This is a genomic window from Oligoflexus tunisiensis, assembly GCF_001748245.1.
Lineage (GTDB): Bacteria > Bdellovibrionota_B > Oligoflexia > Oligoflexales > Oligoflexaceae > Oligoflexus > Oligoflexus tunisiensis.
In genome coordinates this window covers 111,740-227,082 of sequence record NZ_BDFO01000001.1, presented here as the reverse complement: position 1 = coordinate 227,082, position 115,343 = coordinate 111,740, and the positions used below count along the sequence as shown (strand labels likewise).

86 protein-coding genes, 1 tRNA gene, 3 rRNA genes and 4 pseudogenes (1 of these 94 cut by a window edge) are annotated in these 115,343 nt (G+C 48.3%); 43 read left to right on the top strand and 51 right to left on the bottom strand.

Annotated features, from left to right (window positions below):
• The 8 genes from mutS to rplU form a co-directional block, all read right to left on the bottom strand.
• Positions 1-1,873: the 5' portion of a DNA mismatch repair protein MutS gene (mutS, locus tag OLTU_RS01010; protein ID WP_141730899.1), read on the bottom strand. Its footprint begins 833 nt before the window's first position; 1,873 of the gene's 2,706 nt are visible here — the first part of the coding sequence; its start codon is at positions 1,871-1,873; the stop codon falls past the left edge of the window.
• Positions 1,867-2,532: a ComF family protein gene (locus tag OLTU_RS01005; RefSeq protein ID WP_141730898.1), complete on the bottom strand. Its 666-nt coding sequence runs from the start codon at positions 2,530-2,532 to the stop codon at positions 1,867-1,869. The genes mutS and OLTU_RS01005 overlap by 7 nt, the downstream gene beginning before the upstream one ends.
• Before the next feature lie 79 nt (positions 2,533-2,611).
• Positions 2,612-3,070, bottom strand: coding sequence for a 23S rRNA (pseudouridine(1915)-N(3))-methyltransferase RlmH (locus tag OLTU_RS01000; protein ID WP_141730897.1), 459 nt, complete (start codon positions 3,068-3,070; stop codon positions 2,612-2,614).
• Between the two features lie 6 nt (positions 3,071-3,076).
• Positions 3,077-3,412, bottom strand: a complete 336-nt coding sequence (gene rsfS, locus OLTU_RS00995) for a ribosome silencing factor (protein WP_218109767.1) — start codon at positions 3,410-3,412, stop codon at positions 3,077-3,079.
• Between the two features lie 18 nt (positions 3,413-3,430).
• Positions 3,431-4,123 (bottom strand): nicotinate-nicotinamide nucleotide adenylyltransferase, encoded by a 693-nt coding sequence (locus OLTU_RS00990; protein WP_176736226.1) that lies wholly within the window; start codon positions 4,121-4,123, stop codon positions 3,431-3,433.
• Complete coding sequence (obgE, locus tag OLTU_RS00985) at positions 4,113-5,234, bottom strand: GTPase ObgE (protein ID WP_176736225.1); 1,122 nt, start codon at positions 5,232-5,234, stop codon at positions 4,113-4,115. Before obgE ends, OLTU_RS00990 begins: the two co-directional genes overlap by 11 nt.
• 172 nt (positions 5,235-5,406) lie before the next feature.
• Entirely contained in the window at positions 5,407-5,658 is a 252-nt protein-coding gene (gene rpmA / locus OLTU_RS00980; RefSeq protein ID WP_141730893.1) for a 50S ribosomal protein L27, read from the bottom strand.
• Between the two features lie 26 nt (positions 5,659-5,684).
• Positions 5,685-5,996, bottom strand: a complete 312-nt coding sequence (gene rplU, locus OLTU_RS00975; RefSeq protein ID WP_141730892.1) for a 50S ribosomal protein L21 — start codon at positions 5,994-5,996, stop codon at positions 5,685-5,687.
• A 353-nt stretch (positions 5,997-6,349) separates the two neighbouring features.
• Here rplU and OLTU_RS00970 point away from each other — a divergent pair, with 353 nt between their 5' ends.
• The 4 genes from OLTU_RS00970 to OLTU_RS00955 are packed head-to-tail and all read left to right on the top strand — an operon-like array spanning position 6,350 to position 11,055.
• Complete coding sequence (locus OLTU_RS00970; protein WP_141730891.1) at positions 6,350-8,611, top strand: flagellar hook-length control protein FliK; 2,262 nt, start codon at positions 6,350-6,352, stop codon at positions 8,609-8,611.
• Between the two features lie 3 nt (positions 8,612-8,614).
• Positions 8,615-9,877 carry a flagellar hook assembly protein FlgD gene (locus OLTU_RS00965; RefSeq protein WP_141730890.1) on the top strand — a complete coding sequence of 421 codons (1,263 nt, stop codon included), beginning with the start codon at positions 8,615-8,617 and terminating at the stop codon, positions 9,875-9,877.
• 20 nt (positions 9,878-9,897) lie between these two features.
• A complete protein-coding gene (locus OLTU_RS00960) occupies positions 9,898-10,722 on the top strand; it encodes a hypothetical protein (RefSeq protein ID WP_141730889.1) in 825 nt (274 codons plus the stop codon).
• 12 nt (positions 10,723-10,734) lie between these two features.
• Positions 10,735-11,055 carry a hypothetical protein gene (locus OLTU_RS00955; RefSeq protein ID WP_141730888.1) on the top strand — a complete coding sequence of 107 codons (321 nt, stop codon included), beginning with the start codon at positions 10,735-10,737 and terminating at the stop codon, positions 11,053-11,055.
• On the opposite strand, the gene OLTU_RS00950 is transcribed toward OLTU_RS00955, so the two are convergent.
• The 3 genes from OLTU_RS00950 to OLTU_RS00940 are packed head-to-tail and all read right to left on the bottom strand — an operon-like array spanning position 11,056 to position 15,061.
• The gene (locus OLTU_RS00950) at positions 11,056-12,555 is read right to left on the bottom strand and encodes an Rne/Rng family ribonuclease (protein WP_218109766.1); all 1,500 of its coding nucleotides are present in this window, start codon (positions 12,553-12,555) and stop codon (positions 11,056-11,058) included.
• Between the two features lie 48 nt (positions 12,556-12,603).
• Positions 12,604-13,923 (bottom strand): 3-deoxy-D-manno-octulosonic acid transferase, encoded by a 1,320-nt coding sequence (locus OLTU_RS00945; RefSeq protein ID WP_176736224.1) that lies wholly within the window; start codon positions 13,921-13,923, stop codon positions 12,604-12,606.
• A complete protein-coding gene (locus OLTU_RS00940; protein WP_141730885.1) occupies positions 13,910-15,061 on the bottom strand; it encodes a glycosyltransferase family 9 protein in 1,152 nt (383 codons plus the stop codon). The genes OLTU_RS00945 and OLTU_RS00940 overlap by 14 nt, the downstream gene beginning before the upstream one ends.
• 244 nt (positions 15,062-15,305) lie before the next feature.
• Between OLTU_RS00940 and OLTU_RS00935 the strand changes: the two genes are divergently transcribed.
• The 8 genes from OLTU_RS00935 to OLTU_RS00900 all read left to right on the top strand — a co-directional run bounded on the left by OLTU_RS00935 (position 15,306) and on the right by OLTU_RS00900 (position 24,438).
• Positions 15,306-16,271, top strand: a complete 966-nt coding sequence (locus OLTU_RS00935) for a hypothetical protein (protein WP_141730884.1) — start codon at positions 15,306-15,308, stop codon at positions 16,269-16,271.
• Positions 16,272-16,372: 101 nt separating this feature from the next.
• Positions 16,373-19,288, top strand: a complete 2,916-nt coding sequence (locus OLTU_RS00930; RefSeq protein ID WP_141730883.1) for a PEGA domain-containing protein — start codon at positions 16,373-16,375, stop codon at positions 19,286-19,288.
• Between the two features lie 9 nt (positions 19,289-19,297).
• Positions 19,298-20,194: a PilZ domain-containing protein gene (locus OLTU_RS00925; RefSeq protein ID WP_141730882.1), complete on the top strand. Its 897-nt coding sequence runs from the start codon at positions 19,298-19,300 to the stop codon at positions 20,192-20,194.
• A gap of 121 nt (positions 20,195-20,315) precedes the next feature.
• Complete coding sequence (locus OLTU_RS00920; protein WP_141730881.1) at positions 20,316-21,311, top strand: sensor histidine kinase; 996 nt, start codon at positions 20,316-20,318, stop codon at positions 21,309-21,311.
• Positions 21,312-21,394: 83 nt separating this feature from the next.
• On the top strand, positions 21,395-22,123 hold the full coding sequence (locus OLTU_RS00915) for a response regulator transcription factor (RefSeq protein ID WP_141730880.1): 729 nt from the start codon (positions 21,395-21,397) through the stop codon (positions 22,121-22,123).
• On the top strand, positions 22,123-23,073 hold the full coding sequence (gene dapF / locus OLTU_RS00910) for a diaminopimelate epimerase (protein ID WP_141730879.1): 951 nt from the start codon (positions 22,123-22,125) through the stop codon (positions 23,071-23,073). The genes OLTU_RS00915 and dapF overlap by 1 nt, the downstream gene beginning before the upstream one ends.
• A gap of 11 nt (positions 23,074-23,084) precedes the next feature.
• Positions 23,085-23,816, top strand: coding sequence for a lysophospholipid acyltransferase family protein (locus tag OLTU_RS00905; RefSeq protein ID WP_141730878.1), 732 nt, complete (start codon positions 23,085-23,087; stop codon positions 23,814-23,816).
• A gap of 1 nt (position 23,817) precedes the next feature.
• The gene (locus OLTU_RS00900) at positions 23,818-24,438 is read left to right on the top strand and encodes a YdcF family protein (RefSeq protein WP_141730877.1); all 621 of its coding nucleotides are present in this window, start codon (positions 23,818-23,820) and stop codon (positions 24,436-24,438) included.
• Here the strand turns inward: OLTU_RS00900 and OLTU_RS00895 are convergent.
• The gene (locus OLTU_RS00895) at positions 24,432-25,259 is read right to left on the bottom strand and encodes an SDR family oxidoreductase (protein ID WP_141730876.1); all 828 of its coding nucleotides are present in this window, start codon (positions 25,257-25,259) and stop codon (positions 24,432-24,434) included. The genes OLTU_RS00900 and OLTU_RS00895 overlap by 7 nt on opposite strands.
• Before the next feature lie 96 nt (positions 25,260-25,355).
• The gene (locus OLTU_RS00890; protein ID WP_141730875.1) at positions 25,356-26,258 is read right to left on the bottom strand and encodes a glycosyltransferase; all 903 of its coding nucleotides are present in this window, start codon (positions 26,256-26,258) and stop codon (positions 25,356-25,358) included.
• 357 nt (positions 26,259-26,615) lie between these two features.
• Here OLTU_RS00890 and OLTU_RS00885 point away from each other — a divergent pair, with 357 nt between their 5' ends.
• Positions 26,616-27,116 carry a hypothetical protein gene (locus OLTU_RS00885; RefSeq protein WP_141730874.1) on the top strand — a complete coding sequence of 167 codons (501 nt, stop codon included), beginning with the start codon at positions 26,616-26,618 and terminating at the stop codon, positions 27,114-27,116.
• 46 nt (positions 27,117-27,162) lie between these two features.
• Here OLTU_RS00885 and OLTU_RS00880 read toward each other — a convergent pair whose 3' ends face one another.
• The 4 genes from OLTU_RS00880 to OLTU_RS00865 all read right to left on the bottom strand — a co-directional run bounded on the left by OLTU_RS00880 (position 27,163) and on the right by OLTU_RS00865 (position 33,324).
• A complete protein-coding gene (locus OLTU_RS00880) occupies positions 27,163-28,011 on the bottom strand; it encodes a TIGR02147 family protein (protein ID WP_141730873.1) in 849 nt (282 codons plus the stop codon).
• 306 nt (positions 28,012-28,317) lie between these two features.
• Positions 28,318-28,432, bottom strand: a 5S ribosomal RNA gene (gene rrf, locus OLTU_RS00875).
• 123 nt (positions 28,433-28,555) lie between these two features.
• Positions 28,556-31,473 (bottom strand): 23S ribosomal RNA (locus OLTU_RS00870).
• Between the two features lie 318 nt (positions 31,474-31,791).
• Positions 31,792-33,324, bottom strand: a 16S ribosomal RNA gene (locus tag OLTU_RS00865).
• The 16S, 23S and 5S rRNA genes sit together here, the layout of an rRNA operon.
• Positions 33,325-33,768: 444 nt before the next feature.
• On the opposite strand from OLTU_RS00865, the gene OLTU_RS00860 reads away from it, so the two are divergent.
• The 3 genes from OLTU_RS00860 to OLTU_RS00850 are packed head-to-tail and all read left to right on the top strand — an operon-like array spanning position 33,769 to position 40,307.
• On the top strand, positions 33,769-35,700 hold the full coding sequence (locus OLTU_RS00860; protein WP_141730872.1) for a sulfatase-like hydrolase/transferase: 1,932 nt from the start codon (positions 33,769-33,771) through the stop codon (positions 35,698-35,700).
• Entirely contained in the window at positions 35,669-37,801 is a 2,133-nt protein-coding gene (locus OLTU_RS00855; RefSeq protein ID WP_176736223.1) for a sulfatase-like hydrolase/transferase, read from the top strand. The genes OLTU_RS00860 and OLTU_RS00855 overlap by 32 nt, the downstream gene beginning before the upstream one ends.
• On the top strand, positions 37,788-40,307 hold the full coding sequence (locus OLTU_RS00850) for a fused MFS/spermidine synthase (protein ID WP_141730870.1): 2,520 nt from the start codon (positions 37,788-37,790) through the stop codon (positions 40,305-40,307). The genes OLTU_RS00855 and OLTU_RS00850 overlap by 14 nt, the downstream gene beginning before the upstream one ends.
• A 119-nt stretch (positions 40,308-40,426) precedes the next feature.
• Here the strand turns inward: OLTU_RS00850 and OLTU_RS00845 are convergent, their stop codons facing one another.
• Positions 40,427-41,419: a glycosyltransferase family 2 protein gene (locus tag OLTU_RS00845; protein WP_218109765.1), complete on the bottom strand. Its 993-nt coding sequence runs from the start codon at positions 41,417-41,419 to the stop codon at positions 40,427-40,429.
• 138 nt (positions 41,420-41,557) lie between these two features.
• Here OLTU_RS00845 and OLTU_RS00840 point away from each other — a divergent pair, with 138 nt between their 5' ends.
• A complete protein-coding gene (locus OLTU_RS00840) occupies positions 41,558-43,444 on the top strand; it encodes a glycosyltransferase family 2 protein (RefSeq protein WP_141730868.1) in 1,887 nt (628 codons plus the stop codon).
• Between the two features lie 180 nt (positions 43,445-43,624).
• Here the strand turns inward: OLTU_RS00840 and OLTU_RS00835 are convergent, their stop codons facing one another.
• From OLTU_RS00835 to OLTU_RS00825, 3 genes are all read right to left on the bottom strand, one after another.
• A complete protein-coding gene (locus OLTU_RS00835) occupies positions 43,625-45,115 on the bottom strand; it encodes an NAD(P)/FAD-dependent oxidoreductase (protein ID WP_218109764.1) in 1,491 nt (496 codons plus the stop codon).
• Between the two features lie 308 nt (positions 45,116-45,423).
• A complete protein-coding gene (locus OLTU_RS00830; protein ID WP_176736221.1) occupies positions 45,424-46,854 on the bottom strand; it encodes a DUF2142 domain-containing protein in 1,431 nt (476 codons plus the stop codon).
• A gap of 191 nt (positions 46,855-47,045) precedes the next feature.
• Positions 47,046-47,720, bottom strand: a complete 675-nt coding sequence (locus tag OLTU_RS00825) for a methyltransferase domain-containing protein (RefSeq protein ID WP_141730865.1) — start codon at positions 47,718-47,720, stop codon at positions 47,046-47,048.
• Positions 47,721-47,822: 102 nt separating this feature from the next.
• On the opposite strand from OLTU_RS00825, the gene OLTU_RS00820 reads away from it, so the two are divergent.
• Positions 47,823-49,193 (top strand): hypothetical protein, encoded by a 1,371-nt coding sequence (locus OLTU_RS00820; RefSeq protein WP_141730864.1) that lies wholly within the window; start codon positions 47,823-47,825, stop codon positions 49,191-49,193.
• A gap of 8 nt (positions 49,194-49,201) precedes the next feature.
• Here OLTU_RS00820 and OLTU_RS00815 read toward each other — a convergent pair whose 3' ends face one another.
• Complete coding sequence (locus OLTU_RS00815; RefSeq protein WP_141730863.1) at positions 49,202-50,083, bottom strand: phytanoyl-CoA dioxygenase family protein; 882 nt, start codon at positions 50,081-50,083, stop codon at positions 49,202-49,204.
• 261 nt (positions 50,084-50,344) lie between these two features.
• Between OLTU_RS00815 and OLTU_RS00810 the strand changes: the two genes are divergently transcribed.
• Entirely contained in the window at positions 50,345-52,339 is a 1,995-nt protein-coding gene (locus tag OLTU_RS00810; protein ID WP_141730862.1) for a glycosyltransferase family 2 protein, read from the top strand.
• Between the two features lie 6 nt (positions 52,340-52,345).
• Here the strand turns inward: OLTU_RS00810 and OLTU_RS00805 are convergent.
• From OLTU_RS00805 to rfbB, 6 genes and pseudogenes are all read right to left on the bottom strand, one after another.
• Positions 52,346-53,110: pseudogene (locus OLTU_RS00805) on the bottom strand (glycosyltransferase family 2 protein); the annotation flags it as partial.
• Positions 53,111-54,178 (bottom strand): NAD-dependent epimerase/dehydratase family protein, encoded by a 1,068-nt coding sequence (locus OLTU_RS00800; protein WP_141730860.1) that lies wholly within the window; start codon positions 54,176-54,178, stop codon positions 53,111-53,113.
• Between the two features lie 41 nt (positions 54,179-54,219).
• A complete protein-coding gene (locus OLTU_RS00795) occupies positions 54,220-55,284 on the bottom strand; it encodes an NAD-dependent epimerase/dehydratase family protein (protein ID WP_141730859.1) in 1,065 nt (354 codons plus the stop codon).
• Between the two features lie 21 nt (positions 55,285-55,305).
• Positions 55,306-55,863: a dTDP-4-dehydrorhamnose 3,5-epimerase gene (gene rfbC, locus OLTU_RS00790; protein WP_141730858.1), complete on the bottom strand. Its 558-nt coding sequence runs from the start codon at positions 55,861-55,863 to the stop codon at positions 55,306-55,308.
• Complete coding sequence (gene rfbA, locus OLTU_RS00785; protein WP_141730857.1) at positions 55,854-56,768, bottom strand: glucose-1-phosphate thymidylyltransferase RfbA; 915 nt, start codon at positions 56,766-56,768, stop codon at positions 55,854-55,856. The genes rfbC and rfbA overlap by 10 nt, the downstream gene beginning before the upstream one ends.
• A 21-nt stretch (positions 56,769-56,789) precedes the next feature.
• Entirely contained in the window at positions 56,790-57,848 is a 1,059-nt protein-coding gene (gene rfbB / locus OLTU_RS00780; protein WP_141730856.1) for a dTDP-glucose 4,6-dehydratase, read from the bottom strand.
• A 1,414-nt stretch (positions 57,849-59,262) separates the two neighbouring features.
• On the opposite strand from rfbB, the gene OLTU_RS00775 reads away from it, so the two are divergent.
• Genes OLTU_RS00775 through OLTU_RS00765 form a run of 3 tightly spaced genes read left to right on the top strand, consistent with a single transcriptional unit; the run spans position 59,263 to position 63,440 of the window.
• Complete coding sequence (locus OLTU_RS00775; protein ID WP_141730855.1) at positions 59,263-60,042, top strand: ABC transporter permease; 780 nt, start codon at positions 59,263-59,265, stop codon at positions 60,040-60,042.
• A complete protein-coding gene (locus OLTU_RS00770; RefSeq protein WP_141730854.1) occupies positions 60,017-61,336 on the top strand; it encodes an ABC transporter ATP-binding protein in 1,320 nt (439 codons plus the stop codon). Before OLTU_RS00775 ends, OLTU_RS00770 begins: the two co-directional genes overlap by 26 nt.
• The gene (locus OLTU_RS00765) at positions 61,296-63,440 is read left to right on the top strand and encodes a hypothetical protein (protein WP_141730853.1); all 2,145 of its coding nucleotides are present in this window, start codon (positions 61,296-61,298) and stop codon (positions 63,438-63,440) included. Before OLTU_RS00770 ends, OLTU_RS00765 begins: the two co-directional genes overlap by 41 nt.
• 109 nt (positions 63,441-63,549) lie before the next feature.
• On the opposite strand, the gene OLTU_RS00760 is transcribed toward OLTU_RS00765, so the two are convergent.
• Positions 63,550-64,661 (bottom strand): IS3 family transposase gene (locus OLTU_RS00760; protein WP_218109763.1). Its coding sequence is split into 2 segments (ribosomal slippage): positions 63,550-64,406 and positions 64,406-64,661, totalling 1,113 coding nucleotides; the frame shifts between segments, so codons are not numbered across the junction.
• A gap of 625 nt (positions 64,662-65,286) precedes the next feature.
• Between OLTU_RS00760 and OLTU_RS00755 the strand changes: the two genes are divergently transcribed.
• The 5 genes from OLTU_RS00755 (at position 65,287) to OLTU_RS33055 (ending at position 68,758) form a co-directional block, all read left to right on the top strand.
• Complete coding sequence (locus tag OLTU_RS00755; protein WP_141730851.1) at positions 65,287-66,147, top strand: IS3 family transposase; 861 nt, start codon at positions 65,287-65,289, stop codon at positions 66,145-66,147.
• Between the two features lie 125 nt (positions 66,148-66,272).
• Positions 66,273-66,638 (top strand): transposase, encoded by a 366-nt coding sequence (locus tag OLTU_RS00750; protein ID WP_141730850.1) that lies wholly within the window; start codon positions 66,273-66,275, stop codon positions 66,636-66,638.
• Positions 66,601-66,999, top strand: coding sequence for an IS66 family insertion sequence element accessory protein TnpB (tnpB, locus tag OLTU_RS00745; protein ID WP_141730849.1), 399 nt, complete (start codon positions 66,601-66,603; stop codon positions 66,997-66,999). Before OLTU_RS00750 ends, tnpB begins: the two co-directional genes overlap by 38 nt.
• Positions 67,000-67,034: 35 nt before the next feature.
• Positions 67,035-68,567: an IS66 family transposase gene (tnpC, locus tag OLTU_RS00740; RefSeq protein WP_141730848.1), complete on the top strand. Its 1,533-nt coding sequence runs from the start codon at positions 67,035-67,037 to the stop codon at positions 68,565-68,567.
• Positions 68,568-68,608: 41 nt separating this feature from the next.
• Positions 68,609-68,758: an integrase core domain-containing protein gene (locus OLTU_RS33055; RefSeq protein WP_141730847.1), complete on the top strand. Its 150-nt coding sequence runs from the start codon at positions 68,609-68,611 to the stop codon at positions 68,756-68,758.
• 190 nt (positions 68,759-68,948) lie between these two features.
• On the opposite strand, the gene OLTU_RS00730 is transcribed toward OLTU_RS33055, so the two are convergent.
• From OLTU_RS00730 to OLTU_RS00710, 5 genes are read right to left on the bottom strand one after another with little or no spacing between them, the layout of a single operon-like run.
• Positions 68,949-70,064 carry a glycosyltransferase gene (locus OLTU_RS00730; protein ID WP_141730846.1) on the bottom strand — a complete coding sequence of 372 codons (1,116 nt, stop codon included), beginning with the start codon at positions 70,062-70,064 and terminating at the stop codon, positions 68,949-68,951.
• A gap of 35 nt (positions 70,065-70,099) precedes the next feature.
• Entirely contained in the window at positions 70,100-71,827 is a 1,728-nt protein-coding gene (locus OLTU_RS00725; RefSeq protein ID WP_141730845.1) for an ABC transporter ATP-binding protein, read from the bottom strand.
• Positions 71,824-72,672, bottom strand: coding sequence for an ABC transporter permease (locus OLTU_RS00720; RefSeq protein WP_141730844.1), 849 nt, complete (start codon positions 72,670-72,672; stop codon positions 71,824-71,826). The genes OLTU_RS00725 and OLTU_RS00720 overlap by 4 nt, the downstream gene beginning before the upstream one ends.
• A gap of 29 nt (positions 72,673-72,701) precedes the next feature.
• The gene (locus OLTU_RS00715; RefSeq protein WP_141730843.1) at positions 72,702-74,669 is read right to left on the bottom strand and encodes a hypothetical protein; all 1,968 of its coding nucleotides are present in this window, start codon (positions 74,667-74,669) and stop codon (positions 72,702-72,704) included.
• Positions 74,663-76,099 (bottom strand): exopolysaccharide biosynthesis polyprenyl glycosylphosphotransferase, encoded by a 1,437-nt coding sequence (locus tag OLTU_RS00710; protein ID WP_141730842.1) that lies wholly within the window; start codon positions 76,097-76,099, stop codon positions 74,663-74,665. The genes OLTU_RS00715 and OLTU_RS00710 overlap by 7 nt, the downstream gene beginning before the upstream one ends.
• Positions 76,100-76,618: 519 nt before the next feature.
• On the opposite strand from OLTU_RS00710, the gene OLTU_RS00705 reads away from it, so the two are divergent.
• The 8 genes from OLTU_RS00705 (at position 76,619) to OLTU_RS00675 (ending at position 85,675) form a co-directional block, all read left to right on the top strand.
• Positions 76,619-77,449 carry a hypothetical protein gene (locus OLTU_RS00705; protein WP_141730841.1) on the top strand — a complete coding sequence of 277 codons (831 nt, stop codon included), beginning with the start codon at positions 76,619-76,621 and terminating at the stop codon, positions 77,447-77,449.
• 883 nt (positions 77,450-78,332) lie between these two features.
• Positions 78,333-78,734, top strand: a complete 402-nt coding sequence (locus OLTU_RS00700) for a hypothetical protein (protein ID WP_218109762.1) — start codon at positions 78,333-78,335, stop codon at positions 78,732-78,734.
• 567 nt (positions 78,735-79,301) lie between these two features.
• The gene (locus OLTU_RS00695) at positions 79,302-80,531 is read left to right on the top strand and encodes an SGNH/GDSL hydrolase family protein (protein WP_141730839.1); all 1,230 of its coding nucleotides are present in this window, start codon (positions 79,302-79,304) and stop codon (positions 80,529-80,531) included.
• A 24-nt stretch (positions 80,532-80,555) separates the two neighbouring features.
• Positions 80,556-81,002, top strand: a complete 447-nt coding sequence (locus tag OLTU_RS00690; RefSeq protein ID WP_141730838.1) for a hypothetical protein — start codon at positions 80,556-80,558, stop codon at positions 81,000-81,002.
• A gap of 11 nt (positions 81,003-81,013) precedes the next feature.
• Entirely contained in the window at positions 81,014-81,166 is a 153-nt protein-coding gene (locus tag OLTU_RS33050; RefSeq protein ID WP_369696330.1) for a DUF5989 family protein, read from the top strand.
• Positions 81,167-81,169: 3 nt separating this feature from the next.
• Complete coding sequence (locus OLTU_RS00685) at positions 81,170-83,002, top strand: carbamoyltransferase family protein (RefSeq protein ID WP_141730837.1); 1,833 nt, start codon at positions 81,170-81,172, stop codon at positions 83,000-83,002.
• A gap of 51 nt (positions 83,003-83,053) precedes the next feature.
• On the top strand, positions 83,054-84,565 hold the full coding sequence (locus OLTU_RS00680; RefSeq protein ID WP_141730836.1) for a hypothetical protein: 1,512 nt from the start codon (positions 83,054-83,056) through the stop codon (positions 84,563-84,565).
• On the top strand, positions 84,566-85,675 hold the full coding sequence (locus tag OLTU_RS00675; RefSeq protein WP_141730835.1) for a hypothetical protein: 1,110 nt from the start codon (positions 84,566-84,568) through the stop codon (positions 85,673-85,675).
• 105 nt (positions 85,676-85,780) lie between these two features.
• Here the strand turns inward: OLTU_RS00675 and OLTU_RS00670 are convergent.
• Positions 85,781-86,266, bottom strand: a pseudogene (locus OLTU_RS00670) (integrase core domain-containing protein); the annotation flags it as partial.
• A gap of 1,785 nt (positions 86,267-88,051) precedes the next feature.
• Between OLTU_RS00670 and gmd the strand changes: the two are divergent.
• From gmd to OLTU_RS00635, 7 genes and pseudogenes are all read left to right on the top strand, one after another.
• Positions 88,052-89,077: a GDP-mannose 4,6-dehydratase gene (gene gmd, locus OLTU_RS00665; protein ID WP_141730833.1), complete on the top strand. Its 1,026-nt coding sequence runs from the start codon at positions 88,052-88,054 to the stop codon at positions 89,075-89,077.
• A gap of 12 nt (positions 89,078-89,089) precedes the next feature.
• Positions 89,090-90,385, top strand: coding sequence for a class I SAM-dependent methyltransferase (locus tag OLTU_RS00660; RefSeq protein WP_141730832.1), 1,296 nt, complete (start codon positions 89,090-89,092; stop codon positions 90,383-90,385).
• Positions 90,382-91,335 (top strand): GDP-mannose 4,6-dehydratase, encoded by a 954-nt coding sequence (locus OLTU_RS00655; RefSeq protein ID WP_141730831.1) that lies wholly within the window; start codon positions 90,382-90,384, stop codon positions 91,333-91,335. The genes OLTU_RS00660 and OLTU_RS00655 overlap by 4 nt, the downstream gene beginning before the upstream one ends.
• A 16-nt stretch (positions 91,336-91,351) precedes the next feature.
• Positions 91,352-92,806: a glycosyltransferase gene (locus tag OLTU_RS00650; protein WP_141730830.1), complete on the top strand. Its 1,455-nt coding sequence runs from the start codon at positions 91,352-91,354 to the stop codon at positions 92,804-92,806.
• The gene (locus OLTU_RS00645) at positions 92,806-94,704 is read left to right on the top strand and encodes a hypothetical protein (RefSeq protein WP_141730829.1); all 1,899 of its coding nucleotides are present in this window, start codon (positions 92,806-92,808) and stop codon (positions 94,702-94,704) included. The genes OLTU_RS00650 and OLTU_RS00645 overlap by 1 nt, the downstream gene beginning before the upstream one ends.
• Positions 94,705-94,817: 113 nt before the next feature.
• Positions 94,818-95,939, top strand: a pseudogene (locus tag OLTU_RS00640) (IS3 family transposase).
• A gap of 42 nt (positions 95,940-95,981) precedes the next feature.
• Positions 95,982-97,093 (top strand): IS3 family transposase gene (locus tag OLTU_RS00635; RefSeq protein WP_439956666.1). Its coding sequence is split into 2 segments (ribosomal slippage): positions 95,982-96,234 and positions 96,234-97,093, totalling 1,113 coding nucleotides; the frame shifts between segments, so codons are not numbered across the junction.
• A 595-nt stretch (positions 97,094-97,688) separates the two neighbouring features.
• Here OLTU_RS00635 and OLTU_RS00630 read toward each other — a convergent pair.
• From OLTU_RS00630 to OLTU_RS00565, 14 genes are read right to left on the bottom strand one after another with little or no spacing between them, the layout of a single operon-like run.
• Positions 97,689-98,804, bottom strand: coding sequence for a glycosyltransferase (locus tag OLTU_RS00630; protein WP_141730828.1), 1,116 nt, complete (start codon positions 98,802-98,804; stop codon positions 97,689-97,691).
• A gap of 8 nt (positions 98,805-98,812) precedes the next feature.
• Entirely contained in the window at positions 98,813-99,775 is a 963-nt protein-coding gene (locus OLTU_RS00625) for a Gfo/Idh/MocA family oxidoreductase (protein WP_141730827.1), read from the bottom strand.
• A complete protein-coding gene (locus OLTU_RS00620) occupies positions 99,760-100,728 on the bottom strand; it encodes a Gfo/Idh/MocA family oxidoreductase (protein WP_141730826.1) in 969 nt (322 codons plus the stop codon). The genes OLTU_RS00625 and OLTU_RS00620 overlap by 16 nt, the downstream gene beginning before the upstream one ends.
• 9 nt (positions 100,729-100,737) lie before the next feature.
• Positions 100,738-102,042: a glutamate-1-semialdehyde 2,1-aminomutase gene (locus tag OLTU_RS00615; RefSeq protein WP_141730825.1), complete on the bottom strand. Its 1,305-nt coding sequence runs from the start codon at positions 102,040-102,042 to the stop codon at positions 100,738-100,740.
• Positions 102,029-102,814, bottom strand: coding sequence for a cytidylyltransferase domain-containing protein (locus OLTU_RS00610; protein ID WP_141730824.1), 786 nt, complete (start codon positions 102,812-102,814; stop codon positions 102,029-102,031). The genes OLTU_RS00615 and OLTU_RS00610 overlap by 14 nt, the downstream gene beginning before the upstream one ends.
• Positions 102,811-103,818: a Gfo/Idh/MocA family protein gene (locus tag OLTU_RS00605; protein ID WP_176736216.1), complete on the bottom strand. Its 1,008-nt coding sequence runs from the start codon at positions 103,816-103,818 to the stop codon at positions 102,811-102,813. Before OLTU_RS00605 ends, OLTU_RS00610 begins: the two co-directional genes overlap by 4 nt.
• A 20-nt stretch (positions 103,819-103,838) precedes the next feature.
• Positions 103,839-104,624, bottom strand: a complete 786-nt coding sequence (locus OLTU_RS00600; RefSeq protein WP_141730822.1) for an SDR family oxidoreductase — start codon at positions 104,622-104,624, stop codon at positions 103,839-103,841.
• A 21-nt stretch (positions 104,625-104,645) separates the two neighbouring features.
• Positions 104,646-105,281 (bottom strand): NeuD/PglB/VioB family sugar acetyltransferase, encoded by a 636-nt coding sequence (locus OLTU_RS00595; protein ID WP_141730821.1) that lies wholly within the window; start codon positions 105,279-105,281, stop codon positions 104,646-104,648.
• Positions 105,278-106,378 carry an N-acetylneuraminate synthase gene (neuB, locus tag OLTU_RS00590; RefSeq protein WP_141730820.1) on the bottom strand — a complete coding sequence of 367 codons (1,101 nt, stop codon included), beginning with the start codon at positions 106,376-106,378 and terminating at the stop codon, positions 105,278-105,280. Before neuB ends, OLTU_RS00595 begins: the two co-directional genes overlap by 4 nt.
• Positions 106,379-107,572 (bottom strand): UDP-N-acetylglucosamine 2-epimerase, encoded by a 1,194-nt coding sequence (gene neuC, locus OLTU_RS00585; RefSeq protein WP_141730819.1) that lies wholly within the window; start codon positions 107,570-107,572, stop codon positions 106,379-106,381.
• 4 nt (positions 107,573-107,576) lie between these two features.
• Complete coding sequence (locus OLTU_RS00580) at positions 107,577-108,578, bottom strand: SDR family NAD(P)-dependent oxidoreductase (protein ID WP_141730818.1); 1,002 nt, start codon at positions 108,576-108,578, stop codon at positions 107,577-107,579.
• Positions 108,575-109,750: a nucleotidyltransferase family protein gene (locus OLTU_RS00575; protein ID WP_141730817.1), complete on the bottom strand. Its 1,176-nt coding sequence runs from the start codon at positions 109,748-109,750 to the stop codon at positions 108,575-108,577. Before OLTU_RS00575 ends, OLTU_RS00580 begins: the two co-directional genes overlap by 4 nt.
• Positions 109,716-110,888: a DegT/DnrJ/EryC1/StrS family aminotransferase gene (locus OLTU_RS00570; protein WP_141730816.1), complete on the bottom strand. Its 1,173-nt coding sequence runs from the start codon at positions 110,886-110,888 to the stop codon at positions 109,716-109,718. Before OLTU_RS00570 ends, OLTU_RS00575 begins: the two co-directional genes overlap by 35 nt.
• A 39-nt stretch (positions 110,889-110,927) precedes the next feature.
• Positions 110,928-112,010 carry an SDR family oxidoreductase gene (locus OLTU_RS00565; RefSeq protein ID WP_218109761.1) on the bottom strand — a complete coding sequence of 361 codons (1,083 nt, stop codon included), beginning with the start codon at positions 112,008-112,010 and terminating at the stop codon, positions 110,928-110,930.
• Positions 112,011-113,272: 1,262 nt separating this feature from the next.
• Here OLTU_RS00565 and OLTU_RS00560 point away from each other — a divergent pair.
• Positions 113,273-113,349 (top strand) — tRNA-Arg (locus OLTU_RS00560).
• A gap of 300 nt (positions 113,350-113,649) precedes the next feature.
• On the opposite strand, the gene OLTU_RS00555 is transcribed toward OLTU_RS00560, so the two are convergent.
• Together OLTU_RS00555 and OLTU_RS32210 are read right to left on the bottom strand one after the other, a co-directional pair.
• Positions 113,650-114,813 carry an IS4 family transposase gene (locus OLTU_RS00555; RefSeq protein WP_141730814.1) on the bottom strand — a complete coding sequence of 388 codons (1,164 nt, stop codon included), beginning with the start codon at positions 114,811-114,813 and terminating at the stop codon, positions 113,650-113,652.
• Between the two features lie 335 nt (positions 114,814-115,148).
• A pseudogene (locus tag OLTU_RS32210) lies at positions 115,149-115,343 on the bottom strand (hypothetical protein); the annotation flags it as partial.

The following is a 115,343-nucleotide window of genomic DNA, read 5'->3' as shown; positions in this document are numbered from 1 at the left end:
TCTGTCTTTGCTGATTCGTCAGCTGTACATCGTTCGGCATGAAAGCCTGGGATCCAACCCAGCGTTCCACCACAGGATGACGACAGGCCTTCAAACGGAGGGACCCGTCCTTGGCTATTTTTGGTCGTACATAGTTATCCTGAAGGGCCTTGCGCGCAAAGCTTTGATACACATCAAGTCGCGCCAGCCCTTCCGCGACGGCCCGTAACTGTTCCTGCTTGCCAGCGAGTGTTTGCAAAAATTGCTGATAAAGTTCCTGTTCGCGATGAACAGCTTCTTCAGTCGCCGCAGCCAGGGTTTCACCAAGAGCTTCAAGCTCCAGGGTCACGAATCTCTCGTTGTTTACCATAGTCTGGCGCCGAATAAAACCCGTAGGAACCTTGGCTAGATTGGCCTTGGTGATTTCAATCAGCAATCCATACGATTTGTGTTCTTTAATTTTAAGACTGGAAATACCGGTTTCCTGCCGGAGCTTTTGCTCATAGGCATCGATCTGCTCCTGACCATGGCGGGACAGGCCACGCAGTCTATCCAATTCAGCATCGTATCCTTCCACAAACACGTCCAAACTTCCGAGCGCCGCGGGAATCGGCGCCAGGGCCGCCTCCATATTCCGGGTAAACGCTGCGGCCAGCTCAAGCCTGGACCGGATATCTCCCCATTCGAGTCCCTGCAGCTGACTGGCCATGTCCGCCAGCTGCAGACTGGCCTCCAGACTTTTCTGTATCTGCAGAAGATCCGCCGGCTGAGCCTTGCCCGCCAGCACCCGGGTTGTCAGACGGTCCAGGTCGCTGCAGGATTTCAAAAGGATCTGCATCACGCTCAAGGTTTCGGCACCGGCCTGCAGCAGACTCTGCACTGCTTCCTGACGTTCATGAATCATCACCGGATTCAGAAAGGGTCGCGCCAGGTCATGACGCAAAAGCCGCGCGCCCATCGGCGTGCGAGTGGCATTGATCTCCTTGAAAAGGCTGCCTTCCGTATCGCGGCGGCGCGCGGTTTCAAACAGCTCAAGATCGCGGCGCACCGTTTCATCAAGCTGCATGCGATCGGCTTCGCGCAGGGGACGGATCACCAGAAACTGGACGGTTCTCTTGTGCAGATCATGCAGATACTGCAGCACGGCAGCCACCAGAGCTTCCCCGCCCGGCACCGCACCACAGGGCAGAGTCTTAAGGTCAGTGCAGGCGAACTGATCCTGCATCAATTTCTGTTGCGCGGCCTTGTCCCGCAAGAGGGCTTCCGAAAGCTGCCCAAAACTGAGCGGGCCACGTGCCATATAATTGCGAATGCGGTCCTTCAATTCATCCTGCAGAAAACGGCGGCAGACGATTTCCTTGGGCTGCAAAATATCGAGCCAGCCGCTCACATCATCCGGCTGAATCACGCCCAGGCGAAACTCCCCCGTGGATATATCCAACGCCGCGAGCACCCACTGTTTGTCGCCTGGATTTTCATGAAGAGCGACGAGATAGTTGGGTTGATCCGCCTCCAGTCCTTCCAGTTCGTCGATGGATCCTGGTGTCATGACTTGGGAAATATCACGGCGCACGAGCCCCTTGGCCTCCGCGGGATCCTCCATCTGGTCGGCTATGGCCACCCGATAACCCAGCTTCAGGAGCTTGAGCCAGTAACCCTTCACCGAATGGTGGGGCACACCGCAGAAGGGAATGCGCTGCTTGTCGCCACGCTCACGGCTCGTCAACACCAGGTCCAGGATGGGCGCAACTTCTTCGGCATCCTCACCAAAAACCTCGTAAAAGTCCCCCATCCGGAAGAAGAGGATGGCATCCGCTGCTTTCTGCTTCAGTTCAAAGACCTGGCGCATCATCGGCGTCAGTTGTTGCAACTCTTCAGCGGTGATATTCAGCATGCATGATCCTTTCCAGGGCGATTAGCCGAAGCCAGGGTATAAAATTCAAAATCAATATCAGAAAAACAGGCCGCCAGCTCACTCAGGGTGTGGCCGGTGGTGACAACGTCATCCACGATCAGCACTCTCAACCTGGCGCTCCGCAAAGGAGTCGGTCTATACGGCTCAAAATACGAAGCATCATAAAGTTTTTGGTGGCTTCTGAATACCCCTTGCCTGCGTGAATGCTCCCGCAAAGCCTGTTTTTGCCAGCGGAAGCCCAGCCTCCAGGGGGGTGGGCAGACCATAAGACCCGCGGCATGGGCCAGACCCTGCGCCAGCATCATGGCCAGGTCCAGGTTTCCGCGCCAACGGCTCCAGAGACTGGAGGGAGCCGGCATGATAACGTCACAGCGACCCAGGCTATCCCACAGCAGGGGCGAGCGCAGACTGCGTCTCACCAAGGCCGGACCCACGCGACGAAAACCCTGACTTTTGCAGGCTAAAATACATTCCCGTCCCACACCTCGATAAGCATAGGAACTCAAAACCTGCGCGTCCGTCGAGAGCAAATTGCAAAAACGCCCGCCATCCCGCAACCGCACGGCATCCAGCGCCTTGTCGCAGACGGCACAAAAATCCCCCCGACCCATCCGAAAGCACAGCACGCAATAAGCCATGGTCCACCCCCTGCCTATTCCCTAAGGAAGCATGCTGGTGCTGTCCAGTGACATCGAAACTCCCTCAGGGGGCGGCGTTCTATTCGTGATGATAAGGTGTGCCGCGCAGGATGCTCGCCGCGCGGTAAATTTGTTCCCAAACCATGACCCAGGCCAGGTCACTCGGGAAAACGCCTTTGGAAAGGCGCCAGACGAAATCCGCCTGGCGGCGCAGTTCATCTGAAATGCCATAAGGACCGCCGATGACAAAACTCAGCGATTTGGTCTGTCCGAGGTCCATTTTGCTTTGAATCAATTGAGCGAGTTCAGGCGAGCTGAGATCCTTGCCGCGTTCATCGAGAACCACCACCGCCTGGTGCGGATCATCCGTCAAACCCAGCCGGCTCTGCAGTTCCTTGCCGGCCCTTTCGGACCCGGCAGCGCGGACGATATGTTCCTCAATCTTCCAAATGGGCTTGAGCCGTTTGGCAAACATTTCCGCCAGCTCTTCATAGGCCGCATGAGCCGGCTTGCCCACTTTGATGATCTGGATCTTCATAAGGCATCAATCGAAATAAGTGGTATCCGCATTCGGCCACAGGCGCTCAAGAGCATAATAGTCCCGGATCGAATCGAGGAAGATATGAACCATCGTATGGCCATAATCCATCAGGATCCAGTGTCCCGTCTGCTTCCCTTCAATGGCCAAAGGCTTGCCTGCCTTTTTCTCCCGCAAAACCTCTTCAATATGTCCGGCAATGGCCTGCGTCTGGCGCTCATTGCTGCCCGAGCAGATCACCTGATAATCACAGAGACTCGACTTGCCTTCAATTTTCTGCACCGCAATACGCGTCGCCTTCTTATCAGCGGCAGCGCCTGCGATCAGCTTAATAATGTCCATGGATTCCATTGTGGCCTCTCACTTTGTATAAATCCCGTGCTGCTGTATATAAGCGGCAACGTCGGGCACCAGCCAGCCTTTTTTCAGCAAAGCACTGGGGTCTTTTCGTACATCACGGCTGGCAGCATCTGAAACGCTGCCAGGCAAAAGATAAACTGAGGTCCCCAGCTCACGCCAACGCAAACGTTCGGGCTCCAGGGCGTCCAGGTGCAAACCAAGCTTTGCGGCCAGCGTCTGCAACGCATCGGTCAACGAACGGTCCTGTCCACGACTGACCACCACAAGATCAGCCATTCGCAAAATTTCCAGCGGCTCGCGCCAGGCTGCAAACTGCTCCAGCTGATCCTGACCAATCAAAAGCGCCCAGGTTTCGCCTGAGAAATGCTGCTGACAATGCCGAAGGGTTTGCACCGTATAATTGGGGGCAGGGAGCTTTGTTTCCACATCAGTTAAAAGTGCCCCACCCTTTTGAATCACGTTTGCAAAATTCAGGCGACACATCGCGAGGCGCTGTTCAAATGTGGCACCGGGAGCCTTGTGCTGCTGAGCCGCTCCTGCGGGTGCAGGGCCCACGGAAATCCACACGCAGCTTCCTGGAAACCGAGCACAGGTCCGTTCCACCACCCGCTGATGTCCCACATGCGGGGGATCAAAGGTGCCGCCGTAAAAAATCACCGACGGACGGGAACGTTCCTGAGGTTCAGATGCCAAAATCCTGATCCTCATTCGCGCGCGACATCCAGATATAACCTTCCTCATCCGCACGCTTCGGACTCACAGGCGTTTCGACGACTTCCACCTTCTGCTTTTCTTCCTGAACAAGCTTCCACACGCGACGTTTGAAGTCATTGATGCCATTGCGTGCCACCGCCGAGACCCGCAGCACTTCCAGGCCGCGTTCCTTCAAAGGCGCTTCCACTTCATCCCAATCAAAATCCTCAGGCGCGATATCGCTCTTCGTCAGGGCAATGAGATGCTTTTTATTGGCGAGGCTTTCACTGAACGAGCGCAGCTCATTTTCCAGGGTTTCATAGGCATCCAAAGGCGGCATTTCATCGAGAGCAAAAGGATCGATCACATAAACGACGACCTTCGTGCGTTCGAGGTGCCGGAGAAATTCATGACCCAAACCCTTGCCTTCGCTTGCGCCTTCGATCAAACCGGGAATATCCGCGGCCACAAAACTCGCGTTGCCCCATTCATCCATCTCGGGAACGGTGACCACACCCAGCTGAGGAATCAAAGTGGTAAAGGGATAATCGGCAATCTTCGGCCTCGCGGCACTGATGCTGCTGAGCAGCGTGGATTTCCCGGCATTCGGAAAACCGGCAAAGCCCACGTCAGCAATCAGCTTCAATTCCAGCCGCAATTCCATTTCCACGCCTTCGCCACCGGTCGTACTCTCATGCGGAGCCTGATGGGTCGCGGAAAGAAAACGGATATTGCCAAGACCGCGCTTGCCGCCTGGCGCGAGACAGATTCTTTGCCCGTCTTCCAGTATCTCGGCGATCAGCTTGCCTGTCTGGCGATCATAGGCCTGCGTGCCGATCGGAACCGGAATCTCCAGATCCTCACCGTTGCGTCCGGTGCAATTATTGGTGCCGCCTTTGGCGCCATGCTCGGCCGCATAACGACGCCGGTAGTAGAGACCACTCAGGCTATTGAGCTGAGCCTTGCCGACCAGATAGACGCTGCCACCAAAGCCACCATCGCCACCATCAGGGCCAAGTTTAGGTGCGTTTTTGGCTGACTTAAAGCTGACCATACCTGGCCCGCCATCGCCGGAACGCACGGTTATTTCTGTTTCATCAACGAATGCCACAACTTGGCCCTCCGATAAGGGGGATCTTTTCAGGCTTGATTCCAATTGCAGGCTTGAGGTGGGGAAGAATCAACAACCCTGCTCTGGCTCGTGCTTATACCGCTGAAGCCGAGAGAGGTCAAATTCGAACGTGTCAGAAGGTGAGAAAAACACGTTCGAATTTCGCTAAATCTCAGACTGGAACCACGCTGATCTTCTTGCGTTTCGAAGAAGTGCTGAATTCCACTTTTCCGTCAACCAGAGCGAAGAGAGTGTAGTCCTTGCCAGTTCCCACGTTGTTACCAGCATGGAAAGTGCTGCCAACTTGGCGTACGATAATACTGCCCGCCGTGACCAGTTCACCACCATAAACTTTCACGCCGCGATATTGAGGATTGGAGTCGCGGCCGTTTTTGGTACTACCGCCAGCTTTCTTGTGAGCCATGCTCGTTTACTCCTTGTTAGGGTCGCTTAGGAATTGATGCCGCTGATTTCAAGAACCGTGACCGGTTGCTTGTGACCGCGGGTGCGCTTGTAGTCTTTGCGGCGTTTGAATTTGCCGATCAGAACTTTCTTATTGAAGGTCTGGGTCTTCACCACAGCTTCAATGCTCGCACCGCTAACGAAAGGAGCTCCAACCGTAGTCTTGGCGCCTCCTACCAGCAAAATGTTAGAAAAGCTGACTTTGTCGCCTTCTTTTTTGCCTTCGAGAAAATCGACGGTAATTTGATCGCCTTGGCTTACACGGTACTGATGGCCGCCAGCTTGGAAAACGGCAAACATGAATATCTCCTTCCGATTCATCCGGGTTTAAACCACCCGAAAAGGTCTATCTATCGAGCTTAAGCCTATCCAAAGAATAGGGTTCTAGCGCTCTGAGGCTAGAGAGCGTCACATAATCTTAAATCAGCCCCTCTCTGTCAATAACAATTCACCTGAAATCCGCATGCGCGAAGCCCGCGGCGTATCCGGCACCAGGCAAATAGAGCCATCCAAAAGGATATATCTGCCGAGTCAGGAGATTCTGATCGCGCTAACCCATGAATTTGAGTGGTTCGCATTTGTGGCATGGTATGTGCTGTTCACTGGAGGAAAGCCAAATCGGTGTATCGGCATGCGAGAAGGAAACTTGAGTCGTGACAAATATCAACAGCAATGGTTTCACGAAAAGTTCGCGCGGATCGGATACCTGGACTGACAGTCTGCATGGTGGAGACCCCTCCCGACCTCAGGCCGCCATACCTGCAGACCCTGCGCGTTTAACGCAGAAAAGTCGATTTGCCGAGCATCTGGCCGCTCAAGCGCCCAAACCTGGCGCGGTGTCCCGTCCTGCCGCGCAACCGGCACGCTCTCAGCCTATGCATTCAACTCCCCGGGTTCCGTCCACACCGCACGAGCCGACGACGCCCGGACAACCCCCAAAAATTCAACCGCGACCTCAGCGCCATGAACCTACGCAGGCTCCGTGGAATCGCTCAGCCCCGGCCACGCGCCTGGCTGATTCCGAGCCGCGTTCCGTGGAACCCCCTACGCGCCCAAACGGCGTTCGCCCTGCCGCGGAGGCCGTGACCAGAAAAGCTTCAGCTTCCCATACTCCTGCGGAAACCGCGGACTCGCGTGTGAAGTCAGGCAGGCCTGAAGCTCCAGACACCATGGTAACAGATACGCCGCGAGACATGGAGTCGCCGCTCGAGCGGGAATCCAATGATGATTGGCGACTCCGCCTGCAGCAAATGCTGGCTATGGGCAGTCCGGAACTTTTCATGCAGCAAAACCCCGCTCTGGCCCTGCTCGCCGGGCGTCTTGAATTTGTGGAGCCGGCCGAAATTCCAGGCGTCGTGGCTCAAAGCCCACTGCTCCAATCAATACTAAGTCAGGCGCAAACCGCCGACGTCCTGCAGACAGCTCTGCCGCTTGAGCAGAATCTCCAGATGCTGGGAATTGCCCCGTCCCCTCTTGCGGCAAATTCTGCCGGGACCATGATGGCTGAAGGACAGACCGCGCAGCTTCAGACTACTCTCGGTGAAATTCTTGAGGCGCTCGTCTTTGATACAAAGCGCATCATGCAGGAAGGCGACCTTCTTAAGACCAATCTCGGCATCGAAGGACTCCAGTCCTATATGCAAAGAGCGGAACGCCTGCGCTCCACGCTCGGCCTCTCTGTGGAGTGGCCGACCCTGCCCTTGGCACCAGCGAACAACTCCACGGTCTCAAAGGCTTCTGTACCAGCTCAAACAGTGGACCCGGCACTTATCGCCCAGCTTTCCCGTCTGGCCCCACAAACCCGGACCATGGAAACCGTTCAGCTTTGGACAGAGAATCCTGAACGGAATGGACTGATGCCCTTGTCCGTTCTTGATGACGGCAGCGCCCCCATGTTTCTGAATCCCCTGGAAGGTTCACCCGAAGGCGTGGATCCCTTTGGTTTGGCAACAGCGGAATTGAACCCTGAAGCGCCTCTGCCACCGACCATGGACGAAGTTCCGCTGGTGATGAATGTGATGCCGCGCGCTCCGGCCGCGACCCAGGATCCTTTCCTGGCCATGGCTCAGCGTTGGAATACGGACACCTTGCAAACGCTGCGTCCCGAGGATTTTATGAACGCTGAAGCGGCTTCCGCGCCTCAGCCCATGCTCACTCTGCATGAACTTCTCAGTTCGCAGCTTATTCAGGCTCCGAATTACAACAATCCCATGGAAACCGCTGGTCTTGCCTCTCAGGACAACGCTTTATTCGATCTGAATACCCTGCAAACATCTCTTCTGGATCCGGGCTCCGCCGCTGGAGAACAGAGCGGTGATCCCTCCGGTCGCAACTCTGACTCTTCCTTTATGAGTCAGGACAGCAGCTCGCTCTTCGCTCCGTCCCAGGGTCCTGCGTCCTCCAACAAGGCTTTCAGTATTGAAACGGCCGCCGCTCCGCTGACGTCATCCGCTTCGGTTTCGCCGCAGCAGCTTCAGGATATCCTCGACAAATCTTCGATGCTGCTCAAGGAAGGCGGCGGTTCGATTCGTTTGGATCTTGGCAGCAAGGATATGGGGCCACTCGATCTGGCTCTCGACATCAGGGACAATACCGTCGAACTGCGCATCGTGACTCATTCCGATCAGGCCCGTGAAGCGCTGGTTCAGGAACTTCCGAAACTGCGTGAGTCCCTCCAGAATCAAAACCTGAATCTCGAAAAAGTCGAAATCGGACTGAACTACAGTTCCGCCTGGTCGCAGTCCTCGGGCCAGGGTCAGCAGAACCGCGAACAATTTTTTGAAAACACGAGCGAGAGCAGCTCGCGCGGACCGAACGGCATTCGCAGCACGTCCCGCAGCTACCGCCAGTCCTTTGTTTCCACCCCTGAAGCCAGGGTTCCTTTGCACAACGGTCTTATTCAAGTGAGGGTTTAATCGATGTCAGCTGCATCCGTTCAAAACCTGGTCTCCCCGCCGGTACCCCGCAGCAACATGCAGGATTTCAGCGCCGCTCAGGTCGAGGATCCCAGGGCTCCAGTCAGCACGACGAAGGATAAAACCGACTTCCGCACCTTGATCACCAACTCCATGGACGAGGTGATCAAGGAACGCAAGGCCAAGGAAAACGGCGATCTGTCCTCTGCGAAAACGGAGGCCGAGTTTCTGGAAAAACTCGCCGATCAAACCAAGGAGAAGCGGGTTCCCAAAAATGAACTCGGCAAGGACGATTTCCTCAAGCTCTTCGTCACCCAGCTGCAAAATCAGGACCCGCTGAACCCGGAAGCTGATACGGAAATGGCGGCCAAACTCGCTCAATTCAATGGCCTTGAGCAGATGCTGAACGTCAACAAATCCCTGGAAAAAATGCTGACGGAGCAGAACACCACACGCAACCTGCAGCTCGTCAACTATGTCGGCCGCGATGTGATCGTCGATGGCGGGCGCGTGCGGGTGACCGATGGCCAACCCACGCCAACGGAATACAAGGTGGAAAATGATGCGGCCCAATCGGTGCTTGAAGTTCGCAATGGCACCGGCGTGCTCGTGCATCAGATTGATCTTGGTCCCGTCAAAGCCGGCACGCATAAATTGAAGTGGGATGGCAAGGCCAGTGATGGCAAACCCATTCCGGATGGATCCTATACGCTGGCCATGACCGCCCGCGATCTGGACGGTAAGCCCGTGCCTGTGAATCTGACCAGCCGCGTGAAAGTCACCGGCATTGATATCAACAGTAAGGACGGTGGTCTCTTCTCCGATTTTGGCAAGATCAAATTCGAGCAGATTAAATCCGTGGGTCTGAGCGGCTATGATGCGAACATGGCTGATGCACCGATCCTGGCCCCACTGGCTGCAGCTGAAGCCAAGGCGCCTGCTGCAGCTCCTGGATCCGCTTCGGCCGCGGCATCCACTCCAAATGCTGATGGGCCAGTTCGTCCAGCATCCAAGGCCGCTCAAAAATCGAATCCATCGGCCGTCAGTGAGGATCTCGACCGCATGATGGCTGAGGGCCGCCTGAAGCTGCCAGGAAAAGCGGAGGAAGCTTCAGCCAGGCGGTCTCCGGCAGAATCTTCGAAAAAATCCATTGACCAACAAAGGACCGCATCCGCTACACTGGATAGGAACTCCCCGGAAACAACCAAACCATCCAAGCCGGCACCTGCTCGGGATTTGCCAGAGTCCACAGCTGCCGTGCCGTAAAAGGCAGGAGCGGACTGCATATGGTTCGAATCAGTTTTCTATTTCTCATGGCGTTGCTGCCTGCCTGTAAAACCAGCTCCACCTCCACAACGATGGCGGCAGCCAAGACTCCCGATCTCGCCGCGGCCGCGTCGGTGACTGCTGCCGGGTCGCTGGATGAATGCGACAATTTACAGGACGAATGCCCCACCGAGGAACGCAACCTTCCCTATCAATGTGTCGCCTATCGCCTGGCCGGAAAATTGCTTTGGCAGGAGGAGCGGGTTTATGCCTGGGGACCGAGTCTCTGCCAGGCGCGACAGGGTCTACGGGCTGAGGCCTGTGCCCGCAAACTGAGCCCGGCTGCTTTGGGAGGTATTCACTGCGGACCCGACGCCACCGCTGAGTCCTGTCCGGTTGTCCGCAAGAATTGTCCCAAGCAGGGAAAAGCTGCTCGCTGTGTGGCACGACGCTACAAAGATCAGGACATTCCATGGAGTGAACGACCCATGGCCTGGGCTGCGAATGAATGCAACGCGCGGGAGTTGATGCTGGTCTCCGCCTGTCAGCGCGGCCTGAATCCCAATGATTTGGGCGATATCAGCTGCATCGCCGATCCCGCACCGGGTGCCTGTCCACCGACCGCACCGGCCTGTGATGACACGACAGCCGTGCCCACTGTCTGTCAGGTGAGCACGATCGGTGACATCACCTTGAAAAAGCCCTGGACCGCGGAAGGTGTCACGGCTTGCGAGGCTCAACACAGGCTGAAGGAATTGGCCTGTCGCTTTGCAGATGGAGCAAAAAAGTTGACTCCCGAGCAGCTCGGAAGTATGCAATGTCGAAGTCTAATGGACCAGCCCTGACGGGAGATGATCATGCGCCGCATGTTTTGGATTTTACTTTTTTGTTCGCAAACCCTGCTGGCTCAAGGCAAGGCTCTCATCGTCTTTGACAAGGGCGAGGTTTCACCCGGGGTGGCCAGTTCCGTGGAAAAATCCGGCCAGGGTCAATACCGGCTGAAAATCCCCAGCAAATCCGGTGTCCCAAGTCCCGAAAAAATTCGCCAGCAGCTTGAAAAGGAATTGAAGTTTCCAGGACTCAAGGTCAGCACGCAGGCCGACCAGGTGATCATTCATTTTCAGGGGCCTGACACCCCTCTTCTGCAGGCTCTGTCCCGTATCGAAGTGCAGCCCTGATCAGCCAATCACTTCATAAGGGGATTCCTTCAGCATGGAGCTGCGCAGGGTGGTGGACTCCATGACCAGTTCGATGTCGTACTTCTCCTGAAGCACATTGAACAGCGGCCGCTCCTCATTCAGCAGCATATCCTGAACATCATCACGCACACGCACCCGAATGGACTTCTGGCCCGTACGAATGTGAAAGCGTTCAACATCACGCACCATTTCATAAACCAGCGATTCGCGACTCTGGGTCCGTCCCCAGCCATCGCAATGCGCGCAATCCACGGTCATGACACGTTCCAGGGATTCCCGCGTGCGTTTGCGCGTCATCTGCACAAGTCCGAGTTCATTGATCGCCAGCACATTGGTCCGTGACTTGTCCGCTTTCAAGGCCTCCTGCAAGGCTTCGTTGACTTTCTGCTGATCGGCGTAACTTTCCATATCGATGAAATCGATCACGATAATGCCGCCGAGGTTGCGAATGCGAAGCTGATGCACCACCTCTTCGATGGCTTCCAGATTGGTCTTCAGGATCGTATCCTGGGCATTGAGCGAACCCACGAATTTCCCGGTGTTCACGTCAAACGAGGTCAAGGCCTCGGTCTGATCGATCACCAGGTAACCACCGGATGGCAGCCACACCTTGCGCGACAGGGCGGTGGCAATTTCCATCTCCAGACCGAAATGATCAAAGATGAGATCCGGTCCTTGAAAAAGTTTCAGCTTGTCATGTGCGGAGGGAATGGAATCCTGCAGGAAGTGCCGGAGCTGCTCATAGACCTGAACATCATCGACCACGATTTCCGCCACGTCCTCGCTGTAAAGATCGCGGGTGGTTTTCAAAACCAGATCAGGCTCCTGATAGAGTAGCGAGGGAGCTGAGCTTTTGATCCGACGTTCCTGAACGCCCTCCCAGACTTTCAAAAGATAATCGAGATCCTTCTTCAGATGCTCGGGTGGTGCTTCGAGAGCCGCCGTGCGAATGATCAACCCCATCTCCGGGGGACGCATGGCCTCCACTTCCGCCAGCAGTTTCTGGCGAACCGCTTCATCTTCAATCCGCCGGGAAATGCCCAGACTGTTGAATTCAGGCATCAGAACCAGATAACGCCCGGGAATGGTGGCCACCATCGTGACACGCGGACCTTTGGTTCCAAGCGGCTCCTTCGCCACCTGAACGATGATCTCCTGGCCCTCGCGCAGCACCTTTTCGATCGGCGTGCGATTGTTGCTTTCGCGCGGATCCTGCCCCTGATTCTGACTTTTGACCGCGGCAATGTAATCAGGATCGACGACGTCACCGCCGTAGAGAAAAGCCGAGCGATCCGCGCCAATATTCACGAACGCGGACTGCATGCCGGGCAGCACCCGACTGACCTTGGCCTTATAGATGTTGCCGACCATGCCACGCTTGTGCGTCCGCTCCACATAAAGTTCGGCCAGTCGATCGCCCTCGACCAGCCCGACGCGGGTTTCTGAAACACTGCTGTTGATGATAAGCCTTTTGGGCATTGGATTGCGCATATATCGTGTCTTCCCGAGGCCTGGGCCCCTGAATTGTTAGCGGCGTACGTTTCGCGTGTCGGCTTGAATCGCTTGCAGAATGCGCTCTGTGGCCCCTCTATGCCGGATGATGGCTTCATAAAGCCGCTTATGCGGAGGGTGCCCCTCCCAATGCAGCCCCTGGACCCACTCCAGAAATTCCTGTCCGGAATGAATCACCTTCACAAGTCCCTCCGCCACCAGCTGGCGGGCTTCCTGACTTGTATGGTAGCGCGGGCCAAAACAAACAAACAGGCCCTGACAGGCTGGCTCCAACACATTGTGGACGCGATGATGCAGAGCGCCTCCAACCCAGGCTATATCAGCCAGTGCATACAATTCGGGAAGGAGTCCGATCATGTCGACGAGGAGAACATTATCACCTGCTCCTGCTGCCGCCAAGCCAGCCGCCTGGGCGCGACAAACCCGCAGCTGCCTGGACTCAAGGCTTGCCTGCATTTTCCCCGCCATGGTCGCACTGATGTCATGGGGTGCCACAATGAGTTTCAGCTGGGGAAAATGAGCCTGGAGGGCGGGATAAACGTCCAGGAGCGTATCCAGATCCTGAGGCCAGGCGCTGCCGAGGATCAGCAGGGGCCCGCTGCTCAGGAAGGCCGCCAGCTGTTCACGAAGCTGGCGCCGTTTATCTTCCCTTTGTTCCAAGCGTTCGAGGACCCGATCATACTTCGTATCCCCCACCTGCGGAATGCAAGGGGTGGGGCGTTGCAGGAGATCGGCATAGAAGGCCTGATCCTCGAGACCCACCGTAAAAACCTGACGACAGAGACGCACCAGGGCACGCCGCAGACTGCGCGCCAGACTTTTTTTCACAAGGCCTGGCGACCGCACCGCATCGATCAGATAAACCGGCGCGTGCGCCCGAGCCTTGAGCAGAAAACCAGGCCAGAGTTCATAGCGCACGACCACAAAGGCCTCGGGCCGCAGGACAGCAAAAAGCCTCTGCCAGGCGCGTGGCGCATCCCAGGGCGCCATGATAAAAGGCACGGATTCATTCTGAGCCAGAGCAAAGCGCTTGCCGGAATAGGAGACGAGGATCAAAAAGACGAAGGTGTCACCCTGCTTTTGCAGACGATCCATCAGAGGCTTGGCCTGTTCATATTCACCGGCCGAGGAGCAGAAAAAAACCATGGCCTGAGGAAAACGCTGCCGCTCTGCGGCGATTTTTTGCAGTCCGGCGTCCGTGAGCTGCCGCCCCTCCAGTTGCGGGCGCAGGGCCGGAATGAGTTTCAGCAAGGGCACAAGCACCCGGATCAGAAACTGCCAGAACAGTTCATAAACGCCGAGAGCCAGGTTTGAAAAGAATTCAGTTTGGGCCATTCCCGACATTTCGCTTCAGCAGGGTTTTCAGATGTTCGACGATATGTGCCGGCTGAATCAGACCAAAACAAAGCTTATCTCCATAACGACAATCCGTCTGTCCATGCTTCGAACAGGGGCGACAGCCGAGCAGCGAGGAGAAGGCCTTGCTCTCCGGACGCCAGGGTGGAAAGCCGAAGGCCTCGACCGTGGGACCAAACAGCGCCGCCACCGGGGTGCCGACCGCCTCAGCAATATGCAAAAGACCGGAGTCATTGCAAAGCAGTCCATCCGAGTCCTTCAAAGCCAGCGCGGTTTCCCAAAGACTCAATTTGCCGGCCAGATTGAGAACCGGTCCAGGCCAGTCGATGCTATCCAGAATATTCAATGCGCAGTCGCGATCCTTGTCGTTGCCCACAAAACAAAGACCAAAGGTCTGATCGCGCATAACCGGATCCTGGCGCCGGTGTCGGTTAAGAAGCTCCAGCGTATCGCGCAATAGATTCAGCGGGGCTTTCTTGGCTTCGTGGGCCGCTCCCGGCGCCACGGCCAGCCAGTGACCGAATTTCAATTCCTTCTGCCAGGGTTTTTGTCCGGGATCATGAGCGGTCGGCAGCAGAGGGTAGGCTTTGATCTTGTCGAGGCCATCGAGCATTTCCACCGGCAGATGCATTTCCAGAGCCTGCTTCAAAGCCTCCGTCATCATATTGAACTGATGCTGGGACGTGGAAACATAGGATTCGGGCAGAGCCCGCCGGCGCCCGCGCAGACGTGAACTGATGGTCATGGTCCCGCGATCGATGGTTCTCTTATAACAAACATAACTCGGAATTTTGTAATCGCGCTTCAGCGAGCGGCAGAGGAGCTGGGAGCGCAGATTGGTCTGGAGATCCACCACGAAGTGGATATCCCTGAGCTCGTGCAGAACCTTTTCCTGATAGTTGGTAATATCCGGATCGACTTCCACCGTCTTAATTTCAGGAAAAGCGCTGCCTATGAGTTGCAGGGCAGGTTTGCGACCCACCCAGGTGATTTGAACCGGCGTCGGGATCTGACGCAAAAGATCCACGCAGGCCGTTGCCAGCACCACGTCCCCAATACTGGTGGAGCGGTAGAGAGCCAGCTTCATAACGGGCGATGTGGCCGACGGAGTAAACACGGCGTCCCTTTCTCACAAAATCGATTTCAAGGCGCACGTTCGCCAAGGATCGGCAAGATACCAGATACTGAGGTTTCATTCTAACCCGTAAATCAAGCGTACAGCATGAAAAAACGCTTGTTTGCTCAAATGTTCCATGCGCCCGGCGGATTTTTCCCAGCCCTGCCATTTGTCAGTGAAAGTCAAAGTGGTATAATAGAGCCGAGGTGGAGAATCATCCCGCCCACCGTTTGGGGGATCTTCCGTGACTCAAAAAAGCCTGGAAGCAAAAGAGAAAGCTGGCAACCGGCGGCGCAGCGTGCGGAAGCGTTATCTCAATATCATTTACTTCATCGATTCCAAGCGGACGCACACTCTTAAATTCAGCATCAAAACAGGCTACCTGACGGTCGGTACGTTGGGTCTTCTGGTCAGCTGGTCCCTGGTGGCCAGTCTGCTGCTCGTTCGCGAGCATGGTCTGAACAAGGAACTTCGCGCCCGCAGCCGCAATCTTCTGTCGGTGATTTTCAATTATCAGACGCGTTATGATCAGGTTTATGAAAAAGCCTATCCCAACGATGGACATCCTCTGCATCCGTCTGAAAAGGCTTCGGAGCAACAGGTCGCAGAAGCACCCGAAGAACAGCCGAAACCCCAGGCGGCGCAGCCTGTGATTCGTCCTGCAGCACCCAATCTGGCGGCCAAGGCGTTTCCTCCAAGCCCGGCTCCTGCTGCAGCGAAACCCGTTCCCGAGCCCCAGGGAAAAGTTGCCGCCAAGGCCCCGGAAGGGGTACCAACCATCGCGATCGAAAATTTCTCAAGTGCCATTCATAATGAAATACTGACCGTTCGATTCTCGCTGAAGAATACCAACAAGGGCAGCAAGGCTTCCGGCACCGTGACCGCACAGGCCCGGTTTTTTGAAAACGGCAAGGAAGGGATCTGGCTGGAAACTCAGGCTGAGGCCAACGACAATTCCGGGGATGCCGACGATCAGGAGGATTCAGGCTCGGATCAGCATTTCAACATCCGATACTATAAGAACAAAGTTTACCATTTCGCCAGTCCCGCCAAACGAAAGGGACTTTTCACGGCGGTGAAAATCACGGTGAAGGACGACCAGGGTCGCGTCAAGGATTTCGCCTTCCCTCTGACCAAGGAACCCAAGGTTAAGCAAACCCGTCTGGGTTCTGAAGACAAGGACTCTGTGGACAACACCGTCACGCAATAAATGAGCGTCATTCAACCTTTCGATCCGCGTCAGCCCCTCGTCGGTGACCTGCCCCTTTGCTACAATGAAAGCAGGAATTTTTTGCTTACGAGGGGGTATTCATGAGTCGGTTGAACCGCACTCTTGGTCTTTTATTGGGTCTTTTGCTGCTGGCTCCGGGCCTTCAAAGCTGCCGATTTTTCAAGGCGGAAGCCACCTTTTCCATTCGCGTGACGGATGGCGCCGGGGAGCCCATCCCGGGGGCCCAGATCTCCATCCAAAAGCAGCTCGCAGGTCAAACCAACGACCGGGGCCAGGCCACGATCAGCCTGGAATTGCCTGTGGATGAAGCCGCTCTGGTCGAAATCAACAAGCCCAGCTCCCAGCTGTTTTATGCGCCTTACTTTGAAACGGTGCGCATCAGCAAAGGCGAGCTGAATCATTTCAAACTTCAGGCCACCCTTTACGCGGTTCCCAAAAATGTTCCTGAGCCTCCGACCCCTGCCGCGGAAACCCTGGAGACCAAAACAGCTGAAGCGGAACCGCAGCCGGAATCAGCTCAGCCGACGGACGTGGCCCTTCCCAGCGAGGATCCTGGACTCATCTCCGCTCTGCAGACGGTCAACGGCGAAAATCCCGGCACATTCCCCCACGAAATGGAGCCCTTTGATCCCGAGCTGTCCGCGCAGAAGGCTGCCAACACTCTTTTGGAAAACGCCGAGCAAAGTTCCAGGCTCATCACATTCTATACCGCGAGCGGCCGGGAAAACGTCAGTGATGCTCACATCCTTTATGGTGACCCTGAGCGTGGGCAATGGCTGGACGGATGCAGCACCAATGCACGTGGCCGCTGCTCGCTGACCCTGCCAGCCAGCTTTGCCACCGACAATGTTCATATTCTGGTCCGCGCCCTCGGCTTTCAACCCCAGACCAAAATCATTTCGCTGGCTCATGGCGACAAGGTGCGCATCGATCTGATCCGCGGCCAGGCCATGGAGGTTTTCGCTCTGCAAAAAAGCTACAAGGCCATTCGTGGCCTGCATGATGTCAGCATCAAAATAGGCGACAGGGAACTCGGTCGCACGGACAGTTTCGGCTATTTTGCGCATAACTTCGCGCAAAAACCAGCAGACGGGACGGCCATCACGCTCGAGGCTTCGGGCCAGCTGCCGGCCCGCGCCAGCCAGGTTCTGAGCAGCAACGGCCCCTGGACCATCGTCCAGGGTTTCTCCAGCCGTACACCGGCACGGGCCCGTCTGCTGCTTTTGCCTTTGAGAATTCAAAACTCCGGCAGTGAAACACCGGATGCCGGCGCCATCACCAGCTGGGATAAAGTCATTCAGGAAGGCATTCGACAGAATCTCATCAATCAACCGCCCTTTATCGAAGCCGACTGGGAACGCGTGTCCCAGGTTCTCGACCGCAATGGCCTCAGCCTTCAGCAGATCGGTCGTCAGGGCTGGAATCAGCCTGATCTTGTTGCTGAGTTTGAATGGGCTCTTCGCCCCACCCTGATCCTGGGCCCGGCCTCATCCCTGGAGCTCAGTCTCATCAATGCCGATGGTCGCGTGATCGCCGCCTCCCTGCAGCGTCTGACCGCACGTCCGGATTCCAAGGTCATGCGTGCCATGTTCCATCAAGCCAGCCTTGAACTCAGCAACTGGCTTCCTTTTGAAGGCAGTCTCGTCGATGCTGAGAAGGACGGCTTTCGCATCAATCTCAGTCAGCAGACCGGCCACACGCTGAAGGTGGGCGAAACCCTCCGCCTTCATGGGCTCCAGGACGATGCCGCCGGATCCCAGCCCGGCTGGAGCGATATCGGCTCGGCGCAAATCACGGGTCTCAGCGAAGGCTTCAGCCGGGTTCGCATTACGGAGCTCAAGCCACGCGCGACGGCCAGCGTCGGGCAGATTGTGGCCCTGCAACGCCAGCCCGAGGGTGGGGACAAATACATCACCATCACCGATGTAGCGGATAAAAGACCGCTCGCTCAGGTAAACCTTTATCTTCAGGATCGCTGGATCGGCACCACCGATCGCCAGGGCATCGCCCGCCTGAGTCGGTTCGCTGCCAGCCGTCGTGGGGTTCTGACTGCCGTGCGCACCGGCTATCGGCTGCATCAGGGCGATTTCATCTGGACAGAAGGTCAGGACAAGGCCATCGCGCTCCAGCGCTCCTCGATTCCCATTCGCATCGAAACCGATCCCAGCAATGCCCAGATCAAGCTGAACGGTCGCCTCATCGGTCGCAGCCCGCTCTATCAAAGCATTGACATTCCCGGTCCCACCGCCCAAATCGAGATCACATTGAACGAGGAATACAAACCCATCAACCAGGTGGTGAGTTTTGATGAGGAAGGGCTCGACTGGAGCGGACCCCGCGCGGTGCACCTGGAAAAGGATTTGCGCCGTGAAGCCAGACTCCTCATTCAGGCCGGTCGGCTGAATGAGGCGATCAACCTGCTGGACGCGCTGCCCCAGTCCCATCCGGATTATCTGCTCGTGCAGCATGAACTCGGTGACATCCATCTGAACCAGAGCCAGGATCCCATCCGCGCGGCAGCCGCGTTCCATCGGGTCACGAGCCGTCCGGAGGTGGCCAACTTCGTCGACAAGCGCTTCATCGGCACGCATATCAATGAGGCCATCGCCATCTATCACATCGGCGAGAAGCTCAAGGAGACGGATCAGGCGGCTGCCATCAGCTCCTGGAAAAAAACCAGGGACATTCTCGATCTCTGCGAAAACCAGCTGCGTTTCATTCCTGATGAGCAGTATACCCAGGCCGTTCACAGCCTGTCCTACTATCGCGCCCTGAGCCTGCATCGCATCTGGGGTCTGACGCAGCGTGGCGAGGATTTGAAGAATGCCCATGAATCCTGGAAGAAATACATCGAGTCGACAGCTCTGGCCACACCCGCAGACAAGCACTATAGCCTTCTGAAAAAGGCTGAAGTCTTTTATCGGCAAACGCAGGGCCTGAGTGAACCCACGGGGCAGGCGCAAACGAACAAGGCTTCACCCACCACGGCCATGTGAGGGTCCATCATGAGCGAGACGACAGAGAAGAAGAAGACCGACTCCATCGAGGACAAAACCGCGGCCAAGATCGAAGCCTACCTGCAGGGGCCGCGGAAAAAGCGCAAAAACTATGTGATTTTTGCTCTCGGCGATCGCTTCGACAAGGATCTGTCCTTTGCCATGGAAAGCTTCGTGAAGAAGGAGTACCCTCATCTGGCCATCTCCTCGCCACGCACGCCGGATGAATTAACAAGACAGTTCGGCCGCAATATTTCCCTTCTGGTGATCAATGACGAGTTCACGGAAAAACCAGCCGTGATGAACCTCATACGTGCCCTCAAAGAGAAGCGCCGCAACGAAACCATTCCGGTTCTCTTCCTCACCCGCGATGCGGATGACCTCGTGCGGATCTATCACAAGGAGCTTCTGCTCTATCATGAATCCGACGAGTACATCGTCTATCCCGGCAACCCTCGGCATCAGATCACAGCTCGCATCAAGGCCGGCATCGACAATCAAAATCACCGCCGCAGCCGGCGCTACGCCGTCAACCTTCCCATCACGATATTTCATCTGAACAAGGACGACATGCTCGAAGGCCGTATCGTGGACCTCAGCATGCATGGAGCTCTGGTCACGGCTGAAAAGGATATGATCTTTCGTCCTGGCGATCAGGTCAAAATCAGTGTCCCGATCCATGAGTTCATTCAGTACAAGTTCGGCGACTTCATCAAGATCTCGGCCAAGGTCCGGCGGGTTTTTATTTCCGGCAACAAGGTGGCCATTTCCTTCGAACATGTCACCGAAAACCAGGGTCACCTGATCGGCCAACTGCTTTTGTCCATAGTCAGCAAACAGTTTGCGCGGCAGACCACTCGTTTGAAGTCACAGTTTGCAACGCAGTCAGGCGAGAAACGCCGTTAATTTCTGATTTTCCCTGATTATCCCGAACAACTTGTCTGGACAGACGCAGAAATACGCATTAATCCGGAGGTGGCGCCTTGCGCGCCTCCCATCCGCTTTCAGTCGACAAGGCGCAGTAACCATGCAAACCCGGCAGATGAAACATATCCTGGTCAAACTACTCCGGTGGCTGACGCATCCCATTTTTGTGTTTGTCGCCCTGCAAATCGTCTGGCTGACCATGATCATCCTCTGGGTTGTCTGGTTCATGAGCCAGCAGGAAACCCTGACCAAGCTCAGCAGCATTATCGGCTCCACCTCAACCATCAGCCCCACCACCGGCATTTTCACGCTGGTGATCGGCTGCGTTCTGCTCGGCATTTTCCTCGTGGGAACCGTCGTGCTCTTTGTCTTCACCCAGATTCAGAGTAGCCTGATTTCCCAGCAGAAATCCTTTGTCTCGAGCGTGACACACGAGCTGCGTTCGCCCCTTTCGAGCCTCCAGCTGAGCTTTGAGACGCTGCAAAGGCATCAGCTTCCCGAAAGCATCCGGCTCAAGATATTTTCGATGGTCGAAAAGGATTTGGAACGCCTTTCGCAGCTTGTGGAACGGATTTTGATCGCGGGCCGGCTGGATCGCGGCATCATCGACTATAAAAACCAGCAGGACGAAATTCCGCTGCGGGAGCTGATTCAACATGTCGCGGATCAGCAGCGCCATATGGATGACAGTTTGCCGCAAAGACTGAAAATCGGCTGCAGTCCGGACCTTGTGATCGGGGCCTCGCGACTGGCTCTGACGATCGTGCTCGGCAATCTTTTGGAGAATGCCCTGAAATACTCCCCGGTCGGTGCTCCAATCCGGGTCCAGGTATCGATCCAGGAATACGAACTCTGGATCACCGTCGAAGACGCCGGAATTGGTTTGACCTCCTCGGAGCAACGAAAGATCTTCCGCATGTTCCATCGTTCGCCGCGAGCGCAGAAGGCGGCCGTCCCGGGCACAGGTCTCGGGCTTTATATTGTGAAATCCGTGGTCAACTCCATGGGGGGACGCATTTGGGTCCAAAGCGAAGGGATTGGCAAAGGATCGCGCTTTACCGTGGCTCTGTCCCGTGAATGCATCTTGGCTTCCTGAGTCGCAAGGATTAAGGTGGACCCCTGCAAATGGATCACAGCCTGGGGTATGGGTTTAATACGTCGAAAGGACGCTTTAACTGCATGATGACGGGACAAAAACATATCCTTCTCGTGGAAGATGAGCCGCATCTGGCCTTCAATATGGAGCTCAATCTGCAGGCCGAGGGTTATCGCGTGACTCTGGCCAAGGACGGACGCGAGGCGATTGAAAAATATGACAAGGACGGTCCCTTTGCTCTGGTCATCCTCGATGTGATGCTGCCCGAGATGAATGGCTTCGAGGTGGCGAGCCACATCCGCCAGAACGATAAGATCACCGGCATTCTCATGCTCACGGCCCGCGCCTCGGAAAACGACGTGCTGCAGGGCCTGGAAACCGGAGCGGATGACTACATGACCAAACCCTTCAGCCTGCAGGAACTCTTCCTGCGGGTCAAAAGGATGGCTGATCGGAGCGATCTTTTCAGCCCTTTGCGGACGGGCAAACAAACCCTGATTCAATTCCGCGAAGTCACCTGGAATCCTCAGACCTTTGAACTCAAGGGACCGCAGGGCAGCTTTGTCCTCACGGCCCTGGAGGCCAAAGTGCTTACGGAATTTCTCGAGCATCCGCAGGAGATCCTGACCCGCAAGCATCTGCTCGGCCGCGTCTGGGGTGTGCACGGCAACGTGGAAACACGCACCGTCGATAACTTCATCATGCGCCTGCGCAAATATTTTGAAAAAGACCCTTCGCAGCCCGAGATCTTGCAGAGTGTGCGCGGACGCGGTTATAAATTCTGTGCTGAATTAAAAGAGGTATCCGGCTGATGGAGCTCGAATTTGAAAAATGGCATGGCAATAAAAACGACTTTATCCTCACCTGGTTCACGCATGATCAGATAACCTTTGATTCCTTGCGCCGCCAGACCCCGGCCCTTTGCGCACGGGATGGCAGTGGAGTTGGTGCGGATGGCGTTCTGGTTTTGCATACCAAAACCGCCCGCGATCTGATGCCCTACAAATTATCGATCATCAATAGCGATGGTTCGCTGGCGCAAACCTGCGGCAACGGCATCCGCTGTGCGGCCCTCAGTATTTTGACCCATCACCTGCAGGCCGATCAGAAGGTCGACATTCCCGACAGCATTGACCTGCAACTGGAAAGCAGCACGGTGACCATTCGTTTTCTCGGTCGTCTTGCAGCCAGCCGTACCGGACAGCTGCCGCTGGTGGCCGTGGAAATGGGTCATCCGCAGGTGAACAAGGAAAATTCCGACTACGACGCGGTGAAAACTTTCGTCACACGCAAAGCCCAGGAGCTGGGGATGCCTGAATTGACAAGAGATTGGCATCTGGTCTCCATCAGCAATCGTCACCTCTGTTTCTTTCTCGACTCGGTGACCCGTGATATGATCCGAAAAGTTGGTCCGGCCTTTCAAATTTCTTCGCTTTGGGATGGCATCAATGTCCATCTTTGTGCCAGTAAAGAGGTGCAGGATGAAGACCGCAGGATATCAGCTCAGGTTCTGACACGTCCCATCGATGAGCTCCATGAAGTTTTTGTTTGGGAGCGCGGGGCTGGTGAAACCCAGGCCTGCGGCAGTGGTGCTTCCGCCATCGGAGCTGCGGCTTTTGCCTCAGGTCTGACCGACCGTCGCAACTGGCTGGGCATTGATATGCCGGGTGGACGACTTTACATTAAACAGGAAAACGCCGCGGATTCCGTCACGCTTGCTGGGCCGGCTCAAATGGTCTTTCGTGGTCGCCTCGTCATATAACAGGCAAATCTATGGATGAAGAATTCACGCTTAAACTTTTGCCGGTCATGAATGCCCTCAGGGTCTATCACCGGCATGAGGTCCACGGTCTGGAGAATGTTCCCAGGCGTGGTCCGGTGATTGTGGCCTGTAACCATAGTCTGGCCACCTACGACATGCTCATGCTCATGGCGGCTGTCTATTGTCACAACGGTCGTCTTCCCCGTTCTCTGATCGATCGTGCTTTTTACGTCTTTCCGGGACTCGGCGAGCTCATGGAAAAGCTCGGCGCCATTGTTGGCTCCCAGGAAGCGGCCAGCAGTCTGCTCAGGAACGGTGAGATGCTTTATCTCGCGCCAGGTGGCATGCGCGAATCCCTGCGTCCTTACACGGAGCGTTACCAGATTCTTTGGAATCGCCGCCGGGGTTTTGCCCGCCTTTCCCTTGAAACCGGTGTTCCGATTGTGCTGGCGGCCTGCCCGCGGGCGGATGATATCTATAAGGTCTATGACAGCCCGCTCACCAAACTGATCTATAAAAAACTGCGTTTGCCCTTCTTTATGGCCCGCGGTCTGGGACCCACCGCCATTCCGCGACCGGTGAAACTCGAGCATTTCCTGAGCAAGCCCATCTATCCACCCAAACCAGCTGATGACCCGGCGAGCTATAAGCGCCAGCTCTACAACTATCACAGAAAGCTGATGGATAAAATGAACGCCATGATCGCGGAAGGCATCGTGCCCGCGCAGAAATCGTTGTTCTGATATGCGGCGGCTCTGGGAACGATTCTGTGCCTTTTTACTTGGCCTGCTCGCCGGGCTGGCCCTGCTCATGCTGGCCTATCCACCGAGCCGCCAGTGGCCGGCTGATCTCCTGATCCGCCATGACCCGGATGGGAATACGGCGGATGCCGTGATCATGCTCATGGGCAACGTCACCGATCGCGCCCCGCATTGCGCCCGCCTCTTGAAAAAGGGGATCGCTCCCAAAATTATCTTTGTGGAAGCGGAGCAGGATGAGCTCAATAAACTGGGATATCGTCTGCCGGATGGCGAGGCCAGCTTCCGTTATCTGCAAAAACTCGGCGTCAAGGAGGAGGCGATCATCTTTGATGCCAGGCAGGCCGTCACCAGTTCGTTCGAGGAAATGCGGGCGGTTTTCACCATCGTCAAGGAGCGCCTGCCTGCGGCCAAACGCCTCGTGCTCTGCACCAGCTGGTATCACTCCAGCCGGGCGCATTGGATTGCAGAGAAGGTCAACACCTTTGGATTCGAATTGAGATCCCTGCCCTCGCCCCGACCCAAGGTTTGGTATGCGAAGGAGTTTGATTTCCTAATGGTCTTCAATGAGTATCTGAAGTGGGTCTTTTACCTGACCCGCTACTGAGCCTTGCCTTTCGCCATCATCTGCTCGACCAGGGCTCGCGGCACCATCGGCGGTTTGGTCAGCCATTGGCCACCATCCACGACCAGAGTATGACCGCTAATATATGAGGCTGCCGAAGACGCGAGAAAGACCGCGGCCAGACCGATCTCGGCCGTTTCCCCGAAGCGCCGCAGCGGAATTTCCTTTTTCATTTTTTCGCCGGTATCCCCGGGAGCCAGACGCCGCATGCCTTCCGTATCCCCGATCGGGCCAGGCGCGATGCCGTTGACACGAATGCCGTCCGGTCCCCATTCCGTGGCGAGGTTGATCGTCAGCGCATCCACACCGGCCTTGGCCGCCGAGACATGAGCCTGGAAGGGGGTTCCCACATAATGCAGCGTGGCTGAAATATTTAGGATCAGACCTTTGCTGGCCTTCAGATATTGATATCCATAGCGGCACATGTTGAAGGTGCCGTTCAGATCGATGTCGACAACCGTTTTAAAACCATTGGGGCTGAGTTCCTCAGGCGGGCAAAGAAAGTTGCCGGCGGCACCATTCACGAGGATATCGAGTTTACCAAGCGCCTTGACCGTTTCATCCAGGGCCGCCTGGCAGGATTCCGGATTTCGGACATCACCGCTTTTATAAAAGGTCTTCACCCCGAGTTTGCCCAGCTCCTGACAGGCCTGCTGCAGAACCTCTTCACGGCGTCCCATCATCGCGATATCCGCACCATGAGAAGCGAGCGCCTTGGCCACACCAAAATTGATGCCGCTGCCTCCGCCTGTGACAAACGCAACCTTGCCCTTCAGAATATCGGATCGAAACGGTGAATTCATAGGAGTATCCCTTTCTGCCTTAGGATCGTACCAGAGGGTCGTCATAAGGAAAGGAACACCATCCAGGGCGTGGCAGCAAGGGATTTTTATGAGACGTTAAAGTGGCTCCAGATGACCAACTTGCAGGCGTTCCAGTTCCTGCCGTAGCCTGAGGCCCCAGGCATCGCCCTTCAGGGGATGCACGAGGTAATACCTGTGCGCCTGAATCATGTGACTGTCTCCCTTGTGAGGATTGATCGCCATGTCACATGCCCAGTCAGGCACCAGCTCCGCGATATCCACGAGGGGATGATTGAGGGCTTTGACGAGAATATTGGTCATCACATCCTCACCAAACACGAGTCCAAGCCCCGCAAGTGGTTTTCGCCGGAGCCAGCCGCGTCTCGACAGTTCAGACAAGGTCGAGCCGGCGATAATCTGAAACGATCCACCGATGAACTTTTGATTGAATCCATGCAGGATGGCGCGAAGGCCGAGGTCCCACCACCAGACAGGCTTTGTTCGCTTCAATTCCCAATCATGCTCCACCATCCCTTTGATCTGGCGGCGCCTGAATCCAAGGGGCAGAAGATCCAGCAGCACCTGAAAATAATCCCGCAGGCGAAAGCTGGCAAAGGTTCCGATCAGGCCTTGACCCGGCAAATGCTGGCCATCGAAGATACCGGCCAGATCCTTCCGATTGAAAAAGAGATCGGCATCCACACGCAGAACATAATCAAAGTCCCGGCCCGATTCCGCCAGGCAACGGAAGGCCAGAAGCGTGCGATCCATCGCGCCCCGGAAACCGGAGGATTGTTCCTTGCGAATGACTTCGAAACTCGTATTTTTCCGATCCGCGAAGGCACGCGCGAGGCTGTCTCCCAGAAAACTCGGGGAGGCATCATCCAGGATGAGGACGTGGACGTCGTGGTTTTGCAAAATGTCGAGCAATTGTCCCAGGGTCTGCTGAGCGAAAGGCTTTTCAGCTTCATAAACCCCGAAAAATACGCCGATTTTCATAAGACACACCCAGCTGGAGATTTGGGCCGCAGCCTATCTCCATAGCACAGGCCTGGGAAGGGATTTGAAACGGTGTTGCATGGGCTGTCAAACGCGGCCTCGATGCCGCAAGACCTGCGAGTTGAGCTGGGGATTTTTATGGGGACCCTGACATCTCATCTGATTTCACAGGGAATTTTCTTTCATATTATTACGGGTGTGTTCTGAAGCAAGCTCGTACAAACGAACACTAAGCTACGCGATTAGTCGAACTGTTTAAGTTTTCATCGAGCGAGCCACTAGGCAGCTGCGAGTGTTGGCGATAGAAGGTCTTTCGAAAGAGAAAGACATATGCTGTGCTGAACACGAGGGAAACATATGACTGAAGCTGCAGGAAATCCTGGTCGCCATCTCGAGAGACTCAACATTCTTTCCAAACACGTTATCGAGGCCATCAACGAAATTTTCTCGATGGCCTATGCGCAAACCCAGGAAATGGCCTGGGCCCCACCCTCCGGATCCGACCCGGACATCAGGCTGGTGGAAAAAAGTCTTTGGATCAATCGAATCATGATCCCGCTCGCGTCGCGGGAAAAAACCTTGAGCCTGATTCAGGCCTTCTTTGAAAAGGAAAACATGGCACTTACAAAAGCGGAGATCGTGGAGGCGGTTTACGGATCACAGCTGAACCATAGTCAGCGTTTTATGGAGGCCCAGGATGGAAACTTGACCAAGCTTCTGAGTCGAACGCGAACCTTCCTGGACAAGTCCCTGGCTCACACCTATCACCAGCGCCCTCTGGATTGGCTGGTCTTTGACATTCGAACGCGCAAGTACCTTCTCTACAAGGTCCGGGCTGACTTTCTCAAACACGTTTGACTCTGCTTCGCAGGAGGGGTCCTTTGGGGCCTCTCCTGTTTTTGCCTCAGGTCTGCGCCTCCACACTCTGAGTCAGTGGTACGAGATAGGTGCCAATCGCATAGACTTCATGCCCCGGAGCGGGTTTTCCCTGCTCCTCGGCCAAAGTCAGGGCATGCTTGCGGAGCTTATCCGAGACCTCGCGGGCGTTGTCCGGGATCATGGTAAAGAAGGCGGTATAGAAGTAGCGTTGTTCAAAGGGCATATTCTCAAGGCACCACTGTGCCCGATCGAGAGCCTTTTTATGAAGGGCCCGGATCTCATAGGCATTGCCGCGGTTTCCGAGTTCCATGAAGCGAATTTTGGTTCCAGGGCCATCGGGAGTCTTTTGAATCCAGCCGATGCTCTCCAGTTCATCAATCATCTTTTTCAATTCCTCGGAACTGACACCAAGGCGTTTCTGCAGAGCTTCGTCCGTGCGGACCTCGCTCTCGATTTCAAGCAGAAGGGTCAAAGCCAGCGGAGCCAGTGACCAGGAGTTCAGCATGCGATGGGGAACCTCAGCCGGCACATAAAGGTGCTGCAGGCGGATTTCCTTGGCTTTCACATAGTGAGGATTGTTTGTATCACCCGGAGCTTCCATTTCCGCCAGGGCCAGATTCACAAAATACTCCCGCACCGGCTCTGCCTTCTGGAGCTTCGCTGCCATTTTATGAATGGTTGCCTTGGAAAAATGAGTCTTGCCGGATAGGACAGTGCAAAGACTGGAGACCGAACACTCAAGATCGCGAGCAAAAGCCCGCATGGAATACAGCTTCTTTTTCGCACATCGTTCCGCCAGTTCAGTCCTCAAAAACTCGCGGTAATGCCTGGAAGCCAAAAGCTCTCGATCCTTAGGCGTGATGACAATGGTCATAATTCGGTACTCAATCCATGCAGTGAAGTAAAAGTCAACCGAATAAAAGACAGATTGTCACAGAACTTATTGCGGCTACCCACACATTTGTGCACAAAAAATTATCAGATTCAAACGACAGCCATGGGACTCTGATCTCCCCTTCCGTCAGCCCGTCTTCGTCGTCAGCCCCGCAGGGGCCCGCGTATCTCCTCCTCTTCGTCAGCCCCGCAGGGGCCCTGATCTCCCCCCTTCCGTCAGCCCCGCAGGGGCCCGGACGCACAAAACCCCTGACGGATTTCTCCATCAGGGGTTTTGCTATTTTTAAGGCTGCACCGAGCTACTCTCCCACAGTTTAAACTGCAGTACCATCGCCGCTGGAGAGCTTGACTTCCGTGTTCGGGATGGGAACGGGTATTTCCTCTCCGCCATTGGCACAGCCAAATCATGTTTGGCTCGGATGAACTGAATAGCGTGAATATCATCAAGGGATCAAGGCTTTTCTAGCAGGATTCCCCACATTTCACTCGCTTGAGCTTGTCAAGCAAGGGGGTAGAGGCGAATTAAAATTAAGCCTCACGATCTATTAGTACTGATCAGCTCCACACCTTGCAGTGCTTCCACCTCCAGCCTATCAACGTCATGGTCTATAACGGATCTTCAGGGCCTTTCGGCCAGGGAAATCTCATCTTGGGGTGGGCTTCCTACTTAGATGCTTTCAGCAGTTATCCCGACCGCACTTAGCTACCCTGCTATGCCGCTGGCGCGACAACAGGTACACCATAGGTGCGTCCATCCCGGTCCTCTCGTACTAAGGACAGACCCCCTCAAATTTCCTGCGCCCACAGTAGATAGGGACCGAACTGTCTCACGACGTTCTGAACCCAGCTCGCGTACCACTTTAATTGGCGAACAGCCAAACCCTTGGGACCTGCTTCAGCCCCAGGATGTGATGAGCCGACATCGAGGTGCCAAACCTCCCCGTCGATGTGAACTCTTGGGGGAGATCAGCCTGTTATCCCCGGAGTACCTTTTATCCGTTGAGCGATGGCCCTTCCATGCGGAACCACCGGATCACTAAGACCCACTTTCGTGCCTGCTTGAGGTGTCCCTCTCGCAGTCAAGCTCCCTTATGCCTTTGCACTCTACGACCGGTTTCCATTCGGTCTGAGGGAACCTTTGTACGCCTCCGTTACTTTTTTGGAGGCGACCGCCCCAGTCAAACTACCCACCAGGCATTGTCCCTTTCCCGGCTTACGGGAAGAGGTTAGATATTCAGAATTGTCAGGGTGGTATTTCAACGTCGGCTCCCCAACGACTGGCGCCGCTGGATCAAAGCCTCCCACCTATCCTACACAGACAAACCCAAATACCAATGCCAAGTTATAGTAAAGGTTCACGGGGTCTTTCCGTCTTACTGCGGGTAACGGGCATCTGCACCCGTTTTTCAAATTCGCTGAGCACTGGGCCGAGACAGCGGAGAAGTCGTTACGCCATTCGTGCAGGTCGGAACTTACCCGACAAGGAATTTCGCTACCTTAGGACCGTTATAGTTACGGCCGCCGTTTACTGGGGCTTCAATTCGGAGCTTTGCTTGCGCTAACCCCTCCTTTTAACCTTCCAGCACCGGGCAGGCGTCACACCCTATACGTCATCTTACGATTTTGCAGAGTGCTGTGTTTTTGTTAAACAGTCGCTTCTCCCTCTTCTCTGCGACCGGCGCATGCTTGGGGCGCGAGGCCTTACACACTGCCGGCATACCTTATCCCGAAGTTACGGTATCAATTTGCCGAGTTCCTTGGCCCAGCTTCACTCAATCGCCTTGGGATTCTCTCCCTGTCCACCTGAGTTGGTTTGGGGTACGAGCGATGTGCTTCAACGTTTAGCGGCTTTTCTTGTGAGCATGGGATCATCAACTTCAGGACCGAAGTCCACCGCATCACTTCTCGACATTAACCGCCCGGATTTGCCAAAGCGATCTGTCTACGAGCTTGCACCGGGATATCCAACACCCGGCCTGACTGCCCTTCTCCACCCCCGCATCACTCCACACAAACGGTACGGGAATATTAACCCGTTTCCCATCGACTACGCCTTTCGGCCTCGCCTTAGGGTTCGACTAACCCTGGGAGGATTACCCTGGCCCAGGAAACCTTGGACTTTCGGCGGGACGGTTTTTCACCGTCCTTTTACGCTACTTATGCTAGCATGAGCTCTTGTGGTACCTCCAGCATCCCTCACGAGACACCTTCGCAGGCTGCCACAATACTCGCCTACCACCCTTGCGGGTCCATAGCTTCGGTGCCACACTTGAGCCCCGTTACATCTTCCGCGCAGGAGCACTTGACCAGTGAGCTGTTACGCTTTCTTTAAATGGTGGCTGCTTCTAAGCCAACATCCTGGCTGTCTGTGCACTCCCACAACGTTTTCCACTTAGTGTGATCTTTGGGACCTTAGCTGATGGTCTGGGCTCTTTCCCTCTCGACTACGAATCTTCTCACTCGCAGTCTGTCTCCCGGACTTTTGGCCGTACGGGTATTCGGAGTTTGACAGGGTTTGGTAATCTGGTGAGACCCCTAGCCCAATCAGTGCTCTACCCCCCGTAGGGAACGTCCGAGGCCATACCTAAATATGTTTCGGCGAGAACCAGCTATCACTGAGTTTGATTAGCCTTTCACCCCTACACACAGGTCATCACAGAATTTTTCAACATTCACGTGTTCGGTCCTCCACTAGGAATTACCCCAGCTTCAACCTGCCCATATGTAGATCACCCAGTTTCGGGTCTAATGCCACGGACTAAACGCCGCTTCGGACTCGCTTTCGCTGCGGCTCGGGTGCTTCACACCTTGGCCTTGCCTGTGACATTAACTCGCTAGCTCATTATGCAAAAGGCACGCCGTCACTTTCGCTCCGACTGCTTGTAAGCGCTCGGTTTCAGGATCTATTTCACTCCCCTCAACGGGGTTCTTTTCACCTTTCCCTCACGGTACTGATTCACTATCGGTCACCAGGTAGTATTTAGCCTTGGGAGATGGTCCTCCCGGATTCAGACAGGGTTTCACGTGCCCCGCCCTACTCAGGAACGGCTCGGATGCTTCACGATTTCGCTTACGGGATTATCACCCTCTATGACCGGACTTTCCAGACCGTTCAGCTATCGATTCACACCCTTATGAACCGCCCTACAACCCCGCTGGGTAAACCCAGCGGTTTGGGCTCTTCCGTGTTCGCTCGCCGCTACTGACGGAATCTCTATTTGATTTCTTTTCCTCCGGGTACTGAGATGTTTCAGTTCCCCGGGTTAGCTCCTCCGCTCCTATGAATTCAGAGCGGGGTCATGCCGAAGCATGGGGTTTCCCCATTCGGACATCTCCGGATCAAAGCTTGCTAAGCAGCTCCCCGAAGCATTTCGCAGCTTGCCACGTCCTTCATCGCCTCCTGGTGCCAAGGCATCCACCGAACGCCCTTAGTAGCTTATTTTTCATTCGCCTTCCCCTTGCTTGACAGGATCAAGTCAAGAGATCGATTCCCGGTTTAAAGGAATCTGGAGAGAATCACTGCTACATTGAGTGTTACTGGTCTTTTCAGTTTCACCTGAAAAGGCTCAGTTATATTTCAATTGCCTTAAAACTTTTGAGGATTATTCACGATATTCAGTTGTCAAAGAGCGTCTGAAAAAAAATGCCCCGGTTAAGGGACAGATTCCTTCAAAGCTGAATAGAGAGACAGAGGAAGGAAGGACGAACGTCATTAACCTTCAGGATAGCTGTTCATTACTGAACGAGCATAAATCCTTAGAAAGGAGGTGATCCAGCCGCAGGTTCCCCTACGGCTACCTTGTTACGACTTCACCCCAATCACGGCCTCAACCTTGGTGAGCTGCTTCCTTGCGGTTGGCTCACTCACTTCTGGTTAAGACCACTTTCGTGGTGTGACGGGCGGTGTGTACAAGGCCCGGGAACGTATTCACCGCAGCGTGCTGATCTGCGATTACTAGCGATTCCAACTTCATGAAGTCGAGTTGCAGACTTCAATCCGGACTGAGATAGTGTTTTACGGATTAGCTCCACCTTGCGGTCTTGCAGCCGTCTGTTTCTACCATTGTAGTACGTGTGTAGCCCTGGCCGTAAGGGCCATGAGGACTTGACGTCATCCCCGCCTTCCTCCGGTTTAACACCGGCGGTCTTCCCAGAGTCCCCAACTTAATGCTGGTAACTGAGAACAGGGGTTGCGCTCGTTGCCGGACTTAACCGAACATTTCACAACACGAGCTGACGACAGCCATGCAGCACCTGTCCACGAGTCCCCGAAGGGAAAGGTACATCTCTGTACCGGTCTCGCGATGTCAAGGCCAGGTAAGGTTCTGCGCGTTGCTTCGAATTAAACCACATACTCCACCGCTTGTGCGGGCCCCCGTCAATTCCTTTGAGTTTTAGTCTTGCGACCGTACTTCCCAGGCGGGATACTTAATGTGTGAACTTTGGCACTCAGAGGGTTAACTCTCCGAACGCCTAGTATCCATCGTTTACGGTGCGGACTACCAGGGTATCTAATCCTGTTTGCTCCCCGCACTTTCGCACCTCAGCGTCAATACACTGCCAGGCAGGCGCCTTCGCCTCCGGTGTTCCACCTGATCTCTACGAATTTCACTTCTCCACCAGGTATTCCCCCACCCTCTCAGGTATTCAAGACAAGCGGTTTCAACTGCAGTTCCCGGGTTGAGCCCAGGTATTTCACAATTGACCTGCGAGTCCGCCTACGTGCGCTTTACGCCCAGTGATTCCGAGTAACGCTTGCACCTTTCGTATTACCGCGGCTGCTGGCACGAAATTAGCCGGTGCTTATTCTCGAGGTACCGTCAGCTGACCGGATTGTTCACCCTGCCAACCTTCTTCCCTCGCTAAAGAGCTTTACGACCCAAGGGCCTTCTTCACTCACGCGGCGTTGCTGCATCAGGGTTTCCCCCATTGTGCAATATTCCCTACTGCTGCCTCCCGTAGGAGTCTGGACCGTGTCTCAGTTCCAGTGTGACTGATCATCCTCTCAGACCAGTTACCCATCGTTGCCTTGGTGGGCCATTACCCCGCCAACTAGCTAATGGGACATGGGCCAATCCTTGAACGGTAGCCCTTGCGGCGCCACCTTTACTCTCGCGAGATTATGCGGTATTAGCTGTCGTTTCCAACAGTTATTCCCCATTCAAGGGCATGTTCCCATGTATTACTCACCCGTGCGCCACTTTACTCATCCCGAAGGACTTTCACGTTCGACTTGCATGTATTAGGCACGCCGCCAGCGTTCACTCTGAGCCAGGATCAAACTCTACAGTTTAAAACCTGACACGAGCCGAAGCTCGCTTTTTTTATTTTTAACTCGACAATCCATCCGAAGATGAACCATCAGAATTGACGTTCGCGCTTCTTCTTTCTGTCTTCTATTCAGTTTTCAAAGAACCTTCGCTTTTCGAGAGAGGGAAGATCCGCAAGTCACCTTGTTTTCTCTTCTTTTTTCTCACTCAGTTGCGAGGAAGCTGGTTATATGCCTTTGAGTTTTTTTCGTCAAGCATTCCTCTTCCGGTTTTGTCATTTTTTTTCGATACTCCTTTGACGCGACATAATGGCCTGATTTATGTGAGTTTCCCTTGTCACCCATATTCGAACGCATTGCCTTTCGGAGTCCGGCAATAGGAGATTGCAAATTGTCAAATGCACTGCAAATATTAAGACCGTGTAAATTTACTAATACCCCACATCAGTCGCACGAGAGCCTACCCGCATGCGCCAAAAATTAATTCGCACTGCCAAATGGTTTGGCACTCTGATCTTTTTTGAAGTTTTCACATTGGCGACCGCTATCTTATTCAATGGCGATGATAGCTATATGGGAGGGCATGACGAAAATTTAGTGAAGACGGGACTAAGCCTTTACCAACATGGGATTATTTCCACGATTGTCCAGGTTTTCATGATAAACCTTGCCGTTTTTTTCCTGCTCGCCCTGCCAACCCTTTTATTTAGAAAACCCAGACGTTGGCCAGCCTTGGAGCTTCTGCAATGGGTCACCGCATTCCTGGCTCTCCATTTCATCTGGATTTTTGTGGCCGCTTTCAGGATTCCTACACTTTTTTCAGAGATCTACTATGGTATGGGAACCAACTCTTGGGCCGGATTGTTTAGTGTTATAGCCTCTTCAAAGGGGCCTTACGTTCTTGGGAGCTTTGTAGCGGTATACTTTGCTCTCCTATTATATTACCTGCCAAGGTCATACCGAATCGGGGCCATAGCCTACTATGCCATCTTTGCAGCATGCATTCTCAATTCCCAAAAGCCTCCAGAACGCCTGAAACTCTCAAGAAACAGCATCCTTATACTTATGGCTGACTCATTGCGCTCTGATTATTTGACCGCAGAGCATGCACCAAAAACCTGGACGCATTTTACTTTCGGACCCAAGAACTTTCTCATTCAGAACGCAATTCCTCCCATAGCTCGAACAACGCCTGCAGTCGTCTCCCTCTTTACAGGGAAGCTACCTGCTGAAACAGAAGTTCGCGAAATGTTCAGTGATGAGAGATCATTTCAGCAGGACAATACAGTAATCAACCTTTTCAATGATGCTGGCTACTGCACGATTGCCATCGGCGAATATCCGGGAGACTTCCTGAATAAGATCCATTTAGGATTCAGGCATATCGACGCTCCTACTCTTAGGTTCAAGGAAATCATTCTTCAAGGCGTTGCCAAGCGCAGCCCCTTCTTCCTGGCAAGCTTTTCCTGGGACGCATTTCGGGAGATCAAATATTCGAATAAAAACCTGCGTAATCTTTTTATCGGGCTTCCTACTTTTGCGGGAGCTCATGCGTTGCCCAAACGCCTCAATCGTCTGGCCGAGAAATGTCAGGGTCAACCCATCTTCGCCTATGTATTTTTAGATCAGCCACATTTCCCATATGTGCAAACTTGGCCTGAATATCTCATCCTTGATGAATCATATAAGGGCAGCTATCGCTATATGAAAGATGCCGTATCAGAACCGCGGTCAGATGAAGACCGGCAGCGCATTCGACAACTCTATGCAGGTAGTATCCGCGGGATGGATGCGACAATGGATCTGTTTCTCAAACTCATCCCAAAGGATCAAAATATTACGACCGTGATCACAGGGGATCACGCCGAGTCCCTCTATGACAAGCAAGGTATCATGGGACATGGCGACCAGATTTCGGAGTGGGAAGGAATATCCACACCATGGATGGTCATAGGTGCCGAGAAGGAAACATTAGCAGATGTGCCGGCCGAAAAGTTTATCTCGACAACGCACTTCGCACAGTGGCTCGGCTCCATTCGCGGTCTTCAGTTTAGCCCATCGCTTTTGAAAAAAGATGAAATCTACAGCGAAACAGGTCTTTGGATGGCTGAAACACCCAATGTTCCCAACGCTCGTATCCGGTACCCAGGATTGGCTGAATTGCTTTCATTGCCTCATATCGAATCTCATCCGCAGATCAAACCTGAGTATCAATCTTTGGTGGATTACGCCAAACATCGGGTTTTTATGGATGCAACCGGTACTTATTATATCAAGCCTTTGGAAGACCGGGTTCTCATCGAGAAAAACGGTCAGATCATACCAGCCGCTCAACTGCCCACATTTGCCAAAAGGATTCTTGAGCAATATGACTCATCGCTTTATTTCTCGATTTTTTAGTCTGCTGCTGATTATTCCGGCTCACAAGGTTCACGCATATTGGCAGGTTCAGGACCGCCCATTGGACCCGAAGCCCTACGGGAGAACCGTTGAAAACCCTATTTCCGTATCATACAGCCATCAAGGAGTTATCGAAGGCTCGGGAAAACCGATCTCCTCCGAGAAACCTTTTGAGATGAGTGGTTTCGTAAGGAATAAAACCGAAAAGCGTTTGGAATTTCAGATAGGCTATGTCACGGACACAGCGACGTATCAACCTGAAAACTGCCCAGTTTCCATCCACCTGGCGATGGGGACAATGCGTTCAACGTTGAAGCAGCAGATTCCTCTGCGGTCTGTGCATCCAAACGCCGAGACATTTGAAAACCTTTCCAGCCGCTATGATTACCTTATGCCTGCATTCAGCATATCTCTGCCACAGCAGGAGGGCAGCTATCAGCTATCGGTTGTCAGCGATCAGCGCTGCGTCTCCGGCAAACTTTTCGTTTTTGACCCAAAGGTATGGGAAAAAGCCAATTCCATACCGGCACGCAGGATGGCTCTCATCGTGGCGGATTCCATAGGTAGTGCTTGGTTTCAGAATAAACGACGATTCATGCCATTTGTTCAGAACTTTTTTAGCAAGCCGGGTCGCTCACTCGCAACAAATGTCATCAGCATCTCGACCAACACGATTGATACCACGCGAGGCCTCACTGACATGCGTCAGAGCTTGCAAGAGGCAACCAAACTGATGAGCGATCATTTCGATGAGAAAACAGGGCTGATCCCCTCATTTCTCAATGCAGGCTATGAAGTTGTGAATTATTCCTCCAATTATCTACTATCTCAGGACATCAACCACGGTGGCTTTCGCCAGTATTATAATCTGGACATTACCGGAGGGGCCAATAATTCTCGCAATGCGGAAATCCGGGTTTCCATGTACCTCGACTGGTTACATCGTCATCCCGATCATAACGTATTTATTTTTACATGGTTTGATGATTCACACGCCTGGGTTACATCCCCCGCGAATCGTCCTGAATTCAAACTTCAAAATCTTCCCTATAAGGTTCTCGAACGTAACCAAAAAACCATGGAAGAGCAGGCTCGCTCGCTATCCTATCTGGATATGCAGCTGGAAAAACTCCTGAAGTCCCCCCAGCTTCAAAACGCTGATATCCTTTTCACCTCAGATCATGGGCTCGATTATAAAACACTCAACCACCCTCACCCAATGTGGCCTTCCTGCTCGCACTCGGTCAGCATGAATAATAATCATGTCCATCCTGATGCCGTGGAGACTTTTGCAGGTCTCAAGCTAGCCCATGGGACTTCTGTAGTACCCGCTCATGAAACTTCGCTTTTCGATTGGATCAAAACTGCAATTTTGCGCTCTCATCCCAACGTTGATACCAGCCGATGGCAAGGTGAGGATCTAAAAAATTCCAGCCCCGAGGATGTTATCGTATCAGTTTCGCATCAGCAAAGAGGTTCGTTTCGTCATCGAGGGCAGCACTACTATTTTTCAGAATTGACCTGTGAGAACAAAGTGCCCTTGACGGTCCTGGATAAGGATCTGCAGCCCGTCTCGCTCGAAAAGAGTGATAATCTGATTCAGAGGTTGGTCCAATTAGGCTTTGGACAATATCAAGAATTGTCCTTGGATTACTACCAGATGGCCTCGGACTGTCGCATTAAGGTCGATGGGCTGAAAGCTGCTGACAATTCCACAGAAACTCTTAATTTCGGAATGTCACCTGCTAATTGGATGGAATCTCAGACATCTTATATCTCAGCTCTCAGCGCTCAGGTGACTATCTCCGCAATTCCCGATGGGTGCGCTGATGTTCGGATCAGCTACTTGAGCCGCAATGTCAATGGAAAGCTGGACCTTAACAACAAGAGTTTTCTTAAATTCCTTGCGAGTCCTGCTCCTCATAGTTTGAAATTTAGCAGACCGACCCTCGTAATAGCAGCTGACTCTGGCGCTCTCAGTATCATAAAAAGTGGCAAATTTGTTCATTTAAACAGCCAGCAGAAAGAAAAAACATCCATTTCTGCCAATCTCAAGCAGGCCATGAAAAGCTGGGGGTATATCCAAAATGAGAAAGAGTAATTTTTTTGTACTATCGGCCTCGTTCTTTTACTTTGTCTCCGGCTTCACGTCATTGATCTTCCAGGTCGTGCTGAACAAGTACTTTAGCTTTATTTTTGGGGTGAGCGCCTATGCAACGGCCACGGTCCTTGCAGCCTTTATGCTGGGACTGGCCGTTGGAAGTTATTGGATAGGCCGGAAAGTGACATACTCCAAAGGAAAGCTTTTTACACTATACGGCCTTCTCGAAGCCGCTGTCGGCCTCTATGCCATCTGCTTTATCCCGATTTCCAATGAAATCGATGCGATTTTTTCTCATCTAGCGACCGAATTCAGTTGGAGCTTTCACGGCCTGACCTTGCTACGTTTTGTTTCTGCAGTTCTCCTCATCGGCATTCCGACCTTCTTAATGGGAGGGACTCTTCCCTGCCTTATCGAAGCACTTAGGCGTTTGAATGTCGCTGGCAAAATAAACTTTGTTTATGGTTTCAATATCCTCGGCGCAGCAATGGGCGTAATCGTCGGTTCTTACTTCCTGATACCTGCCATCGCTCTTACCGGCGCCCTCCAGGTCGTACTCGCTCTTAATATTCTGTTGGTGCCGTTGTCGTTTCTGGTGCAAAAGCGGGCTGACCGCCTAGTAGCAGATCGTCCAACGGAGACTTCTCAAGTAGTCGCGACTTCCCAGAAGATTCCTCTCATCATGTGGATCGCTGCGTTTGGATCTGGTTTCATCGCATTTGGCAATGAAGTCTACTGGAACCATCTCCTGTCTCTGGTCATTGGCACATCCGTCTATGCCTATGCCATCATGCTTTTTACGACTCTGATTGGTATGACAGCTGGCAGTTTTCTTGCTCACCGGATGACGAAGTGGGCGACGCCCCCCGAAAAATTGCTCGAGTATAGTTGCATAATGCTGGCCTTTTGCCTCGTTGGCACAATGCCCCTTTGGGACAAAATGCCCCTCTTATTCCTGCGTCTTGGCACCTACGTCGAGGGATTTGCCATGCGGGAGACCTTGAGGTTTATAGCCTGCCTGCTCTTGATTCTTCCTGCGGCGATTTGCGCAGGCATGATTCTCCCGCTAGTATTCAATGCATTGGAGAATAAAGGGAGGTTAGGGGGGCATGATCTGGGAAGACTCTACGCCGTGAATACCCTCGGCACAATTCTAGGATCTTTGATCGCGGGGTTTATTATCCTTGAAAGCATAGGCGGAAGACAGGCAATTGTACTGAATGCAATATTCGCTTCCAGCCTCATGATTGCTTTTGCTGCCTCTGCCCGTGAAAAAAAGTTTGCCCTACCGTCCATGCAGTTTGCCGCTCTGATTCTTCTTGGGACCATGCTTCCACCTTGGGATACAAAAGCGATGCTCAGTGGCGCCAATATTTACTTTGAAAAAGCCCATGATGATTTTGATGAACTTGTCTGGCAAAAAGAAAACCATGTTGGAGGTGTGACCTCAATCATTCGCAAGGATCAAACCCTTACGATGCTAACGAATGGGAAATTCCAGGGCAATAACGGCAAAGAAAAGATCGATCAGATTCGTTTTGCAGTTATACCGAACATGTTTGTGAAGAAAACAGACGCTGCTCTCAACATAGGTTTGGGAACGGGCATGACGCTCGGTGTCATTGGTGAGTTTCCGTACAAGAAACTTGATGCAGCGGAGTTGTCACCAGACATTATAGAGGCAGCAAGACGCTATTTTTCAGATATCAATTTTAATGTACTCGATCGTCCCGGGACTCATATCCATGTAGAAGACGGTCGCAATTTTTTGTCGCTCCTCCCCAAAGATCGCCGCTACGACCTGATTTCAATTGAGCTGACTTCAATTTGGTTTGCGGGCGCAGGCAATCTTTATAATGATGAGTTCTACCAGTTGGCGAAAAAGCATATGTCTCAAGGAGCTGTGATGCAACAGTGGCTGCAGCTGCATCATATCGGCATCCGTGATATTGGAATCTTGCTAAAAACACTGCGTAAGAATTTTAAGTATGTCCAACTCTGGCTCCCTAGCCATCAGGGCATCATCATTGCCAGTGATGAGCCCCTAAAAGTCAACCCCGCTCGCGTCAACGAATTCAAAAACAGCCAAGTGAGTCATACGGCATATCTCGAAGAGGTCCATACTCTTTGGGGGGAACTCCTGCTCAACTCTACGGAGTTGGACACATTCCTGGCAGACCTCGAGAAGTCTGAACCCCTTCCCCTTTCCACCGACAAGAACCTATTCCTGGAGTTCAGCACGCCTAAGGGCAATACTCTGGGATGGAATTTTGATGATAATTTCTCGAAGCTCCTCAAGTACTCCAAAGGCCAGAATGAGGAAATCTTGCCCGATGAATGGCAAAACGACATGAATATCCTTGCCTTTTCCATGCTGGGCAGGGCCCAGTTTTACCCCAAGTACTCATCAGCATGGCATCAGGCCATCCAGAATTCTCTGGAGGCTTTCCCTAACAGTCAGGCTAAAGAAAGAGTCGCGTCCAAAATAAGGTCAACGATTTTGTAAAACTATAATTTTGGAGTTTCCATTAGGTAATTCCAACAAAGCTACAATAATTCCATGAAAGTTCAATTACTGCATAGCCGAGCGCTTGTTGGGAATCGGCGTACAGACCTGAGAAGAGCTCATGCTTTTCCCCGGACGGAGCGAAGTTTTTCAATAGGGTAATCGCCTTCCTTCCAAAAAACACGGGCCGGCTGCTCGCTAAAACGGGAAATATTGACTGGGTACTCTGGGTTCTGCGTGAGAAAGCTTCGCCACTTGCTGTAGATGTATCGCACCTCATCGAAATTGATCCTGGAATGCTTGCGACTGGCACTCTCCCAGTGAACAGCTTCAATATGAGGCAGCACCCAGTTCTTCAAGCCGGCTTTTTGGAGTTTTAAACAGAGATCGATGTCCTGGCCTGCAGTGGGCAGGTTTTCATCGAATCCACCTACTTTTAGAAAGTTCTCGGCTGAAAGGAGTAGGAATGCCCCAGTTACTGCCGGAACTTGCCGTGCCCGCATTTTCCATTCCCGTAAGATAGACGGGTGCCGGCCTTTAAAAGGATGGGCAGCGACAATTTTCACCCCTGGCGCTGCAAAAACGTGTTGAATGCGTCGATTCGGGAAAAGCAATGTAATTCCGACTGCACCACATCCCGAGGTTTGGGAAACAAATGCAGCTGACTGCGCCAAACTATTAGAATTTTCCAGGACGACATCGTTATTCAGAAAAAGCAAGAGATCCTGGTTTTTGAGAGACCTGGACAACTTTAACCCAAGATTGCAAAGTCTTGAGAAGTTAAAAGGTTCGTCGATCTCATGGACGGTATACTCAAGAGGCGAGCCCCTCTCCTGCTGTAACCAATTTCTAATCTGGGCTCGCGTCCCTGGTGAACTTCCATTATCAATCAGATGAACATGACAGCTAATTTGACCAAGATTCTGCTTCCTGAGAGCCTCCAGGCATATCCGCGTTAGATCCCAACGATCTCGAAAGGGTATGAGAATGTGGAGACCAACGAAAGCTGAAGTCTTTTCTGGTAATGATGTGGACTCAAAGGCTTTGCAAAAGTAATCAATACCAACGCAGCCAATAAGACGTACAACATATTCATAGAGCTTGAGTGACAACCTGAAAAGCAACGTCAGACCTCTTCATGAGTTTTTGCGAAAATTCGCGACATCATTCTTATGGATTTCGTATGCTCGAGGTTCCCACAAAATGGATCTGCATTTTCTGGTTACAAGATTTTATAAAGGATTGCAGGGGTGAATAACAGACTGAAACGGGTTGTTTTCAAGGTGCTTAATATGCCTCTATTGCATGTTTGGCTGCCTCGGTTCATCGATTTCCAGGTTCGCGTCCTAAGAAAATTCTTGTTTATTACCAGCAAGTTCCAGGCTCGCTTGATCCATCACTATCGGTTCAACCCGTCCACTGACCAATGGGATCAAGCGCTCATGCGATATTATAGCCAGATTCCATCAATTCCGTCCCGGCTTCATACCCGCCCCCTGATTACCGTGCTCGTTCCAGTTTTTAAAGTAAAGGCATCATATCTCTCTGAGTGCCTTGCTTCGGTTGCTGCCCAGGTCTATGAAAATTGGGAGCTCTCCATTGTCGATGATGGTTCCAATGATCCACAAATCAATGATGTTCTGCAGAGATTCGCCAGTCGGCACCCGAGCAAGGTTAAGATTCGCATCGAAAAGCAAAATTCAGGAATCTGCGGCGCATCGCAGTTAGCTCTGGACCAAGCGACAGGTAACTATATTGCTCTTCTGGATCACGATGACCGATTGCTTCCGAATTCACTTTTGGAGGTAGCAAGGGCTATTCAGGCCAACAACGAACCGGACATCCTATATTCCGACGAATCGCGAATCAACGAAGACGGAATCGTTGAATCAACTTTCCACAAGCCTGCATGGTCACCCCTATTCAATCTTGCAGCTCACTATTCAACCCATCTTACGGTCTATAAAGCAGAACTCATGCGGCGCGCTGGAGGCTTCAGGCTTGGGTATGAAGGTTCACAGGATCACGACTTGATGCTACGAGCTGTTGAGTTGACTACGAAGCCCGTTGTCCACATCCCCATGATCCTCTATCAATGGCGTGCGCATCCCCAAAGCACGGCCCGATCTCGCGAAGCCAAACCCTATGCTGCGGTTGCAGGGGAGAGGGCTGTCGCGGAAGCATGCGAAAGACGTGGATGGCCAGCAAGAGTTGAATTTGATGCCAAACTGGAAAGGTATCGAGTTCGATTCGAGCTCCGCAATCCAAATGCAATGGTCTCCATCCTGATTCCCAACAAGGATGCTTTTGGAGTTATTGAACCTTGTCTCAAATCCATTTTCACGAAATCGACATACCAGAACTTCGAAGTGATTGTCATCGATCATGACTCAAAGTCAAAAGATGTGATGAAACTGTATGACCGAATGGAAGGCCAACATCAGCATCGTTTTAGGCGCATTCCTTATCAGGGAAGTTTTAACTTTGGCGCAATGAACAATATTGGTACTCATTTTGCTAAGGGTGAATTCCTGGTTTTCCTCAACAACGACACAGAGGTTGTTTCCCCTCAGTGGCTTGAAGAATTGTTGGCAGTCGCACAACTTCCTTCCAGTGGTGCTGTAGGTGCAAAGCTCCTTTTCGAAAGCGGAAAAATACAACACGCCGGCATCGTTGGGCTGGGTGCAGGTGTTGCAGGCAATGTCGGGACAAACCTTCCGGCAAATACAAACCATTACTACTCTTACTTCCAAACGACGCATGAAGTACTTGCAGTGACAGGCGCATGCCTTATGCTTGAAAAAAGAAAATTCCTGGCTGTGGGCAAATTTAACGAAGTCGATGTTCCAAGCGGCTTCGGTGACGTGGATTTATGTCTAAGACTCCGCGACAAAAATTTCTCAAATGTTTATGTCCCACACGCTGTACTGATCCACAAAGAATCTACAACTCGAAAAGCTGGATTTGAAGTCTATGAGAAATGGTATATGCTGAGCAGGTGGGGTGAAAATTTGTTAGCAGATCCATACTTGAACCCGAATCTTCAGCGTTCAACGCAATATCAGCTGGACTTCGATTCAATTTTCCAACAACCACTTGAGACTTCCTTTAGAAAGATCCTCCAACCTTATTATTGAATGATTTCATCAAATGCCTTCTTCCTTACAACTCTGCAGTTCTCCTGCCAAGATACAAACACAGCATATGCCTCTCCCCTGAACAAACCAGGGGAAGGCAGAGCAGTCCTGAGTTTCATTAAGGCTAAGCTTAGCCCTGGGGGGTTCTAAACTTTGCTCTTGATACGGCAAGGGTTAAACTTACGAACTCACGCGACTTGGCACAAGACGTAAACCGCTCAGCGCTGCTTTTCCAGCTTCACCTGATTCATGATACTCAGCATCCTGGTTAACTTGCCAAAGATCATAGACCTTGCGCCCAGCTATGATATTTTCAGCACAAAGCATGGCTGTCATCATTGCATGATCCTGATTGTTATACTTGTGCATTCCGTTTCTTCCTACCAAATGCAAACCTGGATAGGAGGCCTCGATTTCCTTGGCCAGAATTTCAACATTGACAGCGTACTCATCATCATAAACCGGGTATGCTTTTGGCTGGCGAACGACGCAGGCGTCCACAACTTCAGCTGCACTAGCCAAACCAATTTTTTCGAGTTCTCTCTTTCCCAAAGCAATCAAATCTTCATCTTTGGCAGCCCAGATTTGGTCTCCCTCAAAACAGAAATATTCCAAACCATAACAGTTATATTGCGGATCTGGCACCATTTCAGGTGACCATGATTTGAAATTCTGGATGCGGCCAACCTTTACACCAGGATCGTGTATGTAGATCCAGTTATCATCAAAGATTTTGCGATCTGGAAGAATAAGGACAACTGTGAGGAAGTCCCTATATTTGAGGTTTTTTGCTGCTCTTATGGCAGCTGGGGACATCCTTGGTTGGAGCGATTGAGCGAGTTCTCGCATCGGAGCAGAAGAAATGACATCATCAAACTCCTGGTCAATAATCTGACCTTGAGGACATTCGCACTTAACAAGCCAGTTCTTTTTGTCTTGTTGAAAAGTACAACCAATCACACGGTATCCCATGTGAATAGTACCTCCCTGTTCTCTGGTCTTTTCTGCGCAAACTTCCCACATCATACCTGGGCCTTTGCGAGGATATCGGAATGAATCGATCAACGTCTTGATAACATTCGTCCGATTTTTCGGTCTTGTCTTTGGTTTAATAGCGTTCCAGATAGCCGAGCCAAGAGAGAGGCCCTTGATGCGCTGTGCGGCCCAGTCAGCAGAAATCTCAGAACATTTCATGCCCCATACTTTTTCTGTATAGGTCTTGAAGAAGATTCGAAATAAACGCCAACCGAATTGATTGCTCACCCAACTCTGAAAATCTTTGGGATTCTTGATAGGCATCAGCTTTGCTTTGACATAAGATAGGACACAAAGCACTGACTCGATAATGCCTAATTTGGTGAGTGCATCGAAAGCACGAAGTGGGTATGAAAAGAAGTTGCCACGGTAGAAAATGCGTGACGAGCGGGGACGCTCAAGCATATCGTTGGGTAAAATCTCAGTCCAAAAGTCCTCAACTTCTTTGCTCTTGGAAAAGAAACGATGGCCGCCGATATCAAAATGATAGCCTTTATATCGAGCTGTCCTCGAAATACCACCAACGTAAACCGGGTCACTCTCAAATATAGTAACCTGCTGTTTGTTCTTAGTAAGCAAATATGCTGCCGTCAAACCAGCGGGCCCAGCTCCAATGATTCCAATTCTCTTAGTCACAATACTACCCCTTCAAAGATCCTACGCCCAGCTAATCGGAGCGAAGCGCGATCATTCACGTATTCCAATTCAACTAGGTTATCAGGCTCGTTTTGCGTTTTCCACGGGAACATCTAGGGGAAAATGTCTAGTCTTCAGATTGCTCTTTCCATTGGCCAATATCCTTTCAGGTACGAGCAAAAACTGCCACCCTACCTTTATGTTACGTCTGACACGTTCCCCTCATGCCAAAAACGGCGTAAAAATGATTGTTCAACAAGTCTCGATTACCAGCAATGCAAAAATCTCCATAAGCTAATTATCAAGGACTAACCATAGTAGCGAACTATGAGCGCTTCATACATGGCCCAGTGTAAAATCCCTGTACTGACAATAGCCACAGCAAACAACATTACATGTGGACGTTTGAGCTTCGCAGTCACTACGGAGAAGCAAAGTAACCCAAAAGGAAGTAAAGGAATAAAATACCGTCCCTGAAACCCATCGATTCCACTATGCGCTACAGGGTTCCAGGAGCAATAGAGAGCCAGTGCAATGGCTGCACATCCTCCCAGTAACCCTCCAAATGATACTGCCCTTAGAGCAATCGCGGCCTTTCCCCAATGCAGTGGCAAAGTTAATGCGAGAAGGCTTATCACAACGATGTGCCAAGCAATCAAATGATGCGGCAATGGTGTATCCAACCACCCCAAGTATCCACCTACAGCCATTTCTAAAAGATTACCTTTTACAATGTGCCTTTCCATTTCACTAAAAAAGAGCTGAACAAACGTTATCGGGTTATCAAAAACCCAATGCATTTGCGCATCAGGGTCTACTTTAATATGGAAAATGGAAGGATTATAGATTTGATGTGCCGTTCTGTTCCAGATAAGCATTAATAGAGTAAAAAATGCCAGCAGAATATTTGAAACCCAAAAGGATTTTTGATCAATCCTTCCTTGCTTCTTGTTTAAATAGTGCACAAAAATAATAGGCAATATAAGAGGAAAATAAACGGGTTTACTTAAAACCAATAATCCAAATACCAGACTCCCGAGGGGAGCGAGTTTTCCATTCTTTTCTTCAGAATTCTCTGTTTGAGCAACAACAATGGCGGCCAACAAAAAAGAAAGTGAAAGAATGAGCGCATCTGCTGAGCATGAGGCGAACGAAAAAAGGCACATTGGCATAAGAGCCAAAACCCAAATTAGATAACGCATTGTTACTGAAATTCTGAGTGAAATCGTGATTATCAGCACAGAAACAATCAAATTAAAAATGCGAGCTCCATACATGAGCGCTAAAGGCGGGACATCAAACAGCCTCAAGATGGAAATACTAATAGCTTGAGGCAAATAAGGAATTGGAGTATACAGCGCTGTATTTGAAAAATTTGCAAAAACTTTTTTGTCCTGTTCAAGCCTCTGATTCCATAGCTCCTTCAGAAGTTTCAAATCAATTTTCGCTTCATACTTGAAGGCTATTGAATAACCCAGGCGCTCTGCCATATCGTGAATGCTCTTTGGAATTTCTCTTCCTGTAAACTCTCCTTGCTTCACAGACAAAATATGCCCTTCCGATATCTCATAAGCTCGAAATAAATGAGTAGGTTCGTCCGGCACCTGAAACGGAGGAGTCAAGAAGCAAAGGACGAGTCCACTTAGGAGTGCTATCAAGGCAAAGCTAAAGAAAGTAAAACGTTTGAGGAAAACGTCTGATCTTTGACCGGTGCAGAAATTTTGCCAGAAGTTTTTCACGGTTGTTTCCAATTGAATCCAATAGAGGAATTTGCATTCCGCGCATCAAATCAGACGTAGGACTAAACTAAATCATTCACAAAACTGACTTGCCGGCATTCCTCATGATGGACTGCAACAGCGACGACTCAGCCATTCCACTATGTGCATTTGCGCTTCCACACCAAAGAACTCATGAGGCTCCTGCGACCTTATGTCTTGCTGGCAATTATGAGGAATTGTTTGCCTAGAATTTTCCAAGCTAAAGGCATATTCAGATAGAGTCTTGTCAACCATGGACTGGCTGGCAAACGACTCCTAAATGATAGCGGCAGAAACCGGTCCCAGACCAATTCAATTTTGAATCCGGATGCAGCAAGATGCTCCATAACAGCTAAATGAGACAGCGGAAGGACATGATCTGCAAAATCGAAATATGACTTATAGCAATACTTGTAATTGGGGCCCATAATTGCAATACGGCCGCCTGTCTTCATCGCCAGCGAGAGCTTTGAAAGCAGAGCTGCAATATCATGATAAGTCATCAGATGCTCGAGAAAATTCGAAACAAAGACACCTTCGAAATAGTGATCAGGTAGCTGAGCATCGAAGATACTGGATTTCATAAATTTTATGTTTTGATGTAGTCCAATCGATTCATATTCAACCATATCAATTACCCAACGCTCCCTGGCCGGGATGTGCTGAATAAATTCGAGCTGGCCACCTGCTGGATCAAGCACCACTTGCGGCTTACCCATCGCTACGAATATTTTTTCGGCGATCGGCCGCCAGACAGCCATCTTTTTTTGAAGATCTATACCCTGGAATCGGTATGAATACAGCTTCTGGAAATTCATAGCGACCACACTTGTGGAAGCTGTCATATAAGTTCCCCTGCATAAGTGAGAGATATTCCTGTTGCGCCGTAAATGATAGCCGCGTTAAGTTCATTTGTTAACTCATAGTTCGTACCCGGAGGAAGAACCTTGTTGAAGGGCTTGGGCAAGTTGCAGGTAAATATTGTCTTATTAGTGGCTGCAGCTGCATTATGGGTCACTTTGGCCTTCATGCATTTCAATCAAATTCGCCTGCACGCTGTAAATATCCCGGCATCCGATGAATGGGAAATACTTAACAATGACGCCAATTTGACTTTAAAAGATCCTGCTTGGATATTTTCTCAGCAAAACGAGCATAGGATTGTTCCAACCAAGCTCATTAACGTCATTTTTGCTTATGCCACCGATTGGAATCTTGCTCTGCAGATAATGTTTAATTTTTTCATCTATCTTGGGCTGGTCCTTTACCTGACATTTCTTTTAGCGAAGTTGGTCCCTGATCAACGCTGGATTCCGGTTCTAAGCAGCATTTTTCTCTTAACAACTCTGCCCTGGGAAGATCATTTCTGGGCCTTTCAGTCCTGCTTTCATTTTTTGATACTTGCCTCTCTATGGTGTTGTCATCTCTTTCTCTATAAGACAGCTGGCCCCACTCAAGTATGGAGCAGGATCCTGGCTGCTTTAACCTGCATCTACGCTCTTTACGCAGGAATACTTGTGAGCTTGACACTATTGGGGCTCATGGGCGTGCGTCTGTTCTACGATCATAGGGTAAAAAAGCATAAGGGCACGACGAAGAGTTTCGCCGCTTTCGCTCTCCTTACAGCTTCCATCGCTGTCGCATGCTGGGCTTATTTTCAATTTGGGTATGTGAAAAGGCAAACCAGCCTTGATCAATTGGCTCTGCCTTATCAATGGACCTATTGGGAATATTTTTTTAATCTAGTCGGTCTTGGCTTTGGGGCTATTCAAATCAACTGGAAGGTCGGTTTTGTCCTTTTTGTGCTTTCATACGCACCAGTACTCATCCTTCTTTGGCAACGAAGAAAAAACCTACGAAAGGAAGACTGGCTATTACTTGGCCTCTACGGAGCTGTGACTGTTATCCTCGCTTCCATTGCAGTAGGTCGAGGAGCCGCCTTCGGGGTCTCTCAATCCAAATCATCAAGATATGCTGAGTTTGCGAGCCTCTTGATACCGTTGATGCTTACCTCTTGGTATGTAGTACTTCAAAAGCAAAAGCATGTGGCAGCAGGTGCATTTGCCTTACTCTGCCTACTAACAGCGTATTCGGTCCGCCACTCATGGAATTTCCAGGAGGTCTATAAGGACGCTTGGACTTTTCGGAATGCAGGACGTGATTGTGTCTTTCAATATTATTCCAATCAAGGCGATGGAACATGCAGTACCATATTTCCCTGGGGCAGCATTAAGGATCGCCTTGAATTTGCACGGTCGCTCAAAGTTTCATTCTATAAAGAGTGGGAAGCACGCGCGGCTCGTACCAGCGCGCAGTAATCCTGGATTTACTGTGGAACCGGCTGGCGAGATCTCTTCCAATAAAAACCCTGTCCGACCGGCTCTTGCGACAGTTTTGGACAGTCAATTGACCTCCAGTAGTGAGTCACCAAACTTTTGCGACTCTTCTGCAAATTTTGAATGGGTGACCCTCCATGGAAGAGTTGACTGTGCCAAATGAACATATCACCTTTTCGAGCACAAAATCTTTCCGCCCTGAGTCCCCGGCTCTCCACTGCCCTTTGCATATACTCGGCGTATTTCTCCATTTCATCAGCCTTGGCGTTGATGCCACCATGTGAAAACCGAAAAGGAGGAATTAAATGGCTGCCAGGATAATACTGCAGGGGTCCGGCATCATCATCACAGTCTTCGAGCGCAATCCAGGTCGCTGCTAAATTGAGATCCACAGGCGCGGGCATATATAGGGAATCCGTGTGAAACTGCTGCTGGGATCCATAGATGAAATTTAGAGTGTTGCAGACCAGCGGAGCGGCACCCAAAAGTTGCCTCAATATGGCAACCAATTGCGGCGCCAGAACTACATTTCTAACAATATCTGATTCCAAATATAAGTCGTTGAGCTTGAAGGGAAAAAAGCGGGCATCTTGAGGGGAGTTCTTTAGATTGACGCGCTTTTCGCGATCGGTCCCCACAAAAATATCAATAACAATATTGGACCTTTCACGGTTTTCCTGTTCCCAGAGTTCGTCCATGTATTGATTGACTCGATTAATCCCATCATCTGAGAAAAAACCCGGCAGGACAAGAAAACCATTGGTCTTCCAAAAGGCCATGTCCTGCTCTGAAAGGATTGAACTTTGCTGTTCTTTCGAAGCAAATGGCAGGCGGCGAGAAATTCCCCCCCAAAAATCGGTCAGAGCTCGCATGTATTTCCCTTATGCAATCACGTCATAAAGACTTATTTAAAGTATGTCAATGAATGTGCTCCATATTCTGGGTATCATAACCTCAACTTGCCATCAACTTTGTCTTTACCTATGCTCTAAGAGTTAGCGAATAATCGTGCTTTCAAAGCCCAACCCTCTTTTTTAGTGAGGAGTGGCGGGAAAGTATGACCTCTGCTAGATTCCAAGGCCCCTCTCTGGGTCCATTTCAGTCGGAGTGACAATTTGAGCATTAGAAACAGAATGAAGCGATTGGCTTTTGCTATTTTGACAATCGATTGGATTGGCCGCCCGCTTCGAAAGCTGGCTTTTGTTACTATGAAAGGCTGCTACAAACTTTATATAGCATCAGTTCGCTTCCATGAAACTGTTCCATACGTTCGACTTCTAGCAGGTAAAACGGATGGGCCGAAATTAGCCCGCGTTGCGAAATATTATATTCACCTGAAAAATCTGATTCCGCTCTTACCATTAAGACCTAAAATTAGTGTATTGATTCCAGTCTATAAGGTGAAAGTTGAGTACTTTGAAGAGGCATTGCGTTCAATAACTCAACAAGTTTATCCGAATTGGGAAATCTGCATCGTAGATGACTGTTCCGGAATGCCCGAGATTACAAGGATTATTGACAAGTACAGAGCTGCTTATCCAGATAAAATCAAAGCTACTTACAATCAGAAAAACCTTCATATTTCATTGACTTCCAATGAATGCTTAAAATTAGCAACAGGGGACTATGTAGCTCTACTCGATCATGATGATCGGCTTTATCCAAACTCCCTTGCCGAAGTTGTCCGCTACATCAACCTGCACAGTGGTCCGGATATCATGTATTCCGACGAAAGAACTGTGACAGGTGACGGGGATAAGCGCAATCTCGCTTACTTTAAACCAGACTGGTCCCCATTCATGCATCTATGCATGAATTACACGACTCACCTTTCTGTTTATCGCACTGATCTGCTCCGAAAAATCGGAGGATTCCGCCAAGGTTTTGAGGGTTCACAAGACCACGATTTGATGCTTCGCGCGGTTGAGAACACTCAAAAACCTGTGGTTCATATTCCCCTATGCCTCTATCAATGGCGTGCCCATGAAGCCAGTACTGCCTCGTCGATCGACGCAAAACCCTATGCAGCCATTGCTGGCGAAAAGGCTGTCACCGAAGCCTTGAAGCGACGTGGCAGACCATGTAAAGTTGAGTACGAACCCCATACACAGCACTATAGGCTCAAGTTTGAGTTGAGTGGCCAACAACCACTCGTTTCGATCGTGATACCCTCAAAAGACAGCTACAATTTGATTCAAACTTGCCTCGAATCCATCTTTGATTTGTCCACATACCGAAATTTCGAGATTATAATCAGCGACAATGGGTCACAGGATCCAAAATGCCTGGCTCTTTATGACCAGTATTCGAAATCCTATCCTACCCAATTTAAGCTGGTTAAGGAGGAGGCCGCCTTCAATTTTGGAAGACAAATCAACAAGGGGGCCGCTCATTCATCAGGTGACTATCTTCTGTTCCTTAACAATGACACCAAAGTCATTACCCCAAGCTGGATCGAAGAGATGCTTACTTTGGCTCAATTTGAAGAAGTTGGCGCCGTCGGATGCAAACTTGTTGACCAAAACGAGAAACTCCAGCACGGCGGCATCCTGGCAGCCGGCCGCACCATTGCAGTTCACGCCGGGAATTTCCTGGACCGCAACCACAATCTCTATTGCAATGTTTTAAATACAATCCATGAAACGATGGCTGTAACTGGCGCCTGTCTTATGATACAGCGCGCGAAGTTTCTCGCTGTCGGCGGATTTGATGAAGTTTTTCTGCCGAATGGCTATGGAGACATTGAGCTGTGCCTCAAGTTGCGAGATCGTGGTTATACTCATCTCTACACGCCTTATGCAGAGCTTTATCATTATGAATCGCCAAGCCGGGGTATCGCGATCGAGCACTTCGAGCGATTCTATTTAATGCAACGTCGAGGACAGGATCTTTTGGCTGATCCCTATCAAAATCCAAACCTTCAAATGGATAGCCTCTATTCAGTCGATCCTTTCTATCTGGATTTGGACTTAAATCGTGAAGAATTTGAATTCTTCCTGAACCATGAACAGAAAGATTGGGTCTCCTTGTCTTTGGGAAAACTCGGGAAAAAACATGCTGATGGACGGCAAGAATTGCGTCGGAAAAAGAAAAAGCTGCCGGCTCAAGCAGCTCCTTCTTCTGTCTGAAGCTTTTTATCGGGTCTGAAAAACAAGAACGTCTTTCTTGCGATAGTCTCCGCGAGAAAGAAGTTTCTCTATAAGGCAGTAGAGAATGATGAAAAGATAACGGGATCCCATCTCTTTGATCTTCAGTTTGCTCTCCCCGCTGGTTCGGTTGATCCAGTCGTTGGGCACCACCGCGTAGGAATAGCCCCGTACGATGGCCTTAAGGGGCAATTCCACTGTCAGGTTAAAATGATGGGACAGAAAAGGTTTCAACCCTTGTATCACTTCCCGACGATACAACTTGAAGGCATTGGTCGTATCATTGTATCGCAGCCCAAAGAGCAGCTGGATAAACAGATTGACGGCACGGTTCACAAAGAGCTTGAACTTAGGGTAGTCAACAACTTTGGAATGTCGAGTCCATCTGTTGCCAAATACGCAGTCAACATTCTTCTGGAACATGGTATGATAATAGTTTATGAGGTCTTCAGGGCGATCGCTTGCATCGGCCATGTAAACAGCGACAGCATCACCGCTGAAATTCTCCAAACCACAACGAACAGCAAAACCAAACCCATTAGGCGGCTGGTTGTTAATATAACGGAGGCTTGGGATCTCTTGCATTAGACTCTGCAAGATAGCTTCCGTTCTGTCGCGAGAATTGTCGTTAACCACCAATATTTCGTGAGCGATTGACTCCTGGGATAGCACCGCATGCAAAGCCCGAACTGTCGCTTCAATGCAGCCTTCCTCATTGTGTGCCGGGATAACGACGCTCAAAATTGTCATCGCTTATGCTCCGTATCTTTCCTGAGCCGCAGCTACAATTTCAGACATGATGGACTCAAGATCGTATTGGTATTGCCAAGCGGGATAGTCATACTGGAAGGCACGTACATCACTTATGTACCAAATATGATCACCAGAGCGATTCTGCTCAGACAGCGAATATTGGACACGCTTGCCGGACAGCTTCTCTATCAAATCAATTGCTTCCAGCATCGAGCAATTGCTATGCCTTGATCCTCCCATATTGTAAACGGCCCCTGGCTTTGGCTTGCTATGGAAATGCCAAAAGGCGTTAACGAGGTCATAAGAATGAATGTTATCGCGCACCTGCTTGCCCTTGTAGCCATATATCGTATAAGGCTTTCCGGTTACCGCGCATTTGACGAGATATGCAAGGAAGCCATGCAATTCGGCACCTGAGTGCGCCGGCCCGGTCAGGCACCCCCCACGGAATGTACCTGTCTTCATGCCGAAGTAGCGACCGTATTCCTGAACCATGACATCCGCAGCCACTTTGGAAGCTCCAAAAACTGAGTGCTTGGACTGATCGATCGACATGGTTTCGTCGATTCCAAACTTATGGAAAGGGTGGCTCTCCGCCACTTCCCAACGCTTTTCCAGCTCAACCAGCGGAAGAACGTTAGGCAGGTCCCCATAGACCTTGTTTGTAGAAGTGAAAATGAAGGTGGCTTCGGAAGCAAACTTGCGGGTTGCTTCAAGGAGGACCAAGGTTCCCGTGGCATTGACTGAGAAATCCGTCAATGGCTCCCTTGCAGCCCAGTCATGGCTTGGTTGGGCAGCAGTATGGACTACGAGGCTAATATCTTTTCCATATTTCTGAAAGACAGCATCAATGGCAGACGAATCGCGAATATCAATGGATTGATGTGTAAAACTTTTAAGAGATTCCGACAACTGACACGTATTCCACTCTGTCGAGCCGTCCTCTCCAAAGAAATACTTGCGCATATTATTATCAATACCAACAACTCTCATGCCTTTTTCATGCAGAAACTTAACCGTCTCACTGCCAATTAATCCTGATGAGCCGGTGACAATTGCAACAGACATACTGATCAATCCTTTGAAATGACGTGAATCTGTGCCGAATACTAGGCAAATATTGGTCTTAAATCACTTTCGTTGTCATGGATCCAGTTGTAAATATCTTCAACAATTCCTGCAGAATCTAAAGCAGGCTTCCATCCAAAAGTCTTTTCGGCCTTGCTGGAATCCGTCAAATACAAGGGTACATCGAGCTGATTCGTGTTCGGCTCGCAGGCAATTTCAACTTCTCGCTCTGTAATCCGACGGCAGTGCTCCGTATATTCGCTCAAGGAAGTTGATACGGACAGACCTCCACCGATGTTGTAGACTTCGCCCGCACAGGATTCTGCCATCTCCAACTGACTTTTCATGAGTGTATAAAGATCACGAGGATGCACGAGATCACGAACCTGCAAGCCCTGGCCACCATATCCTATATATTTTAGGGGTTTCCCAAAATAGTGGTTGGCAACCCAAAGAGTAAAGACTCCTTGATCAACTTTCCCAAATTGCCCACGACCAGCTATCACACCACAACGATTAATGATAATTTTGGTCCCATAACTGTTCAAATACTCCAGAGCCATTAGTTCCGAAGCAAGTTTGGAGGCGCCATAAATGGACTTGGCCTTAGCCACACAGAAGTTTTCTGCAATGCCGCAGCTGCTGAAACCTTGCAGGTTTTGATTTGGCACAGGGACAAAGCGGTTACCATGAGTTTCAAGTTGAATGGAATTCAGGGCAGAGATCGAATAAACGCGCGAGGTTGATAAGAATATAGTTCGATCGACATATTTTCGTGCAAATTCAAAACAATTCAGAGATCCAACCAAATTGGTATGAAGAACGTAAGATGGATCACCCTGGGCCCCTGCATGGACGCTTGGTTCTGCTGAAGCTTCTATCATAACATCGAACGTTTCATGCAAATCAGAAAGATCACTTGGATTGCGAATATCACCATGCACAAACTGAATATTACGTTCTTTAAAAATCCTGACGTTCAGCTCTGATCCTCGACGCCGAAGATTGTCAAGGCAGACTATTTTAGCGGTCGGGAACTCGTCCCGGAAAAGGTTGGCAAGGGATGAGCCAACAAATCCGGCTCCACCAGTTATGAGAATCTTCATCCTTGACTCCGGCACTACTCGTTATTTTATATATCGAGGCAATTCTTCAGATTGGAAATCCCGCAATCGCCGCGCTTTCTCATCCTTCGGGGAAAGCTTCGGTAAATCAATAGGCCACGAGATACCTATATCGGGATCATTCCAGAGGAGAGAATGTTCGGTTTGGGGGCTATAGTACGCATCGCACTTGTAACTGAAAAGAGCTGTTTCGCTTGTTACAACAAAGCCATGGGCAAATCCAGCGGGAACCCAGAATTGCCGCTTGTTCTCTCCATTCAGTAAAAGCCCGAACCACTTGCCAAATGTCGGAGAACCCAGTCGGATGTCCACAGCTACGTCAAAAACCTCGCCTTCCAGAACCGAGACCAGTTTGCCTTGGATTCCGGGATTCTGGAAATGCAAACCCCGGAGTATTCCATGCCCTGAAAAGGAGAGATTATCCTGAACAAAATTTGATGGGATTCCGGCATCGGCATAACGCCGAGCACTATAAGTCTCCAGAAAGTAACCGCGCGAATCACCAAACACCTTGGGTTCGATAATTTTTAGTCCCGGGATTTCCGTTTCTTTTATATCCATAACGGACCTCCACCCTCCAGGAGACTCTGGAGGTATTTTCCGTAACCACTTTTCTCAAGAGGGTGAGCCAGGGCTGCTAGCCCTTCACTATCAATATAACCCATCCGCCAGGCGATCTCCTCTGGACAGCAAATTTTCAGACCCTGGCGTTTTTCCACCGCTTCCGCAAAATTCGTTGCCTCGACCAGAGAATCGTGAGTTCCCGTGTCAAGCCAAGCAGTTCCACGGCCTAATATCTCACACTGAAGTTTATGGCGCTCGAGGTAAACTCGATTAACGTCGGTAATTTCAAGCTCACCCCGGGCTGAAGGGCGGATGCTGTGAGCGATATCGACGACATCATTATCGTAAAAATAAAGGCCCGTAACAGCATAGTGAGATTTTGGGCTTTTCGGTTTTTCTTCGACGCTTATGACGCGTCCTGATTCATCAAACTCAGCGACTCCGTATCGCTCAGGATCCCGTACCCAGTACCCAAAAACAGTCGCACCCTCCAGGCGTTCGTTTGCTTGCCGTAAAGATTGCGTCAATCCATGACCGAAGTAAATGTTATCTCCGAGAATTAGACAGGATGGATCACTGCCTACAAATTCCTTACCGATATGGAAGGCTTGTGCCAGTCCTTCCGGCTTCGGTTGCTCCGCATAAGAAAGACTAATTCCCCACTGGGATCCATCCCCCAGCAATCTCTGAAACTGAGGAAGGTCTTGCGGTGTACTAATGATGAGCACATCCTGGATGCCGCTCAGCATGAGTATGGAGAGCGGATAATAAATCATAGGCTTGTCATAAACAGGAAGGAGCTGCTTACTGACGGCTAACGTCAAAGGATGAAGACGCGTTCCCGACCCCCCAGCGAGTATGATTCCTTTCCGACGAACGGGACTTTGATACTTATGCTGCATGAATTGCGGACCTTCCCTTCATTATTTAATGACGCCCAGGCGCTCAAGACGATAACTTCCATCAAGCACATGCGCACACCAGCCGGATTGATTTTCGATATACCAGTTGACCGTTTTCCGAATGCCAGTGTTGAAATTTTCAAGGGCTTTCCACCCCAGCTCATTTTCCAGTTTACTGGCGTCAATTGCATAACGATGATCGTGCCCCGGTCGATCAGTAACAAATTCGATCAAACTGCGGCGTGGCTGTTTACTTGCAAGAGGTTGAACTTCGTCAAGGATGTCACAAATTGATTCCACAACTTCGAGATTTGTGCGCTCATTCCGCCCCCCAATATTATACACTTCACCAAGACTGCCTTTGGCAAGGACCAGAAGCAGGGCGCGAGCGTGGTCATCCACATAAAGCCAGTCGCGGATGTTGTCGCCTTTGCCGTAAACCGGCAGTCTTTTTCCAGCCAATGCATTGAGGGTGATAAGTGGAATAAGTTTTTCGGGAAACTGATAAGGTCCGTAGTTGTTCGAACAATTTGTCGTTACTACTGGCAATCCATATGTATGATGCCAAGCACGAACCAGATGATCAGACGATGCCTTACTGGCGCTATAAGGAGAGTTTGGTTGATACGGCGTAGTTTCCTTAAAGAGTCCTGTCGATCCTAAAGAGCCATATACTTCGTCAGTCGATACGTGATGGAATCGGAATTTTTCTTTGCGCTCTCTTGGCAAGTCCGCCCAATACTTCCTGGAAACCTCGAGCAGGTTATAAGTGCCCATTACATTAGTCTGTATAAACGCCCCCGGACCTTCAATGGAACGGTCAACATGGGATTCGGCGGCAAGGTGCATCACGGCATCTGGTTGGTGCTGAGCAAAAATAGCTTCCAGAGCGGGGCGGTCACAGATATCAGTTTTTTCGAAAAAATAGCCAGTCATTTGGGACACCGTGGCAAGTGACTCCAGATTGCCTGCATATGTCAAATTATCAACATTAATAATTTGGAATGATTTCGTTTCCAATGCCATGCGCACAACAGCCGAGCCAATAAAGCCGGCACCACCCGTAACGAGCAATTTCAAGGAATTCCTCCGATCTTACGCGACTAAAAAAAACGTTCACGGTCGTTCCCTGCTCCCGTGATTCACGTAGCATAGGCTTGATCTATAACATATCAGGCCAGCAGGCCTAGGATAGCGGATTCATTTAAAAATGCACAGTCTTTCAGGTATCATTCAGGAATCTTTGAGTGAACGATACTCTTAAATCCCTGGCAGTTCGTAAACGATCGCCTAAACCAAACGGATAGACTTCAAGGAAGGATCCCCCTCTCTGCTCAGATGCAAGATGCCTCAAGCATTCAAGACCTCTCGTCCTTGGTAGGTTGTCTGCCTGGTAGGTTTTCTTGAAATGCCACGATTTTCTATATCCGTATGCCACCACCAAGAAAAATGCGAGTAGGAACAGCCGTGAATTCTTGTGTTGCAGATTGAGGATTTTCGTCCAGGCGCAGACGGATATTGGTAAAAGCAAAGCTGCAAACTCCACATAACGTGAGAAATAGGCCTGCCAAACGGAAGCCAGCTCGGCCTATGGAAATGGCCGCCAATGTGGCATCAATTAGCCTCCGAAGTCCTCCCAGGAGCCAAACATCCGTTTGCACATGACGAAAACGGATCTGTCGCAAAGCAAGGCATAACATAGGTACTGTCGTCCATATCAAGATTATGATGCCAGGAAACAAAGAACGCGATTTAAACCCAAACCCATTTGCAAGGAGTGGGAAAAGTATTGCCAAAAACCGTATTGATGGAGAAACACAAATGCGGGTGCCCCGCTATCTTTTGATAGTCCTGCGTAAGGTATAATACCAGAGCACCTAGGACTATGACGGCAAAAAAAGGGTGGATTAGCTCACGCCTTGATGCGTCATTATGAATAGCTCTAAGTAAGCCATGGCAGGAAAATAGAAGACTAGGGTGACCCATGAGAACGAATCCGGCTGAATTTTATCCAGAATTCGCTGCAGGACGGCGAGTATGACCAAAAACAGCAAAAAACTCTGCAGAATTTGTGTCCGCAGATTCCAGGAATCCCATCGATAGAGAAGCCAAATTTGAATTATTGTTGGAACGATTCGATGTTCGTTATGCTGACGTAACAGCAGGAAGCATCGAAATCAGAGGGCAAAAAAGGCTGGGTCAGACTCTCCCATTCATCCCCAACAGGAACATCGGAGGGGAACACTCCAACATCTGAATTGAAACCTCAAAGGAAATTAATTAACATTATCAACTTGCGATAGATTAACAAACTGTTAAGAATCCTCCTTAGAATAAATGGACCGGTCGCATAGGCCATTTAGGCGGCAAAACCATCCTCTGTTGGCAACTTTTTGCGTTTTCCCTTATAAAGATGCTATTGTTTCAGTGTCTTTAACACACCAGTCCTGATAATGAGTTTTCATTTCAGAGGTGCCAGCAATAGTGATCTTTGATGATTGATATAATTTCCATCAAAAAACATACTTGGCTTGATCTTGTCACCCTTCTGGTCCAGCGGGACCTGAGAGTGCGCTATCGGGGTTCCATTCTAGGTTACTGTTGGAGCATGCTGAATCCTCTCCTCTATATGATCATTCTTTCCCTGGTTTTCAGCCACATCGTCCGCATAAAAATGGATGCATTTGCCATTTTCATTTTATCCGGAATCATGGGTTGGAACCTTTTCCAGCAGAGCGTGGGGATCGGCATCAATAGCATCGTGGCCAATGGCCATTTGCTGAGGAAAGTTCCTATACCTGCTTTTCTGTTTCCAGCATCCAGCGTACTGGGCGTGTTGGTCAACTTCGTCTTGTCATTTATTCCTTTTATAGTCGTGTCAGCCGTCCTGTCAAAGGTCCCCGGTTGGTCTCTTATCGCCCTCCCTGCTATTATTGTGCCTTATTTATGTTTCATTTTCGGTATTGTTCTGGCTCTTTCCAGCATCAATGTTCGTTTTCGGGATGTCGGCCATTCGATGGAACCGATACTTCAAATACTTTTTTACGCCACGCCCATTGTTTATCCCTTAAGCAGCATTCCCGAAAAATATCATGTATTCTTCAACTTGAATCCTCTCACTCACTTCGTAGGGGCACTACGCACCGTTCTTTTTGACAATAAGATTCCATCTGTGCAAGTTATTGCGTTGCTCTATGCCGTAGCGACAATAGCTCTCCTAGTGGGCCTCTTGATTCACAGGAAATTACGTGACCAGTTTATCTACAACCTCTAAACCAGAGCCTCAAATTATTTGCCGTGGCATCGTGGTGGAATATGAGCTGCAGCGGTATCGAGCATCGACTCTTAAAGATGCAGTTATCGGCACCTTCAAACGCCGGAGGCAGCCCAATCGCAATGTTCATCGGGCTCTCAAGGGTATTGACCTCGAAATTCAACGCGGCGAGTTTGTAGCCATTTTAGGACACAATGGAAGTGGAAAGTCAACATTACTAAAAGTCCTTTGCGGCATATTGCCCCCAAGCCAAGGCACAGTTGCCACAAAAGGGATTTGTGTACCCTTGATCGAACTCGGAGCTGGATTCGACCCTGAATTGACTGGACGCGAGAACATTTTCTTAAGCTTAGGCCTGCTAGGTTTGAATAAAAAGGAGATTGAAGAACGCATCCCTGATATCGAAGATTTTTCTGAGCTTGGCGAATTTCTTGATATGCCAATCAAAACTTATAGTTCCGGCATGCATATGCGCCTGGGGTTTGCGTGTTCTGTTTGCATCAATGCGGATGTCCTGCTTATTGACGAGATTCTTGCAGTTGGTGATGAGAATTTTCAGAAAAAGTGCATTAACCGCATGAATGAGATTCGTTCTTCCGGAACGACAATGATCCTGGTTTCGCACGATGCCAATCACGCTCAGCAGATGGCTGATCGAGTTATCGTTTTAGACCAAGGAACAAAAATTTTCGAAGGCGGTCCAAGCGATGGGGTCAGATTTTATCATGAGCTTATGGCAAGAAAACTGGAAGAGGCAAAGCCTAAGCATGTTCGCGATGAAGAAAGACGCAAGAAAGAACTCATAGAAAATGACGCAATGGGGATCGGCTTAGGAGAAGCACGGCTTCGGAAGGCTATTTTACGCAGCACCAAAGGTCGCTCCATCCTTTTCCCAGAAGATGATGGAGTCTTATCTATTGAGTTTGAAATCTTAAAGGAGCTTGATGCCGACCCATGCATCGGTTTTGCAATTCACACATCTGATGAGAGAAATTTGCGAATACTCGGAGGCAATACTAAACTTTTGAGCACAAGGAGCTCTTCATCAGGATATCGCCGACCAGGGGTTTACACGGCAACCTTTAACTTGAAATTCCTGAATCTGGCTGCCGGCAGCTACAAGCTCATTACTGCCATTCACAGTCTTTCATTGCAACAAACTTTTGATATCAATACGAATGCTCTGAACTTTGACATTGGTAACACCAATGACCCTAACAACTTTGACAAGGATCTGGTTGCAGTTCACTCACTTGTCCAGCAAGTGGAGATCACGAATCAATACTTTCACTGAGACAGCCGCGAAATTTCTAGATGTTAAGTTTAGACATTCTATCCATGCTTTAAAAAAAAGGGCTATTCGGAATAATCGTTGGGCCATTTTTTTACTATTTTTCATCTTTAGTGTCTGGCCGATAAAGACCAAGCAGCATTCCCTCGTTCCACACTTCGCTCGCCAGGAATTTGGATTCAGTGATATTAAACCCTGGATTCAGGGAATAAATAAGCAAACGCCTGCGGTTTTTAAAGTAATTATAGGCCTTGATTTTGCTGAAAATACAAATACTCGCAGCTCACTAGAGCATGAACTTTTTTCACATAAGATGACTTCAGAGGGGTTACAAAGCCGTGCCCGAGCTTACCCATGGAGATACGCCCAATCCATCGCATTTCCGATAGCGACATTTAATCGAAAAAATCACTGCACATTGAAGGTGATTCTGAGCAACGGCCTCTCGTCAGATTTCATAGATTGTGAGGATATTTCTGACAATCAATTAGTCTCCTTTCATTTCAATCAATGGATAAAACCTGGAATTTATTCCCTGCGTTTTGAATCAACGGCCGAGCCAGGACAAGAAATTGCACCCTACTATTCAGAAGACAAGGACAATCAACCATGGATTCTGCCTTTTCAGGGCAAACTACATGTGAACTTCCTGGATTATTTTAGAGCTCTCTTGTTTAGAGACCCGGCAAAAGCATCTATTTATGGCATAGGGCTTGCGTTACTATTACTTTTCATTTCAGGAACATGGCCTTTCTCGTACAAGGCAATCTTTATTTATATTTCAGTAGTTTTTTTCGCGAATTTAGCCTCCCTGCCATTCTCAGGATACGATGAAACAGCCCATATCTCGATGTTTCAGGAGGCGGCCAAGGACAGACTCGAAATAAAATCAGATCAAACTTTCAACAAGGAAGTATGGCTTGCCATGGCTGAGTCAGACTTTTTTAGACTTCACAGCGTCGACCCGAAAATCTCCGATGCATGCCCTCATAGCATAGTAGGGCATTGCGGAGTGACAGCTCCCCCAATTCGCCTCTATTCAACCTACGTAAAAATCCTGGAACTCTTCGGCTTTAAAGAAGTTACTCCTCTCAGAATTATTAGATTTGCCCAATTCTTAAATGCTTTCCTTATCCTGTCTGTCCTCGGCCTAGCTAGAGTTTTTCTGAATACGAGTGAACTTGCTGCATTTGTTCTATCTCTTTCCTTTCTAGGTGGCATGATTGCTCAATCTCCGTCTTTGACCAATGACATTCCTCTGTTCATTCTAGGATGCCTATGCCTTCTATCTGCGGCGACAATTATTCAAAAATCGATTACAAAAGGCATTATATCTTTGCTAATTACTTCGATATTTTTCCATGCGGTTAGAAATTTTGATATTAGTTCGGTTACTGCGCTTCCATTTCTTTGCGCTCTCATTGTATTGTTAATGATCAAAGGGGCTGTAGTTCGGACAGATACAATGCCCCCTTCTCAAATCTCATTTGGCAAAGCACTGTTGTTTTTTCTAGGCTTTATACTCTGCATTATCGTCTGCGTAGGTATATTTAAGTCTATGATTAGTGAGCAATATTTTTTGAGTACACTATCCGAGATCGAAGGAAGGGTCTTGTTACTTAGAGATCTAGAAAGACTAGATTTCGAAAATTCAGTCAACATTATCGTATCGTATTGGAGGTCTTATATTGGGTCATACGTATGGGGCCATAGCTATTGGCCAAATATCTACTATGTTTTTTCAGCCGCAGCCTATATAGCTGCAGTCATTTCAGGTTTGAGAATCCTGAAGTCGAAAGCTTCCCCAAGGGTTTTTTACACGTCCGGCATCACGCTTGCGGCTCTAATTGCAACACAGGTAGTCATCATTCTCTCTATCGCGAGTGAACCTTCGTCTGCTGGTGATCAGGTTTTTCGTGATTCTTATACCAAGGTGAGGCTTTCTGCTCCTATAGCACCTGCTTTGCTTATTCTACCTGCGTTGACCGGTTCTATGCTTAGCTTCAAATCCAAGATGGTTAAACTCTTGTGGCTCTGGTTAATAATCTTCGCGCTTGCATCAGCCATTCTTTTACCCACAAAATTTTTCTTAGCTGACATTTTTTAATCCAGCGGCTATTCACCGTCAAAGTGACGGGATTCCCCGAAACTCCTCCAAACAGAACTTTAAACTCGCATTTCCTGAGGGGTTCCCCGAAACTCCTCCAAACAGAACTTTAAACTCGCATTTCCTCAGCTCTATTTAAGTCAAAATCCCTCAGGAATTCCCGGGGCGTTCTATTACCCAAAGATCCATGCGGACGCTCCTCGTTGTACTCGCGCCGCCATTGTTCGATCTTATCCCGGGCATCTTCCAGGTCTTCAAATACTGTCTGGTTAAGACATTCATCCCGAAACCGACCGTTGAAAGACTCGATAAAAGGATTGTCAGTCGGTTTCGCCGGACGGGAGAAGTCCAGCTTCACGTCTTTCCAGTGCGCCCAGTCATCGAGCGCCTTGCTGATGAACTCACTGCCGTTGTCGACATTGATGAATGAGGCCATCTCATGACCATGAGACAGCTTTTCGAGGGCATTTGCAACATGTTTCCCGGTCATGCTCCGGCCACATTCAAGTAACACTGCTTCACGACTAAAGGTGTCAACCACCGTCAGGATGCGAATGGATTTTCCATCGGCCAGAGAATCGTGAACAAAGTCCATGCACCAGCGTTGATTCGGGCCCGTTGGTGGGGCCGGCACTATCCGGATTTGTGAGCGCCGCTTGCGGAAATACTTCCCGTGACGCAGGCTCAATCCTTCGCTGACATAGATGCGGTGCACCTTCTTGCGATTGATCAGCCACCCCTCACGGCGCAAAAGCACGTGAATGCGCTTGTATCCATATCGAACACGGCTCTGGGCGATATCCCTGATCCTCATCCGGATCACCGGATCATCGCGTCGGCGGGCCCGGTATCGGCAGCTCGATCGGTCCAGCAGCACAAGGCTGCACGAGCGTCTCTCCGAAATCCGATAGGCTTGTCTCAGGAAGTCTGCAATCTCCCGCTTCCTTGCAGGCTTCAGAGCTTTTTTTCAATGACCTCCTGCAGCATGTGCTTGTCCAGGCTCAGGTCGGCAACGAGGCGCTTGATCTTTCGATTCTCGTCTTCAAGGAGACGCATCCGTTTGAGTTCCGTTGAGCCAACCCCGCCGTACTTTTTCTTCCACGTGTAAAACGTCTGCTGCGAAATTCCCAGCCGACGACACACATCCGCCACAGCCTCGCCGGCCTCCGCCTGGCGCAGGGCATACACGATCTGTTCCTCGGTGTACTTGGATGTTTTCATACATCTCTCCACGTCAAAGAGAGCTGAATTATAGTGCTTTTTTCAAGTTTTCGCCGGAGGATTTTTCAGGGTCAACGTCACTTGAATTCAACTCTTGCCCAATATCGGACAGACGTCAACCCGAGCGGTAGGCCGTCTTTAGAAACTGCAAGGCTCGCATGCATGAGAACGCCGCACACCCTGCATTCCTTCTGAAACTCTCGGCAAGTGATCGCGGAAGGGGATCTTTCCTGGTAAAACCCATTTATCCGGATCTTCTCTCGTGTGAGAGAACTCGCATGTATCGTGCAGAATAAGGGCAGGGCCGCTCGTGGCTTTTATTCTTTTTGAAGTTTGGCTGATGTGGCCTCCTAGGATTTCGTGCTCTTCAACTCTGTTGTTCGACAGGAAGCGATATGTCGCCTTTGGACTGTTCCCCTCCTAGTTCGTACAGGGTATAACAACTTCTGTACTTACGGAGTATGCAATGAAGACCGACTTTCAGAGATGGACAGCCAAACGCAAGGTGGAACTGATTCTGCGTATTATGAAAGGTGAAACAACCTAATTGATATTTGCCGTGAACAGGACCTGAAGCAGTCGGAAGTCGAAGGCTGGATCGAGGCATTCCTTAAAACCGGTGAGAATGGTCTCAAAACCAATGCCAGGGATGAGCAAGGCCAGCATGAGCGTGAGATCAAGGACCTCAGAGCCAAGGTTGGCGAACTTGTTCTGGAGCTTGACGCGGGAAAAAGTGGCAGGCTCTGAGCCAGGATCCCGAGATGCACTCCTGATTCTTCAGAGCACCCTCCGGGACGAAGGCAAGAACGTGCCTCTAAGTAAGCTATGCCAATGGTTTGAAATACCTCGGTCGAATATCTATTACAAGCCAAAGACTCCAAAAGCTCGCACTATGGATAAGGATCTTACGATACGTATTCGCGAGATTATCGAGGATTTTCCCGCATACGGTGTGCGCAGGATCCACGCTGTGATCCGAAACTGGGATGGGCTTAAAGTGAATCGCAAGAAGGTGCATAGGATTGTAAAGTTGAACGGCTGGCAGAAAACCGAAAAGCCCCGTGGCATGCGGCCTCGGGTCCAGGGACAACGTCACTTGGCGTTCAGGTCCGATCAACTCTGGGCCACTGATACAACCAGCATTTTCTGCGGCAAAGATGGGTGGTGTTACCTGACAGCCGTCATTGACTGTTTTGATCGTGAAATAGTGGGCTGGAGGCTTTCCAGCTCCGGTAAAGCCAAGGTAGCTGCTGCTGCTCTTGAGGACAGTCTGAGAGCCCGTGGGTTGATCTGGAACCCGAAAGTCCATCTAACCCTTCGAAGCGATAACGGGCTTGTTTTTGGTGCCAGGGATTTCGTTGCAGTGGCACAGCGTCGCGGCATAGAGCAGCAGTACATTACCCCTTATTCGCCAGAGCAAAACGGTATGATCGGCGCTTTTTCCGTTCTCTTAAAGAAGAGTACATATGGCTCAATCGATTCGTAAGCGACTGACCATGCCCCACTTGAGAACTCATTACGAAATGCTGAGAATTGCCTTAACGTTACCTTAAGGCTTAACCTCAATTTTTGAGAAACGCCCTAAGGTTGAGTTAAGGAGGTTTCTTAAGGATGAGTAAAACCGAGGTCGTCGGGGGTATTGAGCGCCGACGCAAGTTCACTGACGAACAGAAGGCCATGCTGGTTGCGGAAGTGGCGAATACGTCCCTCAGCGAAGTGAGTCGAAAACATGGTATTGCCATGAGCGTTCTATCCACCTGGAAGAAAAAATTTCCGCCAAGATCATTCTCTTTGGTTGAAGTCAGTGAGCCGGAGGCGAAGCCAATTGACTCAGTCAGATCCAGCAAATCAGTTGAACCACTTCCGCCGCCCCATCAAGCCATCCGTGTCATAGTCCGGAATACGATAGTCGTCGAGTTCCCTCTGACAGCGGAGCCTGATGCGATTGCAGAGTTCGTCAAGGCTCTGGAAGGATAATCAGATGCGCGAAGCACGATCCTTTCCGGAAATTTACCTGCACAAGAAGTTCGTCGATATGAGGAAAAATATAAATGGATTGAGTCAGATTATCGTTGATGAGATGAAGCATAATCCCTGTGACAACGCCCTGTTTGTATTCGTAAACAGGAGCAGGTGCCTGATGAAATGTGTTTACTGGGATCGCACAGGCTTTGCCTTATGGCAAAAGCGCCTTGAAAAGGATCACTTTCGCTGGCCAATGAAATTGCCGGATGACGTCATCAAAGTGTCACCCGAGCAGATGGAATGGCTCCTCGCCGGTCTTGATATTGTTAAGGCCAAGCCCCACGAAACACTTCGATTTGAGGCATTTGCCTGAAGACAATGGCACCATCCGGTGCTATATCTCTTCCCATGGAAACTTTGAACTGCGATGCATCCAGCGAAAATGAAGCCTTACGGGCACTCCTTACCGAGAAGGAAAGAGAGATTGCCCGTTTGCGTGAGGATGTAGCGTACCTCGAAGAAATGGTAAAGCTCTTTCGCCATCAGAAATTCGGCTCAAAAAGTGAAGCCAACAGGCATCCGGGTGAGCAGCTCCTGTTTAACGAGGCTGAAACCGATACAACAGTTACGGAAGACGCCACGGCAGATGACATACATCGCGATGGATCTGACAAACCCAAGGGTAAACCATCGAGAAAGTCATTGCCTTCGAGACTGCCACGAGTCGATCGGATCATTGATCTTCCTGAGCATGAAAAATTTTGCCCGGCGTCCGGAAAGCCGCTTCATCGAATCGGTGAAGAGGTAACTGAGCAGCTTGATATTGTTCCTGCCAAGGTTCAAGTCATCAGAATTATCAGACCAAAATATGCCTGCTCCTGTGGCGATTGCGTGCCAAAATCCATGCAACTGCCGCCGCAACCAATTCCCAAAAGCATGGCCAGCCCAGGTCTTCTTGCGTTTGTCGCGACGGCAAAGTACGCAGATGGAATGCCACTTTATCGTCAGGAAGGCATTCTTCAGAGGATCGGCTGCGATATTCCACGCACAACCCTGGCCAGTTGGATGATTCGCTGTGGTGAACTTGTAAAGCCGCTCATCGATCTTTTGCGTGAAAAAATGCTGGAAGCCCCACTCGTGCAGTGTGATGAGACCCCGGTACAAGTCTTGAAGGTGCCAGGCAAAAAGCCAACCAGCAAGTCGTTCATGTGGGTCACAGCCAAAGGGGGTGGAGATGGCAGGAAAATTATCCTGTATCAGTTTGCGACTTCGCGTAGCAGCGATGTGCCTCTGAAGATATTCAAAGGGTACAAGGGCTATGTCCAAACCGATGGATATGATGGCTATTCACAGCTAGCGCTCGTGCCTGGCATTGTCCATGTCGGCGACTGGGTCCATGTCCGTAGAAAATTCAAGGATGCCATCAAAGGTCAGAAGACCGGGAGCAAAGCCACGTTTGCAGAGTATGCGCTCAGTGCCATACAAGAACTTTATCGGATTGAAAATGAATGCCTGGATTCCACTACGCGACTTGAGGTGCGGCAGACGCAATCAAAGAAGGTAATTGATGAACTGCGAGCCTGGCTGGATACCGCTCTTCACAAGGTACCTCCGAAGTCCCTTACTGGCCAAGCACTCGCATACTTGGACGGGCAATGGCCGAAGCTTATCCGCTTTTTGAATGATCCAGTGCTCGGTCTTGACACCAATATGGTCGAGAATGCTGTGCGACCCTTTGCTTTAGGAAGAAAGGCATGGCTCTTTTCAGATACCGTTAAGGGGGCTGACGCCAGTGCTGCTTTATACAGCCTTGTGATAACGGCTCGTGCAAACGATATCGAACCATATGAATACCTGACTCACCTCTTCACTGAGCTGCCCATGGCTTCTTCCGCTGACGAAATCGAACAACTCCTGCCCTGGAATTTCATGCTTAAATAAGGAATCAGAATCCTTCTTAGCCTGCCCGGATTCTACTGGGCATGGCGAGGCGCTTACATCGATTCAGGTCCAAGGATACAGCATTCCAGGCAATTGCTGATTGGATGGACTTTTACAATGGCATGAGGATGCACTCGGCGCTTGGCTACAAATCGCCACGGCAATATCGTGAGCAAAGTTTAGTGGCTTAGGTTGTACGAAAAGTGGGGGAGCACTTCATCTTTGCGTATAGGCGCTTGTCTTTGAACTTGGATTCGGAAATTTCCTCATCTCCTCATCTATCCAGGACGCCATCCTTGGCCTCCATAAACTGAATTTGAGGAAGTCTATAAAAAGATTCGAAGTCAAATTTTGTGGGTAACTGGATGGATGACGGAGCGCCTACGATTTTTCAGCAAGGGCGCCCCATAATTCTTGATATCCAGAACCCATCACATCGAAAGAAAAATTATCCTCGATTCTTCTTCTCATCGAGGCTCCTAGAGCTCGCTTGTCCACTGAGGGAAGCTCGATCAAGGCTTTCCAAGCTCTGCTAACCGCTTCCGGATCTCTGGTGGGAACAAGAAAGGATTTGTCTAAGACTAAGTCACTTAGACCCTCAATATCTGTTGCAACAACTAATGTTTCGCAGGCCATTGCTTCAGCAATCGACAGGCCAAAGGATTCACTCAATGAAGTTAGAGTTACGATATCGGAAGCATTGTAAATATTTTCAATAGGATTAATTGTCTCGAACAGTGAGCATTGACTGTGGAGATCGAGTTTCGTCAATTGATTGCATAGCTCTGTGTTATTCCGGGAAATTCCATAACCACAGAGTACAAAGTGTATGTTTTTTATCTCCTTCCGAAGAAGGCTCGCTGCTTCGAGAAATGTCTTGTGGTCCTTCTCGGGGGAGAATCTAGCCACCATAGAGACAATAAAGTCAGAAGGCGCTAACCCGATCATCCTACAGGCTTCAGTCCGATCATTCCGTCGAAATTTTTGACAATCAACACCATTCGCAATGACCACGTTTTTTTTCAGAGAAAACCCATTCTTGACATGGCTCTTCCTGGCTGATTCGGAGCAATAAACTACAAATTTTGGCAAGAAATATGATAGGACACGATTAAGCTCCATGAGGAGCCTGCCACGATTCTTCGCAGGCAAATCATAGTTATTGTGGATAGACCAGGAGACCGGGCATCTGTGCAACCAACTTAATAACCCTCCTATAAGGTTACCATGATAGAGCCAAGTTTGGACTGCCTGAGGCTTGAAAGACGAAAAGATTGCATTCAATCGCCATAGTCCTTTAAACGATGAAAAAAACCCAGCATTCATGTTCAAGTGATGCACATCTATGCCCTGCTTTTCAAGATCACCTGAGATTTCCCCCGGTCCTGATAAGCAGACGACACAGAAAGAGTTGGTTGAATTTAGGGTTGGATGAGTCAATAGACGGCACAGGAGAGTCTCAGCCCCTCCCCTATGCAGCCCTGTTATGATATGCATGACTCTCAACAAGAATTTAACTCTCAGGATTATATCTAGAATTGTTGCAGCATGGAAAGCTGAGCCGCCTGTTTGTCCTCTGAAGGGATGGAAGACATATGAAGACAGTCAAGGTATCTTGCAATTGCCACCTTTGGGGAACCGTAGTAAAGTTGCTTTCCGCCCATCACGAGTATGGCTTTGTTGCATTTAGTTTCAACAAAAGACAGGCTATGTGTAACAACAATTACGATTTTAGCTCTTGCAATCAGCTGATCCATCCTATCTGCAGCTTTCTTCTGAAACTTAATATCGCCAGCGCTTAGTAGTTCATCCAACATCAAGATCTCTGGAGCGATGCTTGTAGCGATGGAAAAAATCAGTCGACTCTTCATCCCATCGGAGTAAAATTTGAAGGATCTGTCGATATTTTCACCCAGTTCAGAAAAGTCGATGACCTCTTTTTCAATCTTCATGGCCTCCTTACGGGATAGCCCCATGAAACAGCAGACCAAGTAAATATTCTCACGGCCACTGAGCTCTTCGCGAATCCCTAGGCCTGGGCTTAGCAACAGATGATGCCCGCTAATTGTTATTCGGCCATCTGTGATAGGAACCAACCCAGCAATAGTCTTCAGAAGAGTGCTTTTTCCGGCTCCGTTATGTCCTAATATACCAACAATATCCCCAGGAAAAATTTGAAAGTTAATATTGTCAAGAGCATTAAACTTTTCCGCCTTACGACCGGACAGGATCCTTTTAAGTGAGAGAATCTGATCAGGACGGCGATAGAGTTTGACCTTAAGATCCTCCACCTCAATCGCGGGCTTTGGAATATGCTTGATTCTTGATGCCATCCAGAAGTCACGATGAGTTTTTTCTAGTCGCGAAAGCAAGAAATCAACTATCCATTCCTGATAACCTTTTTGCTCCAAAAGTAAGTCCAAAAACCTGAATACTAATGTATGAATCGAGTTAAGGTCGACACCATCGAAGTTCGATACTATGTTGTACGATTCTAGAACATTGTTTTCATGCACCAAGGATTGTTCTACGAGGTTCTTAATGGAGACATCTGGGAATTGCGCTTGAATATATGTAGTACAATCCGAATAAATTTCCAGTCCGTAGATATAGCCTGAAAGGTCTGCGCTTGGGTCTCCAATGAGTTCAGCCGTAATTATAGGAGAACTCAGGGACGTCGAGATAGCTTTCCTTGCTTTTAGTGCTCCGTCGAGAAATATATAGACATAGCTATCTAGAATGGCGATGGAGAACAAGGAGATCTTCTTCATATCGTGCATAATCACGGTAGGAGAATTGCGGAGAGAAACGCTGTGGTTTGAAAGCCGGAGACTGACGCACCTCTCTCCGTCTTGAAGAGACAGATAGAAGTTTCCGCCTACATTAGATGGAAAAGACGCAAGCATATGTACTAAGTAACTGTCGGAGGCAGGGAGCGATTTACTAACGAGGCGAGCCTGAACATCTCCCAAAGTTACAAACTCATAGGGAATTTCCCCTCTAATAAACCCATCACCATGAAACTCAAAAACTTCACCAATAAATTTCCTTGATTCAGCTAGACTGCTATAAATCAAGGTATTAGAGCCAGTACTTCGAAACATTTGAAGGTATTCTATATGATCTTCAAAGCTTTCTGGCTTTCTATCGAAAAAGTCAGAATCAATTGTCATGCCTGGGATCATGTATGGAATTGAAAGCGTTCTCTTTTTGGACGCTTGAACTTCACTTCGAATTGATTTCACTTTATTGTCCTTCATAGGAAAGAGAAGAATCGATATCTTGCAATGGACAGGAGCCTAGTTCCTAGCGCGGCTAGTCCGATGGCTCCCAAGCTGATGATCAAGAATGGAGTCAAACTGACAAACTCCCCATCAAGTAGAATTGACCGATATCCTGGAAGGAAATGTGCAAAAGGGTTCAGCTCAAAGAGCCACCTGAAGTTATAAGGGATTTTGGAGACAGGGTAGATTCCCGGTGAAAGATACCACCACACGGTTGTGAGGGCATATAAGAAAGAACCTAAATCCTTAAAGAATGTTCCAACGATAGCACAGTAGAGTGCCAATGAATATGTGAGCAGCAACTGAGTAATAATCAATAGTGGTAATTGGAAATAGGCCAGATTTGGCGAAAATCCATTAAGAGTCAGGAAGAAGACTAAAACTGTGAAATTGATGAGAAATAGACAGGTCTCAGTGATAACAAATGAAAAGAATCCTACCTGAACAGGGAAATTGGTTTGCTTAAGGATACTTGCAAAGGAAATTAGTGCATTTGGACTGCTATCAATAGTTTTGGAAAACCATCTCCAAAAAATGACGGATATCAAGATAAATAGAAAGTGGTGCTTGTTTCCGGCAGCATTAAAGATAACTGCAGTCAGCAAGTAGTATAACGAAGCGGAAATAGCTGGTTCAACCAGGAGCCAAACAACCCCCAGGGACTTTCCAAAGATTCGGGATTTCAAGTCAGCAAGAGTTATGAACATTACGCTCTCAAGATAACTTAACTTTGAAATCAATTCGTGTCTAAGACTATGCTTTTTCCTTCGAATCCCGTTTGGTGTAATGATTGTGGAAATAGATTGATCTAGATGTGTCAATGTTGCGTCCTCTCTCGATTCTTAGATTCTTACTCTGCATTGAGCCAATTGATCTGAGCGTTAGCAATCAAGCGAGCAATTGCTTGGGATGGTTGAACATCGGCCGGTCTCTTATTAAAGAGATCCGAAACTTCGGCAGTCTGCAGCTTTAATATTTCAAAAAAATGATTTTCGCTAAGGAGGATCTTTTCCGCATAGCTATCGATCTCTGAAATGTCAATAAGCATCGGTACTGTTGCCGTATTAGCATATGGGTTGAACATTGATCTCAGCGGGTTATAACTCATGACAAAACATCCACGAAGAGACATTTCAATTCCGATTGTTGAATGTTCTACCAATACAAGAGATCCGTGGCAGTTTGACCAGTCCCTTTGATTGCGCATAACTGCAAATAGCTTCGATGCCTCTGCCTTAGCATTAATGGATTCAATTGCTTCAAGAAGCTCAGTCTGTGGCTCGGCAGGATGCGGCCATATTTCTACCTTCTCAATGTTTTTTAGATTTGCGAGTTGCCGACATATCCCAATAGTACGCTCCAGCCCAGAATTCTCAGTGCAGTATATCAGGCGCTTGTTAAAAGCTTCCGGCATCTTGAAATATATCGATTCGTATCTGGGGGCACCCGTGATCAATACTTTCTTGCCTGACGCCCTTCTGCTCTTGTCGTAGATCTCTTTATTCCATTTGCCAGAAACAAAGGTGTAATCACAAGTGGCCTCACCCGCTGCATCAAATCCAGCTAGCATACATGTATCTATAGTGAAAGTAGGGACACCTTTATTCTCTAGTAACATGCATAGAAGTCTGTTTACCGGATGTGCGTCTGGAACCATGAAGCAGCCTTTAACCTGACTATACTTTTTCAGTGTCTGCTTCAGAAACATAACCTCTCGTTCTAGAAAACAAGCTACGAAATATGCAGTGGATGAACAGTACTTTAACATAACTCGCCGTTCATGTTTCGAATAGCTCTCCATGGACTGGCTTAATACCTTCAGGAATGTTGACGCAACTCTATAGCGGCTGAAAGTTGGTCGGTCGGGAACTTGAAACTCAATATGATTGATGTTGGGCGCAATAGATCTTATCATCGACAATTTTCGTGTGTCACAACCAAATGGGAGGAGGATGGTTGACTGATTTGCCGTCAGCTCTCTAAGAAGATTCTTTGCAGCATCAAAGTTAAGGTCTGTATCAGAGTCAATTAGACATAATAGAAGGTCAGCATTGGGAATTTGACAGGAAGATGTTTTCGGTGCAGTTGAAAAGAATCTATTGATTCTCTCCCAAATAGCTTGTCTCTTGTGTGAATTCTTAACTTCTTGACTGGAAGATGACTTCGATGGAAATGAAAAGAATCTATTGCGTATGTTTAAAGTTGTCTGTTTCTTGTATGGATTCCTAGATTTTTCTCTATCGGTTTTCAAAATCGATAAAATGAAGGAGGATTTCGAAAAATAATAGTCGATGCGTTGTGGAAATATGTTAATGAAGTTCCAGAACCGTTTCCCATACTTCTTTACAAATCTAAGAGAAGTCGCCAGCATAAACCGCAATAGTTCTGATAGGAAAAGAAGCCCAACACTATGCGGCATATAAATATAGACTTTCCGGTTTAAGTTTTCTTCACGCAGGCTGTTACATAAACTGATTGACCACCGAATGGAGTCCAGCCAGGTTGCTTCAAAAACTTTAACAATCTGTTCATTGGAAAAATCAGGGCTAACGTTTTTCTTCGATTGAGATAAGTTGGCCTGGAAAGATCGGAGCAATGCTCTTGCGGCTGTATATTCTGCGTTGAGCGTGCTTGAATCGTTCCTCAAAAAATTCGAATAGATTTTTATTCCATGTGTCCTAGATACAATCCACTTGGAAATACGATTAAAACGCTGGGGTAATATGGCGAGAACCAGCCAATCATGGTTAGATAAAAACCATATTTGAGAAAAAATAAGCCTAAAAATCCCTATTAACGAGGGGAAATTTTTTAGCATCCTCTCCTCCCAACTGAAAGGGATTCATAGGTCTTCTTGGCGACAATGAAAGCAGTTCTTAGAATAATTCTTATGTCCAATAGTAGAGACTTGTTTGCTATATAATAGAGATCGTAGGCCAGTTTTTTTCGAGTGTCGTCCACATTGTCTAGCATGTACCCGACCATTAATTGTGCATGCCCTGTCAAACCTGGGCGAACCGAGTAACGGAAATCATAAAGGTCTATCTCCCTGCTCATTCGCTGTGCGAATACTAAAGCCTCCGGTCGTGGCCCTACGATTGACATATCGCCTTTCAAGATGTTCCAGAGTTGTGGAAGCTCATCAATATGAAGTGGTCTTAGAAACCGGCCAATCCGTGTGATTCTTGCATCAAGTTTCTGCGTAAAGCCACCACTAGCGGCAGGACAAGATTGGTCTTCATGCATAGTGCGAAACTTATACATCATGAAAGGTTGCTGGAAACGTCCCTGACGTGGCTGATGAAATAGCGCTTTGCCTCTTGTATCAACTCGTATTGCCGCAGCTATTAGTAATAGGAATGGTGAAAGTGCCATCAATGCCATTGTACTAGCGCCAATGTCAAACAAGCGCTTCACAGATTCATAAAGGATACTTCGCACCTTTAAGTCTCTATTTAAAAACTTCGATGCGTCCAATCGATTTATTGGAGAACATTCAAAAAACTCAGAGTAAAAGTGCTCTTCGTGAAGTATGCGGATGCGCTTCTCCAGTATCTTTAGAAGCAGTCTATGATTCAGAGCTATCCGTAGAGTAGATTCCGCAATGATAACATCGTGGATTTTCTCTTGGTCTAAAAATCTCAAAACATCTTCTTCCTCAGAGGAGCCAGGGCTCTCGATGTATTTTACGTATTTTGCTTCCTTTGTGCTGGGTTTTTTCAGAAAATCAGTTATATTTCCGATTAGTTCTGAAGTTCCCAGTGTAGTGAAACGATATGGAAAACGACGAAACATGAAGGCTATTGAAAGCCGAAAAGCAATGATTCCTATCGAGGCTCCTGCCGATCCCCAGAGAAGATTTAAGCGGCCAAAAGTGCCATATGCTGTAAAGTATGTGATTGAAAGGCTGAAAGTTATAGCTATTGCTGTTGCAAAGAAGCTATTGAAGAAAATTTTCGTGACTGAAGACCGACGTGCTCTCTCATATTGCCCTAGACCAACAGAGAGGACAACGAAAATGACCCCGAAAGAAACCGTCAACAAGACTATATTTGAATCTATCTCGGCCCAATTTAGATAAGGACTGCACCAGGAGAATGCCAGAAAGAACGTCATTAGCAGCAAGATCTCAGTCATTGCCCATAACGTACGACTTGGCGCAAATAGTATATTGGTTAGACTCATGGTTAAATTTGGCCAAGAGAATGGAATGGCGCGGCTATTTTGGATGTCAGATTCACGAAGCACTAGCACTCCCCGGCAAAAAAGCTAGCTTTAAGTTTGGCAAGTTGTTATACTATTAAATCAATCATAGATATTTATTGGCCAAAATCCAGGAAATTGGGACAATCCTTCCCAAAATGGAAATGGTAGACTGCTATAATAGAATTTGGGGCACGTTCAATGCAATCAAGTATATGGCTGAGCCCCCTTCTATCACTCTTATTTATAATTGCAGTAACTTTTCTAAACTTCCCTGCCCGATCAGTGCTAATGGTTGCTGCTCTTTTTCTTTTGACAACCAGCTTTTCAAGTTTTCTGGCACCCGGGTATGATCATTCCTTCTACAAATTTTTTGTCCAAAATTATGCAACTTTCACCAGCGCAGCCTCTGACACTCAGCAAAATGTAGGTGGGATAAGTGGTCTCTATTGGTTGGCCGCTAAGATCTTGTCAGAGAATGACGTCTCAGTTAGAGCATTGAATTCAATCCTTATTGCACTTTCCATTGTTGTTATAGCCGATACGCTTAGGATTCGAAGTTGCATGGCTCATGTGACTGGAACGGCGATCTCAGCCATGCTGATCCCAACAATCGCTAAGCTTTCAGTCTCAATCAACAAAGATTTGTGTGTGCTCTTCTGCCTTTCTATTTTGTTCCAGCAGACCTCATTGCTTTTGTCTATGAGCAGAACGCTGTTTTCGCCTAGGAACATAATAGGAATCTTATTGTTGATCAATGCCTTATATTGCTTGGCTGTATTCCGCTTCTACTATATTCTTTTTTATTTAGCGGCGGTCTCCTTTTTTTCTATGGAGATGGCTCTTTCCAGTAAGCGCCCGCTGTTCTTACCTTGGGTACGGATTCGATACTTCCTTGCCATCGTCACAGCTACCTTCATCGTCGTTGTTTTATGGGTGCCTATTCGCCAGAAAATTGATGCGTATTGGGGGAATGCAACAATCCTGAATGTTTTTAGTGCCGAGCGGCCATCTCTAGTTTCATCTAGCTGGCTCTTACTTAACACGATTTACCAGAATACCATCGGATTCATCGGAGAAATTGCTGGCTCTCCAAACATTGCCTTTGATAAAAAAGTAGCCGGCATTTTTGAACATACCATTTTCCTTTCAGCGTTTGCCATCTACGCAGTTAAATCGCCGGAATCAACGGCAAAGAAGCTATTTATCTTTTTTAGTATTTTTCATCTGTCAATCCAGTTGTGGGCATCGCCAAATTTGGGCGGCCTATTCCGTTTACGGATATTCGAGATGCTTTGGGTGCTTACCTTTAGTGTGTCGTATTTCCTTCAAAGAAGTGATCGAAAGATTCAGAATAATGAAATTCTTAGGACAGCTAAGGAATCTATGGATTGATTCAATTCTAGGTGGGTTCCGAAGTGATTTAGGCAAAGTGCAACTTCAAGAATTGCTTGACTTTTGCTACAAAACGAGTCGTTTACTTGTAAGTGATCGTTTGGAAGTTGTAGACCCTAGTACTAGGGAAGCTATAACAAGATCGATCTCCCAGTACTTTGCTATTGAGCATTTTAACGCTAAGAATAGATTGGCGATCTACTACAATTTCTATGTCTGCATCAAACTGCCTTGTTTTATGCTGTGTTGCATTCTATGTAAGTTTCTTCCAAAGAAACCATTAAAGTTCGCACAGCAAGTTGTCTTTTATCAGCATCCGCATATTGTTTGCAAAGTCCAGCGATGGGCTGACAAGGGTGCGTGTTATATTCAAAATCCACGATCAATACTTACACTGTCAGATTTGAATTTTATAGTTAGGGTTTTGCTTGCTGCACCTCGTCTAGTAAAAAATCCCCGATTCGTCTATCTATTTGTGAAGTGGATTAGTAAGTACAGTTATATCGTTCATTTTAAGAGACCGAAACTCGTTATAAGTGTTCTTGAAAACAATTTCGTATCCTCTCTGGTAACTGCTTATCTGCACAGTGTCGGAGTTGAGCATGGTAATTGTATGCATGGGGAGTATTATAGTCGGCTGCCACTTCCCGCCTTTTCAACGTTTGATTTCTTTATTGTATGCGGCAAGTACTGGGAGGACTTTTTTAGAGAAATGAGATGTTGCGCAAAATTCATTATTGAACCTGATCCTTCGCATTCTCGGTTTCACGAGCTCCGAAATACTAAGTCAAAGTTTGAATCAGATCGAAATTTAAGAATCCTTATAGCTCATAGCAAGCTTTTTACTCCTTGCTCCGCAGAGTTTAGAACCTTGAAAGCACTTTTGGAGCGTTTGCCATCGAGGACCGTTGTGCACATAAGGTGCCACCCAAACGAGACCGCTGAAGGCCAGTATTTTGCGTGTTTACTGCAGAAAGATCTGCCAGAGGTAAATTTCAGCCTTTCGCGAGGAGATAAACCATATTTCGAAGAGTTGGTTGGATTTAACTTTGTACTTGGATTTACTTCAGCCGCTCTGATGGAGGCATGGATAGCCGGCCTCCGGGTCGTGTATATGCTAAAGAGTGAGACATTGATGGAAAGATATAAGGGATCCAAGAGAATTTTTTTCCTGGAGAATTCAATGAAGAGTGTTGCGAGATGCGCTGATACGTTCATTCTCGGCTTAGAACAGATCATCGAGAGCGATCACTTGATTGATTCCATCTCTATCACCCATCAATAAATTGCTAATGATTGTTCTTTGGATATGATCTTGATAAAGGGAGTGGATTATGTTTCAGGTTAACGCAACGGAGGAAATTCCAGCGTGCGTGTCATTGTGACATACATTACTTCGCCCTACGTTAGGGACTGAAACATCTAATTGTTTCAGCGCCAAAAAGCCACGGCTATGGTTTGCACGAATTGTCGCTAAGTTAATTCAGATCAATAAGCAAAATCACTTAGGTCGCAAGATCTGGTTTCGCCAACTTGGCATTATGCACAAAGCCAGCTTATTTCCATGTAACCTGAGCTTGAAAAAGTCTTAATTGGGTAAATATCAAACTTTATCTGGGCGTGTATCAAAACAGGTGAGACACGGAAATCGATCTTATGTGTCGAAAGTGGTCTATGCAGCGAGAAAATTGTGGACGTATTCCGTAAATTTACTATAATAAATGCACTTTAGCCTGAAAAAAGATATTGGCAGAAATAGTTCGCTTGGTTCCAGAAATGGAAGATCTGGGTCGAAGCTCCATGGGAGCGTTTTACCGCTTTTATAGGTGCTCGGGTTGAGGAATGTAGAGCTATGAGAATCGATACAAAGAAGAGGTTTGTTTTTTCGTCTCTACTGCTGCTCATGGTGGGTATTCTCCTCTGTTTCCTGGCAGAGCTAGGTGCCTGGGGTATCCTGGCCGTTATGCGTGACAAACTGGAGTTGAATGAACTAGGAGGACTGTCGTTGACAGGAAGGCCCGCGGGCTCTGAAGTGTCATTCAAGTCAGGAAAAACCCAGGTTGTTTATAAAACGAACGATCTTGGCTTTCGCGACGCCACACACTCTACAACAAACAAAGCCAACCGTATTAGGGTTGCGGTATATGGGGATAGCTTCACGGAGGGCTGGGGAGTAGACCAGGATAAAATTTTCCCGGTTATACTTGAAAAACTGCTGAATCAGGGCTCTCCTGAGCGAAGGTTCGAAGTCCTTAACTTTGGATTGCAGGGAACAGGACCAAATTTCATGTCACGGGTTTTCGACCTAACTGCAGCGCGTTACTGCCCCGACATTGTGGTATTCAATTCATTCGTCGGAAATGACTTTATCGATGCCGCAAACGCATTAAATCTCGACCGCAGTCCTCTTCCCGAGAATTTTGAACGTCCCTATTTTGCCACCCTTTTCGAGCTTCTCGTCGATCACAAGCAATCTTGGGAGAAGAAGGAACTTGAGATTATCAAGACACTCCCGGCCTACCAGAATCTCGATAAGGAACTTAGAAGGGCTGCAGAAGCATATGAAGTACACCTCCCGCTGCTCCGTTTTGCTCTGCAAAACCCTAATACGATTTACGATAGCTTGATTAAGATAAGCGATGAACAGCGCACAGCCTATGAAGAAGCTTTAGCTCGGACTATGAACCTCCTTACTGAACGAGGTATTAGGCATTTCTTGTTAACTGCTACCCCATTTTCAGTTCAGGTATCGAAAGAGCAGTTTCAGCAGTTTCAACAGATGGGGTTTTCTGTGACGGATGAAATGCTCAGCATGAGAAAACCGCAAGAAGCCATTGCTGCCATTGTTGACAATCTGAGACCACGTGAAAGCGCAACTAAGCTTACGTACCGTGATCTCCTAGGTGATTTTAAAGCTGCCTCTAATTTATCTCCGCTATATCTCGAGTACGATCTACATATAGCTGAGGCAGGACATAATCTTATCGCGCATTCAATCGCGGACGAAATCCTTCGAATTGCCAAAATTAGCGATGTGCGTCGCCCTGCCGGTCAATGCATGAGAGCCAAGGCGAGTTCATAAACAGATCCAGAGGGTAGAGGGCCAATGAACGAAGTGACTAAACTTAACCAAGCTAGAAACGGGGTGCACTTAACCTCGGCTTCGGCGATCAGTTCCAGCAATCGTACGTTCGGCCTGTTCTTTGCATCGTTTTTCGCTATATTGACGGCTTTGAACTATCGTTCGTCCAGCAGACTCAATTTGCCAATACTGGCATTATCTGTCTTATTTGCCATCACTGGGTTGATGATCCCAAAATTCTTATCCCCTTTGAATCAGGCGTGGACAAAGTTCGGTCTTGCAATTCATAGAGTCGTCAGTCCCATCACCATGCTGATAATCTATTACGGGGGCATTACGCCGATAGGATTGATGATGAGACTGGCAAAAAAATCCTCTATTACTAAGAATTTTGACAAAACCGCAAGAACTTATTGGGTTGACAGGGTTTCAAGAGGACCCTCCCCTGAAACCATGAAGTATCCCTTCTAAGGAATCTGCACATGACATCTTTTGTACGCGAATTCTATACCTTTGTAAAAGTGAGGCGGAAATTTTGGCTGCTTCCCGTTTTTATTCTATTGCTGCTGTTTGGTGCTCTGATCGTTATGACTCAGGGTACCGTTGTCGCTCCTTTCATTTACACACTGTTTTGATCTATGAATATACTTGGAATATCAGCCTTCTACCATGACAGCGCGGCATCCCTTATCCGATGTGGGAAGATTGTGGCTGCTGCGCAAGAAGAGCGTTTTACCCGAAAAAAGCATGATTCAGGCTTTCCAACACATGCAATAGAGTATTGCCTGCGAGAGGGCCAAATTGATCTTCCTGCAGTCGATTACATCGCGTTCTACGATAAACCGTTTCTGAAGTTTGAACGCCTTGTCGAAACCTATCTCGCGTATGCGCCGCAAGGATTTGTAAGTTTTTCGGCCTCTTTGCCGGCTTGGATCAAGGAAAAGCTTTTTCTGAAAAGCATGCTAATACGCGAACTGAAGAAAATCAGCCCGGTGCCCAGGCTAAGCGAGAAGCTTCTGTTTGCTGAACACCATCAATCCCATGCTGCGAGCGCATTCTATCCATCACCTTTCAAGAAGGCTGCTGTTTTAACCATGGATGGCGTTGGAGAATGGGGAACAACGAGTCTGGCTATCGGTGAAGATAACAAGTTAGAGATCCTAAAGGAGATCCATTTCCCCCATTCTCTCGGACTACTTTATTCAGCATTCACTTATTACACCGGTTTCAAGGTTAATTCTGGCGAATACAAGGTTATGGGACTGGCTCCTTATGGAAAACCGATATACCTAAATACGATCCTAGATGAGCTACTGGATCTGAAGGAAGATGGGTCCTTTCGGTTGAATATGGATTACTTTGCCTTCTGTACTGGTCTCAGAATGACCAATGATAAGTTTCATCAGCTATTTGGGGGTCCTCCAAGGAAACCAGAAGATCCGCTTACACAAAGGGATATGGATTTGGCAGCGTCCATCCAAGCCGCCTGTGAAGAGGTCGTCCTCAAGCTTGGCCGGTCAATTGCCCAGGAAACGGGTCAAGAAAATCTTTGCCTGGCTGGCGGAGTTGCCTTAAACTGCGTGGCAAATGGTAAGCTTTTAAGAGATGGCTCATTCAAGAACATTTGGATCCAGCCAGCTGCGGGTGATGCTGGAGGATCTGTAGGTGCAGCACTCGCCGCATATCATTGGTTCCTTGGCCAAGAGCGCGCGATAGATCCTTTTGATGGCATGCAAGGTTCCTATCTTGGGCCTAGCTTTTCCCAGGCAGAGATTGAAGAGAGACTTCGCACCGCGGGAGCCAAATTTGAGGTCATGGAATCTAACGAGCTTCTCGACAAGGCAGTGGCTAGCCTAGCTACAGAAAAGGCATTGGGGTGGTTCCAGGGGCGAATGGAATTTGGTCCCCGGGCTTTAGGGGGCCGCTCAATACTGGGTGATCCCAGGTCGCCCAGGATGCAACGCTTACTTAATCTGAAAGTTAAGTACCGGGAAAGCTTTAGGCCGTTCGCCCCATCCGTGCTTTTTGAACATGCTTCTGAGTGGTTCGACATCAATGTACCGAGTCCTTATATGCTCATGGTGGCTGATATTAGAGAAGACAGGCGGATTCCGATGAGCCCGGACGAAGAGCAGCTTTTTGGGATCGATAAGCTCAATATTGCCCGATCCGTGATTCCTGCTGTAACGCATGTCGATTACTCGGCGCGGATTCAGACTGTGCATAAACAAGTGAATGGCCTTTATTACGATCTGATTGCCAGATTCAAAGAGTCGACCGGATGTCCGATTCTCATTAATACTTCCTTCAATGTCCGAGGCGAACCAGTTGTCTGTACTCCCGAAGATGCATTTCGTTGTTTGATGGGGACGGATATTGATGCCTTAGTTATTGGCAATTGTTGGGTGGGAAAAGAGACCCAAGATGCATCTCTAAGGCTCGACTACAAGAACAGCTTCGAACTGGACTAACATCGAATCGAATTACCTCCGCCCTGGTCTTAAGTATTGAAGGACAACGCGATGCGAAAGTTGATGATCGTCGGGTTATCGATCTCAGGGCTTGGTTCTCTCGGAGTAGCAGCAAGAATTCAGCAACATTCCACCGTTAATGCTCAGCCGGACACTCTGCAACAGGCTCTGCCGATTCAAATTTCCACAATCTCGGATCCGACAAAGAACGCCGCGTACGCTCGAATGCTGCATCTGGGTGACGGTCGGCTTCAGCTTGTCTGGTCTGAGCGGGTTCACGGAACTTGGCAGGTCAAGACCAAAACTTTCAATTCTCGCACTTTAGAAAAAGGACCTGTCGTAGATGTTTCAGCATCTCGCGCTGGTCATGACGCGCTTTATCCCACCGCTGCGCTCGGTAAGAATGGCCAGCTGATGTTCGCCTGGGTTGAAGGGGGAAGTCCTCGCTACTCCATAAAGAATCTGCGCGACGTGAACATGATGGACGAGAATCTTCCAGATAACTTGATTTATGCCCGTCTTTATTCCCCGGATTCTGGTTGGGGAACACCGAAGCTATTAAACAGGACAAGCGGCGATTCATACAACATATTCCTGCTCTATAACACCCCGCTCGATGCTTTTCAGATCGTTTGGGGACAATGGGACGGGTGGGCTGATCGCGTGTTCTATTCCGATTTCAAGGCGAGCAGGGGCTGGTCCCAGGGGATGATAATCGATGCTGGGCGAATCGATTCCTATGCTACGGATTTTACGGTTAATTCCAGGGGTGATGCGCTTGTGGCTTGGTACGCTGCAGATACCTCGGAAGGTGATGTTGTGGATAGTGTCTACTTCAATCTCAAGATTCTGCATAATGATTGGCAGGGAGCGAAGCGGGTCAACACAAATTTTGACCACCTAAACTATGCATCGGTCATTGCGCGGGGATCACAGGATTTTCTCCTCTCGTTTTGGCGTCATAACAGGTTTGATTATCAGGGCCGACCCGAGCGTATACTAATTCGAGCGGGGTCTATTGTGAATGAGTCCGAGGCTTTTATACCATATGATGCGAATTTACTGGGTAGCGATATGCAGAACCCAATGCTCTCACTCAAAAGTGCTGGTGAACTCGCAGGATTTTCTTGGGTTCAGATATTTAAAAAAATTCCAAGGATCATGGTGTCGCTACAAGATGGTGACGAGAAATGGCAGGATCCCGTTGTTTTGTCGAGTGGGGGGGATAATCCTGAGAATCCTTCGATTTGCTTGAATAGCAAGGGCTCCGCGCTAGTAGTTTGGAGTCAGCAAGAGGAAGGATTGGCCCGAATAGTAGCATCATCTTATCATAGCCAAGCGAAGCGATGGACACGCCCTTTCATGATCAATTGGGACGCTTCTCGCGCGAGACAAGAACAAGTTTTAAGGGGTGCACTCCCGCCTTACAAGACATCTGGTCAGTTGAGTTCCTGCTCTTTGGACGACCATAATAAAGCCAATGTACTCTGGACTCAAAGCTATGACGGTGTTCTCCAGTTCAAGCTGGCAAGCTTTTCTCTTGACTCGACCGAGGCGAGGTAAATGAAAACAAAGCTACTTCAGGTTCTATGGTTTATTCTGCCCCTAGATATTGCCTGCTACAGGCGAGTCAACTCAGAACGTGCCCAGCTCTCAGCTGAATACCAAGAGATCGGGCGAAAAGTAACTTTGACGTCCAACTCGGGCTTGAGTGAGAAATTGTCTTTTCAAAGTATTTTGAGAGATCTTGCACCACAGCGTTTTGAGCACCTTATGGACGATATAGCTGAAGCCTGCTGGATTAGTCAGGGTCTAGCGGCTGAAAACAGAAGCGTAGAATCAGCTGGAGCCGTGAGTATGCTCCATGGTTTTGGCGTCAGCGACAGAAATCCCCTGGGTTCATCGCCTCGCAAGTTACGACAGATAATGGACGATGGAACTTTTGAATTTTTGGGGATAGCTCCTCGGTTTAGCCATAATCATGCATTACTGCGTGTTATCTATGACTTTGGTGAGAAAACGCACGACGAGCATAGCTTTGACATTGGTCTTGGCATGAGCTTCGCGTTTACGTTCATAATTGGAGCTGCTGATCGGCAGGCTTTTCTTGATGATGTCGATAAATTGGATGGAGGGAACGATAAGGCTATAGGCTTAGTCCAAAAGTGGATGGTTCGCTCGGACACTCAGCTACTCAGGACGGCATGTGCCACTGAAAAAAGCAGCAGAGTGGGAGATTGGGTGTGGTTTGAATTGAAGCTAGATAAAAATAAAGAGAAATTCGATTTTGAAGATATTCTGGTGCCGCGTGTCAAAGGTGGAGTCATCTCGCTTGGAATCGTTTCTTATAGGAAACGGGATGATCAATTGATTGTCGACCGCCCATTGACCGTAGCTCATGAGGAAGCCGAGGCTATGTCCTGCTCCCAGTGCCACACGCGTAATACAGCATTCCATAGCTGGGATGAACGTAATCAGAGCACGAAAGAGCTGCAGGCCTTAGCGATAGAGACACCATTTGTTCATCTTTCACGCTCTTTCGGCAAAAATGGTCCCCGCACTCATAAAAGCCGTTTCCAGATTGGCTTTGAAAAGTACCAGCTGCGACTCTTTCATTTGCTAAAGGAGCGGGGTTTCCAGTCACGACGCTTCCCCGTCATTTTCTCCCATTGATTAGTTGAATCTCCTGTGCCATGAGGGGTTCCCCGAAACTCCTCCAAACAGAACTTTAAACTCGCATTTGCTGAGGGGTTCCCCGAAACTCCTCCAAACAGAACTTTAAACTCGCATTTGCTCAGCTCTGTTTAAGTCAAATTCCCTCAGGAATTCCTGAGGTGTTCTATTACCCAAAGATCCATGCGGACGTTCCTCGTTATACTCGCGTCGCCATTGCTCGATCTTATCCCGAGCATCGTCAAGGTCTTCAAATACTGTCTGATTAAGGCATTCATCCCGGAACCGGCCATTGAAAGATTCGATAAAAGGATTGTCGGTCGGTTTCGCTGGACGGGAGAAGTCCAGCTTCACGCCTTTCCAATGCGCCCAGTCATCGAGCGCCTTGCTGATGAACTCACTGCCGTTGTCGACATTGATGAATGAGGCCATCTCATGTCCATGAGACAGCTTTTCGAGGGCATTTGCAACATGTTTCCCGGTCATGCTCCGGCCACATTCAAGTAACACTGCTTCACGACTAAAGGTATCGATCACCGTCAGGATGCGTATGGATTTTCCATCGGCCAGGGAATCGTGAACAAAGTCCATGCATCAGCGTTGATTCCGCCCAGGCGGCGGAGCTGGTACAATGCAGACCTGTGAGCGACGCTTGCAGAAATATTTCCTGTGCCGCAGGTACGTGGCCTTTCCTATACTGCTCTCACTTTGGAAGTTTTTAACCCGCTCCTTATACAAAGACAGGTTTATCCTCGCCGCTTGGTTCATCGCTTATGGCCTGTCTTTTACCTTCAACTTCAACTCTATTCATTCCTATTTCTCAGTCACATTATGGCAATCCTTTGGAAAAGTTCCTGAAATTTGGCTCTCCAAGGAACTTTATCATCAACTTTAAGGCACTTTTTGCGTTTGGCTACTTTGGTGAAAATACGGTAATTCCCAGCACCCTCTCACTGGGGACCGCGTTTATCATATTCCTATACGCAGCCGCCTTTCCTCACAATTTCAAAACGACTCTCCTTTTGAATATCGCTCTGCATCGCTTGGGATAACGATGTTCATTGGCATTGGACCGGGAAGCGTAGTCAGCGGACGCTTTCTCTATACATCCTCAATGATACTTTCCATCATCATAGCGCTTGGATGCTCCAGACTGATGGAACATCAAAGATCTCGATGGGTCAATAACCTTGGCGTCGCGTGTATCAGCTTGGTCTTTCTCCTCCAAAACATAAGCATGCGATCGTTCTCTCAGAGATTTCGCGAGGTCACGGAAATCGTCAGGAACATCATGTGGCTTACAAAGCCGTTTACTGACCATTCGTCTGTCCATATTAAGAATCTACCTCGCTTTTTATACGAAAGGCCCTCGTATGATGAAATGCTACGGCCTTACTTTTTACTTCCAACACTTAATGCGCAGTTCGACCAAATTTCGCTGCGACCAAGTTAATTTAGCGTCATATTCGTCGGGTTATCGTGAAATGGAATCTGGAGTTCATGACCAGTTCTCCGACTATTCAGAAGCAAGAGCGGACGAGCAAGGACTAGAACTGTCCTTTATTTCTCGACGAAGCTGCAACGACGACGCGTCGCAGAAATGTAAGAAGCAGCTTAATGACAATAGCATCCGGTTTTCTCAATCATCCATGTCCATCAATTGATGAGGTCCTCTTTTCAACTAACCTGAACGAAGTTCAAATTCTCGTGTTCTCCGGAAATTGGTCGAAAGCTTGCTAGACGAGCGGCTATCAAATTAAGTATTTGGTTCTGTATTCGGTAGCACTAGAAGATCAGGGGAAGCGGGCTCCGATCTATCAGCAGTTTTCATTTTGTATCGAGTAACAGCAAGTGTCGAGGTCATATAAACGAAGGCACTCTTGATTATTTATCAATTCATCCAGAGCGTGAAGCGACAACAAAAATGGTCGGTTGTTTTGAAAATGCAGGCTGGAAGCCGTATTTCGGTCAGCAATGCTCTGCGAAGAGCGACCGGGAAATCTTAGGTTATGTCGAGCTGACTCAAAATCTAGATTTGATGTCTATGAACTGATCAACAATGAAGCTGTTTTCATGTTTGCTTTGGGCACCAGCGTAACTGGCGAGTGCTCTCCTGTCGCAAATACTTCCTATTCGAACTTCATAGGTATCGAAGTCTAAAAATTTAAGCGATACCAATTTGGATTTCTGGCGCAAATAGTCCTATATGCAGAAATTAGTGGCTTCAATACAGTAGACGGCCTAATCTCGAAGAGATATTACTTATATATACGACAAGGCGCGTCATACACACCGGGCAGTAGGCGCTCATACTCATAAAGTATAGGTTCGCTGCTGTATTGACGGGATAGTTTTACGCAATGGGAGCATGATTGCATGAAAAAAGCCATTATCTCAGGTATTACCGGGCAGGATGGTGCATACTTGACCGAGCTGCTGATCGAAAAAGGATATGAAGTCCACGGTATTATTCGTCGTTCATCCAACTTTAATACTCAACGCATTGATCACCTCTATAATGATGCGCAATCAGGTAAAACCCCATTACGGCTGCATTATGGTGATCTGATTGATTCTAGTAGTTTGAACCGTATTATTGAGACCGTTGAACCTGATGAAATATACAATCTTGGAGCTCAGTCACATGTACATATATCATTCCAGATTCCTGAATATACCTCCGAGGTAGCCGCAGTTGGCGCCTTGCGTATCCTTGATGCCATCAAAGAAGTTGGCATCAATACAAAATTTTACCAAGCCTCGTCTTCTGAACTTTATGGCAAAGTTATGGAAATCCCCCAAACAGAGAAAACTCCATTCTATCCCAGATCACCTTATGCAATCGCCAAACAATTTGCCTATTGGATGACCATCAACTACAGGGAAGCTTATGGCATTTTTGCTTGCAACGGCATTCTCTTTAATCACGAGTCACCGCGTCGCGGCGAAACGTTTGTCACCAGGAAGGTCACGAAAGCGGTCAGCCGTATTACAAAAGGGAAGCAGGACAAACTCCTGATCGGTAACCTAGATGCGAAACGAGACTGGGGATTTGCCAAAGAATACGTTGAAGCAATGTGGTTGATGCTGCAACAACCTGATCCAGATGATTATGTAATCGCGACTGGGGAAACACATAGTGTCCGAGAACTGTGCGAAGTAGCATTCGAGCATGCAGAACACATCTTGTATTGGGAAGGGGAGGGTGTTAATGAAAAAGGTTATGACAAAAAAACCGGAAAAGTACTCGTAGAGGTCGATCCTAAATATTTCCGACCAACCGAAGTCGATTTGCTAGTAGGCGACCCAGCCAAGGCTCGTAACAAATTAAATTGGGAGCCAAAAACGAAATTCTCTGACCTGATCAAGCTCATGATTGAACATGATCTCGAACATCAATAACGGAGCTTAAACGTGTACGAAACTCTAACTAAATGCAGGATATGCGGTAATCAGGCTTTGACGGAAGTTGTGAGTCTCGGAACTCAAAGCTTGACGGGAAAATTTCCTAGGGCAACCGATGAAGAAATTCAATCCATACCTCTTGAGCTTGTAAAGTGCGATCAAGAAAAAAACGCTAGTGCATGCGGCTTGTTGCAGCTCCTCTACACAGGAAAGCTGGAGGACATGTATGGTGAAGGTTACGGGTATAGGTCATCACTTAATCCTATGATGGTCAAGCATCTAGCGGAAAAGGTAAAGAAGATTGAACAATGGGCCGAGCTTGAGGCAAATGATCTAGTATTGGATATAGGCAGCAATGATGCGACAACGCTAAAACAATATTCAACGCCTAATTTGATGCTGGTCGGTATTGACCCAAGTGGCCGAAACTTTATGGACTATTACCCGGAACACATAAGACTAATTCCGGAGTTCTTTTCGGCACAATCAATTTCAGGAAAATATGGCGCCAAGAAAGCAAGAATCATCACCTCATTCTCAATGTTTTACGATCTTGAAGATCCAATGAATTTCATGATGCAAGTTTTTGATACCTTGGAGGATGGTGGTCTCTGGGTTTTTGAGCAGAGCTACATGCCGACTATGCTTAACATGAATTCATACGACACCATCTGCCATGAGCATTTGGAATACTACGGCTTGCACCAGATTAAATGGATGACTGATAGAGTTGGTTTAAAAATTTTGGATGTAGAGCTAAATAACGTTAACGGGGGAAGCTTCTCAATCATCGCGCAGAAACCTAGACGAACATCCAAATGCGACGACAAACTGCCAGCCAGCGCCGCAAAACTCCTGAAGGATGAAATTGACTGGAAGCTCCATACAATGCTTCCTTATAGAAGGTTCGCTTCTCGATGTGAACAACACAGAAGTGAAACTATCAAGTTTTTTGAGCAGGCAAAACGGTCAGACCAAATAATTTATGGCTACGGGGCTTCCACCAAAGGAAATGTTCTCCTTCAGTACTGTCAGATCTCTGCCGATCAGATGCCTTTTATTGCTGAAGTCAACAAAGATAAATTTGGAGCTTTTACTCCCGGTACGAACATACCAATAATACCGGAGCATCAAGCTCGCGAAAATAGACCAGACTTTTTCTTTGTCCTGCCCTGGCACTTCAGACAAGGTATTATCCAGAAGGAGAGAGAGTTCCTAAATAGAGGCGGGAAGTTGGTGTTCCCCTTACCACATCTTGACGTTGTAGATAGAACTAACGCAAGACCTGATGAGGCAAACCCGTGAAGTCTGCGGTTATCGTCGGCAGCGCTGGACAGGATGGGACTCTATTATATAGCAAACTCAGCTCATTAGGATATAGCCTTGTCGGGATTCAGAGAAGTAGCTTGCAGCTCAAAGGTATCGAGTGGTCCAGCGAACTCAGTTTGGAGAATCCAGAGCAAATCGAGCATCTGGTTAAGAACTTAAAGCCAGATGAAGTATACTATCTGGCAGCCGTCCATCAGTCCGCGGAAGATAACGCTCTTGCAGATCCGGTAAAGCTATATTTGACATCGGAAAGCGTCAATACAAAAGGGGTTTTGTACTTCCTGGAAGCTATTCGAAAGCACTCAGCAAAAACAAGGCTGTTCTACGCCGCATCTTCCCATATTTTTGGTTTTCCAAAAGGGAGAATCCAGGATGAGCTTACACCGATAAATCCGAAAAACATCTATGGTATTACTAAAGCAGCAGCAATGCAAATCTGCAATTTTTATCGCGAAAATCACGGTATTTACGTTTCTGTTGGAATCCTATATAATCATGAATCCGCATTACGTCGAGAAACATTTATATCGAAAAAAATTGCAAAATCTGCAGTGCGCATTAAGCTTGGTCTCCAAAGCAAGCTCATTATCGGTAGTACTTCAGCGGAGGCAGATTGGGGTTACGCACCTGATTTTGTTGACGCCATGACTAAGATACTTCAGGTAGTGGAACCCGACAACTACATAATTGCCACGGGCCAAGGCCATAAGGTCTGCGATTTCTTGCAGCTGGCTTTTGACAAGGTTGGCCTTGACTGGAAACTTTATACAGAAGAAAGACCTAGCATAATCGTACGTCCACCTGCTGTTCTAATCGGGGACTCAACAAAGCTGCGAAACAGAACCGGCTGGAAACCCAGTATGGACTTCAAAGCAATGGTGGAATTGTTGGTTGACGCGGAACTAAAATCGTTGGATTTAATATAGGAAAAGGCGCTAGATCATGAGCCAATTTAATCGGCATGCATCAGAAGACAAGTTGTTAATAATGATCCCTACCTATAATGAGAGGGAGAACGTTGAACCCTTAATTGAACAGATCCAAACATATATTAGCGACGCTGATTTGCTCTTCATTGACGACAATTCTTCCGATGGAACGGGACATTTGCTGGAGTGCCTAAAATCCAAATATACGAATTTAATTGTTCTCCATCGGGCAGGAAAATTAGGAATTGGGAGTGCTCACGATTATGGTATTCGATGGGCTTATGAAAACAAATACAAGCGTCTTGTCACTATGGACTGTGACTTTACACATCCTCCTCATTACTTACCCACCTTAATTGCCGCTGGCGCAGATGCGGATGTGGTTGTCGGCTCCCGTTACCTCCAAGAGAAGAGCCTACAAGGATGGAATATATATCGAAAATCCTTAACTATGCTAGGGCATTTCCTAACAAAACGGCTACTCGGAATGCCTTACGATGCGACCGGAGCGTTCCGCTATTACAGATTGGACAGAATTCCATCATACCTATGGGATTCGGTAGTTTCCAAGGGTTACGCATTCTTCTTTGAGAGCCTCTACGTAATTTTTTTGAATCAGTTTAAAATTCGAGAAATATCCATCAATCTACCCGCTCGTACGTACGGTCATTCTAAAATGACCCGCGTTGAGGCAATGAGAAGTGTAAAAATATTGATAGCTCTTTTCCTGACTACACTTTTGAATCGTGAGCGTTTGAATATTGTAGAACCTCTCGATACAGAAATGATTGATTCAAGCAAGATTGACAGCCAAGGCTGGGAAGAGTACTGGGACAGTCAATATCGCATGGGCCGTCTTATTTATGATGCGATAGCTGCCTTTTATCGAAAGTTCATTATCAAACCAACGCTGAATCATTTTATTAAAAAGCACTTTACACCAAAGACCAACATTCTTCACGCCGGATGCGGAAGTGGTCAAGTAGATACTGATATCCGCGAATACGTGAAAATCACTGGATTAGATATCTCCAGAGAAGCACTTCGATTTTATAAGCGAACCAACCAGGATCGGTGCAAGATTCTTCACGGCAGTATTTTCGAAATTCCACTTCCATCAGATTCAGTGGATGGCATCTATAACCTTGGAGTAATGGAGCATTTTACCGAAGAAGAAATCCAAAAGATCTTGAAGGAATTTCATCGCGTTCTAAGGCCCCAAGGACGCATGGTTATTTTTTGGCCGCCGGAATTTGGCCTCAGTGTGCTTTTCTTCAAAGCACTCACCCTGTTCTTCATGAAAGTCTTGAGAAAGAAGCAAGTCAAGTTTCATCCAGATGAGATAACTCGTGTCCGCTCAAAAGCGCACGTAAAATCGTTGTTTGAATCAGCAAACTTTAGGGTCAAAGAATACTATTTTGGAGTTCGAGATGTATTTACCTACTCCATCATCTCAGTAGAAAAATAATGGCACGGTTGATTGATCTGATAGCTCAGTGGCGGCATTACTTCATGGGGCTTCTTGTCTGTCTCATATACGTTGTATTGCCGTTTTCTATTTCCTACCTAAACACTCCAGCTGACAGTGAGTGGGTTCCCGTTAATGACCAAATTCGAAGCTGTGGAGATGACAAGTTCTACGCGGCCACGGTCCAAGAAATAAGGGAAACGCCTTTCGACTTTAGAAGTCCTGTTTCTCCGACGATAGGCACATATGGAGTGGAAGTTTTTAAAGCAGCGTCGAAATGGCTGACTGCTATGCTCACGTTTTTTATTCCTGACATGAGGATCGCCTATCCTGTCTCGTTCACCGCATCGGTTGTTCTAAGTTATACACTGTGTTACCTGGCCTCTAATTTTGCTGGCCTTGGTGGACTCGCATCTGCCATCGTCTCATTACTCACGCTCTTCTATTATAAAGGTTTACAAAACCAAGGTTTACTACCGTTATGGAATAGTTCAGGTACCGCTTTTTTTGAGATGGTTAATGACAACTTCCGATATGTTGTCATGCAGTCTTCCATTTGCTTTGCATGGCTGACACATATACTGTGCTTGCATTATCCAAGGGGGTCTTATTTATCTAGGGTTTTCCTTTGGACACTGGTTCTAATTGCGTTACCCTACTCTTATTATTCTGTCACTATCTCGAGTGGATTGATTTTAACGTTCTTTGGTATCTATACCTTCTTCAAAGAACCTTCTTCGCGTAAGTATCTTCTAGTAACAACTGCGCTTAGCTGCCTAGTCCTGTCATCAATCGGCTTTTCAAAACATTTATCGTATTTTCTAAATGCCAATTCACAACCAGTGATTCAAGCCCACACACAATTCTCAATGCATCTATCGACGAGCGAACGAATCATTGAATTTATTAGGCTATGTTGCATTTATGCAGCTCCTCTTGCTGCTTTGGGCTATTCATTACGCGGAACAAGATATGTTAGCCTTTGGTTATATTCGTGCAGTATGACTTCCTTGTGCCTTGCTGCAGGAGTTCTGGTCCCAGGAAAGTCGGAGTTTATTCAACGAATACTCATCAGGGGTTTCGATTCGACATGGCTACTGGCAGTTCTTATCGGCACAGGCCTAGTGATTAGGAAGTTCGCTGAACATCCGATTCTTTTCTTCCTGCCTAAACTCAAGTTTATGAAAAGCGCCGGCGCTACAATCTTCTTATCAGTCGCAATACTTCCCTTGATGGGGAGCCATCGAATGGCCTACGAACTCGCTCGAGCAGGGAATTTTCATCTCCCCAAAGGAGAATGGGAGGCTATCGAATACATCCGTAATGTCACAAATCAAAAAGCAGCTTTTTTAGCTTTGGATCTCACTGCTAATCAGCTGATACCAGTGTATACCCATGCTGACCTTTATGCAGCAACCCCAGTTTATAGCGGAAATAACCCAGAAGAGGAACTCATGAAGTTTATCAACGGATGGAAGTTTCTAGATCTTGATATAGTCCTTTTGGAAAACTGGTTTAGGGGCTTTCCCGCAGAACTGAAGGCCTTCAAATGCCGCCCAGGGGCCAAGGAATCATGGTTCGATTTTGAACCATCTCAAACTCTCAAGAATATTTTGTATTACCCGTTTGTAAAAAACATATATGGAGTTCCTGTTGTGGAAGCAGGTGGAAACCACCTATCCGCCGAGTTCAAATCAAAGCTAGGAGAACTTCTTTCCAAACCAATTCATAGAAATGAGATTATGACTTCGGTGGAATATATTACTCTTTCAACCGCATTCGAACTTCGCCGAAGCAAGGCTTATGAGGCTCCCCAAGGCTATAAATTAATATTCCAGAATAGTGACCGAACTATCTATAAGAGATGCCAGACAAACGTTCCGTCGGTATGTACGTAGATGCTGCAGACAGTGAACGATCACCAATATGCCATTTTTTCGACGATTCCCCGTCATTTTCTTCCATTGATTAGTTGAATCTCCTGTGCCACTAAGCACATCAAGGAGATCTCATGAAAAAGAGTCGTTTCACGGAAGAACAAATCATCAAAGCGCTGAAACGCCATGAATCGGGCGAGAAGATCCCAGATCTTTGCCGGGAACTTGGCATTAGCCAACAGGCTTTCTACAAATGGAAGGCCAAATACGGCGGCCTGGACGTCTCCGAAGCCCAGAAGCTGCGAGCGCTCGAAGACGAGAATCGCCGCCTAAAGCAAATTGTCGCTGACCAGGCGCTCGATATCCAAGCCATCAAGTTCCTGCTCGAAAAAAAGTTCTAGGGCCTGACGAGCAGCGTAAGGCCGTCGAGCTTCTGCAAGAAGCCTTCGGCATGAGCCAGCGTCGGGCCTGTAAGGTCGTGGATGCAGACCGATCCACTGTTCGCTACGATAAAAAGCCAACGGATGATTCCCGAGTCCTTCATCGAATGAAGGAACTGCTTTTGGAGCGGCCAAGGTTTGGCTGCCCTCGTGTCCACCTTGTTCTGAAAAGTGAGGGGCTTGTGCGAAATCACAAGCGTACCGAGCGGATCTATTACGGCAATGGATTGCAGTTAAAGAAGCGCAACCCAAGCGTAGGATCTATAAACCGGAAAATCCCCTTCCGCCGTTGGTCGCAGCAAATGCACGCTGGTCGCTGGATTTCGTTCACGACAATCTTGCAAGCGGCAGATCGTTCAGAATTTTAACGATCATCGACGAGTGGTCACGAGAGTGTCCCGCCATGGAGGTCGACACCTCTCTGTCCGGGAACCGGGTGGTCCGCGTGCTCGATCGGTTGAAACAGGAAAGAGGCTTGCCGGAAGAGATTGGTGTGGATCAGGGATCTGAATTCACAAGCAAGGCTCTGACGAAATGGGCTGCTGATAACGGGGTCAAACTGTACCATGCAAGCCCTGGCGATAAAAACGAAAATGCCTTCATAGAGCTTCAATGGTCGACTACGAGACGAATGCTTGAATGTACTGGTTCTCGATGCTCAGGGATGCTCGCAACATCATCGATGACTGGCGCATAGATTACAACGAAAGAAGGCCACATACTTCGTTGGGAGGAATGACTCCTAACCAGTTTGCAAGGGCCAAAGGTTTGAAATTGGTGACGTTGACCCCGAAAAATCCTCCAGCGAAAAGCTGAAAAATCCGCTATAATTCAGCTCTCTTTGACGTGGAGAGATGTATGAAAACGTCCAAGTTTACTGAGGAACAGATTGTCTATGCCCTGCGTCAGGTGGAAGCTGGCGAGGCTGTGGTGGATGTGTGTCGTAAGCTGGGAATTTCGCAGCAGACGTTTTATACCTGGAAGAAAAAGTACGGAGGGCTTGGTTCGACGGAACTCAAGCGAATGCGTTTGCTCGAAGATGAGAATCGCAGGCTCAAGCGCTTGGTGGCTGACCTGAGCCTTGACAAGCATATGCTGCAGGAAGTGATCGAAAAAAAGCTTTGAAGCCTGCAAGGAAGCGGGAGATTGCAGACTTCCTGAAACGTGCCTTCAAGATTTCCGAGAGACGATCCTGCAGTGTTTTGCTCTTCGACCGATCGTGTTGTCGATATCGAGCCCGCCGACGCGATGATACGGCCATCCGGATGCGAATCAGAGATATTGCACAGAGTCGGGTGCGATACGGCTACAATCGCATTTATGTGCTTCTGCGGCGTGAGGGATGGTTGGTAAATCGCAAGAAGGTTCATCGCATATACGTCAGTGAGGGTTTGAGCCTGCGACACCGGAAGTACTACCGTAAGCGTCGTTCCCAGATCCGAATCATTCCTCCGACACCCACAGCTCCCAATCAGCGTTGGTGCATGGATTTTGTTCACGACTCCCTGGCTGACGGAAAAGCCATTCGAATCCTAACAGTCGTCGATACCTTTAGTCGCGAAGCAGTGCTACTTGAATGTGGGCGAAGCATGACCGGAAAACATGTTGCAAATGCTCTTGAAAGGCTGTCTCATGGTCATGGGATGGCCTCATTCATTAACGTCGACAATGGGAGTGAGTTTATCAGCAAAGCCCTCGACGACTGGGCGCATTGGAAAGGTGTGCGGCTGGACTTCTCCCGGCCCGCGAAGCCAACAGACAATCCTTTCATAGAGTCTTTCAATGGAAGGTTTCGAGATGAATGCCTTAATCAATCGGTTTTTGAGAGCCTTGAGGATGCTCGGCATAAGATCGAACAGTGGAGACGTGAGTACAACGAGGATCGCCCACACAGATCTTTAGGTAATAGGACACCCCAGGAATTCCTGAGGGAATTTGACATGAACAGAGCTGAACAAATGCGATTTTAAAGTGCTATTTGGAGGAGTTTTTGGGACCCCCTCAACAAATGCGATTTTAAAGTGCTATTTGGAGGAGTTTTTGGGACCCCCTCATTGGCAGGATAGATTCAATTTAATTCCGGAAGAAATTCAGGGGTATGCTCGCTTACCTTCCTGCCGCTTTCTGCCCAGAAGCGCCCGCCCCTCCACAAACCACATGACTTCCCGCTTGTAATACATGGTCTGCCGACCTTCCCGCCTCAGCCTGGATAGCTCAATTTTTTTATAGTTCGCACAGTTCCAGGGACTGGTTTAACACGACTTCGGTGAGCTGGAGAACCTATAGCTCAAGTTCCCGCTGGCTCGCAGGTTTTATGGGCTTGCCGTTGCGAAGGCTGGCGTGGATACCGACTTCAAGCTGTCTTTTTCCACTTATAGTAGAGTGCACTGAATATTCCGTGCTTATCGAGTCCCTTTTTGAGGCCCATTGCCTGGAATTCCTGAAACATGGCGAACTTCTGTTCAGCTGTGAAAGATCGTCTGGGCTTTTTCCCTGTCGTGGTCATGGTCGAATCCCCCTGGGCTAACATTATAGCGCACTGAAGAATTCGATTCCGTACGAGTATCAGAAATGCACCTCATTAGTTAAGCCGAGTTCACCCAAATCAATATCATAACATCTTAGAATCCCTAAAAAATACGTTTGATACTCGTTGCCACGCTGAGACAAAGTATCCTGCTTTAGCTGTCCAATAGATTTCTTGAGCGCCTGCGCACAGGATTCAACGCTTCCCTGGGTGAAAAGAAGGCCCACAGATTCATCATTGATGATCTCCCTGCAACCGCCAACATCAGAAGCAACAAGGTAACAACCCGCAGCACGCCCCTCCAGCAAAGTATATGGATATCCTTCAAACCTGGACGTCATCACGAGGACATCAACTCGTGCCAAAAACTCTGAAACACGATCATCTTCAGCTTCAAAATTTATACGATTATGCAAACGGCTATTATGAACGAGGCATTTGAGTTCCTCTTGGAGTTCACCGCCTCCTTTGATAACCGCTGAAAAGGAGATGCCAGTCAACTCATATAAGCGAATCAAAGAATGGACAAAAAGTTGGGGATCCTTTTGGTAGGCAAGCCTTCCCAAAAAACCAAACACAGGCATGATGTTAGGGACTCTCGCTTGCGGCGTGAAGTCTAAGAGCTCATTATGTATTGTTTGCACTTTCCCTTGAGGATCGCCAAGGAGGTCCACATAACGTCCATAGTCGAAACCAGAAACACAAACAATAGCATCGCACATCCAGTACGCGAACCTTTCGGCTATCATGTATAAGAGTCGTGGCAGTAGAGGAATTTGTCTTTGAAAGCTTACTCCATGCACGGAGAAAATAATGCGCCTTACGCCAGAAAGTTTTCCTGCAATACGACCTAAAATCCCTGCTTTGGAACTATGTATATGCAAGACATCAATATCTTGCTTCCGTAAAAATCTTATGAGCCACATGACGAACAGAATGTCATATAAAGGCGCAATGCGGGCTTTAAAGAGTGAGCTGTGGACGTAGGGGATTCCGCTTTTCAACAGCTCATCAACTAGCCAGCCTTGCTTTTCGCTCGAGAGAGCCATCACTTTGAACCCACTACCATGGAGTTTCAAAGCCAAATCTCGGACGTTCCGAGTCGCTCCCCCAATTTCAGGCCTAGTAATCATAAGCAAAACACGCTTATTCATCGTCCGGACTACTCTGCAACCATTTTTTCAAACCAATTCAGCTGTTCGATATGCTCCCGAATAGACAACAGCTGGGAAGACTCTTTATAAAATTCTTCAACCTGATTATAAAAACCAGGTTTGAATTCTTTATCAATGCTGTCGTCCAAAACAACATCGGAAACCGCTACGGAGCCCAGCATCTGCACTTGCAACTTTTCCAAAGGTCGAAAAATGAATCGACGCTTTCTGGTCATCACTTCGATACTCCAACGGCCTGCTGAAATCCAGTTCGCCTGATAACTAAAGAGACCGCCTTGCTTGGTACGCCCGGCACCTGCAAATACTGCAGATTTGTTGTGCCAGGAAATTTCATTCTGACCACTAATGAAAGAATGAATTTCAATAGGCAAACCACCAAGATAGAATGCTAAGTCAACAACATGGGATGAATTAGCCAGAAACCAGTTCTTTTTCACTGTTTCAGATAACGGAAGTTTATCGATCTCATGTGTCCACTCCGTAAATTCAAAATGAAAAGACTGAACGCCTCCATCTTCAGCAATCAACTGGCGGGCCGCCCGGACTGAAACATAATGACGCCTATTATACGCTACATACAAGGATGCTCCGTGCCGCTCCGCAAGAGCGGCGAGGCCTCGGATGTCGTTGTGATTCAAGCCTGCCGGCTTTTCAACAAGAAGACGCTTAACACCCCATTCCAGGAGCATTTCGCTAGCTGGAGCCAGTTGGTCAATATTCACACTGACAATTGCATTGGGTGGCGCATTTTTGTGGTGCGTTTGAAAGGCTCTTAGTCCTAAGTAGGGTTCCACGTTGGTCGCAGCTTGAAACTCCCGGGCAGATTTTTCACCTCGCCCTATCACGGAGAAGGATTTTTCCATTTTTCTTAAGATACGAGCATATTCAATGGCTATGATGCCAGCCCCCATGATGATGGTATGGGAGTTGGGATTTATGTTATTGGACATCGGTCAAGGGCCTCAGTTGAAAATTGAGTAAAATGTTGCATGAGAGCCTCGATAAACGACAGATGCAAGCTAGTGGACTCAGCATAACTGGTCAACTCGCAGGTATCGCGAGTCAACAGGTCTTCAGCGAATTTCTTACTAAGCTGACTCTGATACAAGGTCTGAAACCTGACAAGTTCCTCCTGTTCCTGGCCTTGCCGCTTCACTTTGCAAAGACCCTGAGACTCGACAATAGACCAGTGTGAATGCGTAGCCTGTATGTCGATTTCAAGGTCCGCTTGAAGTGAATCTTCGCAAGCTATTGTCAACTGCATGCCAGATTCATACTCAATACCTAAAGAACCGTTGACTTCCAAAAAACCAGTTCTCTTGGATTCAATGAATCCCGCATGGAGCTGGTCGCCATGTATTTTTTTAAGGCTGGTTCGACCTAGATAGGCCATCAAATCTATGAAGTGAATCCCGTTGCAGGCTAACCCCCAACCTTTGCCTTTTACGGAGACTTTTTGCAATGGATCTGAAGCGAAATTTTTGAAAAGTTCTTGATAGAATGGGTACATACGGCGTGGGCAGTTGACAAAGCATTTTGCCCCGGCTTTTTCTATGCGCGCGCCTATGTCGTAGTATTCATGAACAGATTGAAAAAGAATTTTTTCAAGTATCAGAAACTCAACATGGGCATGATCGAGAAGGGACCGGACAACGCCGGCCCGGATATCTGCATTTGTTGCCACTACAACCAAGTCCAGTTGCCTTGGCAAATCTTCAACTCTATGTATGTAAGAAACTGGCACGCCATGCTTTGGGGAATCTTCAAGAATGCTGCGGCACCTTTGCAAAGAAGGTTCGTACGAGTCCAGAGCAAATAGCTTGCAGCTACCTGATAAATCTACCAAAGACTGTAAGTGTCGAGAGCCTAGCATACCACATCCGACAACTGCGATATTTTTCATTTGAAGCTCTCAGTTGTACTTTCTAAATACGGGTTTGACTGCTTTGCCAATGAGGAACTGATCTGTGCCGCTCTCCAAAGCGTTTTTAACAACTCTCAGGGATTTCTCAGCTGCTGCGATTGTCATGTCGATTTCCTCTTCTCCGTGCGAAAGGCTCAGAGCAATCCAAGGCATAAGCACACCATTCTTAACCATCTCCTGCATAAAAAGAGTGCGAAGCGACATTGAAACTGCGCCATCCGCATCCTTTACCAAGTAGGCCGGACTACACGCCGGACCTTCTACAGAAAATTGCTCGCTAATTCCCAAATCCCTAGCAACTCCATTAAGGCCTCTTTTCAGGCGTTCACCCTGGTTCCAAAGATGGCTTGTCACGTCCAATTCTTTGTACACTCGCAAGGTTTCTCTAAACGCTCCCAGACCACACATTTCGGCACCGTGAGTAGTCGAAACAAGGAAAACCCTCTCCTGGTCGTGATGAATGCCGCCAATTTCCATAATGTCTCGACGCCCAGCAACAGCTGCTACTGAAAAGCCATTGGCCATGCCTTTACCAAAAGTTTTCAAATCTGGCATTACGCCGTAGTAGTCCGAAGCACCCTTCAGTGACCAACGAAATCCCGTAATCATTTCGTCAAGAATTACCAAGCTTTTGTTCTGGTGAGCTACTGCGATGAGTTCACTAAGAAAACCCTGCATTGGCTCAACACTTGTCGCCGGCTCCAGGATAACACACGCGATTTGGTTACCATATTGCGCGAAAGCAGCTTTGACAGAAGAGATATCGTTGAAGTTGAATCGAAGAGTAAAATTTCTACTACTCTCTGGAACTCCACGACTGACTTCAGTGTCACCGATAAACCAGTCATCAAAGGAGAAAAAAGGGTGCTGCCCGCAACGCAATATATAGTTTTTTCCTGTATACGCTCGGGCGAGTTTCACAGCGGCGGATACAGCATTGGATCCATTTTTAGCAAATTTAACCATATCGCAGCCAGGAATCGTCTCGCAGAATTCCTTTGCAGCTAGGACTTCTGTTTCTGTTGCGCGAGTGAGGTTGTTTCCCTTACGAATCTCCTGAATGGCTGCTTCCGAAACTCTATCATAGTCGTAACCAATTGTGATGCTTCGTAAAGCCATGCCATAATCAAGGAATCTCCTGTTATCTACATCCCAAACATAGGCACCGCTCCCGCGGTGGAGGACCTTTGGAGCATTTTCGGGGAACTGATCGTCACCCCGTGAGTAAGTATGGGCTCCACCTGGAATATATCGGTGAGCCTCTTGGTTCAGAATGCTGTTATTTTCTTGCATGACTTCCCTCTGCACTTGAGTCTTCCTGATCCAGTTGATTCAAGAAATTTTCCCAGTATTTAGAGTCCGTACCATCGACAAGTTCGTAAAGTCTCTTCTCGATTACACAGCGAACTATTTCGGCGTCATTCGCGGTAAGGAACCCGACGCCTAATTCATTGATAATTGCTTTGAAGAAGCGGGCATCCTCTTCATAGTCAAGAGTGAACCGCAAGTCTACAGGTGCTGCAGGTACGGTATGAACCAGATCCACCGTCTGCACTATGCTATCGTCGAAAATTCGACTCCATCCTGTTTCCAAAACCTTCAAGCCGTAGTTCTGAAGCTGGGAGTTTAGAAAAATTCGAGAAAACCCCGCGACATTCATTCCAAGCGGTAGTCCACAGGTCTTTAGATAGTTCTCACCTTTCTGTAGACCAGCTTCCACGACGGAAACTGCATGTGGAGAACAAGCGATATCGTCTCCATCGACACAGATTACACCACTGGCATCGAAATGATCGATAGCTTGGGATAACCGCCGAGGAATATTATTCGAATCCCCGAAAAAAACATCAATCTTAAGATCCGTAGCTATATCTTTTAGGATTGCATTTTCTTCTTCAATTGTTGAGGCAATAACATATCGACAGTTTGCACCAAGTACTTTCTGCTGGGTTACCAGACGCAGAACAAGCCACTCCAGAAAAGTCTTACCATGGGCTTCGATGAGATGCTTACGCCTAAGACGTTTTGACCCAAGACGAACGGGAATTGCGCAAATTACGGTCATAAGGATACCCTTGCTCCTCTATAGGCCGACTCTTCGATACCCCTTAAGATGGACAATACCTTTTGATCTTCCCGCAGCGTGTTGCGGAACTTAGCTGCTTTCAGGCAGGATTGAAGAAACTCGTTGACTTCCTCAACATACATGCGTTCGGAGATATTCTGATTGTAGCCGCTTGCTGCTTGATAACGAGGATAGTCCAAGACTTCCCACCTTTGTTCTCGACCATAATACACTTTGATCGCACTGTCGTTCCAGTCCCATGTCAGTTGCGCCTCAGTTCCAACAATGGTCATTTGCCGTGTTGCAAAACGGGAAATGACATCCACAACCATAGTTCCGATAATTCCATCGTGCAGGATCAGGAATGTGAAGGTATCATCGATGTCCTCAGCACCTGGGATAGAACTAGTTTTCAGAACTTCAGCCGAGACAGCTTTCGGCCAGCCAAAGCATTTTACAAGCCATGATAGCTCGAAAGGAACAATCTCTCTGGCCCCACCTGTTTCACGACGTGAGACGTAATAGTCTTGGACATGTTCATACGGGTGCCAGTCAGGTAGGTATTGGCCGCTGTGGTAGATATAATTAGTAATGCGTCCTAGCTTGCCACTTGAAACCGTCTCAATAATCTTCTGAATCGCGGGATGGAAAAGCAATGTTGCAGAAGGAGCCGCGACCAATCCTTTTCTATCGGCTGCTTCACCAATCTGGCCAAGCGAACCGTCTATCACACTCGCCTCAACAAAAAAGTGAATACCGGCTTCTACACAAATCTTCATATATTCTTCATGCATATGAGGAGGTGTTGAGATTATCGCATATTGAAATCCGGAGAGATCCAATTCGGACAAAGAACTTACAGTTTTCACTCTGTAATTTTTCTCAACCTCTGCACGACGATCCTCACGAGGATCCAATCCAATGATATCGGTAAATCCCAATTCACTGAGACAGCGGATACGACGTTTCCCCATTGATCCGAGCCCGAAAACTATTCCATGCATGACAAGTCCTTCGTTAACATTTATATTGCAAGCCATCCGCCATCAACTGGGAGATTGACTCCGCTAACATATGAAGACAGATCAGAAACGAGAAAAAGCAATGGACCTACCACATCATCAACCTCTGCCATTCTTCTCATCGGGACCTTATTGCTATACCGTTCGACAAAGGTAGGAGCCTGACCATTCCGGACACCACCGGGGCAAATAGCATTCACTCGAATTCCATGTGGGCCCAAATAGGACGATAAATACCTAGTCAAATTCGAAATGCCTCCTTTTATAGCTGCATAGCCTGCAGGCATGGTCATTTCGGAGCCCTCATAGACAGAAAAATCGGGGCCAGTCATTCCATAAATCGAACTGAAATTGATTATGTTCCCATAACCCTGTTTCATCATGTGCTTCGAAAATCTTTGACACATGAGAAAATAGCTATTGAGATGTGCATCAATGTTTTTACGAAAAGAATTGATGTCAATATCTTCGAATATTGCACCCCAATCCGTTGTTCGGGGATAATGGCAATTGATTAAGCAATCAATATGACCAAAGCGATCAACAATAGTTTGGATAGCCTTATCTACATCCTGCTCGGATAGCAGATCACAATCGCTGAGAAGCTGTAAGCGCGATGGAGATGAGGATCTGTCCAGTGAATAGGAAAGATTCTCTAAGCTCTCACCATTTGTATCAATTAATGCTAGAGAGGCCCCTGCATCGTACATTTTTCGACAAGCTGCTGAACCAATAAGTCCAGCTGCACCAGTGTATACTATGACCTTGTTGCTTAGATCAATATTCATAGGCCTTCCAAAGTTCGTGAATCATAAACGCTTTTGTAGTTTGGCTGGTACACCCCACCACGTGGATGACTCCACATCAATAGGTCTGGTGACGACTGCCCCTGCACCAACCACAACAGAGGCTGCAATTTGAATACCCTGGATAACTTTCGCGCCAATACCAATATGAGTCCACTCGCCAATAGATACGTTTCCTGATAAAGTCGATCCTGGCGCTATATGGACGCCTTGATGGATATGACAGTCGTGGTCTACGATAGAACCACTGTTTACGATGGCATGCGGCTCGATCCTCGCGGAAGTACCCACCAAAGCACCCATGGCAACGAACACTCCAGGATTCAGCAAGGCTGATGGAGCAATATAAGCGCGCGGATGAACAACCGAAACGAATCGACTCCTGAAAACATGGAATTTCTCGATTACTTTGCGACGAATTTCCGGATACCCAACTGACCCCACACCCAGAATGATACCGGCATCAGCCTCCATCAAAATCTGCGGATGTTTGTGAAGGAAGGTCTCCTCAATGACGTCACCATCGGTTGGTAATTTTTGCGTCTCGTGGATGATGAAGGTAACACTATAACCGAGCAGCCGAGCTGCTTCAGCCACCACTTTCGCGTGCCCCCCATGTCCAATAACAAAAAGTCTCATAGAAAATCTTCTGCTTCACCAAGAACTTCGTCCTGGGCAATGGAGGAGCGACTCATTTTATCCAAAAGCTGCCAATAGCGATAAGGGCTAACTCCCGTGCCAGGACGCTTTAAAGTTAAATTTTCAGGAGTAAAACATTCACCAACTGAAATATCCTGCGCGGCGACAATACTACGCCGCGCCGCGTGTCTATTCATCATCTCGGCTTGGGATGGCACTTTGCGGTTACCAGACAGAGCTGCTTCTACATCGCGAATACCGCAAACCAAATCCTTCAATTCGCCAGGGTTTAGGGACGCGCGATGATCTGGTCCTTTCATTTCCTTATCCAGAGTGAAATGCTTTTCGATGACAATCGCACCCAAGGCTCGCGCAGCCATCGACACAGCCAAGCCTTCTGTATGATCGGAATATCCATAGTTAAGGCCAAATATTTGACCCATTTGCGGCATTAAACTGAGGCGAGCCACAGAAGGCGCTGCTGGATACTCTGAAGTACATTGCATAATCGTAACGTTCTTTTGCAGTACTTCAAATCCTTCGTCCGATACGTAGGCTTCCAGCAAATCGCCTGGGGAAGGTCGTGACGTAGACGAATTCAGCAGACCAAATGCAAGGACACCTAATGCCTGTTCAATTTCTCCAAGAGTTGCCATTCCTGTTGATATGATTATCGGTAGACCGAACCGAGCCATATGCAAAAGTAGAGGAGCGTTAGTTATCTCTCCCGAAGGGACTTTGATACGCTTTATCCCAATTTCGTTAACTAGGAATGAAACGCTGTCTGCATCGAACGCTGTCGAAAGAAACTCAATATTTGAAGCTTTGCACAGACTAGCTAGATAAAAGTGGTCTTCACGGTTCAATTCCAGCTTCTTAAGCATCTCATATTGAGTTTCCTCGCTACCAGTCGCCTTTTTTTGATATTGAGCCTTGTGAGCCTGCTTGGTAACAATATTGTCTGCTTTAAAAGTCTGGAATTTTACGATATCTGCCCCACTTGCGACGGCGACTTCCACCAACTTTTCCGCCAGCTCAATACTACCGTTGTGGTTCACCCCAGCTTCCGCGATAATCGTCGATTTTTGATTGCGCATTCACATATCCTTCGCAGGCAAATTCTCAAAAGCAACATCAAAAAATGGCTTAGGCATCGATCGCTGAAATTCAATATTTCTAAGAATGCTTAATGTTTTTTTACTAAAATCACCAAGGCCGTACGGCGCTCTTTCATTTAAATCGGTTGAGCGCCAGTTCTGCCTGACAGCTTTCTTGACCATCGCAACGATCGCTTCTCTCTGATACGGCACATCGTAAATCGATGGGGTTCGCAATCGTCCTTTCTGCCGATCGCCTATGTTAATTGTTGGCGTTCCGGCAAAAGGGGCTTCAATAATTCCACTCGATGAATTTCCCACAACGGCATCGACGACCTTGATAGCGTTAAGGTAACGTCTGTGGCCCAAGGATGCAGACAAATAGGTTCGATGGGAACGCTGTTCGCAAAATTTATCCAACATGGCGTTGATCCGCCGTCCGCACTCATCAGCATTGGATTTCGTTATGATGAGACTATATTCTTCCAACTCGTCCAAAGCTGCAAAAAGTTCTGCCAATTGATCTTCAACGCTAAGAGTGGAAAGTGTTTCAGGATGGAATGTTACGAGAAGTGAAGGTGCCTGCGGCAGGCCAAGCTCTGCAAGGAAGGCCTCTTTGGACAGAAAATCAAACCGGACCAAATTCTCCACTCCAGGCGCCCCGACGTTGAAAACACGCTCAGGATCCTCTCCCATTTGTATAACGCGCTTCCTATAAACCTCAGAAGAAGTGAAATGAAAATGGCTCATTTTAGTAATTGCATGGCGGATCGATTCGTCAATAGCTCCTTCAGTGATCTCACCTCCATGAACGTGCGCTACAGGAATCTTAAGCAACATGGCAGCCGAACACGACGCAAAAATCTCAAATCGATCTCCCAGCACAACTATCAGGTCAGGCTGAAGGCGATTGAAACTATCGACAAATCCAATCATCCCGAGACCGGCTGACTTGGCGACACTCGTGTTGCTGTCTCCCGACAGCAACATCTCTATCTTTTCATGAATGCCAAAGCCATCGGCTTCGATGGCCCTATATGTCAGACCAAATTCAGGCGACAGATGCATTCCAGTGGCAATGATCTGCAATTCGAAAGCGGTATCAGCTTTCAACTCTTTCAAGAGCCAGAAAAGGAGGCCATATTCGGCCCTTGACCCTGTCACAACACAAATTTTCTTTGATTTCTTTCCCATTATTCTATCTATGATAGAAGGTGGACTGATTCAGCCACTCGCTTTTCTTCATCCAGTCAGCAACTTTTACTATGCCTTCCTCAAGGGTGACTTTGGGCGACCAGGAAGTCACTTGCCGGAGCTTTGAGGCATCAGCCAGAAGGCGCTCGACCTCACTTTCTTTTGGTCGAAAGCGAATGCTCTCCTGGTTGAAAGTAAATTCACGCCCGAGTAAACGACCGATCAGAAGAGTCACGTCGCGAATACTGACTTCACGACCGGAACCAGCGTTATAAACCTGACCCAAAATAGATTCGTCCTGAGCCAGGGCTACGGCCAAAAATGCATTGACTGTATCACTGACAAAATTGAAATCTCGAGTGGGATCAAGACTTCCTAATCGAATTTCTGTTTCGCCGGCTACAGCCTGCGCAATGATTGTAGGAATCACAGCTCTCAAACTTTGTCGGGGGCCATACGTGTTAAATGGCCTCAGAGTGACCGCCGGCAGTTCAAATGAGCGGAAGAACGAATCTATCATCATATCGGCGCCAATCTTGCTAGCGGAATAAGGCGACTGTCCTTGCAAGGGATGCGCTTCCGTAATCGGGACGAATAGAGCAGTTCCATATACTTCGCTAGTCGAAGTATGGATCAGTCTTTCTACTTTATGCTTGAGACAAGCCAGTGCGACGTTTGTGGTGCCCGAAATATTTGTATCAATGTAGCTCTTGGGAGCCACGTACGAAAAAGGTATGGCAATTAAAGCCGCCAGATGAAATACTGTGTTATGCTCCTGAATTGTTGCATCCATGAAGAATTGGTCTCGAATATCACCCAATATCAGCTTCAGATTCGATGGACACTCAGCCGCATAGTGGTTCAACCAGCCATAGCTTCCATTGGAATTGTACTGGCATAATGCTGTAACCTGGACTCCAAGTCCCACCAGTGTTTCAACCAAATGACTACCAATGAATCCGTCGGAACCAGTGACATAAACGCGGCCTAAATCGCGTTGTTTCATATTGAATCATCTCCAAAATAGGTTTGGTACTCTTGGTTGGCCTTATGAAAATCATCTGGCTGCCCGATATCCATCCAATACTCATGCATCAAAAAAGGAACCACCTTAGAACCATTGCGAATTGATTTGTGGATGAGATCCGGCATATCAAGATACTCATTGTCTTTAACCATTTTACAGATGGATGGATTTAGCACATAAATACCGGCATTCACAAAATGCGTGTAACGAGGTTTTTCCACGATTTGTCGAACGGCCTTTTCAGAGATATCGACAACACCGTAGGGAACCATAACTTCATAAGGTCTTATTGCACAGGTAATATCTGCAGCTTCATCCAGATGATGGTGTACTAGACGGTTCAAGGGAACAGTAGTCAATACATCTGCATTACCCACAACTAGCGGTTCTTTCAATGTATCGGGGATAAGCCCAATTGCACCTGCTGTTCCAAGCCTTTTAGATTCTCTTAGAATTTGTATGTTAATCCCTTGATACTGCGCACTAGCTAAGTGTTCTTCTATCAGCTGAGACATGTAGTTAACGGCTACAAAAAAATTCCGAATTCCTGACCTAACGGCATGCGTTATAAGCGTCTCAATGACAGGCTTATCGCCTACCATAGCCAAGGGTTTGGGTCGATCATTTACAACCGACTTCAAACGCGTCCCGAGACCACCGGCAAGGATAAGCATATGATTTGGAAGCCTAACCTTTTGGTTGGAATCCCACTTGTTCTCTTCGAGCGGAGTTTCTCGCTTTTCATGTAACGCCAGGACGAATATATCTGCCAACCGTCCGCTGTGATCCAGCAGAGGGATTTCTCTGATACCATACTCTCGCGCAATCTCTATCAGATCGCCGGAATCCGACTCGACAAATGCCGAGATCGGATCCTTCTGTGACCATTCCATCACATTGTCTTCGAGGCTGCCGCCCATGAGCAAAGCACGCCGCACATCGCTATCTGTCACAATTGCAACAAGCTCTCCCTTATCACCCAAAATGCATGAGATAAAAGCACCTGAGCGCGAAATAGCTGATAGCGCGTCCTTTATGGTCGCTGTCGGTGAAATAACAGTATCACGCCACTTGGAAAAATACCGATATGCGAAATCTGAACTCATATCTCCTCCGCTAACTGAGACCTTTAACAACGGCAGCACTAACATCGGCAATCACCTCAAGACTCAAGTTTGGACTTGAAGGTAGAGAGATAGTTCGTTCCCATATTGATTCAGCATGTGGAAAGGACCTAATTTCAATGCCGGGAGCCCTGAAAGCAGGTTGAAGATGCAAGGGTGTCCACAAAGGTCTGGCTCCCATTTTGGACGCCAAAAGCGACTTTAAACAATTCGCTTTGTCATTCTTATCGTCAAATACAATATTCACAAGCCAGTTGTTTTGCTTACAACCACTTTCCGAATAGACAAGAACGCGGCTTTCTACCCCCTTTAAACATTCCTGGTAAGATTCATAAATACGTTGTTTCTTCTTGAGGTTTTCACTCATTCGTGAAAGTTGTGAACACCCCATCGCGGCTAGTACATTGACAAGTCGGAAGTTAAATCCTACTTCATCATGGACGTAATTCAATCCATCTGTTTTCGCAGTGGTGCTGAGATGCTTTGCCAACTTGGCGAATTCATGGTCATCAGTCAAGATCATCCCGCCGCCACCAGTCGTTAGTATCTTGTTACCGTTGAAACTGAGAGCTGAGGCAATACCTGAGCGTCCCGCGTGATTCCCAGTAAGGCTAAAGGTTCCCAATGCTTCTGCTGCATCTTCAACGACGGCGAGTTTATTGTTCAATGAAAATGCCTTCAACTCATCCTGCCAAGGCGCCCACCCCATCACATGGACAGGTAGATAAGCGAGTAGAGGAAACCCAGATATCCTAGAAATCCATAGCTGGCGTTTGTCGTCAAAACGGTAGTTCTCTTTCAGAAACCTTTCGACTTCGCCAGGATGAATATTAAAGGAATGGGGTGATGCATCCAAAAAAATTGGATCGCCACCAGCATGAACAACAGCGTTAGCCGTAGCGATAAAAGTCAGAGTAGGCACAAGCACTTCGAATCGATCAAAGCGCTGCAATTCTTTTAACCTTTTCAAGGTATAGAGCATCAACTGGATAGCAGTTGTTCCGTTGGTCGTCGATACCGCGAAACGTGCCCCAGTAAAAGCAGCTATCTCCTTTTCAAATCGATCAACAAAGGGACCTCCCGTCGATACCCAGGTCGACCTTAGGGCCTCCAGAACTAGTGCCTCATCGGCGTCGTCAAAATAGGGTTCATGCAGTGGGATCATTTTCTCATTACCCGGTATTCAGATTTCAATTGTTACGATTTAACGCTCTATATTATCAACCCGTCGGAGGTTTGATTCGTCCTGGATTGAACTAAACCATTTAGTTGTCTCATTCAGACCCTCTTTGAGGTCGAGCACGGGCTGATAGCCCAACATTTTGCTGGCTTTCGTAATGTCTGCTGCCGACTTTTCAATATCTCCTTTGCGTCTTTCAAGATAAATTGGCTCTGAAAGAAGCGAGCGCTGGCCGCCATTTGATTTAACACTTTGCCGAATCATTTGAAAAAGGTCGCTCAATTTAAGCTCTTTACCAAGACCAATGTTAAAAACTTGACCAGCGCAGGATTTGTCAACAAAAGCGGCCATCAAATTAGCGTGAACAACGTTTGACACATGCAAGAAATCCCTAGTCTGCGTACCGTCACCATAGATAAAAACCGATTCACCGCGAGACATATCTTCTATCCATTTAGGAATCACGGCGGCATAGGGTCCAGCAGGGTTTTGTCTACGACCGAATACGTTGAAATAGCGAAGACCGATCAGTTCCAGTCCATACGTCTTGTAAAACGCTTCCGCATAGAGTTCTGACGCGGCTTTACTGGCTGCATAAGGGGAAATGGGTCGCGGCATCTCCGCCTCCGATAGAGGTAGATTTCCGCTTTCTCCATACACAGAGCTGGAAGAAGCATAGACAATGCGATTCACACCCTGTTCCATACTCGCTTGCATAAGGTTGAGAAAACCAGAAACATTGACCTGATGGGTGAGTATGGGGTGGTTTATCGAGAAGGGTACAGAGCTGATAGCAGCCTGATGTAGCAGAAAATTGACACCTTCCAAGGCTGTTTTACAGTCCGAAAAGGAACGGATATCGCCCTCGATAATCTTAAAGTTTGACCAAAATGAACCGACCGACCTTTCCACTTCTTTAAGATTTTCGACAAGGCCAGTTGAAAAGTTGTCCAGACCTATAACTGTTTGGTCCAGTTTGAGGAGGGTTTCGAGGATATGCGATCCAATAAAACCAGCGACCCCCGTTACAAGCCATTTATAGCGCCGATTTTGCATTGCTTTGATATAGTCAAATTGGAGCATTAGGGCATCTCTTTTAGCTAGCACGATCGATAGCGCCAGTAAGGATATTGCAAGAAATTGCGAGTTTCCAATACTAAGCAGATTATCGAGGTCTTGAACGAATTGCTAGGGGATTTATAGTGCCATCATGACATGTAATTCATGAGTCATTTATGTTTCCTGACTCACTCCATCTGGTTGTTTTGTAGGTAGGGATTACGTCATTCTTTTTTACATATATTAATTCTTTCAGAACTTCGTCTCAAGTGTGCTAGGAATAAATGGCACATTACTTACACAAGAAGCCGCTTGCGCGTGACATGGATGGCTTGATTGAGGACACTGGTTCTTCACTGGCTGCGGAAGGAGTGAGACTGATTTGCCGTTGACCCTCTCGGCCGTGTAATTCTCAGATCCTACCAGGGAGCCGAGACTGACGCATGGGGTGCCGTCAAAGAAAATTGTAACGCAATTTACCGGAGTTTTTCGCCTTGTGCTGAAATTGCGTAGAATTGAAAAACAAGCCAGCCAAATATTCAGTTGTATATCCTAGCCGCTAATTCACAGGATTGAGACGTAGAGACGTACAATGAATATAAAGAGCCACCCGCTCTTGGAATAAGACTTCATGCTAGAGACTCCGATCCGGTTAATACTAAATGCTATCTCTTCCCGTGCTCGATGGGCCGGGGATATTCTCAGGGGCAAATGTTATTGCCTTTTTATAGGGAAGGTGATGAACCACCCATTCTAAAGCCCAAGTTCTTTGATGGACTCTCGATTCACAACGCAGAAATACTAGTGCCGTTTTGGATAGGCTGAAACGCAAGCTGAAATTACTTTATATGCACGAGAGAAGGTTCTTGGGCAGCAAGGATACTTTATGACATGAAAGCAAGGCGCAATTTAAATTGGTTTTTCTCTTTCTCATGTCGATGGTGATGTTGATCGCATTGATTCTGGCTTACAACTCGATTTAATCTTCACTTCGTTTGACTCATGCCTTGACAATAGGTCCATGAAAATTTCATTTTCGTGCTGATTTCGCCGATAGGATCACTTGTAATGCCACCCTCCAAAAATCCGCATAAAATTTCACTCGGACGAAAATTCTATTCGGGTCGTTAATCCATTTTTGGATAAAAATTCCGGACGAAGATCACAAAAGTGGCATACCCCCCCGTAAACTAACTCGCGACATGCAGTTAGCTGAACTAATCGAGATTTTTTGAAGAGAAGCCAAGAACCTGTGATTTTTAACTTGTAACCTTTGGAGAGATCATCTATAAGATGGCCTCTGCTCGATTGCACCCGTAGTTCAGTTGGATAGAATACCAGACTACGAATCTGGGGGTCGGAGGTTCGAATCCTTCCGGGTGCGCCATTTTACATCATAGCCCGAATCCCCGAAACATTCCGTCAGTTCCGCATCCCATCACCAGCGCACTTTTGCGGCTCTCCACGAATCATGGCAATGGCGTTCGGTTTAGACTTCGTGCCTGAATCTATGTCATTCGGATCTTGACCCACTTTCCAATTGGCCTCCTGGACTTTCTTTCGTAACTTCTGTTGGGTCTAAAACGCTGCCTATATCGACCGACTCGAATGAACAAGGCTGAAAAACATTCAATTAGGCGCTTCTTTCCTGCGGCGAAAAGAATTGGCAATTGGTCACGGATGCTTATCAAGCAATTCTTGAAATTGACGCGAAACGGTTCGCACGTGGTTCGTTCTTTTTTTTAATATAGCGCTTTTTTCGGAAGCTTTTTTCGGCTAAAGGCAAGTTTGATTCAATTTCATTCGAAAATATTCTACCCAAAGTTATCAAAAGCATTTGCGCGAATATCTCTTGTTTTACTGACGACTCACATCGTCCATGGAAAGTCTCTATTTCCGTAACCCGCTTCAAAGTTTTGAAAAGATCCTCTATGTCCCATCGTTTTGCGTACAGATCCATCAGCCGATCTGGCGAATAGGCGTCCTTGTCCAGCAAAGTTGTCACCAAATAATATAGATTTCCTTTGATTCTGTATTTTACAAGACGGAGACGAATGCGATCCAACTGCCTTAATCTCAGTCTGGCCTTTACACGTCTCGTGTATCGTGAGCTATCCGGCTTTATGTCAATTTCATTGTCCATCGTGCGACGCTCAATAAGCTTCTGGAGTCGACCCATGTTCCCTTTACTTTTTATTCTAAAAACAGCATGAATGCCTCGCGCTATGTGCTCTTTTGCCAAGTCGTAACTGAAATAACCTCGGTCATAGACGACCACGTCTCCTGCCTTTAGATAATCGAGATGCAGAGGAACACATATGCGCTCACTCATGAGTGGCTCAAGCTGGAAATCGTATGGGATCTTTGATGCGAGATCAAACAAGCAACTTAATAATCCTTGTGGATAATGGCACGACTTATTCGACGGCATGTACCCATTCTCTTTGAGTTCTACTGGGAGATTGATTTTACTGGCATCAATCGCAAATATGCGGTGTCCAAGCCACTTATTGCTTTCGCCGCGGCCCTGCATGTATGCTTCAATAATTTCACAATGGATATCTCGAAAGACTTTGGGGTTTAATTTGGATCGCGCTTCAGAAAAGGATGAAGCTGATATTGGCTTTGAAGAGCGGAGTCTGGGAATAGCGAACTGCACTGCAGGCCAAAGTGAAGAAATGCTCGAGCTATAGCCTTGCCTAGAAAATGATATGCGAAGAAGAATTAGAATGAGAAGAAAAGAATCAACCTTGCGTTTTCTTACTATCCACTCTTTGTCATACCGGGATGCAATCTTTCGGACGATAGCGGAAATACTATTCCAGAGCCTTGCGAATTGATCATCGTCCATGATTAGAATTCTCCAACTTGTGATAATAGAGTCACTTGAAGGAGTCTATCCCATCATTTTATCAACTTTAATAGGAGGTTATATTCATAACCGAATGCCATTGCAAATCGTAGTGGGTCCATCTCTGGAGCCCTTTACCGGCACATGTTCAAAACCCTGAGTCGATAGTTTTTGAACTTCTTAGAACCCTAATAGGGCTGATGGTAAGCCTTGGCAAGTGCTTTCGGAAAACAATACCCAGCCAATCCTTCGAGCGCTGAATATAGCGGAGTCGTCACCTGCTTTCATGTCCTTCAACTCAGCAAATGCTTTTCAAATGATATTGCAGCTCTCCATCAATCTGAAGAAACCCTTAAAACCCGAGAGTAAAAATCTGAGAGAGTTTTCATTCCCATTTCTAATGTTGTTTCGCGAAGGCTGCAATTTTTTGCCATGGTCTCATATTCACCATGCCAAGAAAATGGCGGCATGCTGATTGTTGAAGGAATTTCGTGCGTGGCTCGATGTTTGAATATGTCCTGGAGAGCTTG

Excerpts from the sequence above, each read along its gene's own strand:
- OLTU_RS01005 (WP_141730898.1), bottom strand. The coding sequence starts at position 2,532 with ATGGCTTATTGCGTGCTGTGCTTTCGGATGGGTCGGGGGGATTTTTGT.
- OLTU_RS01000 (WP_141730897.1), bottom strand. The coding sequence starts at position 3,070 with ATGAAGATCCAGATCATCAAAGTGGGCAAGCCGGCTCATGCGGCCTAT.
- rsfS (WP_218109767.1), bottom strand. The coding sequence starts at position 3,412 with ATGGACATTATTAAGCTGATCGCAGGCGCTGCCGCTGATAAGAAGGCG.
- rpmA (WP_141730893.1), bottom strand. The coding sequence starts at position 5,658 with ATGGCTCACAAGAAAGCTGGCGGTAGTACCAAAAACGGCCGCGACTCC.
- rplU (WP_141730892.1), bottom strand. The coding sequence starts at position 5,996 with ATGTTTGCCGTTTTCCAAGCTGGCGGCCATCAGTACCGTGTAAGCCAA.
- OLTU_RS00965 (WP_141730890.1), top strand. The coding sequence starts at position 8,615 with ATGTCAGCTGCATCCGTTCAAAACCTGGTCTCCCCGCCGGTACCCCGC.
- OLTU_RS00960 (WP_141730889.1), top strand. The coding sequence starts at position 9,898 with ATGGTTCGAATCAGTTTTCTATTTCTCATGGCGTTGCTGCCTGCCTGT.
- OLTU_RS00955 (WP_141730888.1), top strand. The coding sequence starts at position 10,735 with ATGCGCCGCATGTTTTGGATTTTACTTTTTTGTTCGCAAACCCTGCTG.
- OLTU_RS00950 (WP_218109766.1), bottom strand. The coding sequence starts at position 12,555 with ATGCCCAAAAGGCTTATCATCAACAGCAGTGTTTCAGAAACCCGCGTC.
- OLTU_RS00945 (WP_176736224.1), bottom strand. The coding sequence starts at position 13,923 with ATGGCCCAAACTGAATTCTTTTCAAACCTGGCTCTCGGCGTTTATGAA.
- OLTU_RS00930 (WP_141730883.1), top strand. The coding sequence starts at position 16,373 with ATGAGTCGGTTGAACCGCACTCTTGGTCTTTTATTGGGTCTTTTGCTG.
- OLTU_RS00925 (WP_141730882.1), top strand. The coding sequence starts at position 19,298 with ATGAGCGAGACGACAGAGAAGAAGAAGACCGACTCCATCGAGGACAAA.
- OLTU_RS00920 (WP_141730881.1), top strand. The coding sequence starts at position 20,316 with ATGCAAACCCGGCAGATGAAACATATCCTGGTCAAACTACTCCGGTGG.
- OLTU_RS00915 (WP_141730880.1), top strand. The coding sequence starts at position 21,395 with ATGATGACGGGACAAAAACATATCCTTCTCGTGGAAGATGAGCCGCAT.
- dapF (WP_141730879.1), top strand. The coding sequence starts at position 22,123 with ATGGAGCTCGAATTTGAAAAATGGCATGGCAATAAAAACGACTTTATC.
- OLTU_RS00905 (WP_141730878.1), top strand. The coding sequence starts at position 23,085 with ATGGATGAAGAATTCACGCTTAAACTTTTGCCGGTCATGAATGCCCTC.
- OLTU_RS00900 (WP_141730877.1), top strand. The coding sequence starts at position 23,818 with ATGCGGCGGCTCTGGGAACGATTCTGTGCCTTTTTACTTGGCCTGCTC.
- OLTU_RS00895 (WP_141730876.1), bottom strand. The coding sequence starts at position 25,259 with ATGAATTCACCGTTTCGATCCGATATTCTGAAGGGCAAGGTTGCGTTT.
- OLTU_RS00890 (WP_141730875.1), bottom strand. The coding sequence starts at position 26,258 with ATGAAAATCGGCGTATTTTTCGGGGTTTATGAAGCTGAAAAGCCTTTC.
- OLTU_RS00885 (WP_141730874.1), top strand. The coding sequence starts at position 26,616 with ATGACTGAAGCTGCAGGAAATCCTGGTCGCCATCTCGAGAGACTCAAC.
- OLTU_RS00880 (WP_141730873.1), bottom strand. The coding sequence starts at position 28,011 with ATGACCATTGTCATCACGCCTAAGGATCGAGAGCTTTTGGCTTCCAGG.
- OLTU_RS00860 (WP_141730872.1), top strand. The coding sequence starts at position 33,769 with ATGCGCCAAAAATTAATTCGCACTGCCAAATGGTTTGGCACTCTGATC.
- OLTU_RS00855 (WP_176736223.1), top strand. The coding sequence starts at position 35,669 with ATGACTCATCGCTTTATTTCTCGATTTTTTAGTCTGCTGCTGATTATT.
- OLTU_RS00850 (WP_141730870.1), top strand. The coding sequence starts at position 37,788 with ATGAGAAAGAGTAATTTTTTTGTACTATCGGCCTCGTTCTTTTACTTT.
- OLTU_RS00825 (WP_141730865.1), bottom strand. The coding sequence starts at position 47,720 with ATGACAGCTTCCACAAGTGTGGTCGCTATGAATTTCCAGAAGCTGTAT.
- OLTU_RS00815 (WP_141730863.1), bottom strand. The coding sequence starts at position 50,083 with ATGCGAGCTCTGACCGATTTTTGGGGGGGAATTTCTCGCCGCCTGCCA.
- OLTU_RS00810 (WP_141730862.1), top strand. The coding sequence starts at position 50,345 with ATGAAGCGATTGGCTTTTGCTATTTTGACAATCGATTGGATTGGCCGC.
- OLTU_RS00800 (WP_141730860.1), bottom strand. The coding sequence starts at position 54,178 with ATGTCTGTTGCAATTGTCACCGGCTCATCAGGATTAATTGGCAGTGAG.
- OLTU_RS00795 (WP_141730859.1), bottom strand. The coding sequence starts at position 55,284 with ATGAAGATTCTCATAACTGGTGGAGCCGGATTTGTTGGCTCATCCCTT.
- rfbC (WP_141730858.1), bottom strand. The coding sequence starts at position 55,863 with ATGGATATAAAAGAAACGGAAATCCCGGGACTAAAAATTATCGAACCC.
- rfbA (WP_141730857.1), bottom strand. The coding sequence starts at position 56,768 with ATGCAGCATAAGTATCAAAGTCCCGTTCGTCGGAAAGGAATCATACTC.
- OLTU_RS00775 (WP_141730855.1), top strand. The coding sequence starts at position 59,263 with ATGATTGATATAATTTCCATCAAAAAACATACTTGGCTTGATCTTGTC.
- OLTU_RS00755 (WP_141730851.1), top strand. The coding sequence starts at position 65,287 with ATGGTCTCAAAACCAATGCCAGGGATGAGCAAGGCCAGCATGAGCGTG.
- OLTU_RS00750 (WP_141730850.1), top strand. The coding sequence starts at position 66,273 with ATGAGTAAAACCGAGGTCGTCGGGGGTATTGAGCGCCGACGCAAGTTC.
- tnpB (WP_141730849.1), top strand. The coding sequence starts at position 66,601 with ATGCGATTGCAGAGTTCGTCAAGGCTCTGGAAGGATAATCAGATGCGC.
- tnpC (WP_141730848.1), top strand. The coding sequence starts at position 67,035 with ATGGAAACTTTGAACTGCGATGCATCCAGCGAAAATGAAGCCTTACGG.
- OLTU_RS33055 (WP_141730847.1), top strand. The coding sequence starts at position 68,609 with ATGGCGAGGCGCTTACATCGATTCAGGTCCAAGGATACAGCATTCCAG.
- OLTU_RS00730 (WP_141730846.1), bottom strand. The coding sequence starts at position 70,064 with ATGCATATCATAACAGGGCTGCATAGGGGAGGGGCTGAGACTCTCCTG.
- OLTU_RS00725 (WP_141730845.1), bottom strand. The coding sequence starts at position 71,827 with ATGAAGGACAATAAAGTGAAATCAATTCGAAGTGAAGTTCAAGCGTCC.
- OLTU_RS00715 (WP_141730843.1), bottom strand. The coding sequence starts at position 74,669 with ATGCTAAAAAATTTCCCCTCGTTAATAGGGATTTTTAGGCTTATTTTT.
- OLTU_RS00705 (WP_141730841.1), top strand. The coding sequence starts at position 76,619 with ATGGCTCATGTGACTGGAACGGCGATCTCAGCCATGCTGATCCCAACA.
- OLTU_RS00695 (WP_141730839.1), top strand. The coding sequence starts at position 79,302 with ATGAGAATCGATACAAAGAAGAGGTTTGTTTTTTCGTCTCTACTGCTG.
- OLTU_RS00690 (WP_141730838.1), top strand. The coding sequence starts at position 80,556 with ATGAACGAAGTGACTAAACTTAACCAAGCTAGAAACGGGGTGCACTTA.
- OLTU_RS33050 (WP_369696330.1), top strand. The coding sequence starts at position 81,014 with ATGACATCTTTTGTACGCGAATTCTATACCTTTGTAAAAGTGAGGCGG.
- OLTU_RS00685 (WP_141730837.1), top strand. The coding sequence starts at position 81,170 with ATGAATATACTTGGAATATCAGCCTTCTACCATGACAGCGCGGCATCC.
- OLTU_RS00680 (WP_141730836.1), top strand. The coding sequence starts at position 83,054 with ATGCGAAAGTTGATGATCGTCGGGTTATCGATCTCAGGGCTTGGTTCT.
- OLTU_RS00675 (WP_141730835.1), top strand. The coding sequence starts at position 84,566 with ATGAAAACAAAGCTACTTCAGGTTCTATGGTTTATTCTGCCCCTAGAT.
- gmd (WP_141730833.1), top strand. The coding sequence starts at position 88,052 with ATGAAAAAAGCCATTATCTCAGGTATTACCGGGCAGGATGGTGCATAC.
- OLTU_RS00650 (WP_141730830.1), top strand. The coding sequence starts at position 91,352 with ATGAGCCAATTTAATCGGCATGCATCAGAAGACAAGTTGTTAATAATG.
- OLTU_RS00645 (WP_141730829.1), top strand. The coding sequence starts at position 92,806 with ATGGCACGGTTGATTGATCTGATAGCTCAGTGGCGGCATTACTTCATG.
- OLTU_RS00630 (WP_141730828.1), bottom strand. The coding sequence starts at position 98,804 with ATGAATAAGCGTGTTTTGCTTATGATTACTAGGCCTGAAATTGGGGGA.
- OLTU_RS00625 (WP_141730827.1), bottom strand. The coding sequence starts at position 99,775 with ATGTCCAATAACATAAATCCCAACTCCCATACCATCATCATGGGGGCT.
- OLTU_RS00620 (WP_141730826.1), bottom strand. The coding sequence starts at position 100,728 with ATGAAAAATATCGCAGTTGTCGGATGTGGTATGCTAGGCTCTCGACAC.
- OLTU_RS00615 (WP_141730825.1), bottom strand. The coding sequence starts at position 102,042 with ATGCAAGAAAATAACAGCATTCTGAACCAAGAGGCTCACCGATATATT.
- OLTU_RS00610 (WP_141730824.1), bottom strand. The coding sequence starts at position 102,814 with ATGACCGTAATTTGCGCAATTCCCGTTCGTCTTGGGTCAAAACGTCTT.
- OLTU_RS00605 (WP_176736216.1), bottom strand. The coding sequence starts at position 103,818 with ATGCATGGAATAGTTTTCGGGCTCGGATCAATGGGGAAACGTCGTATC.
- OLTU_RS00600 (WP_141730822.1), bottom strand. The coding sequence starts at position 104,624 with ATGAATATTGATCTAAGCAACAAGGTCATAGTATACACTGGTGCAGCT.
- OLTU_RS00595 (WP_141730821.1), bottom strand. The coding sequence starts at position 105,281 with ATGAGACTTTTTGTTATTGGACATGGGGGGCACGCGAAAGTGGTGGCT.
- neuB (WP_141730820.1), bottom strand. The coding sequence starts at position 106,378 with ATGCGCAATCAAAAATCGACGATTATCGCGGAAGCTGGGGTGAACCAC.
- neuC (WP_141730819.1), bottom strand. The coding sequence starts at position 107,572 with ATGGGAAAGAAATCAAAGAAAATTTGTGTTGTGACAGGGTCAAGGGCC.
- OLTU_RS00580 (WP_141730818.1), bottom strand. The coding sequence starts at position 108,578 with ATGAAACAACGCGATTTAGGCCGCGTTTATGTCACTGGTTCCGACGGA.
- OLTU_RS00575 (WP_141730817.1), bottom strand. The coding sequence starts at position 109,750 with ATGTTAGTGCTGCCGTTGTTAAAGGTCTCAGTTAGCGGAGGAGATATG.
- OLTU_RS00570 (WP_141730816.1), bottom strand. The coding sequence starts at position 110,888 with ATGATCCCACTGCATGAACCCTATTTTGACGACGCCGATGAGGCACTA.
- OLTU_RS00555 (WP_141730814.1), bottom strand. The coding sequence starts at position 114,813 with ATGGACGATGATCAATTCGCAAGGCTCTGGAATAGTATTTCCGCTATC.